Raw genomic sequence first — 115343 nt, forward strand, 5'->3', positions numbered from 1 at the left:
GTGCTGAATGGTCAACCAGCCATCGCGAGCTAGTCGCTGCAGCACTTCGCGCAACGTGGTGCGAGTTACGCCAATCAGTTCAGAAAGCTCACGTTCGGCAGGCAGAATAGATCCCGGTGGAAAACGACTATTCCAGATGCTCTCAATAATATACTCTTCAGCAAATCCCGCAGGGCTCTGCGCCTTAATCACCATAGCATTTATTTCTCGTTACTTTCTTTATCGTAATGCGACTCATCATACCAGAGCGGCTATAGCGGAAATAGCCTGCCAACCGATTAAAAGCGCGCGCTGGCGCAAAATTCAGTCGCGATCTCAGGCCCCCTTCAAGCAGAAGCACAGGGTTGCGCTATGCCGGCTTATCCTCTTTCACTCCATGCCCTCTTTTTTCAACGGAACTCGACTTAAGTCATTTTTGTTTAAGATTTTTTCCTATTGCCTGGCTGGCACGGTTACGCTTTTGGTTTACACTGCGACACATTAACGGTTACAGGAAAAGCACTATGTTGCGATATTTGAATCAATGCTCGTATGGAAGAGGTGCCTGGCTACTGCTGGCCCTAACAGCACTGGCCTTTGAGTTGACTGCGTTGTATTTCCAGCACGTTATGGGATTACAGCCTTGTGTAATGTGTATTTATGAACGCTGCGCGCTATTCGCCGTGATGGGTGCGGGTATCGTCGGAGCGATTGCACCGAAAACGCCACTGCGCTGGGCGGCGATCCTCATCTGGATCTATAGCGCCTATGAAGGGGCTCGTCTCTCTTACGAACACACCATGATTCAGCTGCATCCTAATCCGTTTGTGACCTGCGACTTTGCCGCCCGCTTCCCTACCTGGTTACCGCTGGATAAATGGCTGCCAGCGGTGTTTGTGGCGAGTGGCGACTGCGCCGAGCGTGGCTGGACGTTCCTCACCTGGAGCATGCCGCAGTGGATGATCGTCATTTTCGCGGCATATCTGTTAGTCGCGCTGCTGGTACTGATTGCGCAACCGTTCAAACCAAAACGCCGCGATCTGTTCGGGCGTTAAGCAGTAACAAAACAGGCAGCCAAGGCTGCCTGTTTCTCGCTTACCCGTTGCGGTCGGGTCGATCAATGATATGCTCTTCCCAATCGCGCACTTCACTCTCGCGCACCGCAATAAAACGCACTGAAATGCGCTGAGCATGCATCGCCTTTTTCGAACCGGCAATCAGCGGATGCCAGGCTGGCAAGGTTTTCCCTTCCCCTAACACGCGATACGCGCAGGTACGTGGCAACCATTCAAAACTGGTGAGATTTTCACGCGTCAGCTTTATGCAATTCTCTTCTAACTCAAAACGACGCTCGTAGCTTCGACACTGGCAGGTCTTGATGTTCAGCTGATTGCAGGCCACGTTGGTAAAGTAGATTTCATCCGTGTCCGCATCCTGCAACTTATTCAGGCAACATTGGCCACAGCCGTCGCATAGAGATTCCCACTCTGCGTCGTTCATTTGGTCAAGGCGTTTTGTCTGCCAGAAAGGTTGTTCAGTCATGATGGCGGTCCGGGTTAATAATAAGACCGCACCTTATAAAGCTTCAGGTGCGGTGATGCAAGTTTTACAGTACGCGAGTCGCGATACCGTGGCCGGCAAGCGAGACTTCCAGCTTATCACCTGAGCGCATTGGGCCAACGCCTTCAGGTGTACCGGTCAGCACCACATCGCCCGCGCGCAGGGTGAAATATTGGCTCATGTAGGCAATCAGCGGCAGGATTTTGTGGATCATATCCGCAGTAGTGCCATGCTGGCGCACTTCGCCGTTAACAACCAGCTTCAGTTCGGTGTTCTGTGGATCGCCGCTAAACTCAGCAACGGGAATAAAACCCGACAATGGACACGAGTTATCGAAACCTTTGGATTTTTCCCAGGGTTGGCCCGCTTTCTTCAAACCGGCCTGCACATCACGTAAGGTCAAATCCAGCGCGACGCCATAGCCGGCAATGGCCTTCGCCACGTGTTCTTCGTTCGCCTGCTTCAGCGTCGAGCCAATCAGTACCGCCAGCTCAACTTCATGATGCACTTCACCAAAATTTGTCGGAATCGACAGCGGCTGGCGCAGATCGCATACCGCGGTTTCTGGTTTGATAAACACCACCGGTTCAGTGGGCGTGGCGCTGCCCATCTCCTTGATGTGCTTCGCATAGTTGCTGCCAACGCAAACCACTTTGCTGACGGGATAATCCAACAGAGCGCCTTGCCAGTTACGATGCTGATACATGCTATTCCCCTGCTTTGGTTGTGTATGCCGCCAGTGATGCTGGCGACGCTGTCTGTTTCAGCGCCGGAACGCGGCAGGCTGAGGAGGAATATATTAGCGGGTTTATCACGGCTGGCGTGGCGGAAATTGTCAAAAGTCGTTAATTCTTTGCGACAAAATCGACTAAGCGTTTTGATAATTGCCCGCAATAAAAGTTTTACACGGGCAGTTAATTAACGCAAATAGCACTGATTATTTCTACAGGATATATTTACAGATGAATCTGAATTAATCTTTTTTACCCTGATCGAGATGAATGTTGAGCAGACTTTCAACCGGCGGCGGAATTTGCAAATAATAGCCGTTATCGCTTAATCCTTGCTTAACTTTATTGATATCAGCGTTGGCTAGCTTGTCGCGCTTATCCAGTGACAGCACCATTGCCAGCTGGGGTTTGCCGAAGCCACGCAGCAGTTCTTCAGGGACACGTGAGAAATCGTCTTTTTTTTCAACATACAGATAAGTCTGTTCACGTTGCGGGCTTCTGTAGATCACACAAAACATATTTTTTACTCGAATTAACCGGTGGCGTCACTTGCCTGAATATAGCAGTAACTATAACATGCTTGCAGAACTTCGAATATTGACCGTTTGATGTTATTGCCGATTTTATCGACGTACATTTAAGGGTCGTAAAACAGGACTGAGTCAGCACAGATGTCGCAAACGCCAATCGAATTTAAGGGAAGCAGTTTTACCCTATCCGTCGTTCATCTGCACCATTCGCAACCCGAGGTGATTCGTCAGGCGCTACAGGACAAAATCGATCAGGCTCCCGCCTTTTTGCAGAATGCACCTGTGGTGCTCAATGTGTCAGCGTTAACCGGCGACATTAACTGGAAGCAGATGCAACAAGCGGTAATGGCTACCGGGCTGCGTATTGTTGGCGTTAGCGGTTGCAAAGACGAAGCCCTGAAAAAAATGATTGCCCGCGCAGGTTTGCCGGTTCTTTCTGAAGGTAAAGAGAATCGCAAACAGACAAGTGCCCCTGTTACTGAGGCCGCGCCGGTTGCCCCTGCGGTAGTGGAAGGCACCAGTAAAACGCGCATCATCAATACACCGGTGCGTTCGGGACAACAAATTTATGCGCGCAATGCCGATCTCATTGTCACCAGCAGCGTCAGCGCCGGCGCGGAATTGGTCGCAGACGGCAATATCCATATTTACGGCATGATGCGTGGGCGTGCACTCGCCGGCGTGGGCGGCCAAAGTGATAGCCAGATTTTTTGCACCAACCTCGCCGCAGAGTTGGTCTCAATTGCCGGGGAATATTGGATGATTGATCAGATTCCGGCGGAATTTTTTGGTAAAGCTGCGCGCCTGAGCCTCCAGGAAGGCGCACTCACCATTCAGACACTTAATTAAGCCCCTTTTCTTTCGTTAAGGAAATCAACATTTATGGCACGCATTATTGTAGTTACATCGGGTAAAGGGGGCGTTGGCAAGACCACGTCAAGCGCGGCCATCGCTACCGGGTTAGCGCAGAAAGGCAAAAAAACCGTCGTTATCGATTTCGATATCGGTCTGCGTAACCTGGATTTAATCATGGGCTGTGAACGCCGCGTGGTTTATGACTTTGTAAACGTCATCCAGGGCGATGCCACCCTGAACCAGGCGCTGATCCGCGACAAGCGCACCGAGCAGCTCTACATTCTGCCCGCCTCGCAAACGCGTGATAAAGATGCGCTGACCCGTGAAGGCGTTGAGAAGGTACTAAACGATTTGGCGGCGATGGAGTTCGACTTTATCGTGTGCGACTCACCGGCGGGTATTGAAACTGGCGCACTGATGGCGTTGTACTTCGCGGATGAAGCGATCATCACCACCAACCCAGAAGTCTCTTCAGTACGTGATTCCGACCGTATTCTTGGCATTATCTCCTCTAAATCACGTCGTGCAGAGAACAGCCAGGATCCGGTAAAAGAGCATCTGCTGTTGACCCGTTATAATCCTGGCCGCGTGACGCGTGGCGATATGCTGAGCATGGAAGATGTGCTGGAAATTCTGCGCATTCCGCTGGTTGGTGTGATTCCGGAAGATCAATCTGTGCTGCGTGCTTCTAACCAGGGTGAGCCGGTGATCCTCGACGCAAATGCTGACGCCGGTAAAGCCTATGCTGATACCGTAGATCGCCTGCTTGGCGAAGAACGCCCCTTCCGCTTTATTGAAGAAGAGAAGAAGGGTTTCCTTAAACGCCTGTTCGGGGGATAACCAATGGCATTACTTGATTTCTTTTTATCCCGTAAGAAGAACACAGCCAATATAGCCAAGGAAAGGCTACAGATTATCGTAGCCGAACGCAGAAGGGGTGACAGTGAGCCCCATTACCTGCCGCAGCTGAAGCGCGATATTTTGGAAGTGATCTGTAAATACGTAAAAATTGACCCGGATATGGTGACCGTTCAGCTGGATCAGAAAGGGGATGATATCTCTATCCTTGAGCTCAACGTAACACTGCCGGAGCCGGAAGACGTTCCTAAATGATTAAAGCGGTTTCCTGATTTTCCCCTGCGTTGTTGCGCAGGGGAAAATGCTGTCTTAAAGCGCCTGCAGAATCTCGTCGATACCGGCTTTAAGCAGATCGCCGCGCCAACCAGAAAGCAGTTCCGGTGTACGCGAAGCGCTCTTCAATCCCCAATGAACACTCAGCACCTGATTGATCTGGCGACGTGATGCCAGCAACTCCTGACTAAATCCGCTCTCTTCACTCACCTGCTGTACCAGCGCCTTAATGGCTTTGAACGCCTGCTTGTAGTGCGGATGATCGATCAGATTTGGCAGCGGCTGCGGCAAGGTAGCTTCATCCTGTGCCAGCGCTTCAGCGACTAATGCCACCATCGCTTTACCGTGGAAGCGGATCTCATGGCCATTAAGACCTAAATGGTCCAACTCGCCAAGACTGCCCGGCATAAAGCGCGCCACTTTCCACAAATTCTCTTCACGCACCACAAAATTCACCGCCATATCTTTCTGACGTGCGATGTTTAAACGCCATGCTGCGAGACGCTGTAAGGCGGCCAGCTGACGCGGACGTAACTGCCATGCGTTAGTGATATCACGCCACGCTTCTTCCGGTTGCAGCACATCAAGACGGCGCTGGCACAACGTATCGCATTCGCTAAGCGCCGCCGCCATATTGCCCGCAGCTTCGGTTTGCGCCACCAGCTGATGGGCGATAGGAAGCAGATAGGCCACATCGGCCGCTGCGTATTCACACTGACGCTCGGTCAGCGGACGCGCGAGCCAGTCGGTACGCGATTCGCTTTTATCCAATTCGATTTGATTGAAATGCATCACCATTGAAGCAAAGCCCCATGATAGCGGCTGGCCGATAAATGCCGCCAGGATTTGTGTATCAACCATCGGATTGGGCAGGCATTTAAAACGGTGCAGGAAAACTTCAAGATCTTCGCCACCGGCGTGCAGGAATTTAGTGATCTGCTTATCCTGCAGCAGGGCGACAAACGGCGTCCAGTCACTAATGTTAAGCGGATCGATCAGGATCAGCTGATCACCATCAAACAGCTGAATCAGGCCGAGCTGCGGATAGTAAGTGCGCGTACGCACAAATTCAGTATCCAGCGCCACGGCTGTATGCTGGCGAGCTTTCTCGCAAACGGCGGCCAGTTGGTCATTTTGGTCGATCAGGGTGTAATTCACGTTGTCTTTCTCGCTGCGGCAAACTACGCGCAGCGCTCCATGTTAAAAGCAATAAAAACGCCGGACTGTGCCGGCGTTAACCTGGGGAGAAGGGTGCGTTACTGCCCTTCTCGCTTCGCCTCATCACGCAATTCACGGCGCAAAATTTTGCCCACGTTGGTCTTCGGCAGCTCGTCACGAAACTCAATAATCTTCGGCACTTTGTAGCCGGTGAGCTGACGACGGCAATGATCCAGCACCTCTTCTTTCGTTAAGGAAGGATCTTTCTTCACAATACACACTTTGACGGCTTCACCTGAAAGATCGCTCGGTACGCCAATCGCCGCCGCTTCACGCACTTTCTCATGCTGCATAAGCACATCTTCAATCTCGTTAGGATACACGTTAAAGCCCGACACCAGAATCATGTCTTTCTTACGATCGACGATGCGAATAAAGCCTTCGCTATCAACGGTAACAACATCGCCGGTATGCAGCCAGCCATTTTTCAGCACTTCATCGGTGGCATCGGCGCGCTGCCAGTAGCCTGTCATCACCTGCGGACCACGAATGCACAGTTCACCCGGTTCACCTGGCGGAACATCTTTATCTTCATCGTCCACGATGCGCACATCTGTTGAAGGCACCGGTAAACCAATGCTGCCGGTATGACAGGTAATGTCATAGGGATTGACAGACACCAACGGCGAACATTCAGTGAGGCCATAGCCTTCCAGCAAATAGTGGCCCGTGAGTTTTTCCCAACGTTCGGCCACCGCTTTTTGCACCGCCATACCGCCGCCAGCGGACAGCCGCAGCGTGGAGAAATCCAGTTTGTTGAAATTGGCATCATTCAGCAGCGCATTGAATAACGTATTCACGCCGGTGATGGCGGTAAACGGAAATTTGCTGAGCTCTTTGACAAAGCCTGGAATATCGCGCGGATTGGTAATCAGCAGGTTAGTCCCGCCGAGATCGAGGAAGAGCAACCCATTCACCGTCAGCGCAAAAATATGATACAGCGGGAGCGCGGTAACCACCTGCTCTTTACCCGGACGCAAGAGTTTGCCGTAAGTGGCTTTGGTCTGTTCCAGATTGGCCTGCATATTACGGTGCGTCAGCATCGCGCCTTTGGCAACGCCGGTGGTACCGCCGGTATATTGCAGGAATGCCAGATCGTCGTTGGTGATGGCCGGACGCTGATAGGTCATCTGTTCGCCCTGCTGTAGAGCACTGCGGAACGGAACCGCACCGGGCAGATGATATTTCGGTACCAGCTTTTTCACGTATTTAACGACGAAGTTCACCAGCGTCGCCTTTACCGGTGCCAGCTGATCGCCCATGCGGGTAAGCATCACATGCTTGATGGGCGTCTCAGCGACCACTTTTTCCAGCGTATGGGCAAAGTTAGAGACAATCACGATAGCGCTGGCACCGCTATCAATTAGCTGATGCTTAAGTTCGCGCGGCGTATAGAGCGGATTGACATTCACCACCACCATACCAGCACGCAGCACGCCAAATAGCGCGACAGGATACTGCAGCAGATTTGGCATCATTAACGCCACACGTTCGCCCTGCTTGAGCCCCAGCCCCTGCTGCAGCCAGGCAGCAAACGCGCGGCTCTGCTTCTCCAGCTGCCGATAGGTCATCGGCTGCCCCATATTGATAAATGCCACCTGATCGGCATAGTGCTGTGTTGCGTGCTCGAAAAGATCGACCAGCGAAGTGTAGCGATCGGCACTAATTTCCGCTGGGACATCTGGCGGATAGCGTTTGAGCCAAACCTTATTCAAAGAATCACCCCGATATTCTTGTTGTATAGCCATCGCCGCCTCGACAATCAGTGTTGTTAACAATATTTTAACTGATTGTACCAGTTTGCCTGTTTCGGCATTTTCAGGTTGCGAAGCGCATCACTAAATTTCGCGCATCGGTTGCGCGCCCAATAAAAAGGCCCGGTCGCAAGCACCGCGACCGGGCCATAAAAATACAGACAACGTTATTCGGTGAGGATAGTTTGCACCTGAGCCGGTCCGCCGAGATTCATCCCCCAATATGGATTGGGTCCCCAGTAGCCCGGATGATGACGCGTGGGTCCGTACCAAATGTAAGGATCGATAGGTTGTGGCGGCGTCATCACCTGCTGCGTCAAATGCCAGCGCTGATAACCGCGCACATCAACAACGACAAAGTTGTAGCTCGCCTTACCGATTTCCCCTTTTTCCGTCCCTTTAATGTTGCCCAGCACGGTAATGTATTGGTTATTCAAATCAATCGGGTCAACAAACCCGCGTATATCCGCATAAATACGGCCAACGGATGCCGATCCTAAACGCGGTCGCGCACTTTCATCCAGTGGTTGAGTGGCAATTTCCAGACGCGTTGACCCGTTCAGATTCGTCACTTTAACCACTTTACCGCCAAAACGAGATTCCTGACCGACATACAGTTCCGGCGCATTCATCACGCGTAACAAATCTTGCTGTGGAAGTTGCGAGCTTCCTTTAATTGAATCTGGCACCGAAACACAGCCGCTTATCAGCAGTGCGCAGGCTAACAGAGCGCCAGACATCCCTTTACGACTCATTGGCATAGTACTTCTCCTGTATTTCTCTGTTTAGACTGGGCGCGTAGAAATTAGTTGCGCGCCGTTTAGCGTCCCGGCAACTTTTTCCATGCCACTTCATTACGCAGATAAACCGGTTCGGCGTTCTCAACCGCCACCGCTTCATGACGTTGCCAGGCGCTGAGCGCCAGCGGCAGCATATCTTCAGCAGCGGGCAATAACACTGCAGAAGCCTTAAGGGCGGCACCGGGCGATGACAGCAAATGTGGATATGCCTGCCAGCCGGTTCCCACCGTGGTCCATTCACCCGCTAACGTGGCGATGCGTTCCTGAGCGGCTTCGGGTTTCAGCACCGCTTCTGTTTCCGCACCTTGCCATTCGCCGTGTTCATCGCGTTGATATTCAGCCCAATAGAGTTCACCCATACGCGCATCAATTGCTGCCAGCACACGTGTTGCACCCGTCAGACGCCATGCGCCCTGCGCCATCGTGGCTAACGAGGAAACACCAATCATTGGCAAATTCGCGCCCAGCGCCAGCCCTTGCGCAATACCGATGCCAATACGTACACCCGTGAAGCTGCCCGGACCGCGGCCGAATGCCAGCACGTCGAGCGCGGTCAGATCCAGCTGCTGCGCCTGCAACAGCTCCTGAACCAGCGGGAGAATACGTTGGGTGTGATCGCGCGGGGCGATTTCAAAGCGGGCATCAATCTGCTGCAGGTTTTGCAGCGCGGCAGAACAGGCTTCTGTCGCCGTGTCCAGGGCTAAAATTCGGACGGACATAACAACCTCAGAGAGTCAAAATGGCGCGCATCTTATCACAGCCTGGCAGAAATTACCGATCCAGCGGCTGACGAACAAATTCAATGGCGCGAGCGATATCGCGGGTGCGCGGCGTGGGCGGCAGGCTGTTAAGAAACAGGCCGCCGTAAGGACGCGAAACCAGACGTTGATCGCAAATCACCAACACGCCACGATCGTCAGTATCACGGATCAATCGACCCACGCCCTGTTTCAAGGTGATCACCGCATCGGGCAGTTGCACATCATTGAAAGGATCGCCGCCGCGCAGACGACAATCTTCCATGCGTGCTTTCAGCAGCGGATCTTCCGGCGACGTAAACGGTAGCTTGTCGATGATCACCAGTGACAGCGCTTCACCGCGCACATCAACGCCTTCCCAGAAGCTGCTGGTCGCCACCAGCAAGGCGTTACCGGCTTCAAGAAATTGTTTCAGCAACTGTCCTTTACTGGTTTCGCCCTGCAGCAGCACCGGCAAGGTCATTGAGGCGCGAAACTCTATCGCTAACTCGCGCATCATCTTGTGCGAGGTACAAAGGAAGAAACAGCGGCCCTTATTGGCATCGATAAGCGGTTTCATCATGCGTGCCAGCTGCCGCGCACCACCGGGATGATTTGGCTCGGGCATATTACGCGGGACGCAGAGTAGCGCTTGTTGGGTGTAGTCGAATGGGCTGTCGAGAATCATGGTAGTCGCATTATCGACACCGAGGCGGCTGGAGAAATGGCTCATTTGCTCATTCACGGCCAGCGTCGCAGAGGTGAATATCCACGCCGCTTTGCGGTTATCCATCACCTCGCGAAAACGTTCCGCCACGGAAAGCGGCGTCAGCGCCAGCGTAAAATGACGGCTGTTACACTCATACCAATAGCTGAAGCCCGGCTCATCAATCGCTCGCAAACGCTTCAGGCGCGTGCGATACAACGCGGCACGTTCAAATGCAGCGTCCAACAGGGCTGAACGTCCTAGCGAAAGTTTGATGACGTCGTAGCAGAGCTCTAGCGCATCATCCAATAACGTAAACATGCGCATGATGTTGTTATCGCTAAGCAAATCGCGCAAATTGCCGCGGAAGCCGGGCTCTCCCAGCGTCAAACGAAAGTCTTGCGCGCACTGTGCCAGCCGGTCGGCGGATTTTTGCAGTTGCTGCACATCGCGCACTTCGGTGCGATAGGCAATGATGATGTCTTTGGCGAGATCCTGTAGCTGCCGACTCGATAATTGCTGGCCGAAATACTGGCTAGCGATATCCGGTAATTGGTGCGCTTCATCAAAGATCATCACATCAGCTTCGGGAATGAGTTCACCAAAGCCGCCCTCTTTCACCACCAAATCGGCGAGAAACAGATGGTGATTCACCACCACCACGTCGGCATCCATGGCTTTTTTGCGTGCTTTCACCACAAAGCAATCTTTATACAGCGGGCAATCGCTACCGAGGCAGTTATCGTTGGTGCTGGTGACAAACGGCCAGATTGGGCTGTCTTCTGCCACGCCGCTGCAGTTGCTGACATCGCCTTCTGTGGTTTCTGACGACCAGCCGCGCACGCTGATCAAATCACCCAGCGCCTGCACGCTAAGATCGCCACCGGTTTGATTTTGCTGCTCAAGACGTTCGAGGCATAAATAGTTGGATCGCCCTTTAAGCAGCGCCGTTTTTCCGCTGAACTTCAAGGCGCGCGCGATGGTGGGCAGATCGCGGTTGTACAGTTGATCCTGCAACGCTTTGGAACCGGTGGAGACAATGACCTTTTTTTTCGCACGCAGCGCCGGTGCCAGATAAGCATAGGTTTTACCGGTACCGGTACCCGCTTCAACCACCAGCTCGCCGCCGGTTTTGACCGCTTCGGTTACCGCTTTCGCCATTTCCCGCTGCGCTTCACGCGGTTTAAACCCCGGAATCGCCTGCGCCAGCGCGCCATCAGCTGCAAAATCGTCTGCCACACTTCCTCACATCATCGTTAAAAACCACTGTAATTATGTCAGGATTCCGCCTAGGCGACCACAACAGATGACATTCGCCCCTGGGATATGGCAGGCTAGCGCGGCAAAACTAAAGGAGAACCACATGACTATTACGCGTATTGATCCGGAACACCGGATGTCCGAAGCCGTAGTGCATAACCAAACCGTGTATTACACCAGCGTACCGGAAAATCTGGATGAAGATGCAGAAGCGCAAACGGCCAATGCGTTAGCCGTGATTGACGCCATTCTTACACGCGTGGGATCGGATAAAAGTAAGATCCTTGATGCCACCATTTTTCTGGTCGACAAGGCTGATTTCCCGGCAATGAACCGCGCCTGGGATGCGTGGGTCTCGCCTGGCAATGCCCCGGTGCGCTGCACCGTGCAAGCAGGCTTGATGAATCCGAAGTATAAAGTCGAAATTAAAATCATCGCCGCGCTGTAAAGCTGTTTGGGCGTTATTCGTTGTCGTCTTCTTCATCCTCATCGTCTTCGAACATCGCCCGAATAGCTTCGCCTTTATAGGTTTGGCGAATTTCTTGCGCAACTTGTGCAATCGCCTGCCCGCTCGACATACCACCCGCCATTAACTCCTGAATACGTTCAACCGCCTGCTGCTGCTGCTCGTGAGATAACGCTGGAAGACCTGTAAACATAATTCTCTCCTGGTACAAGGGGGACGCATTATTACCACGAGGAACAAACGGGTGCCAGCAACAAAAAAATATGCCAGGCTAGCGACCTGCTTGCTGAAGTGATTTGTCCCACAATGGTAAATAGTCTCGTACTGAAGTATACGCCTGAAACGCTGGTACACCTTTTCTCTCCCCTTGCCCATCAACCCTGGGCGATGTTACTGAGTTCTGGCCAGGCCAATCACGCGGATAACCGCTTTGATATCCTCACCGCCGATCCGCTTGCAACGCTGACTACGCGCGGCGAAAGCACCGAAATTATCTGCGGAGATGCGGTGACTCACTCTACAGCCGATCCGCTTACGCTGGTGCAACAGCACTGCGTGGCTTTAGGTACCACGCCCGATTTCAATCCTGATCTTCCCTTCCAGGGCGGCGCCATGGGGCTCTTTGGCTATGATCTGGGGCGGCGCTTCGAAACGCTGCCGCACCATGCGCAGCAAGATCTCTCAACGCCAGACATGGCGATAGGCATTTATGATTGGGCGCTGATCGCCGACCATCATCAACAGAAACTGACGCTAGTTTCCCTGAATAGCGCAGAAAAACGCTGGCAATGGCTACAAGCGCAAACGGCTGTGGAAACGGATCCCTTTACGTTGACCAGCGAGTGGCAATCAAACCTCAGTTTTGACGATTATGCACAACGCTTTCAGGCGGTGCAGGCCTACATTCAGGCCGGTGATTGCTATCAGGTTAATCTCGCGCAGCGTTTCAAGGCTAGCTATCGCGGCGATGAATGGCACGCCTTTTTACGCCTTAACCAGGCGAATCGCGCGCCGTTTAGCGCATTTCTGCGTTTGCCACACAGTGCGTTGCTCAGCCTATCACCGGAGCGCTTCCTCTCTCTGCAACGGCAGGAGATAGAAACACGCCCAATTAAAGGGACATTACCGCGCCTCGATGACGCAGCAGCCGACCGCCTGCAGGCGGAAAAACTGGCTCACTCCGAGAAGGATCGCGCCGAGAACCTCATGATCGTCGATCTGTTACGCAATGATATTGGTCGCGTTGCCACACCCGGCAGCGTCAGCGTTCCCGAACTCTTTGTGGTTGAACCTTTTCCAGCAGTGCATCATCTTGTCAGCACCATTCGGGCGCACTTGCCGGAAACGCTGACAGCTACCGATCTGCTTCGCGCCTGCTTCCCCGGCGGTTCAATTACTGGCGCACCAAAAATCCGCGCGATGGAGATTATCGAAGAGTTAGAACCACATCGCCGTAACGCATGGTGTGGCAGTATCGGGTATATCAGCCTGTGCGGTCGTATGGACACCAGCATCACCATTCGTACACTCATTGCAGAAAATCAACAGCTTTACTGCTCAGCCGGTGGCGGATTAGTGGCGGACAGTAACCTCGACGCTGAATATCAGGAAACCTTCCATAAGGTGAACCGTATCTTGCCCAGCTTGCGACATGAGGAATGAGATGAATTTGACGCTGGAACAGTTCGTCAGCCGCTTTGTATTGCAGCCACCGCTGCATACCCCAAAAAGTGTCATTAGTGGTCGACGCGCGGCGGTGCTGGTGCCGGTGATTGATGGCGCGGAGCCTGGGTTGTTGCTCACGCGTCGCTCCTCTCATTTGCGGAAACATGCGGGCCAGGTCGCCTTTCCTGGCGGTATGCAGGATGCCACGGACTCTTCACTTATCCACACGGCGCTGCGTGAAGCGCAGGAGGAAGTGGGTATTTTGCCACAGCAGGTGCAGATTATTGGCGTGCTGCCACCCGTCACCAGCAGTACCGGTTTTGCCGTTACGCCAGTGGTGGGCATTATTCCTGCCGATCTCGCTTTGCGCCTCAATCCCGACGAAGTTGAAAGCGCCTTTGCCATGCCGCTCTCCGAAGCGCTGCGCCTCAGCCGTTATAGTGGACTGACGCTTCGCCGTGGCCATCGCCAGCATCAGGTGTGGTTGTCATGGTATGAGGATTACTTTATTTGGGGAATGACAGCGGGCATCATTCGCGCGCTGAGTCAGCAGATCGCGCTGCCCTGATCCCTCGATTTCATCAACCTTCCCGCAAAATAATCGATCCGCCTCACAACTGTGCAAATGGATAACTATTTCTGTGGTTTATAATTAGTTTATTTCATGCGAAAAGCTGCTCGTTGTGCAGCATGGGCGATTACTATTAGCCGCATAAACGGCTGGTGCCGTGCAGAATAAGATTTGTGAGGAGTGTCACCTGTGATTAGTGTTTTTGACATGTTTAAAGTTGGCATCGGTCCATCCAGTTCGCATACCGTTGGCCCAATGAAAGCGGGCAAACAGTTTGTTGACCTGCTGGCCGAACAAGGCAAATTGCAAGACGTCACGCGCATATCGGTTGATGTCTACGGTTCGCTGTCGCTGACGGGCAAAGGACACCACACCGATATCGCCATTATCATGGGGCTGGCGGGTTTCGAACCGGCCACCGTTGATATCGATGGCATTCCCGCCTTCATCAAAGACGTTGAGCAGCGCGAACGCTTGCTGTTAGCCAACGGCGCGCGCGAAGTGGATTTCCCTCGCGAAGGCGGTATGGTGTTCCGCAGCGAGAATTTATCGCTGCATGAAAACGGCATGACGGTGTACGCCTTCGCGGGTGATCTACTGATCCTGAGCAAAACGTACTACTCCATCGGCGGCGGTTTCATCGTCGATGAAGAGCACTTTGGTCAGCCGGTGCTGGATGAGGTTTCTGTTCCCTGGCCGTTTAATTCCGCCAAAGATTTGCTGAGCCACTGCCGTGAAAGCGGTTTGTCGCTGTCGGGTTTGGTGATGAAAAACGAGCTGGCACTGCATAGCCGCGATGAGATTCACGCCTATTTTGGTCACGTGTGGCAAACCATGCAGGCATGTATTGATCGCGGTCTCAATACCGAAGGCGTACTGCCGGGTCCACTGCGTGTGCCACGCCGGGCAGCTTCCCTACGCCGTTTATTGGTTTCCTCCAATAAACACTCAAACGATCCTATGGACGTCATCGACTGGGTGAATATGTTTGCGTTGGCGGTGAATGAAGAGAACGCTGCCGGTGGACGTGTAGTCACTGCGCCAACTAACGGCGCCTGCGGTATCGTTCCGGCGGTGCTGGCCTACTACGATCATTTTATTGAAACCGTCACACCTGACATTTTCATACGTTACTTCCTCGCCTCCGGGGCGATTGGCGTGCTGTATAAAATGAACGCTTCTATTTCCGGTGCTGAAGTCGGTTGCCAAGGCGAAGTGGGCGTGGCCTGCTCGATGGCCGCCGCCGGGCTGGCGGAACTTTTGGGTGGCAGCCCGGAACAGGTTTGTGTCGCCGCTGAAATCGGCATGGAGCACAATCTTGGTCTGACCTGCGATCCCGTCGCCGGCCAGGTTCAGGTGCCGTGTATTGAACGTAATGCCATTGCCTCAGTAAAAGCCATCAACTCTGCGCGCATGGCGCTGCGCCGCACCACGGAACCGCGTGTTTCGTTAGATAAAGTCATTGAGACGATGTACGAAACCGGCAAAGATATGAACGCAAAATACCGTGAAACCTCGCGCGGTGGTCTGGCGATTAAAGTTCAGTGTGACTAACCTGAACTCACCGCGTTGGTGATGATTAAAGCAACAGTTGATTATTTTTCTGCATCTGTTGCTACCTCCCTGTGAGTAAACCAGATACATTAATTTCGCGCGCGGCCCTGAGTGGCCGCGCTTTTTTTAGTGCCGTTTTTTTTATTCAGCGGCGCTAAACCTGGCCGCCTCAATGCCGATAACCTACACGTTAATTTGGCTTCAATCTTTGATTTTGCAAGGTGGTTACTGATGCTCGTTCCCCAGCAATTTGTGGGTCAATTTCGCCGTAAGCGTCTACTTATTGCGTTAGCGATCGCCTCGCTGGTTCTGGTTCTGACGCTGACTTTTCGCTATGTCGAAGAGAAGTCGCGCATTGAGCAGCAGTCACTGAATTTCGCTACCCGCGCGATCGAACGATTTGATCGTATGTTCTCGCCGCTGGACGTTTCCGCCAACAACACGCTCGGGTTAGTGGGCGTGCCTTGCGCTCAGGTGCGCTACCCGCTGATAGAAAAAATCGCCTCACTTCAAACCGTGCGTACCGTGCTACTGGTGCAGGATGATACGCTTTACTGCTCCAGTATTTTTGGCCCGTTAAACCTCTCCTTTAGTCAAACTTATCCTGAGCTGGCACTTAACAATCAGCGCATGATGCTGGTTACCGATAATGACTTGTTGAAAGGTTCGCCGGTGCTGCTGCTCTGGACACCTAAATCACTCAATAATCATGAAGGCCTGCTGCAAGTCATTAATATTGAATTGATGACCAATTATTTGCTAGAACCCCAACTGCCGTGGGTAGAGCGTGCCATTTTCAATGTGGGCGGCCAAAGCCTTGAGTACGGCAACCCGCTGATTGAACATACCGTGCCCTCTGATGATGAAGTCGCTTACGATCAAGCGTCGTTGCGCTATCCGTTTAGTATCACCCTTTATGGCCCCTCACCCGCGCGTCTGGCACTGAATACGCTACCTTCGCAACTGCCGCTGGCGTTGATGCTAAGCCTGTTGATGGGGTATATGGTCTGGCTGGCGACGGCCAACCGGATGAGCCTTAGCTGGCAAATCAGTTATGGCATCGCCGCCAACGAATTCATGGTCTATTGCCAACCGCTGATCAATGCCCAAAACGGAGAGTGTGACGGCATGGAGCTGCTGCTGCGCTGGCATAACCAGCGCCAGGGGTGGATTGCGCCGGACGTGTTTATTCCACTTGCCGAGCGACAAAATTTGATTGCGCCTTTGACGCGCTTTGTCCTGGCTAAAGTCGTGCATGAATTGCCGAATCTGCCGCAGTGTCCCTCATTCCATATTGCCATCAACGTGGCCGCCAGCCATTTCCGTGACCGTGCAATCGTCGATGATCTTCAAACTATCTGGTGGCCGGCCAACCCGCTTCCGAAGCTGGTGGTAGAGTTGACTGAACGAGATGCCTTGCCGGTGATTGATCAATCAGTGGTAGCGCAGTTACATGAGATTGGTGTTCGCCTGGCGATTGATGATTTTGGTACCGGCCACAGTTCGCTGGCTTACCTGAAGGATCTCAAACCCGACGTGTTGAAAATCGACAAGATTTTTACCGCGGCGATTGGTACTGATGCGATTAATGCTACCGTCACGGACATGGTGATTTCGCTGGCGCAGCGCCTTAATATTTCTCTGGTGGCAGAAGGCGTTGAGACTGCGGAGCAGGCGCACTATCTGCGTGAACGAGGTGTTGATCATCTTCAAGGCTATTTCTACGCGCGTCCAATGCCGATTGAAGACTTCCCGCTTTGGCTGGAACGGCATCAGGGCGAGTTAAGCGCATAAAAAAACGGCCACTCGTTACGGAGTGGCCGTTTTTTATTTATCCACGCACAATGATTTACTCTTCATGTTCTTCGTGGTCATAGGGCTTATCTTTCGTTACGCGAACCAGGTCGATGCGGTACTCCGTCGCCTCGATGACCTGGAAATGCAGCGGTGGCAGATCAATCACTTCTCCCGGGAGCGGCAGCTGGCCTTTTTGCGCAATCAGCAAACCGGCTAACGAGGCGTGATCTTCATCGGCCTTCACCAATTCGTGATGATCCAGCAGCTGTTGCAGCGAGTGCAGATCGGTGCCGCCCTTCACTAACCAACCGTCACCATCCGCAATGATATCCGGCGTTTCATCTTCATCCGGGAACTCACCGGCAATCGCTTCCAGTACATCGAGCGGCGTGATTAAACCCTGTACCACACCAAATTCGTTGGTAACGATAACAAAGCTGCCTTTCGCGCGACGCAGTACGCCCAGCAGGTTTATCGGATCCAGGGTTTCGGGTACCACAATCGCCGGCGTATTGGCGGCGAAGGTGGCCACATCCATTCCATGTTCCAGCGCCACCAGCAGCTCTTTAGCCCGCACCACGCCAATGATTTCATCCAGTTCACCGCGACATACCGGGAACAAACTGTGCGGCGTATCCAGCAGCTGAATACGGATTTCATCCAGCGGACGCGAAACATCAACCCAGGAGATATTACCGCGCGGTGTCATAATGCTGCGGATAGAGCGCTGAGAGAGCGTTAACACGCCGTTGATCATGTAGCGCTCTTCGTCCTTAAAGGCTTCCTGCGGCATCGCTTCAGTCAATGAGGTTTCTTCCGCGGTGGTTGCCTGTTTGCGCTGGCGTCCGCCCATCAAACGCAGAATCGCTTCTGCGGTACGTTCGCGCATCGGCCGATGTTCCTGATGACGAATAAAGTTACGGCGCGCAATTTGGTTGAACAACTCGATGATAATTGAGAAGCCAATCGCGGCGTACAGATAACCTTTAGGAATGTGGAACCCAAAGCCTTCCGCCACCAGGGACAAACCAATCATGAGCAGGAAGCTCAGACACAGCACCACCACAGTTGGGTGAGCGTTGACGAAGTTAGTCAGCGGTTTTGAAGCCAGCAACATCACGCCCATGGCGATAACAACTGCCGTCATCATAATAGGCAGATGGTTTACCATACCCACCGCAGTGATCACTGCATCAAGTGAAAATACGGCATCCAGCACAACAATTTGAATCACCACCGCCCAGAAGCTGGCGTAGCCTTTATTGCCCTGATGTTCCAGCCCGCGGTTCTCGAGTCGCTCATGCAGCTCCATGGTTCCCTTGAATAACAGGAACAAACCTCCGAACAACAGAATTAAATCTCGTCCGGAAAAGCTGAAATCGCCTACGCTGAATAGGGGTCGCGTCAGTGTCACTATCCAGGAGATCAGTGACAGCAGGCCCAAACGCATGACCAGAGCAAGCGACAGGCCGATCAGACGGGCTTTATCACGCTGCTTCGGCGGCAACTTGTCCGCGAGGATGGCGATAAAGACCAGGTTATCAATGCCAAGAACGATTTCGAGCACGATGAGCGTGAGCAATCCGGCCCAGATTGAGGGATCAAAGAGAAATTCCATCAATGACTCCTTACTGAACGTGAAGATGCACGTATTTGAGCCTGCACCGGAAGGTGAGACGCGGGATCGTTAAAGGCGGTGATAACGCTAAAGTGCGTAAAGGCGTGCGCGGTAACGCGCAGAGAAGATGTTGAGCGACGTCGGTGACGGTCCATAAAGGTGAGCTGAAGCCCGGTACTCCTGAGTAATAAACAGAGGAGTAATGTATCAGTTACATCAACGGCGTCAAAAAAATTTATTACATTTACAAATATCTACGCAAACGCCTGAATAACGCACAAAAGCGTACATTAGCGCCGTTACGCTCTGAATAGCTGACAAACATCACATAATTTATTTTTTCGATCACTAAAATAAATCGCGACCTTATCGCTGTGCAGCGGATAGTTTCGTTTTTTTTATTGATGCCTTTCTTCATCTTAGACCTAACGATCCACCTGAAACACTAACGGTAATTTTCAATGATTCCCGGCACTGCCCGAGAATCTCTCACGCGAACGGAGGTAGCAAGTGACCATTGCTATTGTAATTGGTACACATGGCTGGGCGGCAGAACAGTTGCTTAAAACAGCAGAAATGCTGTTGGGTGAGCAGGAAAATGTCGGATGGATTGATTTCGTTCCCGGCGAAAATGCAGAAACGCTAATCGAAAAGTATCAGGCACGACTAGCCGATCTCGACACGTCAAAGGGCGTGTTGTTCCTGGTCGATACTTGGGGTGGCAGTCCGTTTAACGCGGCCAGCCGTATTGTGGTAGACAAACCTGACTATGATGTCATCGCCGGCGTCAACATTCCGATGTTGGTGGAAACGCTGATGGGACGTGATGACAATCCATCGTTGCAGGAACTGATTCATATCGCAGTTGAGGCCGGTCGTGAAGGCGTTAAAGCGCTCAAAACCGAAACGCCTGCTCCAGCGGCTGCGGCACCGGTGGTGGCAAAAGCCCCTGCCCAGCCGCAAAAACCGATGGGTCCGGGCGATCATATGAAAATTGGCCTTGCGCGTATTGATGACCGCTTGATTCACGGGCAAGTGGCAACGCGCTGGACGAAAGAAACCAACGTCACGCGCATTATCGTCGTCAGTGATGAAGTGGCTAACGATCATGTGCGCAAGACCTTGCTGACTCAAGTTGCACCGCCGGGCGTTACCGCGCACGTAGTGGATGTCGACAAAATGGTCCGCGTTTGGAATAACCCAAAATATGGTCAGGACAAGGTGATGCTGTTGTTTACCAATCCAACGGATGTCTTAAGGATTGTTGAGCAAGGCGTGGATATCAAATCCGTCAATATCGGCGGCATGGCATTCCGTCAGGGCAAAACGCAGGTGAACAATGCGGTATCTGTCGATGAGAAAGATATCGCCGCGTTCCGCAAACTTAACGAGCGCGGTATCGAACTGGAAGTGCGTAAAGTTTCCAGCGATCAGCGACTGAAAATGATGGACCTGATCGCCAAGGTCAATCCGTAGTTCGCCCTTTGCCTGCGTATGCGGGCGAATTTTAGAGACCTTGCAGAGGAGAAATGCAATGGAGATAACCACGCTACAAATCATTTTGATATTTATTGTGGCCTGTATCGCCGGGATGGGATCGATTCTTGATGAGTTTCAATTCCACCGCCCGCTGGTGGCTTGTACCTTAATTGGTGCGGTTCTTGGCGATATGAAAACCGGTATCATCATCGGCGGTACGCTGGAGATGATCGCGCTGGGCTGGATGAACATCGGTGCTGCGGTTGCACCTGATGCTGCGCTGGCTTCCATCATCTCAACCATTCTGGTTATCGCGGGTGGGCAAAGCGTGGGTGCGGGTATCGCGCTGGCTATTCCACTGGCCGCGGCTGGCCAGGTTCTGACCATCATTGTGCGCACCATCACCGTCGCCTTCCAGCATGCCGCCGATAAGGCAGCGGAGAAAGGCAACCTGAGCGCAATCAGCTGGATTCACGTTTCCGCTCTGGTCTTGCAGGCAATGCGTATTGCGATTCCTGCGCTGATCGTGGCGATTTCTGTGGGTACCAGCATCGTTCAGGAGTTGCTGAACTCCATTCCTGAAGTTGTTACCAATGGCCTGAACATCGCCGGTGGTATGATCGTGGTAGTTGGTTACGCTATGGTCATTAACATGATGCGTGCGGGCTACCTGATGCCGTTCTTCTACCTTGGCTTCGTCACTGCAGCCTTCACCAACTTCAACCTGGTTGCGCTGGGCGTGATTGGCGTGGTGATGGCGGTGCTGTATATCCAGCTGGCACCGAAATATAACCGCGTTGCAGGTGCTGCAACGGCCGGTCCTGCAAACAATGACCTCGATAACGAACTCGACTAGGAACAGGTGAAATCATGGTTGATACAACTAACACTCCAAAGAAACTCACCCCTGGCGATGTCCGCGGTGTGTTCCTGCGCTCCAACCTGTTTCAGGGTTCGTGGAACTTTGAACGTATGCAGGCGCTGGGTTTTTGCTACTCAATGGTGCCGGTGATCCGTCGCCTTTACCCGGAAAACAACGACGATCGTAAACAGGCGATTAAACGTCACCTGGAGTTCTTCAACACCCATCCATACGTTGCTGCACCTGTGCTCGGCGTAACAATGGCGATGGAAGAGCAACGCGCTAACGGTGCGGCTATCGATGATGCCGCAATCAACGGTATCAAAGTTGGTTTAATGGGCCCGCTCGCGGGTGTTGGCGACCCGATCTTCTGGGGTACCGTTCGCCCGGTGTTTGCGGCGTTGGGCGCCGGTATCGCGATGAGCGGTAGCCTGTTAGGCCCGCTGCTGTTCTTCATCCTGTTCAACGTGGTGCGTATGTTGACCCGTTATTACGGTGTGGCTTACGGCTATCGGAAAGGTGTCGATATCGTCAGCGATATGGGCGGCGGTTTCCTGCAGAAACTGACGGAGGGCGCGTCGATTCTCGGCCTCTTTGTCATGGGGGCGCTGGTCAACAAGTGGACGCATGTGAATGTGCCGCTGGTGGTGTCACGCATCACCGACCAGACAGGGAAAACCACCGTTACGACGGTTCAGTCGATCCTCGATCAGCTGATGCCTGGCCTGATTCCGCTGCTGCTGACCTTTGGTTGTATGTGGCTGCTGCGTCGTAAAGTCAATGCGCTGTGGATTATCGTTGGCTTCTTCGCCATTGGTATCTTCGGCTATTGGATTGGCCTGCTCGGTCTGTAACAATCTGGCCGGGAGCTCGGCTCCCGGCTATTTTCGAACGGCATTACCTGAGCGCCCACGTTGAGGTAAATTCGGTTGAGGAAGAACACCTAATGTCACTGACTGACGCCCTAATCGCCCTGCTTATTGCAGGTTTCGCGCTGTATGCCATCTATGACGAAGCGATCCTACCGCGCCGTAATGGACCGACTAAACTGCGTGTCGCGCTGCGCCGCCGCCACAAGATAGATAGCGCTATTTTCATTGTGTTACTGCTGATTCTGTTATGGAACAACATCGATAATCATGGAACCCAGCTCACTACCAATTTGCTGATGGCGCTGTGTTTCATGTCGGTGTGGTTATTCTGGATTCGCAGTCCAAAACTGCTGATGAAGGAGAGTGGCCTGTTTTATGGTGTTGTATGGATTGATTATCGGCGCATCCAAAGCATGAATCTGTCTGAAGACGGCATTCTGGTGATGCAGCTGGAACAACGTCGCCTGCTGATTGCCGTAAAGCAGCTTGACGATCTGGAGCGGATTTACACTACGCTCGTGGAAGCGCGTTAATCGCGCCGCCACAGTGTGAGCGTGAAATCGGCATCACAGCTAAACTCGCTGGACGCTGCGAGGTTTTGCCAGACTTCTTCACGTGCGCGCCAGGCAAATGGCGTCATTTGTAATAAGCTAACAGCGTCAGCCCCACTTAATTTCATGTTGTAATGCAGGTTCTGCCGATCGGCCAACTTAAAACCTGCATACGCTTTCTCCTCAGCCGCATGAAGCTGCACTTCGCGATAGATAAGCGCTTTAAACTGCCGCAAATGGTGTGGCCCTGGCGTCACCGTCAATACGATGCCGCCCGGCTTAATGACGCGCGCCAACTCATCTTCGCTGCAGGGCGCATAAATACGCACGACCCCATCCAGCGCTGCATCCGCAAACGGTAAACGCTGGCTTGATGCCACACAAAATTTCACCTTGCGATAGCGCTTAGCCGCCATGCGTATCGCTGCCTTAGCCACATCAAGACCAAATAGTTTTGCCTGAGGCAGTGCTTCAGCCATCGCCGCCGTGTAATAACCTTCGCCACAGCCGATATCCAATACCTGCGATGAGTGCGACCCCAGCTGTTGCGCAAGGAGCCCTGCAACGCTCTGACGTAAAGGTTGATAGTGTCCGGCATCAAGAAACGTTCGACGCGCCTGCAGCATTTCAACACTGTCACCGGGTTCTCGCGAGCCCTTATATTGCACCGGCAGAAGATTGACGTACCCCTCTTTAGCCTGATCAAACTGATGTCCCGCATCGCAGCGGAAGCTGTTGGACTGCTGGAGAAGAGGCTGATGACAAAGTGGGCAAATCAACGACATAGATAACTCCGAGTTAGCGTTTCGCGGCGCAGTTTACCCTGGACAATTGGTAACAGAAAGAATAAAGAAAAAGCCCTGCTCAGAGAGCAGGGCTTTAAGATTCTTATCAGTGGTGCATGGCACCGAGCCTGAGATCGAAATCAGATTGGGGTAACGTTGACCGCAGCTGGACCTTTCTGGCCGTCCTGGATTTCGAACTCAACGCTTTGGCCTTCAGCCAGAGTTTTAAAACCATTGCCCTGGATTGCAGAGAAGTGTACGAACACATCTTTGCTACCGTCAGCAGGAGTAATAAAACCAAAACCTTTAGACTCGTTGAACCACTTAACCTGACCTTTAATCTTTGCCATTTCGCAAATTTCCTTTCGATGTTTATATTGCCCTAAGGGCAGACTTACAGATAAACCAGAGACATTACTGAATGAGGCACTAATTTAAGGTTCGGCAAGGAAGCGGTATTCAACGTCAACGTCTTTACTCGTAACTTCTTTACTGAAGATGCCATACATAAACAGAACTGTACCTCGTTTGACCCACGATTTGTTATCACATATTCGCAAATTAATGGCAAGCCATTTTTAAACGGTGATCGACGTGACGCACATAATTAGCTAATTCACCTGCTAACGCCTCTTTCTTCATCCTACTGTGTATTGACAGCGGAAGAATAAACTGGGCAAAAAAAGGTTATCACTCAGTATAGTTAGCGTTAATACCCCTATTAGTCAAGCGTAGCGGTGAAGCATTCAACGACACATTTTAAGCCATTAACAATACGGGAAAAATATTGCATTAATATGGCACGAATAAAATATTCCACCAAAAAGTTAGCCTGCCACGCAACAATTGTGCGCAGTACAAATCTTGTACAAATAGCTTTATTCGGTATAAGTTAGTAATTGTTCTGCACCAAAAGCAGGAGAAGCAAATAATATGCGCCCCATATAAAAGCATTCATAATGATGTGGCATTTATCTCATTTTTTTCTAAGCACTTAACAATTAAATGTTATAAAAAACAGCACAAGGCCTGATTTAACGAAAGTGCCTTAGGATTAATCTTAGATGATATTCACCCGGCCATCTTTCATGGCTATTCATAGTGGTACTTCTCATACAATGAACATCCGGTAGAAAAACTGCTGCGCACCATTATAGTGCGCAGCAGAGGCTTTATCACATCGCTAACAATGGTTTATGACATGCTTAGCGCTCAGGGATCATCCGAATAAAATCGCGTTGTTCATTCGCGTCTTCATCGACAACTGGTTTTGCTGTGGTGGGCTGTGCATCGACCAGACGACGCAGCAGTACATTCTGTTTCTTTTGCTCTTCTATTAGCGCTTCCAGCAGCTGAATTTGCTCACTTGCTCGCACGCTGGCCCGATTGACGAAGAACCAGGCGATAAAGGCCACAATAATGATCAGGGACAGGACGCCATAGGTTAACAGCGGACTGGTATTTGCGGCTAATTCATTCATAACTGCCTCTATAGTCAAAAATCAAATCTCTACTCCGCCGCTGATTCTACTCGCTGGCGGCAGAAAAGATAATGGGTAGCGGCTGAAAGCAGATTATCCCGCAGCGTTACGTCTTTCAGTTATCTCTGATCGATCCGTTGGCTAAAGCGAGGCATGCTACTACAGTAGGTTTGGCAGCAACGTCAGGACAGCTGCGTTATGTATCACAAGGAGAACAGAAAGCATGAAATTACTTATTCGCACGATTGGGTTAGTAGCGCTGATTTGGCTGGCCATGCTGCTTACGGGCTATGGTGTCCTCACCGGTAGCAATAAGAATGCGGCAGGATTAGGACTGCAGTGTAGCTACTTAACGGCGCGCGGCATGATCACGGCACAGTACCTGCACACAGATAGCGGAATCGTTGGCGTAACGGATTGTCCACTGCTGAAGAAAAGTGGCGAAGTCGTCGATAACTAATGATGAAACGGGCTGGCAACAGCCCGTTTTTAATCGTTAAAAAGGATAAGTGTGGTAGCCCATCTGTTCGGACAAATTTCGTGCTGCACGATGCAGCATCGCAACATATTCATTTTTCGCCTCTTCGGAGAAGCGGATAGTCGGAAATGAGATACTGAGCCCGGCGATCACCACGCCAAAACGGTCAAATACCGGTACTGCGATGCAGCGTAATCCCTCTTCCTGCTCTTCATTATCTTCGCCAAAACCTTGATCTTTGACCTGATCCAAAACGGCCAATAGCGCCTCGGCCGTGACAATGGTTTTCGCTGTGCTGCGACGAAACTCTACTTCGTTTAGAATTTCCTGCACTTCAGCGCGCTCACGCCAGGCAAGCAGCACTTTCCCAATTGCCGTGGTATGCAATGGATTACGGCGACCTATGCGGGAATACATTCGCAAATTATACAGCGAATCGATTTTGTGGATGTAGACGATGCTGTCTTCTTCCAGCGCACCAAGATGAATGGTTTCTTTCGTTAAGCGCGAGAGTTCGCGCATCTCAATATCTGCACTACGAATCAGATCAACGTTCTGTAGGGCTTTGGCACCGAGTTCAAACAGTTTGAGAGTCAGCGAATATTTCTCACTCTCCCCTTCCTGCGCCACGTAGCCGAGCGACTTCATGGTCTGCAGAAAGCGATAAACGGTGCTCTTCGACATCATAACGCGCTGGGATAATTCAGTAATACCGTGATCGCGCTCTTCCCCCAGCGCCTGTAAAATGCCAAACACCTTCATTACTGATGAAACGGAGTCCGGCTGTTTGTCATTTTCGCTACTCGCCATGGCGCGTATCCTTTTTTGAAAGTGTTTCAAAAAAAACGGAACAGAATCGTCAGTATATGCGTTTCCCATCGCTGGCGGCAACGACCCAGACTCAGTGACACATTCACACGTAATTTTATGTCAATGAATGCGGTGCTTTTCGCCAGCGAATTGATTAGCATGATGATATTCACCCCCTTCATTTATCTAACTTATGTCTTTAACCGTTTCTCAGGATGGTTTACCCGTTCCCCAGCGCTATGGCGCGATAATCACCATTGCGCTTGGCATCATGATGGCGGTACTTGATGGCGCCATCGCTAATGTAGCTTTGCCCACCATTGCACGCGAACTCAATGCTAGCCCAGCAGAATCGATCTGGATTGTTAACGCCTATCAAATCGCGATCGTTATCTCGCTGCTGTCGCTGTCGTTTCTCGGAGATATGCTCGGTTATCGGCGCATCTATCAGGTCGGGCTGGCCCTGTTCATCGCCACGTCGCTGTTTTGCGCCCTCTCCTCCTCGCTGAATATGCTGACGGTTGCTCGTGTGCTGCAAGGCTTTGGCGGTGCAGCGCTGATGAGCGTGAATACGGCACTGATTCGCATCATCTACCCGCAGCGCTTTCTTGGACGTGGGATGGCGATTAACTCGCTGATCGTTGCCGTATCCAGCGCAGCAGGACCCACCGTTGCAGCTGCCATTCTTTCAGTCGCCAGTTGGAAGTGGTTATTCCTGATTAATGTTCCTTTAGGGATTATCGCGCTGTGGCTAGCGTTGCGTTTCCTGCCTGATAACACTCAGAAAGCAAAACAACAAAAATTTGATGTGCCAAGTGCCATTATGAATGCACTGTTCTTTGGCCTGCTGATTTCCGCGCTCAGCGGCTTTTCTCAGGGACAGAACGGCTGGCTGATTGTGGCCGAACTGGTGGCGTTGGTGCTGGTGGGTGTGATATTTGTTCGTCGGCAACTGGCCATGCCCGTTCCGCTGCTACCTGTGGACTTACTGCGTATCCCCATTTTTTCACTATCGATTGGCACCTCAATTTGCTCGTTCTGCGCACAGATGCTGGCGATGGTGGCGCTGCCGTTTTTCCTGCAAAACGTGCTGGGGCGCAATGAAGTCGCAACGGGCCTGCTGTTAACGCCGTGGCCGCTGGCGACGATGGTAATGGCGCCGATTGCGGGTCGGCTGATTGAGAAATTCCATGCGGGATTATTAGGCGGATTGGGGTTAGCGATGTTCGCCGCTGGGCTTTTCCTGCTGGCGCTGCTGCCCACGCAGCCAACCGATGCGGATATTATCTGGCGTATGATGCTGTGCGGTGCCGGCTTTGGTTTGTTCCAGTCACCGAACAACCACACCATCATCTCAGCTGCACCGCGTAATCGTAGCGGTGGTGCCAGTGGAATGCTGGGCACCGCGCGTTTAGTGGGACAAAGTAGCGGCGCAGCGCTGGTGGCACTGATGTTTAATCTCTTCAACGATAGCGGTACTCATGCGTCGCTGGTGCTGGCTGGCAGCTTTGCCACCGTCGCTGCGGTAGTGAGTTTGGCACGTATGACGCAATCACGCGCGACCGTCGAATCATAGAAATAACAAGGGCGCCGTTCAGCGCCCTTGTTCTGCAATAAATCGCAATTACTTGAGGTATTCACCCGTACGCAACGCTTCGATACGCTTATCAAGCGGCGGATGTGACATGAATAGCTCACTCAACGATTTGTTTTTGCCGTTAATGCAAAACGCCATCATGCTACTTGGCTCCTGCGGCTCGTAGCTGGTTTTCAGACGCTGCAGCGCCGCAATCATCTTCTCACGCCCCACGAGCTTCGCAGAACCTGCATCAGCGTGGAATTCACGGTGACGTGAGAACCACATGGTAATCAGGCTGGCGAGGAAACCGAACAGCAGCTCTAGCACCATCGAGACGGCGAAATAAACCATTGGATTACCGTTCCCGCTCTCTTCACCATCGCGATTACCGGACAGGAAGCCCGAAGCGATTTGCGCAAGAATTCGGGAGATGAAGATAACAAAGGTGTTCACCACACCCTGAATTAGCGTCATGGTAATCATGTCACCGTTGGCGATATGGGCAATTTCATGCGCCAATACCGCTTCCGCTTCATCACGACTCATGTTTTGCAGCAGTCCGGTAGAAACGGCAACCAGCGAAGCATCGCGGCGCGCACCAGTAGCAAAAGCATTGATATCCGGCGCGTGATAAATTGCCACCTGCGGCATCGCAATGCCGGCCTGCTGAGCCTGGCGGCCAACGGTATTCATCAGCCAGCGTTCCGTCTCATTACGGGGTTGTTCAATGACTTCACCGCCAACGGATCGTAACGCCATCCATTTGGACATCAGCAGTGAAACAAACGCACCGCCAAAGCCAAACAGACCTGCCATAATCATCAGGCCCTGAACACTGCTTGACTGGATTCCTGTCAGACTTAATATCAGTCCGAATACCAACATCACCGCCAGGTTGGTGAGCAGGAAAAGAGCAATACGCATCATAAACGTTATTCTTCCTCAGTTGTTCACGCGCTCATGCGCGGATACCTATCCTATGGTCATTGCCACGCATTTCAAGCAACCTTAATCTTTAAGTGCCTAAAAAGACATAACTTTACATTAGATGGCAGCCTGCGCAATTCAGTGCGTGCCATCCAGTAGAAAATAATTCTCACGCAAAAAAAAGCACCGCCGGAGCGGTGCTGATTTCAAGCCAAAGGATTATTTCGCTGCTTCGGCTGCCGGCTGATTTTTTTCCAGCTGCGCCATATCGTTAGCGATTTTCACCGTTTCATCTAAATACGGATCGGGTTCTTTGTAGTCTTTCGGCAGATCTTCAATGCTCTTAAGCGGTGCTTTGCCTTCCGCCTGATAACGCGCGTTAATACGCTCCAGACGTAATGCATCATCTTCATGGTTCTCTTTCTCACGCTGGGCAAGATTGAGCGACACGATATTACGCTTGTCCTTCATGGCATCAAAGCGTGCAATATCTTTCATGATGTATTGGAATTCACGATCTTTCGCGATGCGGTCTGCATGCTCTTTGGTCAGCTGCGGTACCAGCGGCGCGATATCGCCGGTTTTGGTATAACTGGCCGCATTTACGCTGTCCCATGGAAGTGCATTGTCCTCAAACTTCTCACCCGTTTCTGCAGCCTCTACGCCGGTGGGCATCAGCAGATCAGGCGTAACGCCCTTGCGCTGTGTACTGCCACCGTTGATGCGATAGAACTTTTGAATGGTGTACTGCACGGAACCTAACGCTGGCCACTCTGGACGCAACATCTGATCGTAAATTCGGTTCAGTGAACGGTATTGCTGCACGGTACCTTTACCGAAAGTCGGTTCGCCGACAATCAGTGCTCGGCCATAATCCTGCATCGCCGCGGCAAAGATTTCAGATGCGGAGGCGCTGAAGCGGTCCACCAGTACGACCAGCGGACCTTTGTAATACACAATCCCGTCGTTATCGCTGTCCTGACGCACACGGCCATTGTTATCACGCACCTGCACCACCGGACCACTCGGAATAAACAGACCCGACAGGGAAACCGCTTCGGTCAACGCGCCGCCACCGTTAGTACGGAGATCAATCACGATGCTGTCGACGTTCTGCTTTTGCAGTTTCTGCAGCTGTACTTTTACGTCGTCAGTCAGACCAACGTAGAAGCCTGGAATATCCAGCACGCCGACTTTCTCTTTACCGACGTTATGCACGGTCCCTTTTACGGCACGGTCTTCCAGACGGATTTTCTCACGCGTCAGCGTGACCGTTCGGGTTTTGGTCCCTTTACCCGCAGGCAGGACTTCAAGGCGTACTTTGCTGCCTTTCGGCCCTTTAATTTTGGAAACCACATCGTCCAAACGCCAGCCGATAACATCTTCCATCGGTTTGCCCGGCTGACCAACGCCAACGATACGATCGCCAACGGTGATCGATTTACTCTTCGCAGCAGGTCCACCCGCCACCATCGAGTTGATTACGGTGTAATCGTCATCCATCTGCAGCACCGCACCAATCCCCTCCAGAGACAGGCTCATCTCAGTATTGAATTGCTCGGTATTGCGCGGTGAAAGATAGTTCGTGTGCGGATCGATTTCATGCGCAAACGCGGTCATCGCCAGCTGGAACACATCTTCACTATTGCTTTGCGCCAAACGACGGATGGCAAAGTTGTAACGCTTGGTCAGCGTTTCACGGATATCTTTTTCATCTTTACCGGCCAGTTTCAGGCTCAGTTCATCGTATTTTACTTTGGCATCCCACAGCGCGTTCAGCTCATCAACGCTTTTCGGCCAGGGCGATTTTGCTCGGTCAATGTCAATGGTGTCATTGCCGGTGAAATTCATGGGGCGATTCAGAACACTCAGCGCATATTGATAGCGCTCGAAGCGACGTTTCTGCGCCAGATTGTAGAGATCGTAAAACACATCCAGCTTACCGCTGCGGAACTCATCGCCCACGGTGGTTTTCTTATCAGCGTATTGCGCGATATCCGAGGCCAGCAGCACGTTGTGGCTGTAATCGAGCAGATTCAGGTAGCGATCAAAAATTTTCGCTGAAAAGTCCTGATTCAAATCGAATTGGCGATAGTGGGAACGGGTAAAGCGCGAGGTAACGCGTTCACTGACGGTTGGATGCTGCGGGTCTTCATGTAGCTGTGGAATCTGGTCGGCACGCGTAATGTTATCTGCGCCAAAGGTGGGGCCTGCCAATAGCAGGCCCGCGATCATACCGATCTTGAAAATATTGTTCATGCCAGGGTCAGCCTCCGTTTCAGAACTGCAAATGTTCTGCGCGCACAATCATTGCCATGCCGGAAGCGAGCTGAACCCGAACGCCATCTTTGGTGATTTCAAGAATGGTAGCGTCCATTGCACCTTTGCCTGCAGTCACCTTGATATTCTGGCCGGGTTGCAATGTTGAGGTATCAGTGACAGGTTTAGCACGTGGCTGCTGCGCAGGCTTACGTTCGGCAGTGGCCGCACGCGGCGCCTGAGGACGTGGCTGACGCGGCGCATCGCCTGCGGCAGCTTTACGCGGAGCAGGTTTACGCGGACGACGTTCAGCGGTCTCTTCACCGGCTTCACGCTTTTTCGCTTTATGCTGATCGCGCTGCGCCTGCACGCGAGCTTTGGCTTCTTCCAGTTGCTTGCGCGCATGTTCTACATGTTGCTCATCCAGCACGCCACAGGCGTTACCGTCGAGATCAACACGAATGGCACCGGCTTTGATGCCATAAAGATAACGCCAGCTAGAGGTATATAGACGTAAGGCAGAACGCAGTTGCGTCTTGCTCAGGCTCAGTTCGCCTTGAACACGCTCGACCAGATCTTGAAAAATGCCGATTTTGAGCGGACGCGCCTCGCCTTCGGCGCTAAAGCATTGCGGAAAACGCTCCGCCAAAAAGGCGATGACTTCTTTACTGCTATTCAACTTAGGTTGATTTTCCATGAAATTTCCTGATTACAACGGATTTGCCGACCAGAGCAGGCATGAACAGGCGACATTATAATGACAACATCGCCAAATGCTATGTGATCCAGTCGATTAGCTGTGCGTCAGCTGAATAAATTTTACGATGTCGCTGCCCGCCAGCACTTCACAAAGCCCGTCGGTAAGGGCCACCAGCCCCGCTTCATCCTCGCTATCGAAGCGAGAATAAACCGTACTATCAATGTCTAAAACACCTACGAGGGTGCCATTTACTTTCAGAGGAATCACGATTTCTGCATTGCTGGCTGCGTCACAGGCAATGTGTCCAGGAAATGCATGCACGTCTTCAACAAGCTGCACTTTATCTTCGGCCACCGCCGTACCGCACACGCCTTTGCCCACCGGAATACGCACACAGGCAATTTTGCCCTGAAAGGGTCCCAGTACCAGCGTATTCGGCTCAGTAAGCAAATAGAATCCTGCCCAATTCACGCCCTCGAGGCGTTCAAATAGCAGCGCACTGCAGTTGCCGAGCGCGGCCAAGAACGAGGTTTCACCCGCCAACAAGGCGCGGACATCGCGATTCAAATCCTCGTAAAAAGCTTTTTTGTTCATTGTTTAACCATAACTCATCACTGGGGTGACCTTACTGTCACTCAGTTGTTAAAATAAGCACTAATAATCCAGGCGCATCAGGTGAATCATTCTGTTAGTTACTATACCCTTAGCATTCGGTGGATAAGACTATTCTTGTACCACTGAATGTTGCAGGCAGATTTGCTCTGCTCAGCATGCCGGTAACCGTAACGAACGATGGGCACTTGCGTCACCTATGAAAATTCACGCTATCAGCCAGACGTTGCCCCACGCACGTTATCAGCGTTGTCCGCAATGCGATACCCTTTTTTCCTTACCGGATGTGAAATCGCATCAGACAGCCTACTGCCCCCGCTGTCATGCTCAAATCCAAAGTGGTCGTGATTGGTCAATGACGCGCCTCACCGCCATGGCGGTGGTGATGATCGTATTAATGCCTTTCGCCTTCAGCTTGCCGTTGGTGGATATCCGCCTGCTCGGCATGCGAATTAATGCCAGCCTGCTGGAAGGCGTGATTCAGATGGCGCAGCAGGGCAATACCCTCACCGCCTCAATGGTGGCGTTTTGTACCATTGGCGCGCCGGTCACGCTGGTAGCTGGCATTATTTATTTGTGGATCGGCAACGCCCTCGGCATGAATCTTCGCCCGGTGCTTTTGATGCTGGATAAGCTGAAAGAGTGGGTGATGCTGGATATCTATCTGGTCGGCGTGGCGGTGGCGTCGATAAAGGTGCAGGATTATGCCGCGCTGGAAGTCGGTTATGGTTTAGTAGCCTATATCGCACTGACGGTGCTGAGTCTGCTGACGCTGATTCATCTTAACGTTGAGCAGCTATGGGAACACTATTATCCCCAATCCATGCCGATCTCGCCGCCGGAAGAGTGGCAGGTATGCCTTAATTGCCATCAAACTGGCACACCCGATGAGCGAGGCCGCTGCACACGTTGTCACACGCCACTTGATTATCGCCGCCGCCACAGTCTGCAGAAATCCTGGGCCGCGTTGATTGCCTCGATTGTGCTGCTGATCCCCGCCAACCTGTTACCGATCTCAGTGGTTTACGTTAACGGGGCGCGTCGCGAAGATACCATCTTCTCCGGTATTCTTGGTTTGGCATCCGGGAATGTGCCCGTTGCTGCAGTGGTGTTTATCGCCAGTATTCTGGTGCCGTTTACCAAAGTGTTAGTGATGTTGACCTTGCTACTCAGCATCCATTTCAAATGCGAACAGGGCATAAAAACCCGCATTCGTCTGCTGCGCGCCGTAACCTGGGTGGGCCGCTGGTCGATGCTGGATCTGTTTGTCATTGCGTTAACCATGTCGCTGGTCAATCGCGATCAGCTTCTGGCTTTTACCATGGGACCGGCCGCCTTCTATTTTGGCTCCGCCGTGATCCTGACCATTATGGCTGTAGAGTGGCTTGATAGCCGCCTGATCTGGGATGCACATGCAACAGGAAACGCCGACTACACCGACTAGCGCCAATCTGCGCAATAAGCGCAAGATTTCGCCGTTCTGGTTATTGCCTATTATCGCCCTGCTGATTGCTGGCTGGCTGCTATGGACCAATTATCAGGAGCGCGGTACGACGATCACCATAAACTTCCAGACCGCCGATGGGATTGTGCCGGGTCGTACGCCGATCCGTTATCAAGGTGTGGAAGTGGGCACGGTGCAAGGCATCGTGCTGAGCGATGATTATCGCAGCATCCAGATTAAGGCCAGTATCAAAAGCGATATGCGTGATGCGCTGCGTGAAGACACCCAGTTCTGGCTCGTCACGCCAAAGGCATCGCTGGCAGGCGTGTCCGGGCTTGATGCTCTGGTCGGCGGTAACTACATCGGTATGATGCCGGGCAAAGGTAAAGAGAGCGATCACTTCACTGCGCTTGATACCCAACCGAAATATCGCGTCAATACCGGTGAACTCCTGATCCACTTGCGCGCGCCGGATCTGGGTTCGCTCAACACCGGTTCTTTGGTCTATTACCGCAAAATTCCGGTAGGCCGTGTTTATGATTACAGCCTGAATAACAGCACCGATGGGGTAACTATCGATGTGCTGATTGAGCGTCGCTTTATCAATCTGGTGAAGAAGCAGAGCCGCTTCTGGAATGTCTCGGGCGTAGATGCGGACGTCAGCCTGAGCGGTGCCAAAGTGAAGCTGGAGAGTTTAGCCGCGTTAGTCAATGGCGCGATTGCCTTCGATTCGCCGAATGACGGCCAGCAGGCCAAGGTTGATGAAACCTATCAACTCTATCCCGATCTGGCTCGAAGCCAGCGAGGCGTGCAGGTCCAGCTGGATCTGCCGAGCGGCAACAACCTTAAAGCAGACAGTACGCCGCTGATGTATCAGGGATTGGAAGTCGGCACCTTAACCAAACTTAATCTGCTGGATGGCGGCAAAGTCACGGGCGAACTGACGGTGGATCCTTCGGTAACCGGCCTGATGCGCAGCGGGACGCGTATCGAGATGCGCACCCCTAAAATCAGCCTGACTGACACTAATTTGAGTAGTCTGTTGACGGGCAACACCTTTGAACTGGTCCCCGGCGAAGGTGAGCCACAGGATCATTTCACCGTGCTGCCCGCCAGCGAAACCCTGCTGCAGAAACCGGATGTGCTCACGGTTAAACTGAGTGCACCGGAAACCTATGGTATTGATGCTGGTCAGCCAGTCATGCTGTACGGCATGAAGATTGGCCAGGTCATCTCACGCTCTCTGGACGAAGACGGCATCAGTTTTGTGGCGGCTATCAATCCGGAACACCGTCAGCTGGTCCACGCTGACAGTAAATTTGTGGTGAATAGCCGCCTCGACGTGAAGTTTGGCCTCGATGGGATGCAGGTGCTGGGCGCGAGCGCGCGCGAATGGGTCGATGGCGGAATTCGCCTGATCCCGGGCGCGAAAGGTAACCCATCAAACCGTTACCCTTTATATGCCGACGCAGAACGTGCGGAAGAAGGCATTGTCGGAGAGCAGCCACCGACTACGCTGAAACTCACTGCTAACAGTTTGCCGGACGTGCAGGCGGGATCGGTGCTGCTTTATCGTAAATTCCAGGTCGGTGAAGTGGTTGATGTCGTACCGCGCACAGATGCCTTTGAAATCTCAATTCACATCCAACCGCAGTATCGTAAGTTACTGACCAGTGAGAGCGTGTTCTGGGCCGAAGGCGGTGCAAAAGTCCAACTCAACGGTAGCGGCTTAACCGTGCAGGCTTCGCCGCTCAACCGGGCGCTGAAAGGGGCCATCAGCTTCGATAATCTCACCGGCGCGCAGGCAGCGAAAGGCGTGAAACGCGTGCTTTATCCATCAGAAACCGCGGCGCGTGCCGTCGGCAGCCAGATCACCTTACATACTTTTGATGCCAGCAAACTGGCGGCCGGGATGCCGATTCGTTATCTCGGCATTAACATCGGTCAGGTTGAATCGCTGGCGCTGAGTGCGGATAACAATCAGGTGGTGGCAAAAGCGGTACTTTATCCGGAGTACGTGCAGGATTTCGCGCGTATCGGCAGCCGTTTCTCGGTGGTGTCACCTGAGATTTCTCCGGCGGGTGTTAATCATCTGGAAACGCTGCTGCAGCCTTACGTTAACGTCGACCCGGGCAAAGGTGCACCCGCACGTACGTTTGAACTGCAGGAAAGCACCATCACCGATTCACGCTACCTCAACGGCCTGACCATTTACGTTGATGCCGCCGAAGCCGGCTCGCTATCGGTAGGTACACCTGTGCTGTTCCGTGGCGTCGAGGTTGGCACCGTTACCGGTACCTCGCTGGGTAACATGGCGGATCGTGTGCAAATCGCCCTGCGCATCAGCAAGAAATACCAACATCTGGTGCGTAACAACTCGGTGTTCTGGCTGGCGTCCGGTTATAACTTTGATTTCGGCCTGATTGGCGGCGTACTGAAAACCGGTACTTTCCAGCAGTTCATTCGTGGCGGCGTGCAGTTTGCGACGCCGCCAACGGTGCCGTTAGCACCACAGGCCGGCGCCAACAAGCACTTCCTGCTGCAGGATGAAGCGCCAAAAGAGTGGCGCAATTGGGGCACGGCAATTCCGGATCCTAATCAACCTTAAGCAAATCGGGCAGCCTGGCTGCCCGATTCTTTTTCGCGTGTTACACTTCGCGCTCATTTTGTTTCCCGGTAGATGCTCGTGTCCGATCGCTTTCCTGAAGATTTCCTCACGCTTATGCGTGTAAGCCTTGCTGACGAAGCCGAACTGCAACGTTTTCTCGCCATCAGCCAGCAACCGCTGCGCCGCAGCTTACGTGTTAATACCTTAAAAATTAGCGTCGCCGATTTTCTGGCACGCACTGCCGATTATGGCTGGCGCTTATCGCCCATTCCATGGTGTGCCGAAGGCTTCTGGATTGAGCGTGACGATGAATCGCTGCCGCTGGGTAGCGTCGCGGAACACCTCAGCGGACTTTTCTACATTCAGGAAGCCAGTTCGATGCTGCCGGTCACCGCGCTGTTTGATGCCGCGCCGGACGCGCGTCAGGTGATGGATGTGGCTGCGGCGCCAGGATCCAAAACCACGCAGATGGCCGCGCTGATGCGCAATGAGGGTGCCATTCTGGCTAATGAATATTCCGCCAGTCGCGTTAAGGTATTGCACGCCAACATTAGCCGCTGCGGCGTGAGCAACGTGGCGCTTACCCATTTCGATGGGCGCGTATTTGGTGCGGCGCTACCGGAACGCTTCGATGCCATTCTGCTGGATGCGCCCTGCTCCGGCGAAGGCGTGGTGCGCAAAGATGCTGACGCCTTGCGCAACTGGTCGCTGGCCAGTACCGAAGCGATCGCTGATACCCAGCGCGATCTCATCGATAGCGCTTTCCACGCGTTGCAGCCTGGCGGTACGCTGATCTACTCCACCTGCACGCTGAATCAGATCGAAAACCAACAGGTCATTCACTGGTTGCAACAGCGTTATCCCGACGCAGTAGAAATCGTACCACTTAATGGTCTGTTTGCCGGCGCGGAACAGGCATCGACACCGGAAGGATTCCTGCACGTTTTCCCGCAGATCTTCGATAGCGAAGGTTTCTTTGTTGCGCGCCTGCGTAAAACCGCCCGCCTTCCCGCGTTGCCTGCCCCCACTTATAAGGTTGGCAAACTGCCTTTCTCGCCCTGTAGCCGTAAGCTAAGCGCGGAAGTGCAACAGGCTGCAGCAAAAGTGGGCTTGCATTGGGATGAGAACCACACGTTGTGGCAACGTGACAAAGAGCTGTGGCTGTTCCCCTCGGCTCTGGAAAGCTGGCTGGGTAAAGTACGCTTCTCGCGCATCGGCCTCAAGCTGGCGGAGACCTTCCCGAAAGGTTATCGGTGGCAACATGAAGCTGTCGTCGCGTTATCACAGCCAGGTAGTGAACTGGAATTTGCACTCACAGATGCAGAAGCGGAGGCCTGGTATCGCGGTCAGGATATCCATCCCGATACGTTGCCAAATCGCGATGAGGTGATCGTCACCTATCAGCAGCAACCGTTGGGATTGGCGAAAAAGGTCGGCAATCGGATTAAAAATAGCTATCCGCGTGAGCTGGTGCGCGACGGGCGTCTTTTCCGCTAAGCGTTATTGCAGCTGTACTAGCGTGAGGTGATTACCAAATACCGCGCCGGTATCGATATAGTGCTGATTTGCGATGTTTAGCGGCTGTTCCAGTGGCGTGTGGCCGAAATAAAAGTCGCTGGCACCATCAATGTTGGCAGAACGTCCGCGCTGATGGTGCCCCAAGCGTTCCCGGCTCCATACCACCTGTTGCCAATCAACATCCTGCCCTAGCACATAGTGACTGGCAGGATAATCAGCATGCGCAATCACTACAACGCGATGCCCCAAATCCAGATGCAGAATGAGGGGTAATTCGGCGCAGCGCTTCAATGCATGTCTCGCCGCAATTAAGCTGGCTCCCTTCAACTGCCAAAACCAGTCACCGCCGTTCATCATCCATAACGTCTGATCTTTTCCTTCCAGGGCCGCGAGCGCCATCTGCTCATGGTTACCCCGCACGCAGCGAAACCACGGCTCCTGCAGCAGCTGTAAACAGCCCGGGCTATCTGGCCCACGATCGATCAAATCGCCAACCGAAAGTAAGAGATCCTGCTGCTTATCAAAATCGCGCTGCAGAAGCTGTGCATCAAGTTGGGCGCGGCAACCGTGTAAATCGCCTACCACCCAAATTTTTCGCCACATTTGGGCACGTATCGTTTGATAAAGCATGTAATCTTCCCCGGTTGAATGGAAGTTTAGTGAACCCGGAATAAAGTATAGTCCGGTGAGGTTTGCCAGCGGAGGGAACAGCATGAGCGGCCGTAAACAATTCATTGGTGTATTAGTTGTCATCTTTATCGGTAGCCTGCTGCTGCTGGAGTCACTCGCTCGTTTGGTGCATTTGTTACTGGTGGGATAGTTACCTGACTTTACATTCATCCCCAAACGCCTAAACTCCTTTGCGCATCATATAAAGGAGCTTTTATGAGCCAGAATATTTACGACGATCCTGATTTTTTTGCCGGTTATGCCACTCTGCCCCGTTCCGTTCACGGATTAGAAGGCGCGCCAGAATGGCCAGCCTTACGCGCTATGCTTCCCGATTTACTTGATAAGCACATTCTTGATTTAGGCTGCGGCTATGGTTGGTTTTGCCGCTATGCACAACAGCAAGGCGCGCGTGACGTGCTGGGGCTGGATGTTTCAGAGAAAATGCTGGAAAAAGCCGCGAAGATGACGCAGGGAGCCGGCATTCGCTATCAGCGCGCCGATCTGGAAACGCTGCAGCTCAGTGAAACCTTCGATCTCGCCTATAGCTCCCTTGCCCTGCATTACCTCATCAACATTGATGCGCTTTTCGCCACGCTTTTTAATGCATTAGCGCCGGACGGAATGTTGGTGTTTTCATGTGAGCACCCGATTTATACCGCGCCAACGCAACAGCAATGGATTTTGGATGACAAGCAGCAGCGCAGCTGGCCGGTAAACCACTATCAGCAGGAAGGAGAACGCATTAGCAACTGGTTTGCCGATGGCGTAAAAAAACAGCACCGCAAACTGGCGACCTGGGTTAATGCGCTGATTGGCGCAGGATTTGAAATCGTTCACCTTGATGAATGGGGGCCGAGCGACGAGCAGTTACAACAGAATCCCGCACTGGCAGAAGAGCGCGATCGTCCCATGATGTTTTTACTGGCAGCACGAAAACCTCGCTAAACTTCAACCGTGGCTGCATCCTGCAGCCCCGTTGAAATCCCTTCCGGCGCTTATCTCCGGCGCTCATTAAAGGCGTTAGCTCTGTGAGGGACGGCAGCTACTTTAGGTGTTCAAACGCATTCAAACAAGTTAAATGATATTAACTATCATTATCATCTTCGTGTTTTGTTAGATGCACTAACAGGCATCTTCAGCCACATCATTTTTATGGCCTTTGCTAGACTTTCGGGACGGTAATTTCTTAAGGAGTGAGCCAATGAAAGACTATTATAAGATCGACCTGGAAGCCTTTATGCAAAATAACGCGGATTTGATCCACACGATAAAAAGTAAAGCCCCTGTTTACGCCGATGAGTTAGGACTGGAAGTTGTTCAATATATTAATCGGGAAATAAAACAAGCGCACCTTGATTATATCGAAAGTTTAGGTGTAAAGGATCCGTATGAATATTATATATCGCAGCATGAATCTGACCGTTATCTGGCAGACCAACTTATTGCGCAACACCGCGCCACTCTGCACCCTTCCACTTCATAACTGAGGTCAATTGCCACACGCTAAGTGTGGCAAATAGCGGCTACCGCGTTAACGGGTGATAAATAAAATAGCCAGCAGGAAGAAGGCTAATAAACCTGAGAATGTCATTACGCCGATACGCGGCGTTTTTGCCCGACCAACAACGACACCAATAAAGATGCAAAGCAAAGTTAATGTGCCAATCATTACCCAGAGAAGATATTGTGTGTTTGCCATGAAAGATCCTTATTAGCCGACCATAAAACGGATGCGCCAACGTTATACCATTTTTCAGACATGTTGACTGCAGCTATTTGCCCGCACTGTTCATGCTGCCAATATCACTAATGTCGATAATTGTGTGACCATGCGCTAGCATCCAACTTTCGCTGCTAACCGTAATGGTCAGGCTAAACAGTGCGCAATCATGCCAAAGACGACGCGGGGATTGGTTCATAAACGGGGATTTTTTACATAAAAAAAGCACTGCATAAGCAGTGCTAGTGATGCTGGTATCAGGCAATCGCCTGATAACCCCTACTAAAAGTCAGGGGAGAATATCCGTTATTATGCAGCTTTCAACACAATCATTGATGATTTGCAGAAAATGCATTTAGCACCATGGGGATTCATTTTAGTAATATCGAACGCTGAGGTGCGATATTGTGAACCCTGGCAATGCGGACATCTTAAACGATGATAAATGCGAATAATTACAGACCTAATACGTTTGTTGCTGACGGGCCTTTTGGACCATCTTCAACTGAAAACTCAACACGCTGACCTTCATCAAGTGAGCGATAATCAGTACCCTGGATGGCTGAGAAGTGGACGAAAACGTCCTTGCTGCCATTTTCAGGAGAAATAAAGCCGAAGCCTTTTTCAGAGTTGAACCATTTTACCGTTCCAAGAATTTTATTAGACATAATTTTTACCTTTTAAATGAGCCTATTGGCGTTAAGGGCCGAGTTGCAGATACGAATCAGAACTTAGGATAAGACTCAAGAGAAAGGGCTTGAAGCGGCACTAACTGGGATGAGAAATACAATGGGAACTAACCTTCTAACTGTCTGCTATTCAGACCGACGAAGCATTAACGCATGTATCCTCAGCACAAGCAAGCGGAAATATTTTATATTTTTGCTTAGAGCAAAAAAGCGGCTACGTTTTGCATGCAAATTTTGTGCGGAAAAATGAATTCAAATGCTTCCCCGCTCAACAGGCGAATACATCTAGCAAAATATTCGTTCATTGAGCCCGCTAGCTATCCACGATATTAAATAAGTTTACTAAAACGGATACCGGTTACGGCTTAGTCTGCGTGGATTGACGGTACCTTCAAGTGATAAAACCCACCGATAGGTGGGTTTTATTGTCAGTCAGGCTGCTTATCTCCTGACTCAGGGGCTAAGCTCTCGTCGTCCTTGTCGTGCTCATCTTGTTTAGCCTTAGAATCATCGTCAAGCTCATCAGCTTCAATCGGTCGGTCAGACATATCTCCTCCTTATGTTGCTCTGAGATTTAAGTGTAGAAGGCTGTTTGAAGGTAAGCCTAGCGCATCAGGCAAATGGTTAACAAAAGTCAAAACCATAAGCGCTGATCATCTGTCGGATCTTGTGGGGAGATGAAATAAAAAATTAGCGAAGAAGTGAGTGTGGAAACCCTCACGTGGCCTAGGTTACGTGAGGGTTTAGACCGGATATCAGATATACGGACATTTTGTTTTTATCGTTATAAATCAAATGCACAAAAAAAGACCGAATACGATTCCTATATTCGGTCCAGGGAAATGGCTCTTTGAGAGCCGTGCGCTAAAAGTTGGCATTTTTGCAGGCGAGGACGCCTTGCCATTTAAAGGTAGACCACGAGTGATTAATTTCCAGCCAATCGTCACGATTGGTAAGGAAAGCTGTCAACTCTGTGATCGTGCTGACAGAACGGGAGAACAAGCGCAGCGACAAAACTGTGCGCTACGCCTGATAAAGAAAGGATTACTTACCGCACAGCTGCTGAGCACGATCGACAATCGGCTGCAGGCTCATTTTCTGCCCCGGGTGCGCTTTATCGTCAGCAACAATGGTATCAATGGATTGCAGCGTACCTTGTCCAGCAGTTTTGCGCGCATAGGCAATATCGTTAAGCGGATACTGCAACAGCGTGCTGGGGTTAATAGCGAATAGTGCACCATCTTTTTCACACGTGAGCATCACTTCTTCGCGGGTAAACGGCCATTTATCTTTACCAATCTCAAAGCGGCTGACGGTAATAATCTGTGCAGCCATCGCCTGGCCACACAGCGCCATCAATACGCCAGCTGGAATCAATTTCTTCAGCAAAATATCAACCTCGTTTCATCTTCTTTAATTACACATTCAGGCCGGTGACAGCGTGGCGAACACGCTCACTAACCCGATAACGCCCATTGCCAGCAGCAGTTCAAGCTGCGTCAGGCGGATAAACAGCGGTGATGCATCACTGGTTGCGAGGCGAAAACGCGGAACCAAAAGATAACGGTTAACCAGCGCGATCAAAACCATCAGCATCACCAGCAAGACTTTCGCCACCAATAGCTCGCTCCATAGCGTGGCTTGCCAATTCAGCGGTGAACCTGCAATCAACAAACTATTCATAATGCCGGTGAGCAGCGCCAGCGCCACCGCAAGGTGCCCGTAGCGCGAAAAACGCATCATGCAGCGGATTGCATCGCGGCGAAATGCAGTGTGCCGAGCGTCTCGCATCAGCAGTAACAAAGGCACTAAACCCCCAGCCCAGAATGCGGCGGCAATCAGATGCAGCGCGTGGTTAGCCTGCTGTAGCACCCCAGCCCAACTATCGCGCATTGCCGCATGGCCCACACCGGCTAAAGCGATAAGCTGCAATAGGCTACTGAGCAATAGCATCTTCTGGCGAAGCGTGCCTCTAAGCAGTAATGACAGTGCGCTGAGCAGTGCGAAGCCAATTTCCCAACGCCAAATCACGCCAAAGCGCGTTTGTAGCACTGCTTGCCATGTGTCAGGATCGCTGATGTTACGCCAATCGCCGCTCATTAAGCCGGTTTGCGTCGCCAGCATCAGCACGCTGCTAAGCAAACTCAGTACCGCACTGCTCGCTAATATCAACCCTAAATGCTGCGCCAGCAAAGAGCGATAGCGTAGCGGTGCCAGCAGAGCGGTATAAAACGCGCTGCCGGCAAGCAACAAGAGCGCCATAAAATGCAGCGCCCGCAAGCTTATCCACAGCGTGGTCAAACTCATCAATTACTTCACGCTGAAGCTATAGCTGCCTTTGGTTTTATGGCCATCGACAGACAGCACATGCCAGTTAACCTGATAGCTACCTGACGGCAGCGGTTGGGCGATCGGTACAATCAGCTGATCATGCTGCTTATCATTGAGTTTGGCTTTTTCCACTGCAACCGGCTGATGCTGCGCGTTAAGCACTTCCACGCCGCTAAAGGCCACTTCAACATCTTCGGTAAAGGTCAGCGTCAGATTCTGTGGGGAGCTATTAACCACGGCTTTATCCGCCGGGACCGGGGTTTTAAGATGAGCATGAGCCAGCGCAAACTGACTAATGGTGAGCGTTGATGACGCCAGCAACAGCGCCATAACACGGCTTAACGCGGTTTTCTTCATCACTTCTTCCCTTTTAAGTGCGGCAACACACCGCAAACGTGGCAGCAGGATACGCCGCCGATCTGCAGGTGTCGAGACTTGCGGTGCGATCCAATCTCCTTGATCCAGCGCGGCGAAACCATTACTTTTGCCCCTGTTTATCAGGAGAAATACATGAGCCAAAACCTTGCCCTGCTCTCGCAGGAAGAGAAAGATAAAGTGAATGTCGATCTGGCTGCCGCAGGCGTCGCATTTAAAGAGCGCTACAATATGCCGGTGGTTGCCGAAATGGTGGAGCGCGAGCAACCCGAAGCGCTGCGTGAATGGTTTCGTCAACGTCTAATGCACTATCGCCAGGCCTCGCTCAGCTTGTCACGCCTGCCCTACGAACCTAAGCAGAAGTAATCTATGTTACGTGTTATTGATACCGAAACCTGTGGCTTACAGGGTGGCGTGGTTGAAGTGGCATCGGTTGATGTCATTAACGGCCAAATCGTTAATCCAATGAGTGATTTGATCTGTCCGGATCGCCCGATCGGGCGCCAGGCCATGGCGGTGCATCGCATCACTGAAGCGATGGTGGTTGGCAAGCCTACCATTGAAGAAGCGATTGGCCGCTATCACGGCGCTGCACATTACGTGGCGCACAATGCCAGTTTTGATCGCCGCATGCTGCCAACCATGCCAGGCGAATGGATCTGCACCATGACGCTGGCACGTCAGCTGTGGCCGGGGATAAAATACGGTAATCAGGCGCTGCGTCATAGCCTGAAGCTTGACGTGACGCCACCCGCAGATCTGCATGCGCACCGCGCGTTGTATGATTGCTATGTTACCGCCGCGCTACTGATCCGCATTATGGAAACGTCTGGCTGGAATGCCGAGCAGATGGCGAACTTGTGCCAGCCGGCAGCCGTAAGTGGTGATGTGTTCCCGTTCGGAAAATATCGCGGGCAGAGTATCGGCAGCATCGCGCGCAAAGATCCGGGCTATCTGCGCTGGGTGCTGGAAAATGTACGCGATTTGCGCCCACCATTACGGCAGGCGCTGCGCAAGTACGTGAAAAGCGATCAGTAATCGGCGCGGTCTGGCAAGCTACCCTGTGCCAGGCCAATCAGGAAAGTAAACTCCTGCGCCACACCTTCATAAGCTTTGAAACGGCCCGATTTCCCGCCGTGACCCGAATCCATCTCGGTACACAGCAGCAGCAGTGAGTCATTGGTTTTAAGCTCACGCATCTTCGCTACCCACTTGGCGGGTTCCCAATACTGTACCTGCGAATCGTGCAGGCCGGTGGTAACCAGCAGATGCGGATAGGCTTTAGCCTCAATATTGTCATACGGGCTGTATTGAAGGATGTAATGGTAAAATTCTGCCTGCTCGGGATTGCCCCACTCGTCGTATTCACCGGTGGTGAGGGGAATCGAAGGATCAAGCATTGTGGTGACCACATCCACAAACGGCACCTGCGCCACCACGCCATGGAACAGATCGGGTGCCATGTTCACCACCCCGCCCATCAATAATCCACCCGCGCTGCCGCCCATCGCATAGAGTCGCTGTGGATTACCATAGCCTTTCGCCACCAGCGCTTCGGTAACATCAATGAAATCGGTGAAGCTGTTCAGCTTGTTCTTCAGCCGGCCGCCGTCATACCACTGTTGACCGAGTTCACCGCCGCCGCGCACATGAATGATGGCGTAAACGAAGCCGCGCTCCAGCAGGCTAATACGGCTGGTGCCAAAACTGGCATCCATACTGCTGCCATAGGCACCGTAACCGTAAACCAGCAGCGGATTGTTGCCACGCTGAAAATGTTTACGGTGATAGACCAGTGAAACCGGAACTTCCGTACCATCGCGTACCGTAATCCACAAATGTTCGCTTTTATAATCCTCAGATTTGAAGCCCGGCACCGGCGTCCTCTTCAGCACGCGGCGATCGCCCGTTTCCATATTGAGCTCAAAAAGTGTGGTCGGCATCGTCATCGAGGAATAGCCGTAGCGCAGCGTGTCACTTTCCGGGGAAGGGTTATAGGCAAGCCAGGTAACATAGGCTGGATCGTCAAAAGCGATCCCAAAGCTCTCCCCGCTTTCCCAGTTGATCTGGCGCAAGGTGTTAACGCCGTGCTGCCGCTCTTCCACGACCAGCCAATGGCGGAATAACTGGAAATCTTCCAACACCACGTGGTCCCGCGCGGGAATTAACGATTGCCAGCGTGCTTCCGCCAGCCAGGCGCTGCGATAGAGACCGAAGTTTTTGCCGTCGCGATTTGAACGGATATAAAACTGGTGGTTGTAGTGATCGATGCTGTATTCGTGGTCGCGTCGACGCGGACAGAACGTCTGCGGCTGCGCATCTGGATATTCCGCGTCGATCAGCAGAATCTCACTGGTTGTGGTGCTGTACAGAGCAATCAGGATGAAATGTTCCGAGGTGGTTTTGTGCACGCTGAGATGGAAGGTATCGTCCTTCTCCTCATACACCAGCTGATCGTCAGACTGCGGGTGTCCTAGCTCGTGGCGCCATACCTGATAGGCCAGCAGCGTTTTAGGATGTTTGCGCACGTAATAAAGCGTGCGGGAATCATTGGCCCAGGCAACGCTGGATGACGCGTTGTTCAGCACTTCCGGATACCAGCTACCGCTGGCAAGATTGCGGAAACGAATGCCGTATTGGCGACGTGAAAGGAAATCTTCTGCCAATGCCATCACTTGATTGTCCGGCGTGATGGCCAGCGCGCCCATGGTGTAGAAATCGCTGTGGGCGGCACGCTGGTTGCCATCAAGCAGCAGCTGCCACGGCTCATCAGCGGGCGCCTCAATCGGCTGACGGAAATAGGCCGGATATTCGTTGCCGACTTCATAACGGCTTTGATAGCGATAACCATTTTTCACATAGGGTACTGAGTGATCCTGCGGCGGAATGCGATCAACGATCTCTTTCAATACCCGATCTTGTAATGGACTCTGCGACGCCATCATCGCCCGTCCATAATCATTTTCAGCATGCAGGTGAGCCAGCACGTCCGGATTTTCGCGTTCGTCATCGCGCAACCAATGATAATTATCGGTACGCGTGTCGCCATGCAGATTCATTACGTGAGGGATTTTTTTCGCGTATGGCTGCTTCATAAAACTCTTCTCCCTGAAGGACAATATCCAGCAAGCGTGGCACTAATCACGCACGATGCCAAGCTGCTTGCAGATTTTGCCACCCAGGAAGAAGCGAAAGCCGCGCATGCAGCCTTCGCGCAGAATTATGCCGCTTTTTCAGCCTCAATATCGCGTTGAATGCCATCGCGGACATCCTGAGGGATTTTTAACGCATCGCCCAGCGCGGAGAGATAGCTGCGCTCCATAAAGTGGTCAACATCTATTGCCGCACAGCTAAGGAAATAGAGTTCCAGCGCTTCTTCTTCATTTTTCACATCTGCCGCCAACCAATTGGGATCGAGTGGACGATTCATCGCCTGCTGAATCAGCGCCTCAGCCTGTGCGCCATACCCCGCTTGATGAATGTTCTGCTCAATCGCCGCACGTTCACGATCGTCGATGTGCCCATCACTCTTCGCCGCGAAGACCAGCGCCGTCACTAAGCGCTCTGCACGCTGATCCATTGGCGTTTGTAGCTGGCCAAATCCCGCGTCGTCCTGATGCGTTTCACGCACGCGCTGCTTATATTTGTTCCACAGCAGAGCCCCGGCCGCCGCGCCGCCGCCCACCAGTAACGCTTTGCCACCATATTTAGTCAGTAGCTTGCGCGTCGATTTGCTGCCGACCAGCAATCCCGCCAATCCGCCCAAAGCGCCGGGTGCCAGCATATCGCTTAAGCCGCCGGATTTTCCGTCTCCACCCTTTTTCGCCAACACCGATTGAATTTGCTGCAGCCAATTGCTCATCGTTTAACTCCTGTTTAAGTTTTCGCTCTCCATGCTGCCGCAGCTTGTGTCAGATAACGTCAGAGCGGGAAAAGTATGGCAAACCTGATGATGGCGAAAGCGTGAGTACGCAAACGTTTTCGTTTATACTGCGCGCGCATTTTGACTGCTAAGGTGAAATTATGACAACTCTCGGAACCGCGCTGCGCCCTGCCGCCACGCGTGTCATGCTGTTAGGTTCAGGTGAATTAGGCAAAGAGGTGGCGCTGGAGTGCCAACGTCTCGGTGTAGAAGTGATCGCAGTGGATCGTTATGCCGATGCGCCCGCCATGCACGTTGCGCATCGTAGCCACGTGATCAATATGCTGGATGGCGAGGCGCTTGCCGCGTTAATCGCCCAGGAAAAGCCGCATTTTGTGGTGCCTGAAATTGAGGCGATCGCTACCGAAAAATTGCTGGAACTGGAAGCGCAGGGCCAGAAAGTGGTGCCGACGGCCCGCGCCGCACGCCTGACCATGAATCGCGAAGGTATTCGCCGTTTGGCAGCGGAAGAGCTGTCTCTGCCAACCTCGTCGTATCAGTTTGCCGACAGTAAAGAGAACTTTGTCGCCGCCGCCCACGCGATTGGATTCCCGTGCATCGTAAAACCGGTGATGAGCTCCTCCGGTAAAGGCCAGAGTTTCATCCGTGAAGCCAGTCAGCTGGACAAAGCCTGGGATTATGCGCAGCAAGGCGGACGTGCCGGTGCCGGTCGCGTAATCGTTGAAGGTGTGGTGAAGTTTGATTTTGAAATCACCCTGCTTACCATTAGCGCGGTTGACGGCATCCATTTCTGCGCCCCGATTGGTCACCGCCAGGAAGATGGCGATTACCGTGAATCCTGGCAGCCGCAGCAGATGAGCGAGCTGGCGCTTCAACGCGCGCAGGATATTGCTGCTAATGTGGTGAAAGCGCTCGGTGGCTATGGTCTGTTTGGCGTAGAGCTGTTTGTGTGTGGTGATGAAGTGGTGTTCAGTGAAGTATCACCGCGTCCGCATGACACCGGCATGGTGACGCTGATTTCACAAGATCTGTCGGAGTTCGCACTGCATGTCCGCGCCTTCCTTGGCTTGCCGATTGGCGGTATTCGTCAATATGGCCCAGCCGCTTCGGCGGTGATCTTGCCAGAGCTCAACAGCCACAACGTGCAGTTCGTCAATATCGAAGCCGCGCTGGGTGCAGGCTTGCAGCTGCGTCTGTTTGGTAAGCCGGAAATTGCAGGTCAGCGTCGTTTGGGCGTTGCGTTAGCAACCGGTGAAACCACCGATGAGGCGATTGCGCGTGCTGTAGCCAGTGCAGCTGCGGTGAAAGTTGAAGGGTAAGTGAGTTCAAGAGGTCGCCATGAATGGCGTAATGCCGCTCTCTTAAGCAAAAAAAGGCCTCTTTGTGCAGGTGCGCATAAATGCGCACCCTACGAAAACCCGGCTATATCCACGTAGAGTCACCATTCATGGTGAGCGATTCATGCTCAACTGATGGGCACTACGCCATTTATGGGACCCTACAAACCCGTTACGCGCGTGCCCCTTCAACCGCTTCACGCGCCAGACGCGTAATGCGATCCCAGTCGCCGGTTTCCAACGCATCATTGGGTACCAGCCATGAACCCCCAATGCACAGCACGCTTTTCAGGGCCAGGTATTCACGATAATTTGCCGGAGAGATGCCGCCCGTCGGGCAGAAACGCACCTGTGGGAAGGGTCCACCAATCGCCGACAGCGCTTTTACGCCGCCGTTGGCTTCAGCCGGGAAAAATTTGAACTCGCGCAGACCATAATCCATACCGGTCATCAGTTCAGATACCGTACTGATCCCCGGAATCAAAGGTACCGGGCCTTCAACTGCCGCTTTCAGTAGGGACTCTGTTAATCCTGGGCTGATAACAAATTGTGCACCGGCATCTGTGACTTCTTTCAACTGCTGTGTATTAATCACCGTGCCTGCCCCAACAATCGCTTCCGGCACTTCTTTAATCATGGCGCGCAGTGCATCCATTGCTACCGGCGTACGCAGCGTCACTTCCAGCACGCGCACACCGCCCGCAACCAGCGCTTTCGCCATCGGCACCGCATGTTCCAGTTTGTTCACCACAATGACCGGCACAACCGGGCCAGTTTTCAGGATCTGTTCTGCACTTGTTTTCCAGTTCTTCATCACGTTTCCTTAGTTGCATCAGCCCGGCGCGCAGCCACGCTGTCAATAATTGGGACCTACCATACAAGATTGGCTGGAGCGGCGTCTATCGGATATCAATTTTTTTTGAAACCCGGGTTCACTTTTCAGATAAAGGAATTTTCGGCAAAAAAAAGCCCGCACATTCGGCGGGCTTAGCAACGCGTGATTATTCGAACTCGTTCCAGGAACGGCCATCGCGCGTAATCATTGCGACAGAAGCCACCGGCCCCCAGGTGCCAGCCTGATACGGCTTCGGCGCTTCGGCATCGGCGTTCCAGGCATCAATGATGGAATCCACCCAGCCCCAGGCGGCCTCTACTTCGTCACGACGCACAAACAGCGCCTGAATGCCGCGCATGGTTTCCAGCAGCAGACGCTCGTAAGCATCGGCCAGATGCGACTGGTTGAAAGTTTCTGAATAGCTCAGATCCAGCTTGGTGGTTTGCAGCTTATGTTTGTGATCGAGTCCCGGCACTTTATTCAGGATTTCGATATCCACACCTTCGTCCGGCTGCAGACGAATGGTTAATTTGTTCTGTGGCAGTTCGGCATAAGAGTCTTTGAACAGGTTCATCTCTGGGTTCTTGAAGTAGACCACCACTTCAGAACATTTGGTCGGCAAACGCTTGCCGGTACGCAGATAGAACGGCACGCCAGCCCAACGCCAGTTATCGATATCGACGCGGATGGCGACAAAGCTTTCCGTGGCGCTCTGCTTATTGGCGCCCTCTTCTTCCAGGTAGCCCGGCACTTTTTTACCCTGCACAAAGCCCGCGGTGTATTGGCCACGCACGGTTTTCTCGCGCACGTTAGTCTGATCAATACGACGCAGGGAACGCAGCACTTTCACTTTCTCATCACGGATGGCATCCGCGCTGAGATCCGACGGCGGCGACATGGCGATCATCGTCAGGATCTGCAACAGGTGGTTCTGGATCATGTCGCGCATCTGGCCGGCTTTGTCGAAATAACCCCAGCGGCCTTCAATGCCCACTTCTTCTGCCACGGTAATCTGCACATGATCGATAGTGCGATTGTCCCAGTTGTTAACAAAAATCGAGTTAGCGAAACGCAGCGCCAGCAGATTAAGCACCGTCTCTTTACCGAGATAGTGGTCAATACGGAAGACCTGGCTCTCTTCAAAGTATTTGCCGACGCTGTCATTGATCTCTTGCGAGGTTTCCAGTGAGGTGCCAAGCGGCTTTTCCATCACCACGCGTGCCGGTTTGGCGTTCAGCTTCGCGGCGCCCAAACCGTCACAAATTGCGCCGAAGGTGCTTGGCGGCATGGCGAAATAGTTGATGGTGACACGATTTTTCTGGTCAAGCATTTTGCCCAGTTTGGTGAAATGCGAGGTGTCATTAACGTCGAGGTTACAAAAATCGAGACGGCTGCTGAGTGTGTCCCACAGCGCTTCGTCGATTTTCTCTTTCATGAAGGTTTCCAGCGCTTCACGAACCACTTTGGTGTACGCATCCTTGTCCCAATCCGCGCGGCCTACGCCAATAATGCGAGTGGTTTCATGAATCTGACCGGCTTTTTCCAGCTGATACAGTGATGGCAACAGTTTACGGCGAGCAAGATCGCCTTTGGCACCGAAAATCACCAGATCGCATGCCTGGGCTGTTTGTGTAACCGCCATTTTCCTCTCCTCGTTGCAGGATATACCCGGCTTGAGCGTTCTCATCACGCCAGGTCCTTATTGTAATTTTCTTACAGCACAATGTACGTTTTTCGCCGGTTCAGGACAACCCGAACGCAGCCTTTGCTGGCGTTAACTGTGAACGAATTAAAGGTGTTAAGTGTGTTGTAGCGTGCCATTTGAGCACTTTTTCTGTTTCGATGTTTGTCGCGGCAAAACACGTCAGCGATCAAAGTATCGCAAAAAATTCGCGCTTACATTTGTCCTTCGCTGCGTGCGTGCCTCTATTACACGGTATATTCTTGAGAATTGGCAGCGATTTCATCCATCGGTGAACGCGGAAAAGTGATTGACGGTCATTAGGTTAAACCATGCTGGAACAGATTCAGGCGCAATTAGCGGCGCTGAGCAAATCGGAACGTAAAGTAGCAGAACAGATTCTTGCTGCTCCTCAACAGGCGATGCACTCCAGCATCGCCACGCTTGCACGTGCCGCTGACGTCAGCGAACCCACGGTGAATCGCTTTTGTCATCGCATGGGCACACGCGGCTTTCCTGATTTCAAGTTGCAGCTCGCGCAGAGTCTGGCAAAAGGCCCAACCTGGGTCAGCCGTGATGTGGAAGAAAATGACAGCGTCGAAAGCTTTAGCCATAAGATTTTTGATTCTGCACTAGCCGGTTTGAGTCGCGTGCGTCAGCAGCTCGATGTAGAGGTGATTCATCAGGCAGTTTTGGCCCTTACAAAAGCGCATAAAATTGCCTTTTTCGGTCTGGGCGCCTCCGCCGTGGTCGCACACGATGCCACCAACAAATTTCTGCGTTTTAATCTGCCGGTCATCTGGTCAGAGGATATTGTGATCCAGCGCATGAGTTGCATAAATAGTGGACCAAATGATGTATTTGTTCTCATCTCACATACTGGCCGCACCAAAAATATGATAGAACTGGCTCGCCTGGCGCGTGTAAACGCTTCCACTGTGCTGGCTATCACTTCTCCGGGTTCACCGCTGGCAGCAGAAGCGACGCTGGCATTGACGCTGGATGTACCGGAAGATACCGATATCTACCTGCCGATGGTTTCCCGCCTGGCGCAATTAACCGTGGTTGATGTACTGGCGACAGGGTTTACCCTTGAGCGCGGCGCCTCTTTCCGTGAGAATCTGAAACGGGTGAAAGAAGCGCTAAAAGATTCGCGCCTGGAGAAACAGCCGCAGGAAAATAATTAACATCACATTCACAATGTGAGTCGAATCACAGCCCATCAATCATATAGAATAGATGAACACTACGTGTCACTTGAGAGCGACACGCTACTTTGCTAACGGAGTCCTTCATGTCCAGACGTCTCAGAAGAACCAAGATCGTTACAACCCTCGGTCCAGCCACCGATCGCGACAATAACCTCGAAAAAATCATCGCGGCAGGTGCTAACGTTGTACGACTCAACTTCTCCCACGGCACACCAGAAGATCATCAGCAGCGCGCCAACAAGGTGCGTGAGATTGCCGCGAAATTAGGTCGCCACGTGGCGATTCTTGGCGACCTGCAGGGGCCGAAAATTCGCGTATCAACCTTCAAAGAAGGCAAAGTTTTCCTTAATGTTGGCGATCGCTTCCTGCTGGATGCCGATTTGAGCAAAGGCGAAGGCGATAAAGAGAAAGTCGGTATTGACTATAAAGGCCTGCCAGACGATGTGGTGCCAGGCGATATTCTGCTGCTGGACGACGGTCGCGTACAGTTGAAAGTGCTGGAAGTCCAGGGTGCCAAAGTGTTCACCGAAGTAACCGTCGGCGGCCCGCTTTCCAACAACAAAGGTATCAACAAACTGGGTGGTGGCTTATCTGCTGACGCGCTGACAGAGAAAGACAAAGTGGATATCATCACCGCCGCCAAAATCGGCGTGGATTATCTCGCTGTTTCTTTCCCGCGTAACGGCGAAGATATGAACTATGCTCGCCGCCTGGCGCGCGATGCCGGTTGCGACGCTAAGCTCGTGGCGAAAGTTGAACGTGCAGAAGCCGTTGCTTCACAGGAAGCGATGGATGACATCATTCTGGCATCAGATGTGGTAATGGTGGCGCGTGGTGATCTGGGTGTTGAGATTGGCGATCCGGAACTGGTCGGTATTCAGAAGGCGCTGATTCGTCGCGCACGTCAGCTAAACCGCACCATCATCACCGCTACGCAGATGATGGAATCAATGATCACCAATCCGATGCCAACGCGTGCGGAAGTGATGGACGTGGCGAATGCCGTGCTCGATGGTACCGATGCCGTTATGCTCTCGGCCGAAACCGCGGCGGGCCAATATCCGGCAGAGACCGTATCCGCAATGGCTAAGGTGTGCCTCGGCGCAGAAAAAATCCCTAGCGTTAACGTCTCCAAGCACCGCCTTGAGGTGCAATTCGATAACGTTGAGGAAGCCATTGCGATGTCTGCGATGTATGCTGCCAACCATCTGCAAGGGGTTTCAGCCATCATCACCATGACTGAATCAGGCCGTACTGCGCTGATGACGTCACGTATCACCTCTGGTTTGCCGATCTTCGCCATGTCACGTCACGAACGTACGCTGAATCTCACGGCGCTCTATCGTGGCGTTACGCCAGTATTTTTCGACAGTAATAATGACGGTGTTGCCGCCGCGCACGATGCAGTGAATCTGTTGCGCGACAAAGGTTTCCTCGTGTCAGGCGACCTGGTGATTGTCACCCAGGGCGACGTGATGGCGACCACCGGTACCACCAATACCAGCCGTGTGCTGCGCGTAGATTAATACGCACTACCGACAGCGGCTGTAACAACATGGACAAACGCGACTGCCTGGCAGTCGCGTTTTTATTTTTTTGACAAGGAGGCCAGATGGCCCGCTATCAACCTATTACCCAACTTACCGGGCGCGTACTGCTGTTTCCGCTCGCATTGGTGTTATTCGAATTTGCGACCTATATCGCGCACGACATGATTCAGCCCGGCATGTTGCTGGTGACCTCAGAATTCGGCGTGGGTCCTGAATGGGTATCAACATCGCTGACCGCTTATTTGATGGGCGGCGTTGTATTGCAGTGGCTGCTTGGCCCGCTTTCCGATAAATATGGCCGTCGCCCCGTATTGCTGTTTGGCATTCTGTTCTTTGCTGCCGCTTGTATTCTCACCACCTGGGTCAGCAGCATTGAAGAGTTTGTCGCGCTGCGGTTCATTCAGGGCATCAGCCTGTGTTTCATTGGCGCAGTCAGCTATGCGGCAGTGCAGGAAGCCTTTGCTGAAGCACTGGCAGTGCGCATGATGGCGCTGATGGCCAACGTTGCGCTGCTGGCGCCGTTAGCTGGACCCTTGGCCGGCGCCGCGTGGCTCACGGTTGGCGAGTGGCGCAGCATGTTCTGGCTGTTTGCCATCTGCAGCGTCATCGCTTTTGCCCTGCTTTGGCGCGTAATGCCAGAAACCGCTGGCGATCGCAGCCACTCCATCGCCTTGCCCACGCTGGCACGTGGCTATGCGCGTTTAGCGCGCGATCGCCAGGTCATGTATGGATCATTTGCGATTGGTTTAGTGTTTATTCCCATCCTTACATGGGTAGCCCTGTCGCCGGTGATTCTGATGCACGATGAAGGGCTGTCGCGGATGCAATATGCTCTACTGCAGCTGCCGGTATTTTTAGCAATGATTGCCGGGAATATCACGTTGGGCAAATTGGCGGGCCGCGTTCCGATTGAGCAGCCGGTAAAATTTGCCGCATGGCCAATCCTGATTGGGTTGAGTATTGCGCTGTTGGCGAATTTGCTTAATAGCCACACCTATCTGCTGCTGACAGCAGGTTTGAGCTTGTACGCATTTGGCGCAGGCATGGTGAACGCTGGACTTTATCGCTTAACGCTCTACTCCAGTGACGAAGGCAAAGGCAGCGTCGCGGCAATGCTCGGCATGATCAGTATTCTGACCTTAGCCGTAGGTATTGAGCTGGCAAAAAGTGGCTATTTCAGCGGCGGTACGCCGTGGTTTAGCGGCATCAACTTTGCGGCTGGCGTATTGTGGTTTGGTCTGGTGACGCTCTTCCTGCGTGAACGGAAACGTCGCAGTCATGTAAAAGCAGCGTGATTGACAGATTAGAGCCTGGCATGTTGGAAGGTGCGCATTGATGCGCACCTGGTCGCCATCAATGGCGACTCAACGAATTATTTCTTGCGCGGATAAAGTTCTTTGCGCGCATAAGGTTCGATATCCCCTTCTTTGCGCGTCTTTAGCAGCTTCAAAATCCAGGTGTACTGCTCAGGATGCGGACGCACAAATACTTCAACTTCTTCATTCATGCGACGAGCCAGCGTGTTGTCATCCGCTTCCAGCAAATCGTCCATTGGCGGACGCACATAGATTTCCAGCCGGTGCGTTTCGCTGTTATATACCGGAAAAAGCGGTACCACGCGGGCGCGACACACTTTCATCAGACGACCCACGGCCGGTAGCGTGGCTTTGTAAGTGGCAAAGAAATCCACAAACTCACTGTGCTCTGCGCCATGATCCTGATCGGGCAGATAATAGCCGTAGTAGCCCTGACGCACCGAAGCGATAAACGGTTTGATGCCATCGTTACGCGCATGCATACGCCCGCCGAAACGGCGACGCACGGTATTCCACAGATAATCCATTAACGGATCGCTCTGATTGTGGAACATCGCCGCCATCATCTGGCCTTCAGACGCCAACAGCATGGCCGGGATATCAACCGCCCAACCGTGCGGCACCAGGAAAATGACATTTTCTTTATTCGTCTGCAGCTGCTCAATGATTTCCTTGCCGTGCCACTCAACACGCTTTCGCACGTGTGCAGGATTGCGTAAGCCGAGCTCCGCCATCATTGCCATCGCCTGCGGTGCAGTAGCAAACATACGATCAGCAATCTCTTCGCGCTGCGCCTCACTCAATTCTGGCAGGCAATAATAGAGATTGATCAGCGCACGACGACGCGCACTTTTCGCCAGCTTGCCAGCGAACTTGCCCAATCCACCCAGAATAGGATCGCGCACTTTGGCGGGAAGCAACGCCATGCCAGCCAGCGCGCCAACCGCCAACCAACTGCCCCAGTATTTCGGCTTCAAAAAAGAACGTTGAAAAACGGGAATAAACTCACTGTTATTTTTCTTTCGGGTTTCCATGCACTCGCCTCTGACAATGACCGGTCAATAATAGTGACGATGGTTTATTTTGCAATCTTCATGCGCCAGATAGCAAAAAACCGACGAAGAATCCGTCGGTTTTTCCGGTGTTACGCGAAAATGTGCGCTATTTCAGCGTTAATTGCGGCAGCCAGGTTTTCACTTGCGCCATATAAGTGCTGCGATCTTTGCCGGTCAGCCCTTCCATGCGTGGTAGTTTCGCCGTTAATGGATTGACAGCCTGGTTATTGATCCACACTTCATAGTGCAGATGTGGGCCAGTAGAGCGTCCAGTGTTACCCGAGAGCGCAATGCGATCGCCTCGTTTCACTTTTTGTCCAGGCTTCACCAGCGCCTTGCTCAAATGCATGTAACGCGTCATATACTGACGGCCGTGGCGAATGGCCACGTAATTGCCCGCCGCGCCGCCGTTCTTCGCCATCACCACTTCCCCATCACCCACCGCCAATACCGGCGTGCCGATAGGCAGGGCGAAATCGACACCTTTATGCGGTGCGATACGCCCAGTCACCGGATTAAGACGGCGAGGATTGAAGTTAGAGGAGACGCGATACTGCTTAACCGTTGGGAAACGCATGAAACCACGTGCCAGGCCAGATGCGTTACGGTCGTAGAACTTGCCATCTTCCGCGCGGAAGGCGTAGTAATCTTTGCCCCCGGTGCGCAGACGTACGCCAAGCAGTTGGCTTTGTGCACTTTTGCCATCGAGCATTTCGCGCGACATCAGTACGCTAAAATCATCGCCTGCGCGCAGCTTGCGGAAATCCATCTGCCACTGCATTGCTTTGATGACGTTACTGGTTTCTGCGCTGGTCAATCCCGCCCGCTGAGCACTGGCAGCAAAACTGCCTCGCACTTCGCCTTTCAGCACGTTGTTCTGCCATTCACCCTTTTGCAGCGCCTGCTGCATCGTAAAGCTACCGTTATCGGCGCGCTGATAAGTACGGGTTTCACGGCGATCGATTTCCCAGCTGAAGGTTTGCAGTTGGCCATCCGCGTCCAGCGTCCAGCTAAGTTGCTGGCCGACGCGCATATTGCGCAGGTCTTTATCACTGCTAACCAGCGCATTGATATCGCCCAGCTCAATACCGTACTGATTCAGCGCACTGCTCAGCGTATCGCCTGAAGAGACGGTGTAATCATGGACGTTTGAATTGTCCGGGACGTCTTTATCAATGTCGTCGGCAGGAATATCTTCTTCCGGCTCTTCGGTGGTTTGGTCAATCGGCTCGCTGGCTTCGGGCAGCAAGGTCCGCAGTTCGTCTTTATCCAGCGCGATAGTTTTCACGATGGGTGCAACATCATGGGGATGATAAACGTATGGCCGCCAAACGGCGACGGCCAAAGTCACTACGGTTAATGAACCCAGCATAACGCGGTGGGGGCGCGGCAAATTATTAAATGCGAGGGCGACAGAGCGGGCTATCTGCTGCACTTTTACTTATTCCTCATGCTCCATTCAGGCAGCTCGCATACTGGCTCGACAGCTGTGAAAGGAATTTCACGTAGCTATCTTTTGTTAAGCTGATCCCCATGCCCAATGGATCGAGCGTGCCTTTACGCACCTCAGTTCCACGAGACACGGCATCGATGACGGCCGGCCTGAATTGTGGTTCAGCAAAAACGCATACGGCTTTCTGCTCAACCAACTGTGTTCGTATTTGATGTAAACGCTGGGCGCCCGGTTGGATTTCAGGATTGACGGTAAAATGCCCTAATGGTGACAAACCGTAATGTTTTTCAAAGTAGCTATACGCATCGTGAAAAACGAAATAACCCTTATTCCGCACAGGCGCAAGTTGCGCGCCAATGTGTGTATCCGCGTTGGCTAATTCTGCCTCAAACTGCTGCAGGTTAGCGTCAAGTTTGGCTTTGCTTTGCGGCATAAGTTCCAATAATTTCCCATGGATTGCAACCGCAGATTGCCTTGCGATCTCAGGGGACATCCACAGATGCATATTAAATTGCCCATGGTGGTGGTGAGCATGAGACAGGTCTTGTTGCTCAGACTTTTCTGAGGCAAGGTCATGATCGTGATCGTGCTCATGTTCCTCATCATCATCATCGCCGCTAATCAATAACGGTTTTACTTCCGGCAAAGCGGCGATCTCGAGGTTTTTATTGGCAGGTAATTCTGCCGCTGACTTGGTCAGGAAGGCTTCCATTTCCGGGCCGGTCCACACCACTAAGTCTGCGTTTTTTATACGTTTTACATCGGAAGGACGCAGAGCATAATCATGTTCAGAAGCACCGTCAGGCAGCAACACTTCAACCGGTGTAATGCCATCGGCGATTGCGGCTGCGATAAATCCGATGGGTTTAATTGAAGCCACCACCGCTGAGTGCGCAGGCAGTGCGGCTGAGGTAGCGATTGCCGCAGCAGTGAGGGTGAAAATAAGACGTTTTTTATTGTGTAACATAATACGACATTCCATCGTGACCAGGTGATGGAATGTGATATTATAACATTCGAAATTCTATGCAACCCGTAAATATCATGCTGCCACTTGTTACTCTTGAAAACATTTCAGTGAAGTTCTCCCAGCGCCCGGTGCTAGCAGGCATTAGCCTTACGCTCGAACGCGGGAAAATTCTCACTCTGCTGGGCCCGAATGGCGCTGGCAAATCGACGTTGGTTCGCACGGTGCTCGGGCTGCTTAAACCAACCGGCGGCACCGTCAAGCGCGCTGCTGATTTGCGCATCGGCTACGTGCCGCAGAAACTGCACATTGATCCCACATTGCCAATCACCGTTGAGCGTTTCATGCGTCTTTCGCGCGGTACCCGACGTGATGCGATTTTGCCCGCGTTAAAACGCGTACAGGGTGGACATCTGCTTAATGCGCCGCTGCAAAAACTCTCTGGCGGGGAAACCCAGCGTGTTTTACTGGCGCGAGCGCTGCTGAATGATCCTCAACTGCTGGTGCTGGATGAGCCAACCCAGGGTGTTGACGTGAACGGCCAGGTTGCGCTGTATGATTTGATCGATCAGCTGCGTCGCGAGCTAAACTGTGGCGTGCTAATGGTCTCGCATGATTTACATTTGGTGATGGCGAAAACCGATGAAGTGCTGTGTCTTAATCATCACATCTGCTGTTCCGGGACACCCGAAGCCGTTTCGCAGCATCCTGAATTTATCGCCATGTTTGGGCCGCGCGGTGCGCAGCAGCTGGCAATCTATCGTCATCATCATAATCACCGTCACGATTTACAGGGACGCATTGTTCTGCGCAAAGGAAATGGCCCGTCATGATTGAACTGTTATTACCTGGCTGGCTGGGTGGCGTCTTGCTGGCGCTGGCCGCCGGTCCGCTTGGCTCGTTTGTGGTTTGGCGCCGCATGTCCTACTTTGGTGACACCCTTGCCCATGCATCGCTGTTGGGTGTTGCGTTTGGTTTACTGCTCAATGTTAATCCTTACTATGCAGTGATTCTGGTTACCGTCTGTCTGGCACTGGGATTGGTATGGCTGGAGCGTCGCCCACATCTCGCTATCGACACGCTGCTCGGCATTATGGCGCACAGTGCGCTGTCGCTGGGTTTAGTGGTGGTGAGCCTGATGCAAGGTGTGCGTGTCGATCTGATGGCGTATCTGTTTGGTGACCTGCTGGCGGTCACGCCAGATGACCTGTGGATGATGGGCGGAGGCGTAGCGATTGTGTTAGCCGTGATGGCGTGGCAGTGGAACGCTCTGCTGTCGATGACCATCAGCCCTGAGCTGGCACAGGTGGATGGCGTGAACATTCAGCGTACGCGTTTGATGCTGATGCTGGTGACCGCTTTAACCATCGGTGTGGCAATGAAATTTGTCGGCGCGTTGATCATTACATCGCTGCTGATTATCCCGGCGGCGACGGCGCGTCGTTTCTCGCGCTCGCCAGAGCAGATGGCGGGTTTTGCCGTGATTGTCGGTATTGTTGCGGTAACCGGCGGGCTAACCTTCTCCGCCACTTACGATACGCCAGCCGGTCCTTCAGTTGTATTATGTGCCGCAGTGCTGTTCATTATCAGCATGGCAAAAAAACCGGCGGCTTAACGCCGGTTTACTCTTCGCGACTGATACCAAAATGTTTATAGGCATGCTGCGTTGCCATACGGCCACGCGGCGTGCGCTGAATGAATCCCTGTTGAATCAGGAAGGGTTCAATCACATCCTCGATCGTTTCCCGCTCCTCGCCAATCGCCGCAGCCAGATTATCTAACCCAACCGGACCACCCGAGAATTTGTCGATGATCGCCAGCAGCAGTTTGCGGTCCATATAATCAAACCCCTGACTGTCGACGTTAAGCATATCCAGCGCGCTAGCCGATACTTCGCCGCTCAAATTACCGTTGGCGCGCACTTCCGCAAAGTCCCGTACCCGACGCAGCAACCGGTTGGCGATGCGTGGCGTACCGCGCGCACGACGCGCGATTTCTAACGCGCCCTCTTCGCTCAACGCCAAGCCAAGACAGGCTGCGCTTCGCCCAACGATGTGCTGTAAATCAGGGACATTATAGAATTCAAGACGCTGGACGATGCCAAAGCGATCGCGCAACGGCGAAGTTAATGAACCCGCACGTGTGGTGGCGCCAATCAGGGTAAACGGTGGCAGGTCGAGCTTAATGGAACGCGCCGCCGGACCCTCACCAATCATAATATCCAGCTGATAATCTTCCATTGCCGGATACAGCACCTCTTCCACTACCGGTGAAAGGCGATGGATTTCATCGATGAACAGCACGTCATGCGGTTCGAGGTTGGTCAACATCGCTGCGAGATCGCCCGCTTTCTCCAGCACCGGCCCCGACGTCGTGCGCAGATTAACACCCATTTCATTGGCTACGATGTTGGCCAGGGTGGTTTTACCCAATCCCGGCGGACCAAAGATCAGCAGGTGATCGAGTGCGTCGCCGCGCAGTTTCGCAGCCTGGATGAAAATCTCCATTTGCTCGCGCACCTGCGGCTGACCTACATATTCCGTCAGCAGCTTAGGTCGAATGGCACGATCGAGCGTTTCTTCTTCGTTAAAGGAACTGCCCGAGACCAGGCGATCGGCTTCAATCATGCTTTACCTCAAATAGCTGCGCGCAGCGCTTCGCGAATCAGGGTTTCGCAATCCGCGTCCGGTTTTCCCACTTTGCTGATCATGCGGCTGGCTTCCTGTGGTTTATAACCGAGGGCAACCAGTGCCGATACGGCTTCTGCTTCAGCATCGTTGTTATCCTGCGCGGCTGATGGCGTCGTCAATGTAAAGGTTGAGTCACCACCAAACAGATCGCCGTGCATACCAATGAAGCGGTCTTTCATTTCCACGATCAAGCGCTCGGCGGTTTTTTTGCCTACGCCTGGCAGTTTAATCAAAGACGCAATCTCTTGTCGCTCAACCGCAGTAACAAACTGCTGCGCTGACATGCCCGACAAGATCGCTAGCGCCAGCTTTGGCCCCACGCCATTCACTTTCACCAGCTCGCGGAACAGCGTGCGCTCCTGCTTGTTATTGAAACCGAACAGCAGCTGCGCATCTTCACGCACCACGAACTGGGTAAAGATGATCGCTTCCTGATTAATTTCCGGCAGCTCGTAAAAGCAGGTCATTGGCATGTGCACTTCATAACCGACGCCGTGCGCTTCAATTAACACCAGCGGCGGCTGTTTTTCCAGAATGTTGCCTCGTAAACGACCAATCACCTGAGCGATTCCTTAATCTGTAAGTAAGCCTGCGTTTATAGCATAAAAAAAGCTGGATGAATATCCAGCCTCGTATAGCGTTTCGTTTCCGCTAACCCGATCGCATTCGACCGCGCGTCATCACAAGTTTTGTGTCACTTATACGTCCGGCATTTTGACTCATATGGCAGTGGGTGATGGCAATCGCCAGCGCATCGGCGGCGTCAGCTTGCGGGTTCGCCGGCAGTTTCAGCAAGGTCCGCACCATGTGCTGTACCTGACTTTTCTCTGCACCACCGGTGCCGGTTACCGTTTGCTTCACCTGCCGCGCTGCATATTCAAATACCGGCAAATCGTGATTCACCGCAGCCACAATCGCCGCACCGCGCGCCTGGCCCAGCTTGAGCGCTGAGTCAGCATTCTTCGCCATAAACACCTGCTCAATGGCGAAGTAATCAGGTGAAAACTGCGTGATGATTTCGCAGACGCCGGCGTAAATCAGTTTGAGGCGCGACGGCAAATCGGTGACGCTGGTGCGGATACAGCCGCTGCCCAGATAGGTGAGCTGGCGGCCGGTTTGGCGGATAACACCGTAACCGGTGACGCGCGAGCCGGGATCGATCCCGAGAATTATCGCCACAGCGCGTCTCCGGTAAGTGGGGTTTTAAGCAACGCCATTACAGCGTTTCTGCGATCTCATCAGAGATTTCACCGTTATGGTACACTTCCTGCACATCATCGCAGTCTTCCAGCATGTCGATCAGGCGCAGCAGTTTCGGCGCAGTTTCGGCATCCATTTCGGCTTTGGTTGAAGGGATCATTGAGACTTCAGCGGTGTCCGCTTTCAAGCCGCCAGCTTCCAGCGCATCACGCACCGCACCCAGCTCTTCCCACGCGGTGAACACGTCAATTGCGCCATCATCATAGGCGACGACGTCTTCGGCACCGGCTTCCAGCGCCGCTTCCATTACCGCATCTTCGTCCTGGCCTGGCGCGAAGGAGATAACACCCTTCTTGCTAAACAGGTAAGAAACTGAACCGTCAGTTCCGAGGTTACCGCCGGTTTTGGTGAAGGCATGACGCACTTCGCCAACGGTACGGTTGCGGTTGTCGCTCAGGCACTCGATCATCACAGCAGAGCCGCCCGGACCGTAACCTTCATAGATGATGGTTTCCATGTTGGAATCATCTTCGCCGCCCACGCCGCGTGCAATTGCGCGGTTCATGGTATCGCGGGTCATGTTATTGGACAGGGCTTTGTCCATCGCTGCGCGCAGGCGCGGGTTGGAACCGGCATCGCCGCCACCGAGCTTCGCAGCGGTAACCAGCTCGCGAATGATTTTGGTGAAGATTTTACCGCGTTTAGCGTCCTGAGCAGCTTTACGGTGCTTAGTATTCGCCCATTTACTGTGTCCAGCCATCTTGCATATTCTCCGATCTTTTACTGGGTGCAGGCTATCTTACTTGCGATCTTGTCCCCCGGCAGTGCTCGCAATCCTCACGTACATAAGTACGCTCCGGTTGCTGTGCGCTGGCGGTGAACAACCTCGCGGCGCCGATTACGCCTGACTGTTCGATATTGTTCGGTGCGTTCATTGAAAACTCACCAGATTCATAAAACTTAATGCATTCGCCACCGGAATAACGCGCGGCGGCGAGCATTCAGATAAATTCTTCAATTGCCTGGCGGTTACTCCAGGACTTGGTGAGGGCTGCGGCAGCGGCGGGGTCGAGCCAGCGCGCGGCGAGATGCTCGGTGAGCAGTAGCTCACGCTCTGCGGGTAACGCCAACCTGAACCAGTGTTCGCGATTGTGCGTGGTGCCCGGCGCGTAACGATGGCGATAGTGCGGGAAGATTTCAAACTCGATCTCTTTGTGACAATCGTCCAGCACTAACTTTTCATCCGCTATGTCGATGGCGAGCTCTTCTAACACTTCGCGCTGAGCCGCCTGATGTGGGCTTTCACCCGCTTCCAGGCTGCCAGTAACCGATTGCCAAAAGCTGTCGTCATCGCGTCGCTGCAGCATTAACACCCGGCCGGTATCTCGCGCAAAAATCACTACCAGCACCGATACCGGATGTTTATAGCCCATTACTTGTTCTCTGACTTTTCTTTCTTCGGTGCCACTAAAATACCCAGATCCAACAAGGCGGCTGGATTGGCTTCGCTTGGCGCTTCAGTCATCAGACATGCTGCTGCGGTAGTTTTCGGGAACGCGATCACATCACGGATGTTATCGGTACCCGTTAACAGCATGGTCAGTCGATCCAGACCAAAGGCCAAGCCCGCGTGTGGCGGTGTGCCGTATTTCAGGGCGTCGAGCAGGAAGCCAAACTTCTCGCGCTGCTCTTCTTCGGTGATTCCCAGGATGCTGAACACCGTCTGCTGCATTTTGCCGCTGTGGATACGTACCGAACCGCCGCCCACTTCGTAGCCGTTAATTACCATATCGTAGGCATTGGCTACTGCCTGTACCGGATCGGCCGCCAACGCTTCGGCGCTCATCGCTTTCGGCGAGGTGAACGGATGGTGCATCGCTGCCAGGCCGCCCTCTTCATCTTCCTCAAACATTGGGAAGTCGATAACCCACAGCGGCGCCCAGGCTTTTTCATCGGTGATCTGCAGATCGCGGCCCACCTTCAGACGCAACGCACCCAGCGCATCCGCCACCACTTTAGCGCGGTCAGCACCGAAGAAGATCAGGTCACCATCTTGTGCTGATGTGCGATTCAGGATCGCTTCGACGATCTCCGCCGTGAGGAATTTCGCTACCGGGCTCTGTACGCCCTCGAAGCCTTTAGCACGTTCGTTAATCTTCATCCACGCCAGGCCTTTGGCGCCATAGATTTCAACAAACTTGCCGTATTCATCAATTTGCTTACGCGTTAATGCAGCACCGCCTGGAACGCGCAGCGCCGCTACACGGCCTTTGGCATCATTAGCGGGGCCCGCGAACACCTGGAACTCGACATTTTTCAGCAGATCGCCAACGTCCACCAGCTCCATGGGATTACGCAGGTCTGGCTTGTCGGAACCGTAACGGTGCATCGCTTCCGCAAAAGTCATCTGCGGGAAGTCACCGAGATCGACGCCCTTGATGTCGATCCACAGCTCACGAATCAGACGCTCCATCTTTTCACGCACCTGCTCGGCCGTCATGAACGAGGTTTCAACGTCGATCTGGGTGAATTCAGGCTGACGGTCGGCACGCAGATCTTCGTCGCGGAAGCACTTAACGATTTGATAATAGCGGTCAAAACCCGACATCATCAGCAGCTGTTTGAACAGCTGAGGTGACTGCGGCAGCGCGTAAAACTTGCCTTTGTGTACGCGGCTCGGCACCAGATAGTCACGCGCGCCTTCCGGTGTTGCTTTGGTCAGCATTGGCGTTTCGATATCGAGGAAGCCCTGGTCATCCATAAAGCGACGCACGAAGCTGGTAATTTTAGCGCGGGTTTTTAAACGCTGAGCCATTTCCGGACGACGCAGATCCAGATAGCGATAAGTCAGACGCGCTTCTTCGCTGTTGATCTGGTTCGAATCCAGTGGCAAAGGTTCAGCACGGTTGATGATGTTCAGTTCATGCGCAAACACCTCCACTTCACCGGTGGCCATGTCGCTGTTTTTGTTTTTTTCGTCACGTGCACGCACGGTGCCGGTGATCTGGATACAGAATTCGTTACGCAGTTCAGATGCCAGCTGGAAAGCGTCCTGACGATCGGAATCGAAGAACACCTGTGCGATACCTTCACGGTCGCGCATATCGATAAAAATCAGGCTACCCAGATCGCGACGGCGATTTACCCAGCCGCAGAGAGTGACTTGCTGACCCACATGAGACAGATTGAGCTGTCCGCAATATTCTGTACGCATAACGTATCCTTTTAACTTCGCCGCTGCTGCCAGACAACATCAGGCCGCGTAACCTTATGAGATGCTGTCGCAAAAAAGGCGGCTATTATAATGGAAAAACCCAGGCAGGATAAGTGGAGCCAGATCAAAGCGGACAAAACAATAGGCTTTATCGCGCTGTTTTTCCTGCCGACATCAAAACAGGGTACATTATGCCGCCCTTTCCCGCCCCTAAAGGATTAAGGAGTTCGCGTTTGACACTTCGCATTGGCTTACCACAATGGCAGCACGCGCGCTGGAAACAGTTCGGTTTAGAGACGCTGGCCGATTACGCACAGCTGTTTGGCTGCGTGGAAGGCAACACCACACTTTATGCTTTGCCGAAGCCGGAAGTGGTGATGCGCTGGCGGGATATGACCCACGATGACTTCCGCTTCTGCTTCAAATTTCCCGAGAGCATCAGTCACCAATCTGGCCTGCGTAACTGTGATGAATTGCTGACGGCGTTTTTCCGCCTGCTCGATCCGCTGAGTAACCGTATCGGTCAATATTGGTTGCAACTGCCCGCGGCATTCTCTCCCGCGCAGCTTGGTGATTTATGGTTCTTTTTGGATAGCTTGCCGCGCAATTTTCACTATGGCGTGGAAGTACGTCATCAGGCGTTTTTTGCCAAAGGTGAGGCTGAACGCGCGCTGAATCGCGGTTTGCTGGATCGTAGAATTAATCGGGTGATGCTCGATAGTCGCCCGGTGCATGCCTCAAACTCGCAGTCTGTCGCAGCGGTTCAGGCTCGATCGCAAAAACCGCGCGTGCCGCCACATGCTGTGCGTACCGGATCGCAACCTATGGTGCGCTTCATTGGCAGTGATAGCGTGGCGGAGAGCGTGCCCCTGTTTCAGCCGTGGCGCAGTAAGCTGCAAGCATGGCAAAAAGAGAGCGATCCCATGCTGTTTATTCATACACCAGACATGGGCGACGTGTTTCCGCTGGTTCAGGCGCTGTGGCCGCAATTGCAGCAGCTGGAGCCGACACTGCGCAATCTACCTGAGTGGCCGCAACAATCGACGCTATTCTAAACTCAACACTACAACGTGCAGCGTGCGGCAGTTTCTGCCAAAATAGCGCCCTTTCCGATTTCTCTCCGGACTTTTCATTATGTCTGATCGCGATACGCTATTTTCCGCGCCCATTGATAAGCTGGGCGACTGGACCTTTGACGAGCGCGTAGCTGAAGTTTTTCCCGATATGATTCAGCGCTCGGTGCCGGGTTATTCCAACATCATTTCGATGATTGGCATGCTGGCAGAACGCTTTGTACAGCCGAATAGCCAGGTTTACGATCTCGGCTGTTCGCTGGGCGCAGCCACGCTGTCGGTGCGCCGCAATATTCATGTGCCAGGCTGCCAAATTATTGCCGTGGATAATTCTCCGGCGATGGTGGAACGCTGCCGCCGTCATATCGACGCCTTCCGTGCCGACACGCCGGTTCAGGTGATCGAAGCGGATATTCAAGATATTCATATCGAGAATGCTTCGCTGGTGGTGCTGAATTTTACCCTGCAGTTTCTTGAGCCGCCCGCCCGTCTCGAATTATTAAAGAAAATCGTTAACGGTCTGAATCCGGGTGGCGCACTGGTGCTGTCTGAGAAGTTCAGTTTTGAAGATGCTGACGTAGGTGAACTGCTGTTCAACATGCATCACGATTTTAAGCGCGCGAACGGCTACAGCGAGCTGGAGATCAGCCAGAAACGCAGCATGCTGGAAAACGTGATGCTGACCGACAGCGTGGAGGCGCATAAAGCGCGCCTGAAAACCGCCGGTTTCAAACATGCAGAGTTATGGTTCCAGTGTTTTAATTTTGGTTCGTTGGTGGCGTTGAAATGATTGAGTTTGGCCGTTTTTATCAGCAGATTGCCACCGGCCCGCTCGCCAGCTGGCTGGAGGTCTTACCTGCGCAAATTGCCGCATGGCAGCGTGAAAACCTGCACGGTAAATTCCGCGATTGGGAGAAGTCGGTTGATTATCTCCCCCTGCTTGCACCGCACAAGCTGGATTTACTGCACAGCGTGAGCGCGGATGCCAACGATCTGACCGATCGTCAACGTCTGGGTATTGAAAATTTGCTGCGCAATTTGATGCCATGGCGCAAAGGTCCCTATTCGCTGTACGGTACCGAGATCGATACCGAATGGCGTTCTGACTGGAAATGGGATCGCGTGTTGCCGCACATCTCCCCCCTAACGCATCGCACGATACTCGATGTCGGGTGTGGCAGCGGCTATCACATGTGGCGCATGATCGGTGCTGGGGCGAAACTGGTGGTGGGTATCGACCCCATGCAGCTGTTTTTGTGTCAGTTCGAGGCGGTACGTAAGCTGCTGGGCGACGATCGTCGTGCGCATTTGCTGCCGCTGGGCATTGAACAACTGCCAGCGTTACAGGCGTTTGATACCGTATTTTCGATGGGCGTACTTTATCATCGTCGTTCGCCACTCGATCACCTTATGCAGTTGAAAAATCAGTTGGTCAGTGACGGCGAGCTGGTGCTGGAAACGCTGGTGATTGAAGGCGACGAGAACGCGGTGCTGGTACCGGGTGAACGTTATGCGCAGATGCGTAATGTTTACTTTATTCCTTCTGCCGCCGCGCTGAAGAGCTGGCTGGAAAAATGCGGATTTGTGGATGTGCGCATTGCCGATTATGCGGTGACCTCGGTGGAAGAGCAGCGACGCACCAGCTGGATGACCAGCGAATCGCTGGCCGAATTCCTTGATCCTAACGACAGCAGCAAAACGGTCGAAGGTTATCCCGCGCCGCTGCGCGCCGTACTCGTGGCCCGCAAACCGTAAAGCTTAACGCCGCGATAGCGCCAGCTTCGCGGCAAAGCCAATAAATACGCAGCCAGTCAGGCGATCCATCACTTTCAGTACCGCAGGACGACGCAGATGCGCCGCGCAGTACTGGCTGCCACCAATCAGCACGGCATTCCACACCAGACCAATCACCATGTGCGTCAACGCCATTAGCGTGCACCACAGCGGCACCGATGCGCCTGCCGGAATGAACTGCGGCAGGAAGGTGACATAGAATACGCCGACCTTGGGGTTAAGCAGGTTGCCGAATAATCCGCGCGTGAAGCAGGCGAAATAACGTTGTTCTTTACTCTGCGCGCGCTGCCCTTCTTCCGCCTGCGTGCGCGGATTGATCAACAGTTTGACGCCAAGATAAAGCAGATACGCCGCACCGATCCATTTCAGCAGGTTATAAGCCATTTCCGAGGCCAGCAGCAGCGCACCCAAACCCAGTCCCACCGCAACGCCCCACACCAAACAGCCAAGCGTGACGCCCAGCGCCGTTACCGAGGCGCGTTTCCAGCCTTGCGCGGCGGCGGAACGCAGTACCAGCGCAGTATCAAAGCCGGGTGTGAGCGTCAGAATGGTGATGGCAAAGAGGAATGAAAGGATTAGGGTCATATGATGTTCTCTATTACTCCGGTGCGTTTCAGGCTAGAAATCAGGGCCGCTGCGTAAAGGCGTCGTGGACACATCCTTGTGGCCTCTGCCGCCGCATCCATGCGGCGGAAGCTTTACTCCGCGGCCCTGATTTCCAGCCTTTATGCGGGATTGGCGTTAATCCTGGGCGGCTGATTCGCCTGGCGAGTTCCAGTATTGATATTTATAGGCTGAGCTAAGATGGCGCTCAATGGTGCCTTTGGCAAATACTTCGGTTTCATGCAGATAGCTCAATGTACAGTTGCCCACCTCATCCCACAGCTGGCATTCGTCCACCGAGCGCAGCGTGCTAACCGGCGTTGTCGAGGTGCCATTCAGGCGCAGTTCCCGCCACTGGTTGTCATAGCTGTAGGTATCTTTGCTGCGTGCGCTGGTGGATGAAATGACCAATCCCTGTGGATTCCAGCGCCAGCTGTTTTCGCCGTTGCTCATGCTGTCGCTACCGCGCGCCACGCTTTTTTCAACGCGGAGCTGTTTGTCATAGCGATATGTCGTGTCGGTAAAGCCCTCTTTGCCCATGCTGGTAAATTTATCGGAGGAGCTGACAATGTTGCCGTGCTGTCCGATTTGCCAGCTAATGGTGCCCTGACGGTTATCTACAACTTCTTCCTGACCAGCCTTGATGACTTTGACCAGATAAGCATATTCCGCCACCCAGCCTCGCTGCACGCGGGCGATATGCTGTTCCATGGTCAGTAAAACGTTGCCTTCATTTTTGTCATAGGAGATATCAGCCACCATCAAATCGCCGCACTGATTAAACTGACCGAGCACGCGCTTTTGCGAATTAACATCTTTGCCAAACTCGCCGGCCACCACTTGACGCACCGCACCTTTGGCATCGCCACCCAGCATAATCCAATTGTTACTGCTGGTGATATTTTTGCTCAGCGGCGGACACGCGGAACTTGCCGCCAGCGCGATACCACCGTAAGGAATAAGCAGCATTAAAACGGCACAAGGGAAGGATTTCATGAAGGTTATCCGTACGAAGCCATAAGTAATCAAAGCATCATTTGCTGGAACACGCTATTACGACTTGAAATCTTTCCCACAAAATTCGAACGACAGGAACGCACGCCGCCAACCTATCTGTAGCCTGAAGTATGAAGGGGATAGACAAAAAGAACCCCAGCAAAAATGCTGGGGTTGGTACTTGCAAACATCACGTCATGTGAACTGGCGTGCTGCGCGGCAAAACTGGTGCGGATTCAGGCTACCCGGACGGCGGTTAACTGCGTCATGCTTTTCATGGCTTCAACGACATCACCATCAACGCAGTAGCGGCTGAATTCATCGGTTTCCGCTTCGGAGCACATTGAAACACCGGCTTTACGGTAGCGCATCGGCGAAGCGACTAAGCGGCTGGCGGAGCTGTGGACTTCCTGCAATCCACTGTCGATAAACTTCTGAATATTGCTCAAGCGTACGCCCGCACCGGCCATAATAATCGGACCTGTGCTGTGCTCATTTAGTTCCCGTAATAATGCAATTCCTGCTTCGGCACTCTGTTGCTGGCCGGAAGTCAGAATACGCGCGATGCCTAAATCAGCCAGCACTTCAAGCGAACGTTTAGGGCTGTGGCATAAATCAAAGGCGCGATGAAACGTCACCGCCATGCCATCACACAGCGCCATAATCTGCTGCATACGGGCAATATCGACATGCGCATCTTCGTCCAGCATGCCTATAACCAATCCCGGAAAACCCAATTCACGCATTAGTGAGACATCAGATTTCATCGTCTCAAACTCTCGCGGGGTGTAACAAAAATCGCCACCGCGCGGACGGACAATTGGATGAACCGGGATCGAAATTTCACGGCGTGCCGCTTCCAACACGCCAGCTGAAGGCGTCAACCCACCTTCGCGCGGCGCACTGCACAGCTCCACGCGATCGGCACCGGATTGCTGCGCAGTCATTGCACAATCGATGCCGTAGCAACAAATTTCCAGTTTCGTCATACCATGCTCCTTTTCATGACTTCTGGCTCGGGAGGAATGCTTCAGTTAATCTGCTTGATTGGATAGTTTACGTGGAACTCGCACAATGGCATTCGATTTTGATCAATGGATAGACCGTCGTCACAGCGATAGTTTGAAATGGCACAAATATGGCGATCGCGATGTGTTGCCGTTATGGGTGGCTGACACGGATTTCAGGTCTCCACCTGCCGTGATTGAGGCGATTAAAAAGCGTGCGGATCATGGCGTATTTGGCTACGGCGCAGCGCCAGACGGATTGATTGATATCACTCTTTCCCGCTTAGCGCAGCGCTACAACTGGCATATTGAGCCCGACTGGCTGGTGTTGCTGCCGGGCGTCGTATGCGGCTTGAATCTTTCGGTCCGCGCGTTCACAGAGTCTGGCCAGTCTACCGTTGCTCCCACGCCGATTTATCCCCCTTTTCGTACCGCTGCACAGTTGGCCGAGCGCACGCAGGTGAACCTACCCATGCGTCTGCAGGGCGATCGATGGGTCATGGATCTCAACACCAGCATCATGCAGGGAAATGAACGCCTGCTGATGTTATGCAATCCACATAATCCATGTGGCACGGTTTATCGTCGGGATGAGCTTGAGGCGCAGCTGGCGTTTGCACAGCAGCATGATTTGATTGTTTGCTCCGATGAAATTCATTGCGATTTATTGTTATCACCGGACGTGCACCATATTCCATTCGCGACGCTGAATGAGGATGCGGCACAGCGCAGTATTACCCTAATTTCCCCGTCAAAAAGCTTCAATATCGCAGGATTAGGCGCATCACTGGCGATCATTCCCAACCGCGAATTAAGACAACGCTTTAAGCAAGTCCGTGAAGGGATTGTGCCAGGCGTTGATATCCTGGCGCTCGTAGCGGCAGAGGCTGCGTGGCGGGATGGCGAGGAGTGGCTGACTGCCCAGCTCGATTATTTACGCGCCAATCGCGATCGATTGGTGGCACAGGTCAATGCCCTGCCAGCACTGCGCATGACTGCGCCGGAAGCAACCTATCTCGGCTGGATCGACGCCAGTCGACTCGCTGTCGACACTCCCGCGCTTTACTTTGAACAGCATGGGCTGGGCTTTTCACCTGGCGGCGATTTTGGGGATGATCGCTTTGTGCGCTTTAACTTTGGCTGCACCCGCGCCACGCTGGAGCAGGCGGTAACACGTTTGCAGCATGCGGTCGCTGCGCGTGGTTAATCCTGTTCGCTGGCAACGATCTCCTCTAATCGCCAGGGATGAAACTTAATGGTGGTTTGCCCGTCCGTAACGGCCAGCGTCGGGTTGGGCAAGCGCTCGTTCTCTCCTTTTGGCGCACTGGTCTTGAAAGAGATGCCAGGCTGCGTCAAAGCCTCATCGGAAAGCAAGGCCATCGCACGCTTACCCAGCGATTCCGGATCGCCGCGCAGCACAATCTCCACATGCTCCCACCCTTCATGGCGATAGAGTTTCTCGCCCGGCCACGGCAGTTCAATCACATCGACTTGCCAGCCGGCCAGGTTTAGCGGCTGATGCAGTTTAAACAGACAGATTGGACGCCCATTAATAATTGCCTGTGAAAACTGGTGCCCCATTTGCAAAAATCCGGCTTTCCAGCGTTCCGCTGTCGCAAACTGGTGGCAGCGCACCGCCACATGATCGGCTTCATGTTCCGCCAGATTAATGCCTAAACGTTCAGCAAAATGTTCAAGAGATTGTGCAAAACGCATCAGGTCTTGTTCTAAGTCATCCAGTTCCTGCGGAAAGTGGGTCTGCATCACGCCATTACCTCAATATCAGTTCACGTTTATTAATCAATATGAAATTTGATAAGTGTTGATTCCACTTGACAAAATTGTCGGATTCATCCGATTTCAGTGAAGAAATGCCCTAAAACAGCATAAATAGCCCATTCATTTCAGATTTATCGTTAAAACAGGTCCAGTAGTTACTTTATGAAAGTGACCTAACCTCCTGTTATTATTAATAATAGTTAATACAATGAGATAAGTCTTATTTAAGTTCCAAACAATTGCAGCTTGCTACCCTTTCTTATAAATTTGTGTTTCACCACTACAAGGAACGGCCTTATGTCTATGCTCATTGTTGTCGCGGTCCTGATTGCACTAATGGGATTTGCAATTTCCCGCCACTGGAAGGCCCGTGAAGACAAAACTGTTAAAAATCCTCGTCGTCACTCACGGCGCCGTTAATCGGCGCTGGAGGCCCGACGTGGCCACTCATAGCATACCGAAAAGCTGACGCAACTTAACATTTCACGTATACTTCCCCTCTTATTTTTCCGTCCCGCCGTACAGTTGTGGGATGACGACATCGGCTCGCCGCCTGCTGGCGGGCCTTTTCAGCATATGAAGGTAACGCGGTGAATATTCAGGCTCTTCTTTCCGACAAAGTCAGTCAGGCAATGGTAGCGGCGGGTGCGCCTGCCGATTGCGAACCTCAGGTTCGTCAGTCTGCGAAGGTGCAGTTCGGTGATTATCAGGCAAACGGTATCATGGCCGTGGCGAAAAAGCTTGGTCAGGCACCGCGACAACTGGCTGAGCAGGTGATTCAGCATCTGGATCTCACCGGTATCGCCAGCAAAGTTGAAATTGCCGGCCCCGGTTTTATCAATATCTTCCTTGATCGTCAGTGGTTAGCCGGGCAAACCGCCCAGGCGTTGCAGTTGCCACGTTTGGGTGTGAGCACCGTAAAACCACAAACTATCGTGATTGACTACTCCGCGCCCAATGTGGCGAAACAGATGCACGTGGGCCACGTGCGCTCCACCATCATTGGTGATGCAGCAGTGCGCACGCTGGAGTTTCTCGGACATCACGTTATCCGTGCCAACCACGTAGGTGATTGGGGCACGCAGTTTGGCATGCTGATCGCCTATCTGGAAAAGCAGCAGAACGAGAATCATGAAGCGATCGCGCTGGCCGATTTAGAAGCCTTTTATCGTGAAGCTAAAGTGACTTACGACGCGGACGAAGCCTTTGCCGAGCGCGCACGCAACTACGTAGTGAAACTGCAAGGCGGTGATGAATATTGCCGCAGTATGTGGAAGAAACTGGTTGATATCACTATGAGCCAGAACCAATTGGTTTATGACCGCCTTAATGTGACCCTGTCACGTAATGATGTGATGGGTGAAAGCCTGTACAACGATATGTTGCCGGGTATTGTCGCCGACCTGCGTGAAAAAGGTCTGGCAGTGACCAGCGAAGGCGCCACCGTGGTTTTCCTTGATGAGTTCAAAAACAAGGAAGGTGAACCGATGGGCGTGATCATCCAGAAGAAAGATGGCGGCTATCTCTATACCACCACCGATATCGCCTGTGCTAAATACCGTTACGAAACGCTGCATGCCGATCGCGTGCTTTACTACATTGATTCGCGCCAGCATCAGCATTTGCAGCAAGCATGGACCATCGTGCGCAAAGCTGGCTACGTGCCGGAATCCGTCCCGCTTGAACACCATGCGTTTGGCATGATGCTGGGCAAAGATGGCCGTCCGTTCAAAACCCGCAGCGGTGGCACCATTCGCCTGGCCGATCTGCTGGACGAAGCAGTGGAACGTGCGCATGCGCTGGTGAGTGAGAAAAATCCGGAGATGTCAGCGCAAGAGCTGAAAGATCTGTCAGAAGTGGTCGGTATCGGCGCAGTAAAATATGCCGACTTGTCGAAAAGCCGCACCACCGATTACATCTTCGATTGGGACAACATGCTGGCCTTTGAGGGTAATACCGCGCCCTATATGCAGTATGCCTATACGCGCGTGCTGTCGGTATTCCGCAAAGCGGGTATTGATGCCGATAGCCTGAGCGGCGACATCGTGCTGACCGAAGAGCGTGAAGCGCAGCTGGCAACGCGTCTGCTGCAGTTCGAAGAAGTGATTACTCAGGTCGCGCGCGACGGTACACCACACGTGATGTGTGCTTACCTGTATGAACTGGCGGGTCAATTCTCCGGCTTCTATGAACACTGCCCGATTCTTTCGGCTGAGGATGAGAATATCCGTCACAGCCGATTGCAGCTCGCCGCGTTAACCGCAAAGACGCTGAAACAAGGCCTCGATACGCTGGGCATTAAAACCGTCGAACGTATGTAATCTCTTCAGGCGGAGAATGTCTCGCGGCATTCTCCGCTTACTTACACGTCTATCCATCCCCTTTCGTTTTCATTCTCGTCGCCTATTTCCTACGCTGATGCCCGCCCTTTTTCACCCATAGTCCACCGATCTCACCACGCTTTTTCGTCTGCGTTCTCTCCATCCTCTTACGGCTTTTTTTCCTGAATCCGCGGATTTGAAAATTTACGACGCAGCTCACCAAATAAACAAAACTCATACCTTGATAACCATTTTATGGCAGACAAACCTACTCAGCCCCCCTAATTTGGTAATCGAACCCGAAACAAAAATACATTTAACAAGCTGTTTTAACAGCAAAAAATAATAATAACTCTCCCTGCCGTCGGGTTAAAGTGATGCCGTTAATGTCAATTAGCGCAGAGAAAAGGTTTAACCCAGCGATGTTATTAATAAAAAAATCAGAGCGTATCCTATGAGCAATCACGACATTATCGATGTAAAAGGCTGGATCGACGCCCGCCCGATCACCGGATACCAGTGGCTGACCCTTGCCCTGTGTTTCATCATCATCATGTTTGATGGCTATGACGCGGCAGCAATGGGCTTCATTGCACCAGCCCTGATTGAGGATTGGGGCATTAGTCATGCGGAAATGGGGCCGATTCTTGGCGCCGCCATGTTTGGCGTGGCAATCGGTGCGCTGATCGCCGGCCCGTGGTCCGACAAATTCGGCCGTAAAAGGGTGCTGCTGCTGTCAATCGCTGTCTTTGCCTGCTTTAGCCTGATGAGCGCTTTCGCTCGTACGCCGCTGGAAATGGGCGCGTTACGTTTTCTCACCGGCCTCGGTCTCGGGGCGGTCATGCCAAACTGCGTCACCCTCGTGTCGGAATACATGCCGGAACGCCGCCGCAGCCTGATGATCACCGTAATGTACAGCGGCTTTAATATTGGTTCCGGCCTGGGTGGTTTTATTGCTGCCGGCATGTTGCCGCACTATGGCTGGCAAGCGGTATTGGGCTTTGGCGGCCTGCTGCCACTGCTGATGTTGCCCCTCCTGCTGTGGCTGTTACCTGAATCGGCCATGTATATGGTGGTACGCAAAGTCAGTCGGGACAAAATTGCCGCCGTGCTTAAACGCCTCGGTGGTGAGTTCGCGGCAGGGACCGCCTTCGTTCTTAATGCCCCGGTGATCCCGAAGAAAGCCCAGGTGCTGCAACTGTTCAGCCGTGGTTATGCCGGCGGTACGCTGGTGTTGTGGCTGACTTATTTTATGGGACTGTTTGTCATCTACCTGCTCAACGGCTGGTTGCCGACCATTATGCGGTCCGGCGGCGTGACGCTGGAGCGCGCAGCGATTGTTGCCGGCTTATTCCAGCTGGGCGGCACGGTTGGCGGCCTGCTGGTAGGCGGGTTGATGGATCGTTTTAAAGCTAAATACGTGATTGCTCTGTTCTATCTGCTGGGCAGTTTCTGCCTGGCATCGCAGGGAATCTGGGGCTTTGGTCCTACGGTGCTGGCACTGCTGGTGTTCATGGCGGGTATTTGCATCAACGGGGCGCAAACCGGATTGCAGGCATTTTCTCCCGCATTCTACCCCACCGAAATGCGTGCCACTGGCGTGTGCTGGATGCACGGTATTGGCCGTAGCGGTGCCATTATCAGCTCTTCTCTGGGCGGCGTGCTGCTCGGCGTTTTTCCTGGGCAAACCGCTATTTTTATCGTTTTGTCGCTCCCGGCAGTTTTGGCGGCACTCTCCATCACCCGACATCACCCTGCGCAGGTGACGCGTCAGGTCAAAGGCATCGACCTTAATGACCTGCCGTCCCTGTCGCGTACCCTGAATAATCGATGAAATAGAGGTCACAACTCATGGCTAAAATCATAGGCGGTCTGGCAATTTCTCATACCCCCACCATTGGCTTCGCGGTCGATCACAACAAACAGCAGGAAGGCGCATGGGCGCCAATATTCGATGGCTTTGCGCCGATGCAGCGCTGGCTGGAAGAGAAGAAACCGGATGTGCTGCTGTATGTGTTTAACGATCACGTTACCTCGTTCTTTTTCGATCACTACTCGGCCTTTGTACTGGGCATTGATGATGAATATGCCGTCGCCGATGAAGGTGGCGGACCGCGCGATTTGCCGCCGGTAAAAGGCCATGCGGCGCTGTCGCAGCATATTGGTGCCAGCCTGATGGCCGATGAGTTCGATATGTCATTCTTCCAGGACAAAGCACTGGATCACGGGCTATTTTCTCCGCTTTCGGCGCTGGCACCGTGGCAAAGCGGCTGGCCAATGCAGGTGGTTCCGCTGGCGGTGGGCGTTTTACAGTTCCCGATTCCAACGGCGCGCCGTTGCTATAAATTGGGTCAGGCGCTGAAACGCGCAGTGGAGAGTTTCCCGGAGGATCTGAAGGTTGCGGTGGTGGCGACCGGTGGCGTTTCTCATCAGGTGCACGGCGAGCGCTGCGGCTTCAATAATCCAGAATGGGATGCGCAGTTTATCGATCTGCTGATCAACGATCCTGAACGCCTGACCGAAATCACTCTGGCGGAATACGCCACGCTCGGCGGTCTGGAAGGTGCGGAAGTGATTATGTGGCTGATCATGCGCGGTGCGCTGTCGGCTAACGTCGAGAAGTTGCATCAGGACTATTATCTGCCTTCGATGACCGGCATCGCCACGCTAATCCTCGAAAACCAGTCGCGTGAGGCACCGGTAGATGTACATCAGCGCCAGCGCGACAAGATTAATCTGCAGCTGAGCGGTGTGGAAAAACTGCCAGGCACCTATCCCTTTACCCAGGCGCGCAGCCTGAAAGCGCTGCGAATCAACCGCTTCCTGCACCGCATGATTCAACCTGAATGGCGTAAGCGGTTCCGCGAAGCCCCGCAGGCGCTGTATCAGGAAGCGGGTTTAACCGCTGAAGAGCAAGCACTCATCACCCAGCTCGACTGGCGCGGCATGATCCATTATGGCGTCAGTTTCTTCCTGCTGGAAAAACTCGGCGCGGTGGTTGGCGTCTCTAACCTGCATATCTACTCGGCGATGCGTGGCGAAACGCTGGAGCAGTTCCAGCAGACGCGCAATCAACAAGTGCTCTATTCGGTGGCGGGGAAAGCAGACTGATGTTTACGCAACCGGTCATCGACTGCCATCACCACGTTTTTGACCCTAAAAACTTTCCCTGGGCGCCCGAAAGCGCCTATAACCCAGACGGGCACGAGCTGGCAACGCCGGATTACTATCGCGCCGTGATGCAGGCCTACAACATCCGCCACTCGCTGATTGTCGGTCCAACCTCGGGTTACAACACCGACAACCGCTGCCTGCTGGATACCATCAAACGCGGTGAAGGCCGTTTTAAGGGCATTGCGGTTACGCCGCGTGATGTGGATAGCGATACGCTCGCATGCCTGAAATCACAGGGCATTGTCGGTGTAGCGCTTAACGTGGCGATGTTGGGCACCGAACCGTTTATTCAGCTGGATGGCCTGATGGGCAGGCTAGCGGAGCTGGATCTGTTTGCCCAAATCCAGGTGCAAAACGACCAGCTACTGGCACTGATGCCGCTACTGTCACGCACCCGCACGCGCCTGCTGATTGACCATTCGGGTCGGCCGGATGTGGGCGCAGGCTTAGCACAACCGGCGTTTCAGGCGCTGCTGTCGCTGGCCGGTCAGCAACGCACCAGCGTCAAGCTCTCCGGGCTGGCGAAATTCTCCCGCCAGCCGTATCCCTTTAGCGATGGTCATCCTTATTTGCTGGCTTTGCTGGACGCTTTCGGCGCGGAAAACTGCATGTGGGGCTCGGACTGGCCCTTCCTGCGCGCTACTGAACGCATGGATATGGGCACGCAACTGCTGCTCATCGAACAGCTGATCCCCGATGAAAAGAGCCGCCGTCAGGTGCTGTGGCACACGCCGCAGCGGCTGTTTGGTTTTACTGAATTACAGGAGTCACGATGAGAACCATCTATGTTTTGAACGGCCCGAACCTCAATTTACTGGGCACCCGCGAGCCGGAAACCTACGGCTCCGACACGCTGCAAAGCGTGGAAGCGCTATGCCGCGCAACGGCGGAAGAGCTCGGCGTGGCGATTGAGTTTCGTCAGACCAACCACGAAGGTGAAATGATCGAGTGGATACAGCAGGCGCGCCTACAGGCGCAGGCGCTGGTGATCAATCCGGCGGCATGGACGCACACCTCGGTAGCGAACCGCGATGCCGTTACCGGCGTGGCGCTGCCGCTATGGGAAGTGCACATTACCAACGTGCACAAACGTGAACCCTTTCGTCACCACTCCTATCTTTCGGACGTGGCGCAGGGTGTGATCTGCGGCTACGGTATACGCGGCTACCGCTATGCGTTGATGGAAGCGGCGCGCGTAAGCTGACTATTCACCCTGCCCGCACACTTCACGCAGGCAGCGGATCAACGCATCCGCTGCCGGAGAGTGCAGGCAGCCTGCGCGCACCGTCAGCCCGATGGCGCGTTCGGTATCCGGCAACGGCACCGGCAACGCCACCAGCGCGCCGGAGGCCAGCTCAACTTCCAGCTGATGGGCGGAGACGGCCGCCAGCATATCGGACTGCAGCAGCAAGCCACGCACCAGTGCCAGATCGCCGGTTTCTACCACCGGATCCGGCGCCGGAATGCCCATCGCCTGGAAACTGTTATTCAGCAGATAGCGCGCTGGCGTTGCCGAACGCGGCAACACCCAACGCGCAGCGCGCAGATCGTCGGTAGCAATCTCACGTCCCACCAGCGGATGATCGTGGCGCGCCAGCAACACCATACGCTCTGAGAACAGTGTTTCTCGCGTAACGTCTAGCGCCTCTTCATCGCGACGCAGCGCACCAAAGATAAAATCAACATCGCCGGAGCGCATTTCCGCGGCCAGCACGCCAAAGGCGCTTTCACTGGTCACCACGCGAACCCCCGGATAACGCGCCGTCAGCATCACGATCGCCTGCGGCAATATCCGCGTGCGACCCAGCGGCAAGGCACCGACGCGCACTGTCCCCTCCAGAATCCCACTGCGTGCGGCAATATCAGCTGGAATATGGCGCAGTTCATTCAGCGCACGTCGCACGTTAGGCTCGATTTCCCGTCCAGCGAGTGAAGGCATCATGCCTTGTGGCGTGCGTTCCAGCAGCGCGATACCTGCTCCATTTTCCAGCACGCGCAGTGCGGCACTCACTGCAGGTTGGCTGAGTTCGAGACGTGTCGCCACCGTCTGCATATGTCGTGTCTGACATAAGGTGATAAAAATTTGCAGGCGCCGCACGTTGAACAACCACAGCGGTTCGGCATCGCTACGCTGTGCGCCACGCCCCTGCAGTTTAGCCAGGCGCTGCGGTACCTGATGCAACTCCTCAATCGCGCGTAAGGCGCGCGGCAGTACACATTTGCCGAAGTCAGTCAGCATCATGCCGCCAGCGTGGCGCTCAAACAGCGTGACGCCTAACGTGACTTCAAGGTCGCGAATGGCGCGCGTAATCGCCGACTGGGTGCGAAATAATTCATCTGCCGCACGAGAAACACTGCCCTGCGCAACTACCTGACAAAAGGCTCTGATTTGCATCAAGTTTGTCAGTTCCTGACTCGCATTTTTCGCCATCTTTCCCTGCCCACTTTCTCCACCGATCGATGTCGCAATATAAATAAAACGCATACCCGCTGCAATCAAATGAATTATCCGCACCGCGCCCGCAGTGACAGCATGGAAAAAACAGCGGAGGACAAAACATGACCGAAAATACAGCTAAAAAAACCGCGCTGGTGGTCAGCGCGCACTCAGCAGATTTCGTCTGGCGCGCGGGTGGCGCCATCGCGCTTCATCATGCACAGGGCTACGCGGTGCACGTTGTCTGTCTCTCATTTGGCGAACGCGGTGAATCGGCCAAGCTGTGGCGTAAAGGGGAGATGAGCGAAGAGAAAGTGAAAACTGCCCGGCGCAGCGAGGCGCAGGCGGCGGCCGACATTCTGGGGGCCAGCATCGAGTTTTTTGACCTTGGCGATTATCCGCTGCGTGCCGACAAAGAAACCCTGTTCCGCCTGGCCGATGTTTATCGTCGGGTGCAGCCGCACTTTGTCCTGACCCACTCATTGCAGGATCCCTACAACTACGATCACCCGATGGCCACACACCTTGCGCAGGAAGCGCGCATTATCGCCCAGGCTGAAGGTTATCGTCCGGGCGAAAAAATCGTTGGCGCACCGCCGGTTTACTGCTTCGAACCGCATCAGCCAGAGCAGTGCAACTGGAAACCGGATGTGCTGCTGGATATCACCTCAGTGTGGGATAAAAAATATCAGGCGATTCAGTGCATGGCCGGGCAGGAACATCTGTGGGAATACTACACGCGCGTCGCACAGCAGCGCGGCGTGCAGGCCAAGCGCAACGTCGGGATCACCAGCCAGCGCGATATCGTTTATGGCGAAGGCTATCAAAGCATCTTCCCACGCGTAACGGAGGATTTGGCATGAGCCTCATCGGTAAAAAAGGCGTGGCGGTGCGCACTATTCAACGTGCTGCTGCTGCAGATATCGACGCCCTGGCCCGCTCAGGTGTCGCCACCGTGCACGAAGCGCAGGGGCGCACAGGCTTGCTCGATCCCGCCATTCGCCCCATTCAGCAGGATTGTGGCATTGCTGGCAGTGCAATCACCGTGCTGGTGGCACCAGGCGATAACTGGATGTTCCACGTGGCGGTGGAATTGTGTCAGCCGGGCGATGTGCTGGTGGTAGCGCCCACTTCACCGTGCAGTGACGGCTTTTTTGGCGATCTGCTGGCAACCTCGCTTCAGTCGCGCGGCGTACGCGGACTGGTGGCGGATGTGGGGGTGCGCGATAGCCGCACGCTGCGCGCAATGGGTTTCGCGGTCTGGTCGCGTGCGGTGTATGCGCAAGGCACCGTGAAAGAGACGCTCGGTTCGGTCAATGTCCCGCTCGTGTGCGCCGGACAGCTGGTCTGGCCCGGTGACGTGATCGTGGCCGACGACGACGGCGTGGTAGTGGTGCCACGCAGTAACGCCACCAGCGTGGCGGAAAAAGCGCGTCAGCGTGAAGCGCTAGAGGAGAGTAAACGCACCCGCCTGGCAGACGGTGAGCTGGGGCTGGATATTTACCAGATGCGCCCGCGCCTGGCGGAAAAAGGCCTGCGCTATCTCGACACGCTTGATCAACCGGAGGAGTAAGCCATGCGCCAGCGTCGCATTCCCTGTTTATTGATGCGCGGCGGCACCTCAAAAGCCGCCTGCTTTCTGGCGCAGGATCTGCCAGCCGATCCCACGGCGCGTGACCGGGTGCTGCTGGCGGTAATGGGATCGCCTGATATTCGCCAGATCGATGGCCTGGGTGGCGCCGATCCGCTGACCAGCAAAGTGGCGATCGTCAGCGCGCCCAGCCGCGACGATGCCGATGTCGACTACCTGTTTGCCCAGGTCAACGTCGATCAACCCCGCGTCGATTACGGGCAAAACTGCGGCAATATTCTCGCTGCCGTTGGGCCCTTCGCGGTCGAACGCGGGCTGGTTGCGCCGGGCCGTGAACGCACCACGGTGCGCATCTTTATGCAGAACACCGGGCAAATTGCTGAGGCAGCGTTCGCCACGCCCGGCGGGGAAGTCGACTATGACGGCGAACTGCGCATCGACGGCGTACCGGGCACGGCGGGCGAGATCGCCCTCACCTTTAACGATATTGCGGGATCGAGCTGTGGCGCCCTGCTGCCGACCGGTCAACCGCGCGATCGCTTTGACGGCATCGACGTCACCTGCATCGACAACGGTATGCCGGTAATCCTGGTGCGTGCTGCGGATGTCAATCGCAGCGGCTATGAAAGTCGCGAAGCGTTGGATAACGACAGCGAGCTGAAACAGCGGCTGGAGTCGATTCGGCTGCAGGCCGGGCCGCGCATGAATCTGGGTGATGTCAGCCAGCGCACGGTGCCGAAAGTGACTCTACTGGCTGAGGCACGCCACGGCGGCGCGATCAGCTCACGCACCTTTATTCCCCACCGCTGCCACGCCTCGATTGGCGTGCTCGGCGCGGTGAGCGTCGCCAGCGCCTGTCTGATCCCGGGTAGCGTCGCCGACGGCCTGGCGCGCACCAGCGATGCGCCTCAGCAGCGCCTAAGCGTGGAACACCCGAGCGGTGAGTTCAGCGTACTGCTACAGCGCAGCGGTGATAACCCACTGGCGGGCTGCGGTTTGCTGCGCACCGCACGTGCGATTTTTGCCGGTGAAGTGTTGATTCCAGCGGCGATCTGGCCTTTCAGCAAGGAGTAGTTGATGAACATCACTTTTATCGGTTTTGGCGAAGCGGGCGGCATTCTGGCCCATGACTTACAGGCGCAGGGCAATGCGATAACGGTATGGGATCGTAAAGCCCTTGAGGCGGAGAACCTGCCCGCGCTACGGCAAAAAGCGCAGCACAGCGGCGTGCGGCTGGCCGACTCACTGGCTGAAGCGTTGCGGGATGCCGCGCTGGTGCTCTCCACGGTGACCGCATCGCAGGCGCTAAACGTGGCGCAGCAGGCCGCACCGCTATTGCGGGCCGGGCAGCATTTTCTCGATCTTAACTCAGTGGCGCCGCATACCAAACGTGCCGCGGCTGAAGCGATTAACGCCGCCGGTGCCAGCTATATTGACGTGGCGGTAATGGCGCCGGTACCGCCCAAGCGGCTGGACACCCCGCTGCTGATCGGCGGCGTTCAGGCAGCTCAAGTACAGCTGCTGCTACAACAGCTCGGTTGCAACAGCCGCATGCTGGGTAGCGAAGTGGGTGAAGCTTCGGCGATCAAGATGTGCCGTAGCGTGATGATTAAAGGATTGGAAGCGCTGACCACTGAATGCCTGAGCGCAGCACGACAGTACGGCGTCGAGCAAGCGGTACTTGACTCGCTGCACGCCAGTTTTCCTTCGCTGGGCTGGAACGATCAGCTGCCGCACTACCTGATTAGCCGCGTGGCGGAGCACGGCCAGCGACGTGCGGAAGAGATGCAGGAAGTGGTGAAAACACTGCAAGACGTCAAGGTGCCGGCCGCGATGAGCGCAGCAATTGTTGCCACACAGCAAGGGCTGATAGATGCGTTAAACGCCCGCTCCCTGCGCTATCAACAACTGACACCGTTCATCTGGCAAGAGACGCTGGATAAGATCTATCCACCTCAATGAGTTATACGGATAGCGGTATGCGTTTTGTTTATCGGCAATTGTTTACATTTTTGCAACAGCGTAGCGTAAGCGAGACGAGAAGCACGTTTATAACAATAAATATCGGAAGCAAAAAATGAAGAGTAGAACATCTGTCGCCCTTTCCCTGCTGCTGGCAGCGGGCGCTGGCCAGGCCAGCGCCGCCGCGCTGGACGCCAGCCTCACCAATCAGGTTATGACCCGTGTAAAAAATAGCATCAGCGCGCAGCACAGCACCGGCTGCGTGGCCGTGGTTGATGCCAGCGGCACGCTGCTGGCCTTCCAGCGCCTTGACGGCGCCTCGCCGGGTTGTGTCGATGCCGCGATAGGTAAAGCCCGCACCTCGGCGTTGTATCACACCCCCTCGCTGAAATTTATGCAGCGCTTACAGAGTGGCGAAACCACCGTTCTCGCCATCCCGCATGCCGTCGCACTCGGCGGGGGGTTCCCGCTCCAGCTGCAGAGTGAAATGGTCGGTGCCGTTGGCGTCAGCACCCCCAAACAGGAACTGGATAATCAGGCTTCAGAGGCTGCCGCTCAGGCGCTGAAATAACTTTCGGGGATTTCCATGATGACTCTTTCACGCCGCCGGCTATTGACCGGCACGGCGGGCCTGCTGGTGGCTGGCGTCCTGAGGCAGGTGCTGCCCGGCAACCTCGCTTTCGCGGCCCCCCCGCTGGCCGCCGCGGTTGCACCCTCCGCCAGTTTTCGCGCAATTTCCGTCACCCTCACCGGGCTGGAACAGCCGGATACGCTACTGGCACAGCGCCTGTACAGCTGGCTGCACGACCATGTCCCGCAGTTGGATAGCCAACTTGATACGCTCAGCACGCTACTGCAACAGCAACCGGTCGCCAACGGCGGCACGCTTCTGACGCTGTTGAGTACCCAACCCAAAGCCCTGAACGATCTTTATCAGGCGCTGGTTTCCGGTTGGTATCTGGGCGTCGTCGGCCCGCTGCCAAGGCCGCAGTGCATCGCCTTTGAAAATATTGTCAGCTATCAACTGGTACGCGATTCGCTGTTACCCCCGAGCTATGCGCCGGGACAACCTAACTTCTGGACGCAGCCGCCAGCAAGGAGAGCACATGTCTGATTCATTAAGCGCCGATGTGGTGGTGATCGGAGCCGGTATTGCCGGTTCACTGGCGGCACTGAAGATGGCCAACGCCGGCGCCTCGGTACTCATGTTGGAATCCGGCCCGGAGATTGAGCGCGATCGGGCAGTAGAATATTTCCGCAACTCGCCGTTTAAAGGCGATTTCACTGAACCCTATCCGCCGCAGCCGTGGGCGCCGCAGCCGAAGTTCATCCCCAGCGATAACAATTACCTGATCCAGAAAGGCCCGGATCCCTATCGCGCCCAATATCTGCGCGGCACCGGCGGCACCACCTGGCACTGGGCGGGACAGGCTTTCCGTCTGTTGCCTAACGATATGCGTATTCAATCACTGTACGGCATTGGCCGCGACTGGCCGATCAGCTATGCCGAGCTGGAACCCTACTACTGCGACGCCGAGTATCAGATGGGCGTTTCTGGCGACAGCGATTTGGCTTCGCCGCGCTCACGTCCTTACCCGCTACCAGGCATTCCGCTGCCGTACGGTTTTGATCGCCTGAAGCAGCGTCTCGGTCCGCTGGGTTATGAGGTTGGCATTGGTCCACAGGCGCGCAACAGCATCGCTTATGATGGTCGCCCGGCCTGCTGTGGCAACAATAATTGCATGCCGGTGTGTCCGATTGATGCGCAATATCACGGTGGTATTGCCGCCCGTAAGGCGCTGGATGCCGGCGTGAAAATTGTCACCAACGCGGTGGTGTTTCGCATTGAAGCTGACGATAAAGGGACAATTCAGGCGGTACATTACCTCGATCAAAACAAAGCGCGCCATCGCGTCACCGGCAAACAGTTTGTCCTGACGGCGAACGGCATCGAGAGCCCGAAAATCTTGCTGCTTTCCACCAGCGAACGCTATCCGCACGGCATCGCCAACCGTTCCGGTATGGTGGGCCGTAATCTGATGGATCATCCGGGATCGTCGGTGGAGTTTTACGCTGATGAACCGGTGTGGTTTGGTCGTGGGCCGATGCGGCCAGGCAGCATTAACAACCTACGGGATGGCGATTTCCGTGCTGAACGCTCGGCGCTGCGCATCGATCTGTCCAACACCTCACCGGTGCGCTATCTCACCGAACGTCTGGTGCGTCAGGGTTACTACGGCCAGGCGCTCAACGACAAGCTGGCCTTCCAGGCCGAGCGTTTTGTCCAGCTGAAGTGCCTGCTGGAGATGCTGCCGGAACCGCAAAACCGCGTCACGCTGAGCAAAACGGAAAAGGATGCCTGGGGCATTCCACGCCTGGAGGTTCATTACCGCTTCCCGGAGTACGTGCATCGCGGTTATGACCAGTCGATGGTCGACTTCCAACGTATGGTTAAACAGATGGGCGGAACGGAGGCGATTTACAGTCCGCGCGGCGTTTACGATAACAACCAGCATATTACCGGCACCATGATTATGGGCAGTAATCCACAGGATTCGGTGGTAGATGGCCACTGCCGAACTCACGACCACCCGAATCTGTTTATCGCCGGCACCGGCATCATGCCCTCGGCGTCGACGGTCAATTCCACCCTGACCGGTACCGCGCTAGCGCTGCGCATGGCCGATAGCGTGCTGGCAAGCTTGTAAGGAGCATCCGATGAAACCTGTAGTTCTTCAGGCCGCTATCGCGCTGCTCCTGATGCAGTGTGCAGTAGCGCAGGCGGCAGACAACGACGCGCAGATTAAACGCGGTGAATATCTGGCACGCGCCAGCGATTGTACCGCCTGCCATACCGCCACCAACGGTCCACTCTTTGGCGGCGGCTATGCCGTCAGTACCCCTTTCGGTCAGATTTGGGGCAGCAATATCTCATCCGATAAGCAGTTTGGTATTGGTAGCTGGAGTGACGATCAGTTCGTTGCTGCGGTGCGCGATGGCATTGGCAAAAACGGCGAACAGCTCTATCCAGCGATGCCGTATGACTCTTTCACCAAAATGAAGCGCGATGATGTGTTGGCGATCAAAGCGTATCTGCTGTCGATGCCACCGGTTCATCAGGCGTCACCGCAAACCGACCTGCCGTTCCCGTTCAACCAGCGTTGGGGCATGCGCTTCTGGAAGTGGTTTAATTTCGAGAAGGGCGAATTACAGAACGATGCGCAGCAGAGCGCGCAGTGGAATAACGGTCGCTATTTGGTCGAGGCATTGGCGCACTGCGGCACCTGTCATACGCCGCGTAATCTGACCATGGGCATGGACAGCGATAAAGCGCTGGCCGGTGGCGATCTCGGCGGCTGGATGGCGTACAACATTACCCCGGACAAACAGGCAGGCATTGGCAGCTGGAGCCAGCAGCAGCTGGTGACCTACCTAAAAACCGGCTTTGTTGCCAATAAAGCCAGCGCCTCTGGCCCGATGGCAGAAGCGATTGAGCACAGTCTGCAATATCTGCCGGACAGTGACCTGCAGGATATCGCTACCTATTTGCGCACCGTTAAGCCACAGCCGGATAAGCAGCAAAGCCAGCCGCGCGACAGTTGGGGACAGCCCTCAACGGCGCTGATTGCTCTGCGCGGCGCAGACGACGCAACGCGCAACGCGCAGCCCGGCGCGGTGCTGTTTGCCGGTAACTGCGCCAGCTGTCACGGCGCGGAAGGTGCGGGATCGGGCACGGGCTTCCATGCTTATCCATCGCTGTTCCATCACACCAGCACCGGCGCGGCTGATGGGCGCAATGTGGTATCCGTGATCCTCAACGGCGTGCGCCGCCATATGCGCGCAGGTGAAGTGTTTATGCCCGCCTTTGCGCCGGAGCTGAGCGATCAGCAGGTGGCTGACGTCAGTAACTTTGTCAGCCAGCAGTTTGGCAACCCGGCCGCGGCTAAGGTGAGTGCAAAGCAGGTTAAGGCATTGAGGCAGGATGCAAAGCTGGCTTTGCCCCCCATCTTTAGTCAGGGGGATAAACCTTAATCGCGGCTATCGGCGGCGCGATAAGCGTCGCCGATAGTTTAAGGGCTACTGATAATTTACCGTCACTTCACTGCTCACCACGCGCAAGCCCGGCGGCAATGCGCCCTGGCCCTGAAAACCAAAGGCCAGATACAACGTCTCTTCCGCGGCAACGTTGGCTAAACCACGCGTACTGCCGCTGGCCCCTTCGATTTCGACACAGCGATCGGCGGCACATAAGCGCACCACCAAACCCGACGGCGCAGGACGGCTAAGCTGATAGCGCCAGTTCACTACGGAAATAGTGCCCGGTGCGGATGACGGCGCACGCAGCGCCGGCGTTTTCATCCAGTTACCGCGCACGCCGAGGCTCGGGCCGCTGGCGTTGGCGGTCCAGGCACCGCTGGCCGCATTGGCAGCGAGCGGCAACGCTATTATCGGTAACATCATTAATGCCCAGCACCAACGGCGCATTACTTGCCTCCAATGGTGGCTGTCATGCGGATCTGCCGGTTGTCGGTCAACTCCATGTTCGACAGCACGATCAGCTGTGGCAGATTGCGACGCAGGAAGCGCGCCAGCAGCGCACGCAGCGGATGGTTCACCAGCAGCACCGGCGGAGCGCCGACCATCTCTTGCTGCTGCAGCGCACCTTGCGTCTGCACCAGTAAGCGATCCGCCAGGCCCGGTTCCAGTCCACCGCCGCCCTGCAGCGCCTGCAGCAGCAAGCGTTCCAGCGTGGCATCAAGGCCAATCACCTGCACCTCGCCATTTCCAGGGAACCACTGCTGGGTAATCGCGCGTCCCAACGCTACGCGCACCACGCTGGTTAGCTCCTGAGGATCGTTCTGTACCGGCGCATGTTCCGCCAGCGTTTCGATAATGGTGCGCATATCACGAATCGACACGCGCTCGGTCAATAGATTTTGCAGCACTTTATGCAGCGTGGTTAAGGTGATGACACCCGGCACCAGATCTTCCGTCAGTTTCGGCATCTCCTGCGTGACGCGATCCAACAGCTGTTGCGCTTCCTGACGGCCAAACAGCTCGCTGGCGTACTGGCCAATCAGATGATTAAGATGAGTCGCCACCACGGTGCTGGCTTCTACCACGGTAAAGCCTTGAATTTGCGCCTGCTCTTTCAACGCGCTATCAATCCAAATCGCCGCCAGACCAAAGGCTGGATCGACAGTCGGCTCACCCGGCAACGACCCCGCTGCGGTGCCAGGGTTGATCGCCATCCAGCGGCCCGGGTAGGCATCGCCGCTGCCAATTTCCACACCTTTCATCAGAATGCGGTAGCGCGCAGGCGGCAGCTCCATGTTGTCACGGATATGCACCACCGGCGGCAGGAAACCAACTTCCTGTGCCACCTTCTTACGAATACTGCGGATACGCCCCAGCAGTTCGCCATTTTGCAGGTGATCGACCATCGGAATCAGACGATAGCCCACTTCCATGCCCAGCGAATCTTCCAGCTGTACGTCGGTCCAGGAGGCCTCGACGGTGGCTGGCGTCTCCTGGGTTTTTACCAGACTGGCAGATTCCGCCGGTTTCTTCGGCTGCATTTCGCGCCCGCGCAGCCACCAGGCCAGGCCCAGTAAGCCAGCGGTAAACAGTAGAAAGACAAAGTTCGGCATGCCCGGAACCAGACCGAGTAAACCGATAACGCCGCCGCTCAACATCAGCACGCGTGGATTTCTAAACAGCTGGCTCACCATCTGTTCGCCAACATCCTGATCGGTGCTGACGCGCGTCACAATTACACCCGCAGCCGTTGAGATCACCAGCGCGGGGATCTGCGCCACCAGGCCGTCACCGATGGTCAACAGCGTATAGGTTTCACCGGCGTGACCGAGATCCATGCCGTGCTGCACCACGCCGACCAACAAACCGCCGATAACGTTGATCACCATAATCAGAATGCCGGCGATGGCATCACCGCGCACGAATTTACTCGCACCGTCCATCGAGCCGTAGAAATCCGCTTCCTGTGTTACCTCACTACGGCGGCGCTTGGCTTCATCTTCACCAATTAAACCGGCGTTTAAGTCAGCATCAATGGCCATCTGCTTACCAGGCATACCATCAAGCACAAAACGCGCGCCCACTTCGGCGATACGCCCCGCACCCTTGGTGATCACCATAAAGTTGATGATGACCAGGATGATAAACACCACAATACCGATGGCAAAGTTACCGCCAACCAGGAAGTGGCCAAAGGCTTCTACCACGCGTCCGGCCGCATCGGCGCCGGTATGACCGTCCAGCAAAATGATTCGGGTAGAGGCAACGTTTAGCGCCAGGCGCAGCAAGGTGGAGAAAAGCAGAATGGTTGGGAATGCTGCGAACTCCAGCGTGCGCTGGGTGAACATCGCCACCAGCAGCACCATGATCGACAGCGCGATGTTAAAGGTGAACAGCAGGTCGAGAATGAATGCAGGCAACGGCAGCACCATCATCGAGAGGATCAGCATGATCAGTACCGGACCAGCCAGTACCTGCCACTGCGTGTCTTTAAAGTTGCTCGGTAAACGCAGCTTCTCGGCTAAGTTAGCCATCGTTTCTGTTCTCTCCTGCAAAGTCCATGTCTGCCGGCACCGGCAGGTTTTTAGGTTTATTTGGAATCAGGCCGCCTTCGCGCTTCCAGCGTCGCAGCTGCCAGACCCAGGCCAGCACTTCTGCCACGGCGGCATAGAGTGCGCCGGGAATAAACTGGCCGATTTCCGTGTGTCGATACAGCGCGCGCGCAAGCGGCGGCGCCTCAAGAATGGGAATACGATGCTCTTTGGCTAATTCGCGGATTTTCAGCGCAATATCACCCGCCCCTTTGGCAACCACTTTAGGAGCACTCATCTTCCCTTCCTGATATTTTAGGGCCACCGAATAGTGAGTGGGGTTGGTGACGATAACGTCCGCTTTTGGCACGTCGGCCATCATGCGGCGCCTTGCGGCAGCGCGCATCGCCTGACGAATACGCCCTTTAACGTGCGGATCGCCTTCGTTTTGTTTATGCTCGTCGCGAATTTCCTGACGCGTCATGCGCAGCTTTTTGAAGTAGCTATACAGCTGCCAGAACACGTCAAAGCCAACCATCGGGAATAATCCCAGCATGACCAACCCGCAGCTGGCGGCCATCATTGATAAGCCGTGATGCAGGGCGTTAATCGGCGGTTCACTCATCAGCCGCAGCATCTCTTCCCAGTGGCTCCAGATGTACCAACCGGCAACCAGCCCAACCAGCACCGCTTTCATAATCGACTTTACTAACTCCGCAGCGGTTTGGCCGGAGAACATGCGGCCAATACCGCTCAACGGATTGAGCTTCTTGAGGTCAAGCTTGATGGATTTACCGCTAATGTTGAGGCCGCCCAGCGCCATCGGTCCGGCAATCGCCACCACCACAAGGCCGCCCATCAGCGGCAGTAGCGCAATCATGGCCTGCTTAATCAGGCTGCCAATGTGCCCGATAATGACCTTGTCATCGCTCACCATGCCGTGATCGAAACGGAAACCCGTGGCGACCATGCTCGCCAGCCGCTCTGCCATGCTGTTGCCGCCTACCCATAAAATCAGCAGTCCAATCAACAGCATCATCACTGAAGTCAGCTCGCGCGAACGCGGAATCTGCCCTTCCTCACGCGCCTTCTCAAGTCGGTGGGGGGTGGGCGATTCTGTTTTGTCCTCGTTACTCTCTTCAGCCACAACGCACCTCAGCGGGCAGGAATTCTGAGCATAGAATGCCAAAAGCCCACGCGGCTAAAGCGCGGATTAAAGGGGAGAAATGTGAGTTTATTTAGCCATAAGTGAAATTGCGGACGGTTATAACCGCTAAGCGGAATAAAAAAAGGCGTCCAGCCACATGCGCGCAACATGGGCAGGACGCCTTTATCCAAAGCACTCGATTCACGCTTAACGAGAAACAAATGCACAATGTCAGTAAAGGTATTGCAAAGTGTGTGCCAAAGGCTAAATGCGTGATGCAGGCCGCTCAAGCAGGAAGAATTGAATTGATTGACAGAAATGTGCACTATCTGGGCGCGCCAGCTGCACAGGCTTTGTGCAGCACGGCGATCTGCGTCCACTATCCTTAAGCAAAAGCCATGCCGTGCTACGCTGAATGGCGTGCAGAAAACGCCCGGAAATTCCGAAATTTTGAAAATTGTTTCGCCGGGCAATCTTTTTTAACCCCGATAAATAGATTAATCTTATTTACCATTTTTAATTGGTACTAACACCAGGTAAAAGCAACATCAGCACCGCCTTTTGCTAACCCCAACAAATAAATTAACTCAGCTTATCTTTCGCCAGGACTAAGTGTTTTATATCATCGGCCTGCGCTGCTTTTTCGCCCGGTAGCACGGGATTTCTCTTGGTGCAATGGTTTGAATTCTCAAAAGTCTTAGGTAGACTTAGTTCAGCACTATCTTTCTGTAATCTGTCTGTTTTTTTGATGGCTTTCTCGCTGCCTAATCTGCCTGCCTTAAAGGCCCGTGCCGCAGATTACTCTGCAGCTAATCTGATGAAATTTGAGGATCATGGTGAATAAGAGTCTCGTGCTTGTGTTGCTGGCGGTGTTAAGTTTGGCTGCATGTAAAGCGCCGCCGCCACCCGTTACTGATGACACGCTGGTAACCAGTGAAGTAAATGGTGTCAAACTGGTTCATCGTCATGCGGTGGCAGCACCTGGCGAATTCACGCCGGTTAATGAGAGTTATCGCGCGCTGTATGCCGCATCGGTGATGACCACGCCTGATTTTAGCGGCAAGGTGGTGCGCTATCTCGATAACGCTAAACCGTTTGAAGTGCTTGGCCGTGTTGAACACAGCTGGCTGGCTGTGGCCGATGAGCCAAACGGCCAGTTGATTGGCTATATTCCACCGAAAGCAGGCGTGGAGAGCAGCCGTTATGACGCGACCATCCGTAGCGACCGCCCGCGTCCTCGACGTAATAGTAAACAGGTCTGTGTGGCCGTTGGAGGCGCGAGCAAAGCTTGTCGCACTAACGATACTGCGACCTGGATTTTAGACTGATAATGCAATCCGGCGCACAATGCCCGCAGATGTTTATATTCTGCGGGCTGTGATTTTCGCCCTTGCCTGGATAACCGAGATTTAATGACTCAGGATTCTTTTGCTCGCGATGGCATTGTCGCGGGCAATGATAACCTTTTGCTTAATGCCGCAGCACCGATCCTGAATGCCGTCGTCCGTATACGGCAGGCCGCCACGCATGACGATCCTGCTGGTCTGCGTCAGTTGCTGATTGAAGAGATCCGCCAATTTGAACAACGCTGTAAGCAAGCAGGCTTGCCGTTTGAGATGATTATTGGCGCGCGTTACTGTTTGTGCAGCGTGCTGGACGAAGCAGCAGCGCAAACGCCCTGGGGCACGCGCGGCGTATGGTCTGGCAATGGCATGTTAGTGACCTTTCATAATGAAAGCTGGGGCGGTGAAAAGGTGTTCCAGCTGCTATCGCGCGTGTCACAAAGTCCGCAGCAGCATGTGTGGCTGCTGGAGGTGATCCACTATTGCCTGCTACTCGGTTATGAAGGCCGTTATCGCGGCAGTGAAAGTGGCCGGGCACAGTGTGAAGCCATCCGCAAACGGTTGGCGCAATTAATTGCTGAAAACCGCCCATCCAGTGCCGAGCCCGCCGTGCCCTTAGTGGAAGTGCATCCACTGGTGAGTACATTAACCCGCCCGATGGTGCCGCTGTGGGCCTGCATTACCTTAGCCGCGCTGATTGCCAGCCTGATTTATAGCGGGCTTAACTGGCGGCTGGGTAATGCGGCTGAACCCTTGCTACGTAACATTTATCAAACGCCACTGCCGCAAATCACGCCGGGACGACGTCCCACCTCACCCCAAGCCCTGCTCGATTTGCATCAACGTCTAAATGATGTCATTGCCGCGGGCCAACTGGAAGTCAGCGACGGTGCTTTTGGCAGTAAAGTGATCATCCCCGCTGACAAGCTGTTCGCCAGCGATGGCACCGTCGTGAATCAGGTCGGTCGTGCCTTGCTAGCACACGTTGCCAGCGCCATGAAAACCGTCAAGGGCACGGTGCTGGTGTCGGTGTACACCGATAATAGTCCGGTGGATGGCCGCTTCGCCTCAAGCTATGAATTCTCTTTTGCCCGCGCGCGCGCGATCACACAGCTGCTTAATCCACAATTAGCCGAAGGTCACAGCGTGAAAGCGGAAGGACGTGGTGACAGCAATCCGCTGCTGCCCAACGACAGTAATGAAAATCGTGCCCGTAATCGTCGGGTTGAAATTACCCTGTTTGCCACTCCGGAAACACTCGGCAATCATCAGGGAGGCCAATGATGCGCGCGTCACTGCAACATCTGTTAACCCATCGCCTGCTGTGGAGCCTGATTGGCGTCACGGCGCTGAGTTGCGTGCTGTGGATGCTTGGACCGCTGTGGAGCTGGGGCGATACGCGCCCGCTTGAGCCGGTACTTCCGCGCCAGCTGGCGGTAGGAATGCTGTTCTTGCTCTGGCTGCTCTTCCAGTTTATTCCTGCGCTGTGGCGCGGCTGGTTCAATAGTAAATTGCTTAATCGCCTGCAGCAGATGAGCCATGAAGAGTTGTCCGATCGTCAGGCGACGGACACGCTGCTGGCCCAGCGCTTCAGTGAAGCTGCACTGCGTTTGAAACGCACCCAGTTTGGTCGCCGTCATCAGCAGAGCTGGCTGGCACGCTTTCAAAGCCATTACCTGTATCAGCTCCCCTGGTACGTCATGATTGGCGCACCGGGTGCCGGTAAAACCACTGCTTTACTGAACGCCGGGCTTGAATTCCCGCTCACCGACAGTCTCGGCAAGGCCGCCATTCGCGGCGTTGGCGGCACGCGCCATTGTGACTGGTGGTTTACCGATAGCGCAGTGCTGATCGATACCGCAGGGCGTTACGCCTTACAGGAGAGCCAGCGTGCCCGCGATGGCGCTGAGTGGCAGAGCTTTATCAATCTACTGAAGCGCTATCGTACCCGTCAGCCGATCAACGGCGTGATCATGACCATCAGCGTCTCTGACCTGCTCACCGACTCGGCTGAAGCACGTCATGCCCAGGCCAGCGCACTGCGTGAGCGCATGGCGGAGTTACATCAGCATACCGGCATTCATTTTCCCGTTTACGTGATGGTGACCAAAACCGATCTGCTGAAAGGGTTTATGAGTTTCTTTGGCAATCAGAGCAAGCCGCAGCGTGATGCTATCTGGGGTTTTACCTTTCCCTGGGAACCCGGTAAACCGCATAAAGAGGATTGGCATCGCAGCTTCGGCCAGCAATATCAGCATTTAGAGCAGCGTTTGCAGCACCAGCTGGCAGACGTGATGGCCAGTGAACGCGATCTCACGCAGCGTGCCGACAGCTTCCTGTTCCCGCAAGAGTTCAGTTCGCTGCGTCCCCTGCTGAATGAGTATCTCGACGTGGTATTTTCCAGCCATCAGGAGCCGATAGCCTGGTCACCGCGCGGCCTCTTCTTTACCAGCGGGACGCAGGAGGGTTTACCCTTTGATCGCATCATGGGTGAGCTGAATCGCAAGTTACAGCTGCCCCATACCGGTGAGAGCAGCCTGGCGGCCTGGGATAGCGTCAATCGCAGCAGCCCGATTCCCGGCAATAAAGGACAAAGTTTCTTTATTCGCGATTTACTCAGCGATCTGGTATTTCGTGAAAGTGGCCTTGCCGGCAGCAATCGCCGTTGGGAATATCGTAATCGCCTGTTCCACTGGATTGGCTATGGTGTGCTGACGGGCGCTCTGCTATTGCTCTCCTGTTTGTGGCTGACCAGTTACATTCAGAATCAGCATTATTTAGATCAGGTGGCTGAGCGCATCGGTCCGATTACGGTTCAAAGCCAGCAGGTGATTCATCAGCCCGCCGATAATATTTTTGATCTGCTACCCTTCTTAAATAACCTGGTAAAACTGCCGTTGTCTGAGCGCTTTTCCCTCGACAATCCACCGCTTACCATGCGCGTTGGCCTTTATCGCGGCACCCAGGTGAGCGATGCGGCCTGGGTGCTTTATCAAAATGCACTTAAGTCTTTACTGTTGCCCCGCGTAGCACAGCAAATCACCAATCTGCTGCGTGACGACCCGGGTAACGATAACGAATACAGTCGTAATGCGCTGCGTGCCTACCAGATGTTGTATCAGCCACGTAATTATGACGGTGAATTTCTGCGTGGCTGGCTGATGCAAAATCTGCAGCGGTCATTGCCTAACGAGGTGAGCGCGCGCGATCTGCAGCAGCTCGACTGGCATCTCAGTCAGCTGCTGGATCAGCAAATACAGTCTTCGCCTTATGCGCGTGATAACGCTCTAATGATGCGCAAGCTTGCGGAGAATCTGAAAAATGCCGGTGAAAGCAGCAATACGCTGGCGATCACGCCGCGCGTCGTTTCGCAGCGATTGACCAGACACAGTGAGTAATGGTGAGGTAACGATGCCGAAACACACTGCGCCAGGCTGGTATGGCAAACTACCGGCAACCGGCGATTTTTTGCGCCAACGTCTCAGTGAAAATACCGTGACGCCCTGGAGCCACTGGTTTCAGCAGGGTTTGGTGCACTGGCATCAACAACCTGAGGCCAGCACGGCACAATTTCTACGCGCGCCGGTGTGGAACTTTGTTCTGCCGCTTTCCCCTCTGCGTCAGCAAGTACAGATGGGCTGTTTGCTGCCCTCCAGCGATCGTGTAGGACGCGCATGGCCGCTGTTAGCTCTGCGCAGCTTCCCTCTCAGTCACTGGCACAGCTCGCAGCTGGCGATGTCCGGCGACTGGTTTCAGGAACTGGGAGCGCTGCTGATGAGCGCAGTGCGCGATCGGCTCAATCCCGATGCTTTAGAGCAGAAAATGCAGCAGCTGTCGCCGCTGATGGTGCCGGATACGCAGCGCAGCGACATCATGGATGTGATTGGTTTTGCCGATCTGCCCTGCACGTTAAGCTGGCGTGAAGTGGCCGACAAATTTGATCCGCAGCAGCACATGAGCTACTGGTGGAGTAATCGCAGTGACGGTTTTAGTCATGCCACACACAAGCATAGTGGTCCGCTGACTGCGCAACTGTTTTCGTTATTGTTTAACCCGGCGTCTGGTGCACAGCCGGGCCGCAACGGCCTCTATCCACCCATGTTTGAATAGGCCGCCGCGTTTGCCTTATTAACGGGATGACTCATGCAATTTACCATTGTGCAGTGCAATACGGATGTGCCGGCAAAAACGGTTGCGTTCAAACCGCCCGGCGGCACCATCGGCCGTAGCCAGGATAACGACCTGGTGCTGCCAGACGAATCGCGGGCGATATCACGTCTGCAGGCACTGGTGCACCTTTCTCCTGAGGGGGAATGCCGTTTAACCAACCAGGGAAGCGTCACGTCGGTGGTGCTGAATGGCGTCGCGCTGCAACGCGGTACGCAAGTCGCGTTGCAGGATGGGGATACGCTGCAAATTGGTGAGTACCAGCTTGAAGTTCGCGATCCCAACACGCTCAGTGCGAGTAAGCAGGACGACCCGCTGGCTTTCTTTACCGATAACGCTGACGACCCGCTCGGCATGTTGCAACAGCCGGAAGTCATTCCCGAACCGGCCGCACGTAGCGAGCGCCGTAACGATCCCCGCCTGGCTATCGATCCGCAAAGCGATGCCCCCACGTTACCCAATGTGTTGCCCGGTGCCAGCCAGGACAAGCTGATTGCTGCGCTGCTGGAAGGTATGGGGCTGAACAACGGTCACCAGACTACGATTACCGAGGAGCAAATGCGGGTTACCGGCCGCATGCTGAGCCTGTTTTCGCAAGGTACCGTTGCCCTGCTCTCCTCGCGCTCGATTCTGAAGCGCGGGGTGAAAGCAGATATGACGATGATCCTTAACGAAGCCAATAATCCTTTCAAAATCCTGCCTTCGGGCAAAACCGTGCTGATGCAGATGTATCAGAGCCAGATGCCTGGCTTTATGCCGCCAGAACCGGCGGTGCGCGACGCGTTGGTGGATTTACAGGCGCATCAGCTCGGCATGATTGCCGGTATCAGGGCCATTATCGCCGCAATGCTGCAATCGTTTAATCCTCAGCGTCTGGAAGAAGAAGCGCGCAAAGATGGTGTGTTGCCGAAGCTGGCGTTAAGCAGCGGGCGTAAAGCAGCGTTGTGGGACTATTTCTCACGCCACTACCAGCGCACCGCAGGCGAGATCGAAGATGACTTCCACACGCTATTCGGGGAGGCCTTCTTGCATGCCTACGATATGGAAGTGAATCAATATAAAGATTCCCAAACGCGGACCGAAGACGCATGAAGATGATGTTTGCCAGTCGTTGCCAGCAAGGCATGCGCGACGAGAATCAGGATCGTACCGGCGTCGAGCTGGACGATAGCAGAGCCTGTTTTCTGGTGTGTGACGGTGTTGCCGGCTTGCCTGGCGGTGATATGGCGGCGCAGCTGGTGCGCGATACCCTGCTGAAGCAGCTGCAGCGCAGCGCGAGCTTCACGCCAGACAGCACGCGCGCGGCGATAGAACACTGCCAGCAGGTGTTGATTGAGGCACAGGGAAACAATCCGAATTTTTCACGCATGAGCACCACCCTCGCCGCCCTGTTTATCGACCGCGAAAAACAGCTCGCATGGTGGGCGCACGCGGGTGATAGCCGGGTTTATCACTTCCGTCATGGGGTGCTAAATCAGGTGACGCGTGACCACAGCCTGGCCCAGCAGTTACGTGAAGCAGGCTATGAAAATACCGGCATTAACAGTAATTTACTCTATAATGCGCTCGGTGTTGAACCGGCGCGTCCGGCCACGTTTAGCGAAGTGATTTCGCTTACCGATGGCGACGCGTTTCTCGTCTGCAGCGACGGATTCTGGCTCAATCTCACCACCCACGAAATGGAACTTGCACTGCGCATGGTAAATGCTTGCGAAGAGTGGCTGACTTTGATGGAACAAGCCGTTAACCGCAGTGTAAAAAGCGACAATCTCAGTGCTTTGGCAGTCTGGATTGGCGAACCGCAGGAAGCGACGCTGCTTTACTCCCAGGCTGATGCGGCACGTTTTCTGCCGTCACGTTATTGATGCAAGGATTCTTATGAAAGTGTGGTTGACGGGCTTCGCAACGCTGTTGCTGGCCTTTAATGCGCAGGCAGAAGATTATCGCGTGGTGTATTCACCAAGCCTGTCATTGGAAGTCTACATTGATGACGTGGCAAGTAAGGCACCGAACGACTGGTGTAAAGAGACGCTGCCGCTGCGAATTGTCTCGGGCAAAAGCACCGACTCCAGCATTCTGACCAGCTTCTTGCCGCGCGTCGGTACGCTGCTGGCAAATCAATGCGGCCTGCTGGATGAGCTTCCCTGGCAAATGACCAATAAAGACGGCAGCGTACTAGCGAATGGCAGCGCGGCCAAATTACAGAACTGGCGTCCAATTGTAATAAACGATGCCACAGCCAGCGCAACCAGCAGCAACGCTGCACCGCTCGATCTGTCGCGTCCGGCCGATAGCACGCCGCTGCAGCACTTTGCGTTGCCAGGCGGTTGCCACTTCCGCACCTGGTGGGATGACAAAGGCGAGTCGCTCTTTATTCCCGATAATCCACAACAACACTGCTCGACGGAAGGGTGGCTGGAAGGTCCGAGTGAAATGACCTTAATGAGCGGAGGTAAAGCGCGCACGGTGGCGTTGAACTTCACTCAAGGCTATCCGATTGCTGACCTGAAATTAAGCGGCCCGCCGCTGGAAGTTGTTTCGGTAAATAACCAACGCATGATTGTTACGCGTCCGGATGCCGATGATAGCTGGCTCGTGCTGCCCTTTGATGCGCAACAACACGTATGGCGCTTCACCGGCACGCTGTTAGTGAAAATGGATAAAACCGCCGATCAGGATAGCGATGTGCTGAAAAAGCGGGTTGAAACGTTACGCGGCGTTTGGTTGCCGCAATTTATGCCACAGCAAAAAGTGACTGTGTTACTGATTGACACCCTGCATGCGGATCTCGCCGATCCGGCGATTGGTGCCTGGCGTAACATTAATTAATTAGCGGTCGTTGCCTGCCGTCAGTCACCTGACGGGGCGCTACAGGACGTGTTCAGAGAGTTCACTATGTCGGCAAACGAAAACCATACACCCAACGCCCTTCCTGCGGGCTACCGGTTTAATGAATTTGAAATCAAGGAAGTGATTGGCGGCGGCGGCTTTGGCATTGTTTACCGTGCCTGGGATCATCAGCTGGAGCGCACCATCGCCATTAAAGAGTACATGCCGGTATCACTGGCGGTGCGCGCGGCAGACATGTCGCTGGAACTTCGCGGGGAGCGATTCCACAAATTATTTACGGCCGGGCGTAACAGCTTTATTCAGGAGGCGCGACTGCTGGCGCGCTTCAATCATCCCGGTTTGCTTCACGTACTCCGTTTCTGGGAACAGAACGGCACCGCCTATATGGGGACGCTGTATTACAGCGGGATGACGTTAAAAGAGTGGCAAATCACCAGCCCGGACAGCATTGATGAAGGCTGGATCCGTCGCCTGTTGCCGCCGCTATTTGGCGCTATTGACACCATTCATGCTGGCGGCTATCTGCATCGCGATATCTCACTGGATAACATCCAGATTCAGGAGAACCAGCTGCCGGTATTGCTTGATTTCGGTTCAGCGCGCAAAGAGATTGGTAACCTTTCTGACGAAACCGAGATCATGCTGAAGCCAGGCTTTGCCCCGATTGAGCAGTACAGCGAAGAGGGTGAAATCGAGCAAGGTCCCTGGACGGATATTTATGCGCTGGGTGCGGTATTGCACAACCTGATCACCGGTCATGCGCCGCCGGTCAGCGTGGTGCGCTGCATTGAGGACAACTATCAGCCCCTGGTTGAACGCAAACCGGAAGGCTATTCTCTGCCGCTGCTGCACGCGATTGACTGCGCATTGGCGATGAAGCCGAAAGATCGTCCACAAAGCATTGATGCGTTTGCCAACCTGATTGATTTACCGGTCAGCGATGTTGAGTCTCTGTCGACAACGCTTCCGGTCGCTGCTGAGCCGATCCCGCCCGTTGAGCCATTAGCCGCCCCACCAGAGCCTCAGGTGCTGGCGGTGAATCACGGTGCTGCCGCCGTTGAACCCTTAACGCCGCGCAACGTACGCCGTTTGTCCCCAGGTTTAGTCGCTGCCGCGGTCATTGCCGTGTTAGCCGTTATCGGCGTGGTGTGGAAAACCAATCATCACAGCGAAACGCCGCCAGTGGCTGCCACAACTTCACCTGCCACGCCTGCTGTCGCCGATAATAAAGCGGTGGCGAGCAGTGCGCCAACCATGGCGACGGTTTATCTGCGTTTGCAGGCGGGTGAAAACGTGATGCTGAATGGTGAGGCGAAGGATGTGAAACCTTCCAGTAGCGGTTTTGCCTCGCTGAATCTGGCCGCTGGGAGTTATCGCATTGAAGTGCATAATGGTAGCCAGGTGCACAGTCAATCCTTGACCATCGACAAGCCGGGAACCTGGCTGATCAATCCTGCGCAGTAACGAGGTTAGCGCGCTGCTGTATTCTGGTTCTGCAGCGCCCTAACTTCAGCCGCCAGCCGCGTCAGTGCCTCTTCTTGCATGCCACGCTTGCCCAGCTCCTGCTCCAATGCATAGAGATACTGTGCGTTGGTGCCCAACGGGCCGCTGGCCTGCGCGATCAGTGGCGCAATAGTGCGACGACATGAATCGGTCTCGTACAGTGGATGGCGGGGATCCATAATGAAGACCAGCGCGGTGACGTTACGTCCATCCTCCAGCGCCAGTTCGCACCAGGTTGGCAGATAGCAGCCGGTAATCATTTCACGCTTCCACAGCAGTTCGAGCTCATCATGCAATCGCGATTCTGGCAAACGAAACGCCAGACCGCTGGTCATCCCGCCCTCTTTCAGTGCCAGCATGCGTCCCGGCGCCGTGACCGTACCGCGACCCGCAATCAGACGCAGACAAAAGGCGCGGTGCCAACCTTCCAGCCGGCCAGACGCCACTTCTTCCGCTTCAAAAATGGGGTTCCACATCAGCGAGCCATAGCCAAAGATCCACACTGGACTCTGGTCAGGACGACAAGCAAGCGTTGCCGCCAGCGATGCCGCACGCTGTTCACAGCTCCACAGTAGCGCCTCGTCAATATCACCAAATGATGTTTTGCAATCTGCTTTTAATAAAAATTCCCGGGTTAACACTACGGTCTCCTCTACTATGCAAACATCTCGCCGGTGCAGCATCTTAAAACTGATGTCTTAACGTCGACGCCTGTTACGTCGGCTTAAGAGAAGACATTAATTCATTTTTAACAAAAAATTCAACATTGACCCCGATCACAAAGGGGAAATTCTCTGTAAATAGCATCGGCTGCCTGGCGAGAAACTTGAATAGCGCGGGGAAAAGCAGGAATGCGGGCCAAAATGACCCGCTTCACAGACTAGTTTTTAGGGTGCCACTTATCATCATCACCTTTGGCATACTCTTGTTTAACGGCTGACCAGGCAACTTTGTGGGCAACCTCTTCGCGAGATTCGTCGCCACGTCTGTCGTCAGGATCTTTATATTGATCCCAGGCGCTGTTGAAGGCTTTCTGATAGATGGTTTGTGCGTGACTCGGCAACACATGGCGCACACTGTCGGGCAACTCACGGTTAGATGAATAAGGCATATTTCCTCCTGTTTCACACTAAAACTTAAGCCTGGAACATCTGCGATAAAACGCAAATCGTTACTTTAGCCGGCAGGAGCGTAAAAAAAGATTTAAACCGCTATAAAGTACATCATAAGTACTCATTAATGGCATTAATCACCGTTGAAACTTAGCAAAATACTATTTCAACATAATGAATATATGCATTAATCCGGTGATAACCTGACCTTTCTCCCTGTTATGTATAAGAAACGCCTTTGGTAAAGTCGCGTAAAATCGCAGCAGCCTGGCTGATGAAAAGTTACACTGCGTTGCGTCAGAAAACTCATTATATTTATCAGGCAATGATTGCCTGCTTTGTACTTTTTCCCGGAGAGGATGGTAAATGCCTGGACATGAGAAAACCCGCCACACCGAGTACTCACTGATTTTCCCCGTTGCTGCGCTGGCTGTGCTGAGTTTTTTTGGCAACCAGACAGCGCTACTGCCGGTTATCGGCATCAACTTACTGGCGTTAGTCGCCATTCTGAGCAGCGCCTTTAGCGTTGTACGTCATGCGGATGTATTGGCCCACCGTTTAGGTGAACCTTATGGCTCGCTGATTCTCAGCCTTTCCGTGGTCATTCTGGAGGTAAGCCTTATCTCCGCGCTGATGGCGACAGGCGATGCCGCCCCCGCGTTAATGCGCGATACGCTCTACTCCATCATCATGATCGTGACCGCCGGTTTAGTTGGTTTTGCCCTGCTGCTGGGTGGCCGTAAATTTGCCACCCAGTACGTCAATCTGGCGGGCGTTAAGCAGTACATGATCGCCATTTTCCCGCTGGCGATTCTGGTGCTGGTATTTCCCAATGCATTACCGGGTGGCAACTTCTCCACCGCACAAGCGCTGATTATTGCCGCAATATCGGCCGCCATGTATGGCGTGTTCCTGTTGATTCAGACCAAAACGCATCAGAGTCTCTTCGTTTATGAGCATGAAGATGATGGCGACGATCCGCATCATGGCAAACCCTCCGCGCACAGTTCGCTATGGCACACCGCGTGGCTGATCGTGCATCTGATCGCGGTAATTAGCGTCACCAAGATGAATGCCAATCCACTGGAAAGCCTGCTGACAGAGTTGAACGCGCCGAAGCAGTTCACCGGTTTCCTGGTGGCGCTGTTGATTCTGTCGCCAGAAGGATTAGGTGCAATTAAAGCGGTGTTGATGAATCAGGTACAGCGCGCGATGAATCTGTTCTTTGGTTCAGTGCTGGCAACGATTTCATTAACCGTGCCCGCCGTCACCATCATCGCAACCTTGACCGATCAGCAATTGGTATTTGGCCTTGAGCCGCCGCAGATGGTGATCATGAGTGCCGTGCTGATTCTGTGCCACATTTCGTTCTCAACTGGCCGTACCAACGTACTGAATGGTGCTGCACATCTGGCGCTGTTTGCCGGCTATTTGTTGACGATTATGCTGTAAACCGTAGGGTTGCTATGAGCACACATTCTGTAGCGGCGCGATTTATCGCGCAATAAATTGCGCCGCTACGACACCTGTGAATGGTGAATGACAAAATAATAAAAAAGGCGCCATCGGCGCCTTTTTTACATCCGAAACAATCAGTTGCTGGTGTCCAACTCTGGGAAGCCCTTCACCAGATCGTCGATCGCTTTCATCTGCACCAGGAATGGCTCCAGCTTGTCCAGCGGCAGCGCGGAAGGACCATCACACTTGGCGCTGTTCGGTTCCGGGTGCGCTTCGATAAACAGGCCAGCAATGCCAACCGCCATACCGGCACGCGCCAGTTCAGCCACCTGCGCACGACGACCGCCAGATGCAGCACCGAACGGATCGCGCGTTTGCAGCGCGTGGGTGACGTCGAAGATCACCGGGCTATTTTTGGTGACATTCTTCATTACATTGAAGCCGAGCATGTCGACCACCAGATTGTCGTAACCGAAGTTGCTGCCGCGATCGCAAAGAATGACCTGATCGTTGCCGCCTTCCACAAACTTGTCATAGATATTACCCATCTGGCCTGGGCTGACAAACTGCGGCTTCTTCACGTTAATCACAGCGCCCGTTTTCGCCATGGCTTCCACCAGATCGGTCTGACGAGCGAGGAAGGCGGGCAGTTGAATCACATCAACCACGTCCGCTACAGGCTGCGCCTGGGAAGCTTCATGTACGTCGGTGATAATTTTCACGCCGAAAGCCTGCTTCAGCTCCTGAAAAATTTTCATCCCCTCTTCCAAACCCGGACCGCGATAGGATTTGATGGATGAACGGTTAGCTTTATCAAAAGAGGCTTTGAATACGTAAGGGATGCCGAGTTTGTCGGTGACCTTAACGTAATGTTCGCAGATGCGCATGGCGAGATCGCGCGATTCCAGCACGTTCATGCCGCCGAAGAGAACGAATGGCAGATCGTTTGCGACCTTGATATCGCCAATACTCACTACTTTCTGTGTCATGACCTTTCCTTATATCTTCTGAGGCTTAGTGCAGCGTCACCTGCTTCTGTTCGATGGCGTGAATCTGCACTTTAATCATTTCGCTAACCGGGTCTTCAGGACACTGTTCAACAAAATAGGTCAAATCGGTCAGCGCGATGTGTTCACACTCTAACTGCGCGTATATCAAGCCGCGATCGCGGATCTCATAAGGATCGTCGGGATCGATCTGCAGCAGCACCTGGCTTACGTTCAGCGCCAGCTCCATCTGCTTCTCTTCCATCAGCGCCGATTTCAACGTATCAAGCATTTTGCGCATGACGTTGATCGTTTTCGCTTCGTCGAGATCATCATTATACAGCTTAGCGGTTGGGCTAATATTGCCCTTAAGCCATACTTCTAACGTATGCGTATCCAGCGTTTCGCCATTGAACGGATTAATTAGCCACATCTCGCCGTCTAACCAGTCCGCACGCAAAATCAGCTGCGTAGGGAAAATGACCGGCATGAGCGGTAACTCTAGCTCATCGGCGATATGCAGCAGAATCACGCCGAGCGAAACCGCAGTACCCTGGCGGCTCGAAAGCACTTTGTCGATCCACAGCGCATCCGAAAGGTTGTAGACGCCGCTGGCACCACCAAATCCCCACTGACGATAAAACAGTTCTAACAGCTTCTCGAGCTGCAGATCGGCATCTTTTTCACTGCTGATAAACGCACGGGCTTCCTCGACCAGCGCGGCCAGCTGCTGCTGCACGGATGGCGCGGAAAAATCATTGCGTATGGCGCATGTGGCACCAATCACCGCTTCACTTAACGGCGTTTTACTGTAATCAAGTTGCTCTGGCGAGGTCATACAATCCCCAATAACGGCATTTTGGTCATCGCCAGCTTAATCACAATCAACAAGGCAACGATTGCAACCAAACAGGCGATCCAACGTGTCCCCATTTTACGTGGGCGACGGCTCAATGCCACGGAACCTAAGGCGATGTAGATAATAACCGCTAACAGCTTCTCCGTCAGCCAGCTTCCTTGCGGTGTGAACGGATAAAAGTGAGTAATCATCACTAACAGCGCGCCGCTTATCAGTAAAAAGGTGTCGTTAATATGCGGCGCAATGCGCACCCAGCGGCGCTGCAGCATGCCTGAACCGGTGCACTGCCAATAGAAACGGAGCAGAAACAGGCTGATCGTTAAGGCTACAGTCAGTAAATGGAAATGTTTGATCAGGGGATACCAGCTCGCCATCGTCGTTCCTTAATTGAAAAATTGTCCCAAAGTGACGCGCGGATTCCCGCCGTAATCGTCAACGGTGCTTACCATCTGGTAATTGTGCTGCATCATCATCGCGCGTACGGCCGCGCCCTGCTGCCAACCGTGTTCCAACAACAGCCAGCCACCAGGCTGCAACCATTGCGGCGCGGTGTGAATAATGAAGCGTAAATCGGCCAGGCCCTGATCGTCCGCCACCAGCGCGCTGAGCGGCTCAAAGCGCACATCGCCCTGCTGCAGATGTTCATCGGCGGCATCAATATACGGAGGATTGCTGACAATCAGGTCAAAGCGTTGGGCAGGAAGATCGCTAAACCAGTGGCTAAGCATGAAGTGCGCGTTGTTGATATGCAGACGCTGCGCGTTGTCTTGCGCCAGTTCCACCGCGGCAGGAATACGATCGCAGCCGATAACCTGGCACTGTGGTCGCTCGCTGGCTAAGGCCAGCGCGATGGCTCCGGTTCCGGTGCCCAAATCCAGCAGTGACGTTGCCGTTGCTGGCAGATGCGCCAGCGCCTGCTCCACCAACACTTCGGTATCCGGACGTGGAATCAGCGTGGCATCACTGACGCGTAACGGCAGCGACCAGAACTCACGCTCGCCCACCAGATGCGCAATCGGTTCACCGTTAACGCGCCTTGCCAGCAACGCCTTGAGCTGTTGCTGCTGCCGTTCATCAAGTTCCGCATCATCAAATGCCACCAGCCAGCTGCGGGATTTGCCCGTCACGAAGCCCAGCAAAATTTCGGCATCGCGCTTTGGGCTATCACCGCCGCAGAGCGCCACCACCGCTTGCTGTAGCCAGCGACGGACATTCATCAATCCTGTCCAGCCAAGGCAGCGAGCTGATCGGCTTGATACTCCTGCACAATCGGCTCGATCAATGCATCAAGTTTGCCTTCCATCACCTCGTCGAGACGATAAACAGTCAGGTTGATGCGGTGATCGGTGACACGCCCCTGCGGGAAATTATAGGTGCGGTTGCGATCGGAACGGTCGCCGCTGCCGAGCAGGTTACGGCGCGTGGAGGCCTCAGCGGCATTACGCTTGGCGGTTTCGGCGGCGTGAATACGGGCGCCCAGCACCGCCAACGCTTTGGCTTTATTTTTGTGCTGTGAGCGCTCATCCTGGCACTCCACCACAATGCCGGTTGGCAAGTGAGTGATACGGATGGCGGAATCGGTGGTGTTAACGTGCTGACCACCCGCACCGGAAGAACGGAAGGTGTCGATTTTTAAATCGCCCGCGTTAATTTCCGGCATCTCGGCTTCTGGCAGCTCCGGCATCACCGCGACGGTACACGCCGAGGTGTGAATGCGGCCCTGCGATTCGGTTTCCGGCACACGCTGCACGCGGTGGCCGCCCGATTCAAACTTAAAGCGGCCATAAGCGCCGTCGCCGCTGATGCGGGCGATGACTTCTTTATAACCGCCGTGTTCGCCTTCGTTGGCACTGATGATCTCCACCTGCCAGCGACGCGCTTCCGCGTAACGGCTGTACATGCGGAATAGATCGCCAGCGAAAATGGCCGCTTCATCACCGCCGGTGCCGGCACGCACTTCGACAAAGCACGAGCGTTCATCGTCGGGATCTTTCGGCAGCAGCAGCACTTGCAGCTGTTGTTCTAATTCCTCGCGCTTCTCGCGCGACGATTTCAATTCTTCCTGCGCCATCTCGCGCATTTCCGGGTCTTCCAACAGCATTTCGGCAGTTTCAACATCTTCCTGCACCTGCTGCCATTCACGGAAACAACGGGTGACGTCGCTAAGCTGGGCATATTCGCGTGATAACGCACGGAAACGATCCTGATCGGCAATCACGCCGGCATCGCCCAGTAACGCTTCCACTTCCTCATGGCGTTCCTGGAGCGCTTCCAGCTTGGCAACAATAGAGCTCTTCATGTAATAGCGGGTATCCCAGTGATAGGTCGTGACTGACCAGATTACTCTAAACCGAGGCTGTCACGTAAGATCTGCAGGCGTTCGCTGTCGCCGTCGCGCGCGGCCTGCTGCAGTGATTTGGTTGGTGCATGGATTAAACGGTTGGTTAGCTTGTGGGCCAGTTCCTGCAACACTTTTTCCGCGTCAGCGCCCTGACGCAACGCCATCAAGGCGCGCTCATGCAATTCGGCACGCACTTCGTCAGCCTGGGTGCGGTATTCACGAATAGTCTCAACCGCACTTTGCGCGCGTAGCCAGGCCATGAACTCGCCGCTCTCCTGCACCACAATGCTTTCAGCCTGCACGGCGGCCGCTTTGCGCTGCGCCATGTTCTGCTCGATGATGGCTTGCAGATCGTCGACGCTATATAAGTAGGCATTGGCCAGCTTGCCCACTTCTGGTTCGACATCGCGCGGGACGGCGATATCAACCAGCAGCATCGGCTGATTGCGACGCGCTTTCAGCGCGCGTTCCACCATCCCTTTACCAATAATCGGCAGCGGGCTGGAGGTGGAAGAGATAATAATGTCGGCGTCGGCCAGGCGGGTTTCGATATCGCCCAGGCCAATCACTTCTGCGCCGACTTCATCGGCCAGCAGCTGAGCGCGCTCGCGGGTGCGGTTGGCAATCATCAGCTTTTTAACGCTATGTTCGCGCAGATGACGCGCCACCAGCTCAATTGTTTCGCCGGCACCCACCAATAGCACGTTGACGGTGCTCAGGGATTCAAAGATTTGCCGTGCCAGTGAACAAGCAGCAAAGGCAACGGACACCGCGCTGGCACCGATTTCGGTTTCAGTGCGGACACGCTTAGCCACCGAGAAGGTTTTCTGGAACATCCGCTCCAGTTCACTGCTCAGCGCGTGGTCGCGTGATGAATCCACAAAGGCTTTTTTCACCTGACCGAGAATTTGTGGTTCACCCAACACCAGTGAGTCCAGTCCGCTGGCAACGCGCATCAGGTGGCTGACCGCCGCGTTATCCTGATGCCAGTAAAGGCTGTTACGCACATCCTCTTCGCGCAAATCGTGATAATCACACAGCCACTGCACCAGTTTTTCTTGCAGATCCGCTTGTTGCTCTACGCTGAGGTAGAGTTCGGTACGGTTGCAGGTCGAAAGGACCACACCGCTCTGCACCATCGGCTGGGACAGCAGGCTATTCAGCGCCAGTTCCAGCGAGTCAGGTGTAAACGCAACGCGTTCGCGCAGCGCAACAGGTGCAGTTTTGTGGTTGATTCCGAGTGCAAGCAGCGTCATGTGATTCGGGTTGGGATATCCCAATAATTGTCAGGGTTTTGTGCAGCGCATTCTACAAGATGCCACAGGTCAAGAAAAGCCATACAAAGCCTATGACTGTAATAAGATTAAACTGAACGTGCGCAATTATCGCTACAACAGCATTGACGGCTTACCCGCGGATGGTTAGCGTTACTGGTTACGAAGTAAAAACGTGTCTGAGGAGATGACCACGTGATGCATTTGCCCCCGCGCAAGTTACTGCGCCTTTTACCCCTTGCCAGCGTGTTACTGGCTGCATGTACCATTAACAAACCACAAGGTCCGGGCCCAAGCACCACGTCACCGCAATGGCAACAGCACCAGCAGGCCGTGGCAAAAATTAGTCAGTATCAGACGCGCGGCGCGTTCGCTTACCTCTCCGACAAGCAAAAAGTTTATGCGCGCTTTAACTGGCAGCAAACCGCCGCCGATCGCTATCGCTTGTTGCTGACCAACCCGCTGGGCAGCACTGAATTGCAGCTTGATGCGCAAGGATCGGTGGTACAGATCGTGGATAACAAAGGCAAGCGCTACGTGAGCAACGATGCTGAGAAGATGATTTCACAGCTTACCGGTATGGATATCCCGCTCGCCAATCTGCGTCAGTGGATGATGGGCCTCCCGGGCGATGCGAGCGATTATCAGCTGAACAGTAACTATCAGCTGCAAAGCCTGAATTACAGCCGCAATGGACAGCAGTGGAAAGTGAATATCTCCGATTACAACAGCAAAGTTAACCCGCCGCTGCCGGCGAATCTGGAGCTAACCGAAGGCGGTCAGCGTATCAAACTGCGCATGGATAGCTGGACCACAAAATGATCACCACGTGGCCGGCGCCAGCAAAACTGAATCTGTTTCTGTACATTACCGGCCGTCGCCCTGACGGCTACCACAATCTGCAAACCCTGTTTCAGTTTCTTGATTACGGCGACACGCTGGAGATCATCCCTGATAGCAGCGATAAGATTACGCTCCTGACGCCGCTGGACGGCGTGCCAGATGAAGAAAACCTGATTGTGCGGGCCGCGCTGGCGTTAAAGCAATGTGCCGCCGCGCGGGGCACATTGCCCGCGTTGGCCGGTGCAACGATTGCGCTGAAGAAAGTGTTGCCGATGGGTGGCGGTCTTGGTGGCGGCTCATCGGATGCCGCTACGGTGCTCGTCGCCCTCAATCATCTATGGCAAACCGCTCTCAGCGATGATGAACTCGCAACGATTGGCATCAAGTTGGGTGCCGATGTGCCGGTGTTTGTGCGCGGTCACGCGGCCTTTGCTGAAGGCGTCGGCGAACAGTTGCAGCCAGCCGAACCTGCAGAAAAATGGTATCTGGTGGCGCATCCAGGCGTCAGTATCGCTACCCCCGATCTGTTCCGCAATCCCGATTTGACGCGCGATTCGCCAATCCGCACATTAGATGAACTATTACAGCGGCCTTTTCACAATGATTGTGAGGCTGTGGCAAGAAAACGTTTTCGTAAGGTTGATGAGCTGCTTTCCTGGCTGCTAGAATACGCGCCGTCGCGCCTGACTGGGACCGGAGCTTGTGTGTTTGCTGAATTTGACACCGAGTCCGACGCACGTCAGGTGCTGGAGCTTGCCCCGAAATGGATTTGCGGATTTGTGGCGCGCGGGCTTAATATCTCGCCGTTGCAGCGCACACTTTCTGGGCTATAAGCGTTTACGTGACAGTGTCACACGTTCCAGATACTGCACGTTGCGCATTAACACACCCGTATGAACATGCTCTTTGGTATTCGCCGGTTACTCTAGAGCCGTTCATTCTCTGGACGCCAAGCCTGAGGTTCTTCTCGTGCCTGATATGAAGCTATTTGCTGGTAACGCCACCCCGGAACTAGCACAACGCATTGCCAACCGCCTTTACACTAGCCTCGGAGACGCCGCTGTTGGCCGTTTCAGTGATGGTGAAGTAAGTGTACAGATCAACGAAAATGTACGCGGTGGTGATATTTTCATCATCCAGTCCACCTGTGCCCCCACCAACGATAATCTGATGGAGCTGGTTGTGATGGTCGACGCATTGCGTCGGGCTTCTGCTGGTCGTATTACTGCTGTTATTCCTTACTTTGGCTATGCGCGTCAGGATCGCCGTGTGCGTTCTGCTCGTGTTCCTATCACCGCCAAAGTGGTTGCCGATTTCCTCTCTAGCGTGGGCGTTGACCGTGTTCTCACCGTTGACCTGCATGCTGAACAGATTCAGGGCTTCTTTGATGTCCCGGTCGATAACGTATTTGGTAGCCCAATTCTGCTGGAAGATATGCTGCAGATTGGTTTGGAAAACCCAATCGTTGTTTCCCCAGACATTGGTGGCGTAGTGCGTGCGCGCGCTATCGCCAAACTGCTCAACGATACCGATATGGCTATCATCGACAAACGCCGCCCGCGTGCGAACGTTTCCCAGGTGATGCACATCATTGGCGACGTTGCAGGTCGTGACTGCGTACTGGTCGACGATATGATCGACACCGGCGGTACGCTGTGCAAAGCGGCTGAAGCATTGAAAGAGCGCGGCGCTAAACGTGTGTTTGCTTACGCCACTCACCCAATCTTCTCAGGCAATGCGGTGGAAAATCTGCGTAAGTCTGTCATTGATCAAGTGATTGTCTGCGATACCATTCCGTTGTCCGAAGAGATGAAATCTCTGCCAAACGTGCGTACTTTAACGTTGTCTGGCATGTTGGCCGAAGCGATTCGTCGCATCAGTAACGAAGAATCTATCTCTGCGATGTTTGAACATTAATTCATCGCATGTAACCGGGCTTCGTGCCCGGTTTTTCTTTGTCAGTCCATATGTTGTTACTCACCGATTAAGCCGCTTTCCCTGCTGATATTTCCGCGATAAATTCCGTTAAAACCCGCTATTCTCGCTGCCATCCACTCTTTTAATCCCACACCTATTGCCGCACTTTAGTGGTCCAATGATTAATGGTATTTTTCTCGACACTTTTACTAAGAGCTCCGACCACTATGCCTCTCGACATCTACACGCTGTTTGTTTGTGAGCTCTATGTGCTGGGGTTTTTAAGTATCATTTTGATCTTTGCCTGGGTTGGCGGGCAATATGATCGCGTATTGGGTTGCACCACGCTGGCCTTGGTTTTAACGTTAGCGGCGGTATTTCTCAGCAGCATGCGCAGTGCCGGATTCCATTTTCTACCGGTGGTCATCGGCAATGTAATGCTGCTCTTTGCCTATGGCAATCTACTCAACGCTTTTCGCATTTTCTGCGGAAAACCTATCGGAATAAGTTGGATGGGCGGCGGTTTACTATGGGCCACTTTATGTTTATTCCCCGAATTCTATGACAGCCAGCCAAAGCGTGTTCTGGTGGTTTGCCTGCTGTGCATTATCTTTACTGGCGCGCTGATTCGCTTGCTGTGGCGCGTACGCGCATCCCTCACCGTCACCTTCTGGCCAGCGCAGTTTCTACTGTGGGTTCATTTACTGTTTCACGTGACGCGCATCTTCCTTGATGATGCAGTGGCTTCGCCGGTACATGGTGCCATTGGGGGTTCAAGTTTCTCGGTTTACGTCATTCTGGAATCGATTTTGTTTGTCATCGGCCTGACCTTTACGATTCTGGCGATGGTCAACGAGCGCGCTCAGGTGGCACACAAACTGGCTTCAATGCACGATCCTCTCACCAGCGTGTGGAACCGTCGCGCCTTATTTGAACAAGCGGATAAAGTGGTGCTGCGCAGCGCACGCCCATCACAACCGTTTATTTACAGCGCAGTACTGTTCGATTTGGACCATTTTAAAACTATTAATGATCGCTATGGCCATCAACAAGGTGACCAGGTCCTGATAGATTTTTGTCAGGTGGTGCAGTCTGTGTTGCCGGAGGGGGGTCATTTTGCCCGTCTGGGCGGTGAGGAGTTTGCAGCGATATTGCCTGGTGATGAAGATCAAGCACAGCTGATTTGTGAGCGTATCCGGTTAGCGACACAGATATCACAGCCTAACGACGTCCGTTATACCGTGAGTATCGGTTTTGCTACCGCTCTTGAGCCTGGTCAGCCTTTTCCCGCTTTACTGGCGCTGGCTGATGAAGCGTTATATCGCGCTAAAGCCAGCGGCCGTAATTGCATTGAACGATATCGCGTTCAGGAACGGCCGCTTAGAGAATCAGTAATGACTTAATGTGAAGAGTGATTGCGACGGCAGCGTTTGTCGCCGTAATGACGCAACCAAAAGTAACGATCTTCTACTCTTTCACGTCCGCTGACGCGCGCACCCACCAGCCAAAGTAAGGCGCCGACGAAGATGCTGAACATGGCACCATGTGCCAGAAATTGCGGCAGATTGAGTGAAGGAAGCTGGTTAATAATGGAATACCCGACGCCGAGAACCATCGTCAGTAAACCCAAACACATCAAGCTGTTACCTACTACGCGGCATTGTTGACGTTTCATGATTCACCTCCATCCTTATAAAAGCAAAACAGCACGTATGGTTAATTAGCCATAAGCTTAGGCAATAGCTGCCGCTTAAGTTGCGTACAGGATCACAGTTCCTTCACAACCTTTGACGAAACTTTACTGCCAGCACCTTGATTTCGATAGAAATTGATTAGTCACTGAGCGTCATTACCGGTTATTGGTGCACTTTGTGATTCGGACCGACAGGCAGTAAACTATCGCCCTTTCCGCAGCAAGACAGGATAAACAACGTGAGCAGCATTAAACTGATTGTGGGGCTGGCCAATCCCGGCGCTGAATACGCCGCAACGCGCCATAATGCGGGTGCCTGGTATGTAGATTTGCTAGCGAGTCGTAACAATCAGTCATTAAAGGATGAGCCTAAATTCTACGGCTACACCGCACGCTTATCTTTAGCGGGTGAAGATGTGCGCCTGCTGGTGCCGACCACCTTTATGAACCTCAGCGGTAAAGCGGTGG

116 protein-coding genes (2 of these 116 cut by a window edge) are annotated in these 115343 nt (G+C 53.8%); 59 read left to right on the top strand and 57 right to left on the bottom strand.

Translation table 11 applies throughout. The annotated features are described in order from the left end of the window. On the bottom strand, nt 1-195 hold the start of the coding sequence (fadR, locus tag ACIP6T_RS06505) for a fatty acid metabolism transcriptional regulator FadR (RefSeq protein WP_097097149.1). It extends 525 nt beyond the left edge of the window; the window shows 195 of its 720 coding nt (coding positions 1-195); the start codon lies at nt 193-195; its stop codon lies off the left edge, out of view. A gap of 308 nt (nt 196-503) precedes the next feature. Here fadR and dsbB point away from each other — a divergent pair, with 308 nt between their 5' ends. Further along, on the top strand, nt 504-1034 hold the full coding sequence (gene dsbB, locus ACIP6T_RS06510; protein WP_400456022.1) for a disulfide bond formation protein DsbB: 531 nt from the start codon (nt 504-506) through the stop codon (nt 1032-1034). Between the two features lie 40 nt (nt 1035-1074). On the opposite strand, the gene ACIP6T_RS06515 is transcribed toward dsbB, so the two are convergent. The 3 genes from ACIP6T_RS06515 to ACIP6T_RS06525 form a co-directional block, all read right to left on the bottom strand. Then, nucleotides 1075-1521: a YcgN family cysteine cluster protein gene (locus ACIP6T_RS06515; RefSeq protein ID WP_007889667.1), complete on the bottom strand. Its 447-nt coding sequence runs from the start codon at nt 1519-1521 to the stop codon at nt 1075-1077. Between the two features lie 64 nt (nt 1522-1585). After that, nucleotides 1586-2245, bottom strand: coding sequence for a fumarylacetoacetate hydrolase family protein (locus tag ACIP6T_RS06520; RefSeq protein ID WP_097097147.1), 660 nt, complete (start codon nt 2243-2245; stop codon nt 1586-1588). Nucleotides 2246-2512: 267 nt separating this feature from the next. Beyond that, nucleotides 2513-2788 carry a YcgL domain-containing protein gene (locus ACIP6T_RS06525; RefSeq protein WP_097097146.1) on the bottom strand — a complete coding sequence of 92 codons (276 nt, stop codon included), beginning with the start codon at nt 2786-2788 and terminating at the stop codon, nt 2513-2515. 153 nt (nt 2789-2941) lie between these two features. On the opposite strand from ACIP6T_RS06525, the gene minC reads away from it, so the two are divergent. The 3 genes from minC to minE are packed head-to-tail and all read left to right on the top strand — an operon-like array spanning nt 2942 to nt 4768. Next, on the top strand, nt 2942-3649 hold the full coding sequence (gene minC, locus ACIP6T_RS06530) for a septum site-determining protein MinC (protein WP_400456025.1): 708 nt from the start codon (nt 2942-2944) through the stop codon (nt 3647-3649). Nucleotides 3650-3682: 33 nt separating this feature from the next. Next, entirely contained in the window at nt 3683-4495 is an 813-nt protein-coding gene (minD, locus tag ACIP6T_RS06535; RefSeq protein ID WP_007889662.1) for a septum site-determining protein MinD, read from the top strand. 3 nt (nt 4496-4498) lie between these two features. Continuing rightward, nucleotides 4499-4768, top strand: coding sequence for a cell division topological specificity factor MinE (gene minE, locus ACIP6T_RS06540; protein WP_007889661.1), 270 nt, complete (start codon nt 4499-4501; stop codon nt 4766-4768). A 54-nt stretch (nt 4769-4822) separates the two neighbouring features. Here the strand turns inward: minE and rnd are convergent, their stop codons facing one another. The 5 genes from rnd to ACIP6T_RS06565 form a co-directional block, all read right to left on the bottom strand. Next, nucleotides 4823-5944 (bottom strand): ribonuclease D, encoded by a 1122-nt coding sequence (rnd, locus tag ACIP6T_RS06545; RefSeq protein ID WP_097097144.1) that lies wholly within the window; start codon nt 5942-5944, stop codon nt 4823-4825. A 98-nt stretch (nt 5945-6042) separates the two neighbouring features. Then, the gene (gene fadD / locus ACIP6T_RS06550) at nt 6043-7719 is read right to left on the bottom strand and encodes a long-chain-fatty-acid--CoA ligase FadD (RefSeq protein WP_400456028.1); all 1677 of its coding nucleotides are present in this window, start codon (nt 7717-7719) and stop codon (nt 6043-6045) included. A gap of 206 nt (nt 7720-7925) precedes the next feature. After that, nucleotides 7926-8519 (bottom strand): Slp family lipoprotein, encoded by a 594-nt coding sequence (locus ACIP6T_RS06555; protein ID WP_097097142.1) that lies wholly within the window; start codon nt 8517-8519, stop codon nt 7926-7928. A gap of 59 nt (nt 8520-8578) precedes the next feature. Further along, nucleotides 8579-9277, bottom strand: coding sequence for a tRNA (adenosine(37)-N6)-threonylcarbamoyltransferase complex dimerization subunit type 1 TsaB (gene tsaB / locus ACIP6T_RS06560; RefSeq protein WP_400456030.1), 699 nt, complete (start codon nt 9275-9277; stop codon nt 8579-8581). Nucleotides 9278-9329: 52 nt separating this feature from the next. Next, the gene (locus tag ACIP6T_RS06565) at nt 9330-11240 is read right to left on the bottom strand and encodes an ATP-dependent DNA helicase (RefSeq protein WP_400456032.1); all 1911 of its coding nucleotides are present in this window, start codon (nt 11238-11240) and stop codon (nt 9330-9332) included. A 124-nt stretch (nt 11241-11364) separates the two neighbouring features. Here ACIP6T_RS06565 and ACIP6T_RS06570 point away from each other — a divergent pair, with 124 nt between their 5' ends. Further along, complete coding sequence (locus tag ACIP6T_RS06570; protein ID WP_097097139.1) at nt 11365-11709, top strand: RidA family protein; 345 nt, start codon at nt 11365-11367, stop codon at nt 11707-11709. A gap of 13 nt (nt 11710-11722) precedes the next feature. Here the strand turns inward: ACIP6T_RS06570 and ACIP6T_RS06575 are convergent, their stop codons facing one another. After that, nucleotides 11723-11920 carry a YoaH family protein gene (locus ACIP6T_RS06575; RefSeq protein WP_008110398.1) on the bottom strand — a complete coding sequence of 66 codons (198 nt, stop codon included), beginning with the start codon at nt 11918-11920 and terminating at the stop codon, nt 11723-11725. A 113-nt stretch (nt 11921-12033) separates the two neighbouring features. Here ACIP6T_RS06575 and pabB point away from each other — a divergent pair, with 113 nt between their 5' ends. From pabB to ACIP6T_RS06595, 4 genes are all read left to right on the top strand, one after another. After that, nucleotides 12034-13389: an aminodeoxychorismate synthase component 1 gene (gene pabB / locus ACIP6T_RS06580; RefSeq protein ID WP_400456035.1), complete on the top strand. Its 1356-nt coding sequence runs from the start codon at nt 12034-12036 to the stop codon at nt 13387-13389. A 1-nt stretch (nt 13390) separates the two neighbouring features. Beyond that, nucleotides 13391-13960: a CoA pyrophosphatase gene (locus ACIP6T_RS06585; RefSeq protein ID WP_097097136.1), complete on the top strand. Its 570-nt coding sequence runs from the start codon at nt 13391-13393 to the stop codon at nt 13958-13960. 192 nt (nt 13961-14152) lie between these two features. Beyond that, a complete protein-coding gene (locus tag ACIP6T_RS06590) occupies nt 14153-15517 on the top strand; it encodes an L-serine ammonia-lyase (RefSeq protein ID WP_400456040.1) in 1365 nt (454 codons plus the stop codon). Nucleotides 15518-15748: 231 nt separating this feature from the next. Beyond that, nucleotides 15749-17311 (top strand): EAL domain-containing protein, encoded by a 1563-nt coding sequence (locus tag ACIP6T_RS06595; RefSeq protein ID WP_097097706.1) that lies wholly within the window; start codon nt 15749-15751, stop codon nt 17309-17311. Between the two features lie 55 nt (nt 17312-17366). Here the strand turns inward: ACIP6T_RS06595 and ACIP6T_RS06600 are convergent, their stop codons facing one another. Beyond that, the gene (locus ACIP6T_RS06600) at nt 17367-18932 is read right to left on the bottom strand and encodes a TerC family protein (protein WP_345829515.1); all 1566 of its coding nucleotides are present in this window, start codon (nt 18930-18932) and stop codon (nt 17367-17369) included. A 510-nt stretch (nt 18933-19442) separates the two neighbouring features. Between ACIP6T_RS06600 and manX the strand changes: the two genes are divergently transcribed. From manX to ACIP6T_RS06620, 4 genes are all read left to right on the top strand, one after another. Continuing rightward, entirely contained in the window at nt 19443-20408 is a 966-nt protein-coding gene (manX, locus tag ACIP6T_RS06605) for a PTS mannose transporter subunit IIAB (RefSeq protein WP_345829514.1), read from the top strand. A gap of 58 nt (nt 20409-20466) precedes the next feature. Next, the gene (locus tag ACIP6T_RS06610) at nt 20467-21267 is read left to right on the top strand and encodes a PTS mannose/fructose/sorbose transporter subunit IIC (RefSeq protein WP_097097132.1); all 801 of its coding nucleotides are present in this window, start codon (nt 20467-20469) and stop codon (nt 21265-21267) included. Between the two features lie 14 nt (nt 21268-21281). Next, nucleotides 21282-22127 carry a PTS mannose transporter subunit IID gene (locus ACIP6T_RS06615; protein ID WP_097097131.1) on the top strand — a complete coding sequence of 282 codons (846 nt, stop codon included), beginning with the start codon at nt 21282-21284 and terminating at the stop codon, nt 22125-22127. 92 nt (nt 22128-22219) lie between these two features. After that, nucleotides 22220-22678, top strand: a complete 459-nt coding sequence (locus ACIP6T_RS06620; RefSeq protein ID WP_345829512.1) for a DUF986 family protein — start codon at nt 22220-22222, stop codon at nt 22676-22678. On the opposite strand, the gene rlmA is transcribed toward ACIP6T_RS06620, so the two are convergent. The 4 genes from rlmA to ACIP6T_RS06640 form a co-directional block, all read right to left on the bottom strand. Continuing rightward, complete coding sequence (gene rlmA, locus ACIP6T_RS06625; protein ID WP_400456043.1) at nt 22675-23481, bottom strand: 23S rRNA (guanine(745)-N(1))-methyltransferase; 807 nt, start codon at nt 23479-23481, stop codon at nt 22675-22677. The genes ACIP6T_RS06620 and rlmA overlap by 4 nt on opposite strands. A 140-nt stretch (nt 23482-23621) precedes the next feature. Continuing rightward, entirely contained in the window at nt 23622-23831 is a 210-nt protein-coding gene (gene cspE, locus ACIP6T_RS06630; RefSeq protein WP_008110414.1) for a transcription antiterminator/RNA stability regulator CspE, read from the bottom strand. An 84-nt stretch (nt 23832-23915) separates the two neighbouring features. Beyond that, nucleotides 23916-23990 carry a DUF2627 domain-containing protein gene (locus ACIP6T_RS06635; protein ID WP_110866451.1) on the bottom strand — a complete coding sequence of 25 codons (75 nt, stop codon included), beginning with the start codon at nt 23988-23990 and terminating at the stop codon, nt 23916-23918. A 696-nt stretch (nt 23991-24686) separates the two neighbouring features. Next, nucleotides 24687-24962 carry a YebO family protein gene (locus ACIP6T_RS06640; RefSeq protein WP_097097128.1) on the bottom strand — a complete coding sequence of 92 codons (276 nt, stop codon included), beginning with the start codon at nt 24960-24962 and terminating at the stop codon, nt 24687-24689. A gap of 223 nt (nt 24963-25185) precedes the next feature. Here ACIP6T_RS06640 and ACIP6T_RS06645 point away from each other — a divergent pair, with 223 nt between their 5' ends. Continuing rightward, complete coding sequence (locus tag ACIP6T_RS06645; protein ID WP_097097127.1) at nt 25186-25422, top strand: YobH family protein; 237 nt, start codon at nt 25186-25188, stop codon at nt 25420-25422. 36 nt (nt 25423-25458) lie between these two features. Here ACIP6T_RS06645 and kdgR read toward each other — a convergent pair whose 3' ends face one another. Continuing rightward, nucleotides 25459-26250 carry a DNA-binding transcriptional regulator KdgR gene (gene kdgR, locus ACIP6T_RS06650; protein ID WP_097097126.1) on the bottom strand — a complete coding sequence of 264 codons (792 nt, stop codon included), beginning with the start codon at nt 26248-26250 and terminating at the stop codon, nt 25459-25461. 193 nt (nt 26251-26443) lie between these two features. Between kdgR and ACIP6T_RS06655 the strand changes: the two genes are divergently transcribed. After that, nucleotides 26444-27826, top strand: a complete 1383-nt coding sequence (locus tag ACIP6T_RS06655) for an MFS transporter (RefSeq protein ID WP_097097125.1) — start codon at nt 26444-26446, stop codon at nt 27824-27826. A gap of 48 nt (nt 27827-27874) precedes the next feature. Here ACIP6T_RS06655 and htpX read toward each other — a convergent pair whose 3' ends face one another. The 4 genes from htpX to ACIP6T_RS06675 form a co-directional block, all read right to left on the bottom strand. Then, complete coding sequence (gene htpX, locus ACIP6T_RS06660) at nt 27875-28756, bottom strand: protease HtpX (protein WP_097097124.1); 882 nt, start codon at nt 28754-28756, stop codon at nt 27875-27877. Between the two features lie 219 nt (nt 28757-28975). Next, a complete protein-coding gene (gene prc, locus ACIP6T_RS06665) occupies nt 28976-31015 on the bottom strand; it encodes a carboxy terminal-processing peptidase (protein WP_345829506.1) in 2040 nt (679 codons plus the stop codon). A 19-nt stretch (nt 31016-31034) separates the two neighbouring features. Further along, complete coding sequence (proQ, locus tag ACIP6T_RS06670) at nt 31035-31712, bottom strand: RNA chaperone ProQ (RefSeq protein ID WP_400456046.1); 678 nt, start codon at nt 31710-31712, stop codon at nt 31035-31037. Between the two features lie 96 nt (nt 31713-31808). Continuing rightward, nucleotides 31809-32309 (bottom strand): GAF domain-containing protein, encoded by a 501-nt coding sequence (locus tag ACIP6T_RS06675; protein ID WP_007889607.1) that lies wholly within the window; start codon nt 32307-32309, stop codon nt 31809-31811. Between the two features lie 217 nt (nt 32310-32526). Between ACIP6T_RS06675 and yebS the strand changes: the two genes are divergently transcribed. From yebS to rsmF, 3 genes are all read left to right on the top strand, one after another. Beyond that, nucleotides 32527-33771, top strand: coding sequence for a membrane integrity lipid transport subunit YebS (gene yebS / locus ACIP6T_RS06680; protein WP_400456048.1), 1245 nt, complete (start codon nt 32527-32529; stop codon nt 33769-33771). Continuing rightward, nucleotides 33740-36379, top strand: a complete 2640-nt coding sequence (locus ACIP6T_RS06685) for a PqiB family protein (protein WP_097097119.1) — start codon at nt 33740-33742, stop codon at nt 36377-36379. The genes yebS and ACIP6T_RS06685 overlap by 32 nt, the downstream gene beginning before the upstream one ends. Before the next feature lie 72 nt (nt 36380-36451). After that, the gene (rsmF, locus tag ACIP6T_RS06690; protein ID WP_400456050.1) at nt 36452-37876 is read left to right on the top strand and encodes a 16S rRNA (cytosine(1407)-C(5))-methyltransferase RsmF; all 1425 of its coding nucleotides are present in this window, start codon (nt 36452-36454) and stop codon (nt 37874-37876) included. A gap of 3 nt (nt 37877-37879) precedes the next feature. Here the strand turns inward: rsmF and ACIP6T_RS06695 are convergent, their stop codons facing one another. Then, nucleotides 37880-38527 (bottom strand): metallophosphoesterase, encoded by a 648-nt coding sequence (locus ACIP6T_RS06695; protein ID WP_097097705.1) that lies wholly within the window; start codon nt 38525-38527, stop codon nt 37880-37882. Between the two features lie 255 nt (nt 38528-38782). On the opposite strand from ACIP6T_RS06695, the gene ACIP6T_RS06700 reads away from it, so the two are divergent. Both ACIP6T_RS06700 and ACIP6T_RS06705 read left to right on the top strand, forming a co-directional pair. Beyond that, nucleotides 38783-39514: a class I SAM-dependent methyltransferase gene (locus ACIP6T_RS06700; protein ID WP_400456052.1), complete on the top strand. Its 732-nt coding sequence runs from the start codon at nt 38783-38785 to the stop codon at nt 39512-39514. A 256-nt stretch (nt 39515-39770) separates the two neighbouring features. After that, the gene (locus tag ACIP6T_RS06705) at nt 39771-40052 is read left to right on the top strand and encodes a DUF6388 family protein (protein WP_400456054.1); all 282 of its coding nucleotides are present in this window, start codon (nt 39771-39773) and stop codon (nt 40050-40052) included. A gap of 48 nt (nt 40053-40100) precedes the next feature. Here the strand turns inward: ACIP6T_RS06705 and ACIP6T_RS06710 are convergent, their stop codons facing one another. From ACIP6T_RS06710 to copC, 6 genes are all read right to left on the bottom strand, one after another. Then, complete coding sequence (locus tag ACIP6T_RS06710) at nt 40101-40268, bottom strand: hypothetical protein (RefSeq protein ID WP_400456055.1); 168 nt, start codon at nt 40266-40268, stop codon at nt 40101-40103. Between the two features lie 330 nt (nt 40269-40598). Continuing rightward, on the bottom strand, nt 40599-40742 hold the full coding sequence (locus ACIP6T_RS06715; RefSeq protein ID WP_097097704.1) for a cold-shock protein: 144 nt from the start codon (nt 40740-40742) through the stop codon (nt 40599-40601). A 2-nt stretch (nt 40743-40744) separates the two neighbouring features. Further along, a complete protein-coding gene (locus tag ACIP6T_RS06720) occupies nt 40745-40957 on the bottom strand; it encodes a cold-shock protein (RefSeq protein ID WP_007889586.1) in 213 nt (70 codons plus the stop codon). 1065 nt (nt 40958-42022) lie between these two features. Beyond that, a complete protein-coding gene (locus ACIP6T_RS06725) occupies nt 42023-42370 on the bottom strand; it encodes a DUF2511 domain-containing protein (RefSeq protein WP_176519220.1) in 348 nt (115 codons plus the stop codon). Nucleotides 42371-42403: 33 nt separating this feature from the next. Beyond that, nucleotides 42404-43285: a copper homeostasis membrane protein CopD gene (gene copD / locus ACIP6T_RS06730; RefSeq protein ID WP_400456058.1), complete on the bottom strand. Its 882-nt coding sequence runs from the start codon at nt 43283-43285 to the stop codon at nt 42404-42406. 3 nt (nt 43286-43288) lie between these two features. Next, nucleotides 43289-43666, bottom strand: a complete 378-nt coding sequence (gene copC, locus ACIP6T_RS06735; RefSeq protein WP_400456060.1) for a copper homeostasis periplasmic binding protein CopC — start codon at nt 43664-43666, stop codon at nt 43289-43291. A 153-nt stretch (nt 43667-43819) separates the two neighbouring features. Between copC and ACIP6T_RS06740 the strand changes: the two genes are divergently transcribed. Continuing rightward, entirely contained in the window at nt 43820-44050 is a 231-nt protein-coding gene (locus ACIP6T_RS06740) for a DNA polymerase III subunit theta (protein WP_400456062.1), read from the top strand. A gap of 3 nt (nt 44051-44053) precedes the next feature. Next, the gene (exoX, locus tag ACIP6T_RS06745; RefSeq protein WP_097097084.1) at nt 44054-44722 is read left to right on the top strand and encodes an exodeoxyribonuclease X; all 669 of its coding nucleotides are present in this window, start codon (nt 44054-44056) and stop codon (nt 44720-44722) included. Here the strand turns inward: exoX and ACIP6T_RS06750 are convergent. Beyond that, a complete protein-coding gene (locus ACIP6T_RS06750; RefSeq protein ID WP_400456064.1) occupies nt 44716-46779 on the bottom strand; it encodes a prolyl oligopeptidase family serine peptidase in 2064 nt (687 codons plus the stop codon). The genes exoX and ACIP6T_RS06750 overlap by 7 nt on opposite strands. 125 nt (nt 46780-46904) lie before the next feature. Continuing rightward, nucleotides 46905-47546, bottom strand: coding sequence for a DUF533 domain-containing protein (locus tag ACIP6T_RS06755; protein ID WP_345829491.1), 642 nt, complete (start codon nt 47544-47546; stop codon nt 46905-46907). 161 nt (nt 47547-47707) lie between these two features. Between ACIP6T_RS06755 and purT the strand changes: the two genes are divergently transcribed. Beyond that, nucleotides 47708-48886, top strand: a complete 1179-nt coding sequence (gene purT / locus ACIP6T_RS06760) for a formate-dependent phosphoribosylglycinamide formyltransferase (protein WP_400456066.1) — start codon at nt 47708-47710, stop codon at nt 48884-48886. Between the two features lie 190 nt (nt 48887-49076). Here purT and ACIP6T_RS06765 read toward each other — a convergent pair whose 3' ends face one another. Then, entirely contained in the window at nt 49077-49718 is a 642-nt protein-coding gene (locus ACIP6T_RS06765; protein WP_400456068.1) for a bifunctional 4-hydroxy-2-oxoglutarate aldolase/2-dehydro-3-deoxy-phosphogluconate aldolase, read from the bottom strand. A gap of 187 nt (nt 49719-49905) precedes the next feature. Further along, nucleotides 49906-51381, bottom strand: a complete 1476-nt coding sequence (zwf, locus tag ACIP6T_RS06770) for a glucose-6-phosphate dehydrogenase (protein WP_097097079.1) — start codon at nt 51379-51381, stop codon at nt 49906-49908. A gap of 371 nt (nt 51382-51752) precedes the next feature. On the opposite strand from zwf, the gene ACIP6T_RS06775 reads away from it, so the two are divergent. The 3 genes from ACIP6T_RS06775 (at nt 51753) to ACIP6T_RS06785 (ending at nt 55476) form a co-directional block, all read left to right on the top strand. Further along, nucleotides 51753-52607 carry a MurR/RpiR family transcriptional regulator gene (locus ACIP6T_RS06775; protein WP_097097078.1) on the top strand — a complete coding sequence of 285 codons (855 nt, stop codon included), beginning with the start codon at nt 51753-51755 and terminating at the stop codon, nt 52605-52607. A gap of 107 nt (nt 52608-52714) precedes the next feature. Next, a complete protein-coding gene (gene pyk, locus ACIP6T_RS06780) occupies nt 52715-54157 on the top strand; it encodes a pyruvate kinase (RefSeq protein ID WP_400456071.1) in 1443 nt (480 codons plus the stop codon). An 86-nt stretch (nt 54158-54243) separates the two neighbouring features. Further along, nucleotides 54244-55476: an MFS transporter gene (locus ACIP6T_RS06785; RefSeq protein WP_097097076.1), complete on the top strand. Its 1233-nt coding sequence runs from the start codon at nt 54244-54246 to the stop codon at nt 55474-55476. A 77-nt stretch (nt 55477-55553) separates the two neighbouring features. Here ACIP6T_RS06785 and lpxM read toward each other — a convergent pair whose 3' ends face one another. From lpxM to znuA, 3 genes are all read right to left on the bottom strand, one after another. Beyond that, the gene (gene lpxM / locus ACIP6T_RS06790) at nt 55554-56531 is read right to left on the bottom strand and encodes a lauroyl-Kdo(2)-lipid IV(A) myristoyltransferase (protein WP_345829485.1); all 978 of its coding nucleotides are present in this window, start codon (nt 56529-56531) and stop codon (nt 55554-55556) included. 127 nt (nt 56532-56658) lie between these two features. After that, complete coding sequence (mepM, locus tag ACIP6T_RS06795; protein ID WP_097097074.1) at nt 56659-57987, bottom strand: murein DD-endopeptidase MepM; 1329 nt, start codon at nt 57985-57987, stop codon at nt 56659-56661. 13 nt (nt 57988-58000) lie between these two features. Then, complete coding sequence (gene znuA / locus ACIP6T_RS06800) at nt 58001-58972, bottom strand: zinc ABC transporter substrate-binding protein ZnuA (RefSeq protein WP_345829483.1); 972 nt, start codon at nt 58970-58972, stop codon at nt 58001-58003. Between the two features lie 77 nt (nt 58973-59049). On the opposite strand from znuA, the gene znuC reads away from it, so the two are divergent. Beyond that, nucleotides 59050-59805, top strand: a complete 756-nt coding sequence (gene znuC / locus ACIP6T_RS06805) for a zinc ABC transporter ATP-binding protein ZnuC (protein WP_345829482.1) — start codon at nt 59050-59052, stop codon at nt 59803-59805. Then, nucleotides 59802-60587: a zinc ABC transporter permease subunit ZnuB gene (znuB, locus tag ACIP6T_RS06810; protein ID WP_097097072.1), complete on the top strand. Its 786-nt coding sequence runs from the start codon at nt 59802-59804 to the stop codon at nt 60585-60587. Before znuC ends, znuB begins: the two co-directional genes overlap by 4 nt. 7 nt (nt 60588-60594) lie before the next feature. Here the strand turns inward: znuB and ruvB are convergent, their stop codons facing one another. The 6 genes from ruvB to aspS all read right to left on the bottom strand — a co-directional run bounded on the left by ruvB (nt 60595) and on the right by aspS (nt 66076). Continuing rightward, nucleotides 60595-61599 (bottom strand): Holliday junction branch migration DNA helicase RuvB, encoded by a 1005-nt coding sequence (gene ruvB / locus ACIP6T_RS06815; protein ID WP_007889560.1) that lies wholly within the window; start codon nt 61597-61599, stop codon nt 60595-60597. Between the two features lie 8 nt (nt 61600-61607). Beyond that, nucleotides 61608-62222: a Holliday junction branch migration protein RuvA gene (gene ruvA, locus ACIP6T_RS06820; protein ID WP_007889559.1), complete on the bottom strand. Its 615-nt coding sequence runs from the start codon at nt 62220-62222 to the stop codon at nt 61608-61610. Nucleotides 62223-62313: 91 nt separating this feature from the next. Next, nucleotides 62314-62841, bottom strand: coding sequence for a crossover junction endodeoxyribonuclease RuvC (ruvC, locus tag ACIP6T_RS06825; protein WP_345829477.1), 528 nt, complete (start codon nt 62839-62841; stop codon nt 62314-62316). A gap of 37 nt (nt 62842-62878) precedes the next feature. Then, nucleotides 62879-63622, bottom strand: coding sequence for a YebC/PmpR family DNA-binding transcriptional regulator (locus ACIP6T_RS06830; RefSeq protein ID WP_097097070.1), 744 nt, complete (start codon nt 63620-63622; stop codon nt 62879-62881). Between the two features lie 241 nt (nt 63623-63863). After that, nucleotides 63864-64295, bottom strand: coding sequence for a dihydroneopterin triphosphate diphosphatase (nudB, locus tag ACIP6T_RS06835; protein ID WP_097097068.1), 432 nt, complete (start codon nt 64293-64295; stop codon nt 63864-63866). Continuing rightward, a complete protein-coding gene (gene aspS / locus ACIP6T_RS06840; protein ID WP_400456076.1) occupies nt 64295-66076 on the bottom strand; it encodes an aspartate--tRNA ligase in 1782 nt (593 codons plus the stop codon). Before aspS ends, nudB begins: the two co-directional genes overlap by 1 nt. Before the next feature lie 233 nt (nt 66077-66309). Between aspS and ACIP6T_RS06845 the strand changes: the two genes are divergently transcribed. From ACIP6T_RS06845 to cmoB, 3 genes are all read left to right on the top strand, one after another. Next, nucleotides 66310-67131, top strand: coding sequence for a DUF72 domain-containing protein (locus tag ACIP6T_RS06845; protein ID WP_400456078.1), 822 nt, complete (start codon nt 66310-66312; stop codon nt 67129-67131). Between the two features lie 79 nt (nt 67132-67210). Beyond that, nucleotides 67211-67939: a carboxy-S-adenosyl-L-methionine synthase CmoA gene (gene cmoA / locus ACIP6T_RS06850; RefSeq protein ID WP_097097065.1), complete on the top strand. Its 729-nt coding sequence runs from the start codon at nt 67211-67213 to the stop codon at nt 67937-67939. Then, nucleotides 67936-68904, top strand: a complete 969-nt coding sequence (cmoB, locus tag ACIP6T_RS06855) for a tRNA 5-methoxyuridine(34)/uridine 5-oxyacetic acid(34) synthase CmoB (protein WP_400456079.1) — start codon at nt 67936-67938, stop codon at nt 68902-68904. Before cmoA ends, cmoB begins: the two co-directional genes overlap by 4 nt. A 3-nt stretch (nt 68905-68907) precedes the next feature. On the opposite strand, the gene ACIP6T_RS06860 is transcribed toward cmoB, so the two are convergent. The 3 genes from ACIP6T_RS06860 to cutC all read right to left on the bottom strand — a co-directional run bounded on the left by ACIP6T_RS06860 (nt 68908) and on the right by cutC (nt 71531). Next, nucleotides 68908-69528 (bottom strand): LysE family translocator, encoded by a 621-nt coding sequence (locus ACIP6T_RS06860; protein ID WP_400456080.1) that lies wholly within the window; start codon nt 69526-69528, stop codon nt 68908-68910. A 156-nt stretch (nt 69529-69684) separates the two neighbouring features. Beyond that, nucleotides 69685-70542 carry a hypothetical protein gene (locus tag ACIP6T_RS06865; protein WP_400456081.1) on the bottom strand — a complete coding sequence of 286 codons (858 nt, stop codon included), beginning with the start codon at nt 70540-70542 and terminating at the stop codon, nt 69685-69687. 236 nt (nt 70543-70778) lie between these two features. Beyond that, nucleotides 70779-71531: a copper homeostasis protein CutC gene (gene cutC / locus ACIP6T_RS06870; RefSeq protein WP_400456082.1), complete on the bottom strand. Its 753-nt coding sequence runs from the start codon at nt 71529-71531 to the stop codon at nt 70779-70781. 85 nt (nt 71532-71616) lie between these two features. On the opposite strand from cutC, the gene ACIP6T_RS06875 reads away from it, so the two are divergent. Further along, nucleotides 71617-72756, top strand: a complete 1140-nt coding sequence (locus ACIP6T_RS06875) for a MalY/PatB family protein (protein WP_400456083.1) — start codon at nt 71617-71619, stop codon at nt 72754-72756. On the opposite strand, the gene ACIP6T_RS06880 is transcribed toward ACIP6T_RS06875, so the two are convergent. Beyond that, on the bottom strand, nt 72753-73313 hold the full coding sequence (locus ACIP6T_RS06880; protein ID WP_097097059.1) for a VOC family protein: 561 nt from the start codon (nt 73311-73313) through the stop codon (nt 72753-72755). The two genes, ACIP6T_RS06875 and ACIP6T_RS06880, sit on opposite strands and share 4 nt — an antisense overlap. Nucleotides 73314-73918: 605 nt before the next feature. Between ACIP6T_RS06880 and argS the strand changes: the two genes are divergently transcribed. The 5 genes from argS to aroQ all read left to right on the top strand — a co-directional run bounded on the left by argS (nt 73919) and on the right by aroQ (nt 80027). After that, nucleotides 73919-75649: an arginine--tRNA ligase gene (argS, locus tag ACIP6T_RS06885; protein WP_097097058.1), complete on the top strand. Its 1731-nt coding sequence runs from the start codon at nt 73919-73921 to the stop codon at nt 75647-75649. A 454-nt stretch (nt 75650-76103) separates the two neighbouring features. Continuing rightward, nucleotides 76104-77483: an MFS transporter gene (locus ACIP6T_RS06890; protein WP_400456085.1), complete on the top strand. Its 1380-nt coding sequence runs from the start codon at nt 76104-76106 to the stop codon at nt 77481-77483. A 17-nt stretch (nt 77484-77500) separates the two neighbouring features. Further along, nucleotides 77501-78760 carry a gallate dioxygenase gene (locus tag ACIP6T_RS06895; protein WP_400456087.1) on the top strand — a complete coding sequence of 420 codons (1260 nt, stop codon included), beginning with the start codon at nt 77501-77503 and terminating at the stop codon, nt 78758-78760. Continuing rightward, nucleotides 78760-79599 carry an amidohydrolase family protein gene (locus ACIP6T_RS06900; protein WP_400456089.1) on the top strand — a complete coding sequence of 280 codons (840 nt, stop codon included), beginning with the start codon at nt 78760-78762 and terminating at the stop codon, nt 79597-79599. The genes ACIP6T_RS06895 and ACIP6T_RS06900 overlap by 1 nt, the downstream gene beginning before the upstream one ends. Further along, entirely contained in the window at nt 79596-80027 is a 432-nt protein-coding gene (aroQ, locus tag ACIP6T_RS06905) for a type II 3-dehydroquinate dehydratase (RefSeq protein ID WP_400456091.1), read from the top strand. Before ACIP6T_RS06900 ends, aroQ begins: the two co-directional genes overlap by 4 nt. On the opposite strand, the gene ACIP6T_RS06910 is transcribed toward aroQ, so the two are convergent. Next, a complete protein-coding gene (locus ACIP6T_RS06910) occupies nt 80028-81254 on the bottom strand; it encodes a LysR family transcriptional regulator (protein WP_400456093.1) in 1227 nt (408 codons plus the stop codon). It abuts the gene before it with no gap. A 128-nt stretch (nt 81255-81382) separates the two neighbouring features. Between ACIP6T_RS06910 and galB the strand changes: the two genes are divergently transcribed. The 8 genes from galB to ACIP6T_RS06950 all read left to right on the top strand — a co-directional run bounded on the left by galB (nt 81383) and on the right by ACIP6T_RS06950 (nt 88845). Further along, entirely contained in the window at nt 81383-82123 is a 741-nt protein-coding gene (gene galB / locus ACIP6T_RS06915) for a 4-oxalmesaconate hydratase (protein ID WP_097097053.1), read from the top strand. Beyond that, entirely contained in the window at nt 82120-82833 is a 714-nt protein-coding gene (locus ACIP6T_RS06920) for a 4-carboxy-4-hydroxy-2-oxoadipate aldolase/oxaloacetate decarboxylase (RefSeq protein ID WP_400456095.1), read from the top strand. Before galB ends, ACIP6T_RS06920 begins: the two co-directional genes overlap by 4 nt. Before the next feature lie 3 nt (nt 82834-82836). After that, nucleotides 82837-83925, top strand: a complete 1089-nt coding sequence (locus ACIP6T_RS06925) for a 4-oxalomesaconate tautomerase (RefSeq protein ID WP_400456097.1) — start codon at nt 82837-82839, stop codon at nt 83923-83925. Nucleotides 83926-83928: 3 nt separating this feature from the next. Further along, nucleotides 83929-84813: a DUF1932 domain-containing protein gene (locus ACIP6T_RS06930; RefSeq protein WP_400456099.1), complete on the top strand. Its 885-nt coding sequence runs from the start codon at nt 83929-83931 to the stop codon at nt 84811-84813. 115 nt (nt 84814-84928) lie between these two features. Next, complete coding sequence (locus tag ACIP6T_RS06935; RefSeq protein WP_400456101.1) at nt 84929-85384, top strand: heme-binding protein; 456 nt, start codon at nt 84929-84931, stop codon at nt 85382-85384. A 15-nt stretch (nt 85385-85399) separates the two neighbouring features. Continuing rightward, nucleotides 85400-85927 carry a sugar dehydrogenase complex small subunit gene (locus ACIP6T_RS06940; protein WP_097097048.1) on the top strand — a complete coding sequence of 176 codons (528 nt, stop codon included), beginning with the start codon at nt 85400-85402 and terminating at the stop codon, nt 85925-85927. Beyond that, on the top strand, nt 85920-87521 hold the full coding sequence (locus tag ACIP6T_RS06945; RefSeq protein WP_400456103.1) for a GMC family oxidoreductase: 1602 nt from the start codon (nt 85920-85922) through the stop codon (nt 87519-87521). The genes ACIP6T_RS06940 and ACIP6T_RS06945 overlap by 8 nt, the downstream gene beginning before the upstream one ends. A gap of 10 nt (nt 87522-87531) precedes the next feature. After that, nucleotides 87532-88845, top strand: coding sequence for a c-type cytochrome (locus ACIP6T_RS06950; RefSeq protein ID WP_400456105.1), 1314 nt, complete (start codon nt 87532-87534; stop codon nt 88843-88845). Nucleotides 88846-88890: 45 nt separating this feature from the next. Here ACIP6T_RS06950 and ACIP6T_RS06955 read toward each other — a convergent pair whose 3' ends face one another. The 3 genes from ACIP6T_RS06955 to flhB are packed head-to-tail and all read right to left on the bottom strand — an operon-like array spanning nt 88891 to nt 92529. After that, nucleotides 88891-89298, bottom strand: a complete 408-nt coding sequence (locus ACIP6T_RS06955; RefSeq protein ID WP_400456107.1) for a flagellar protein FlhE — start codon at nt 89296-89298, stop codon at nt 88891-88893. Continuing rightward, nucleotides 89298-91385 (bottom strand): flagellar biosynthesis protein FlhA, encoded by a 2088-nt coding sequence (gene flhA, locus ACIP6T_RS06960; RefSeq protein ID WP_345829446.1) that lies wholly within the window; start codon nt 91383-91385, stop codon nt 89298-89300. Before flhA ends, ACIP6T_RS06955 begins: the two co-directional genes overlap by 1 nt. Further along, on the bottom strand, nt 91378-92529 hold the full coding sequence (flhB, locus tag ACIP6T_RS06965; protein ID WP_097097043.1) for a flagellar biosynthesis protein FlhB: 1152 nt from the start codon (nt 92527-92529) through the stop codon (nt 91378-91380). The genes flhA and flhB overlap by 8 nt, the downstream gene beginning before the upstream one ends. 833 nt (nt 92530-93362) lie before the next feature. Here flhB and ACIP6T_RS06970 point away from each other — a divergent pair. The 8 genes from ACIP6T_RS06970 (at nt 93363) to ACIP6T_RS07005 (ending at nt 102353) form a co-directional block, all read left to right on the top strand. Further along, nucleotides 93363-93857, top strand: coding sequence for an SH3 domain-containing protein (locus tag ACIP6T_RS06970; RefSeq protein ID WP_176519169.1), 495 nt, complete (start codon nt 93363-93365; stop codon nt 93855-93857). Nucleotides 93858-93941: 84 nt separating this feature from the next. Then, on the top strand, nt 93942-95156 hold the full coding sequence (icmH, locus tag ACIP6T_RS06975; RefSeq protein ID WP_097097042.1) for a type IVB secretion system protein IcmH/DotU: 1215 nt from the start codon (nt 93942-93944) through the stop codon (nt 95154-95156). Then, nucleotides 95156-97270, top strand: coding sequence for a type VI secretion system membrane subunit TssM (gene tssM, locus ACIP6T_RS06980; RefSeq protein ID WP_400457089.1), 2115 nt, complete (start codon nt 95156-95158; stop codon nt 97268-97270). Before icmH ends, tssM begins: the two co-directional genes overlap by 1 nt. 13 nt (nt 97271-97283) lie before the next feature. Then, nucleotides 97284-97982 (top strand): type VI secretion system-associated protein TagF, encoded by a 699-nt coding sequence (tagF, locus tag ACIP6T_RS06985; RefSeq protein ID WP_345829441.1) that lies wholly within the window; start codon nt 97284-97286, stop codon nt 97980-97982. Nucleotides 97983-98015: 33 nt separating this feature from the next. Further along, nucleotides 98016-99131: a type VI secretion system-associated FHA domain protein TagH gene (tagH, locus tag ACIP6T_RS06990; protein WP_400456110.1), complete on the top strand. Its 1116-nt coding sequence runs from the start codon at nt 98016-98018 to the stop codon at nt 99129-99131. Beyond that, the gene (locus tag ACIP6T_RS06995) at nt 99128-99904 is read left to right on the top strand and encodes a PP2C family serine/threonine-protein phosphatase (protein ID WP_097097039.1); all 777 of its coding nucleotides are present in this window, start codon (nt 99128-99130) and stop codon (nt 99902-99904) included. Before tagH ends, ACIP6T_RS06995 begins: the two co-directional genes overlap by 4 nt. A gap of 13 nt (nt 99905-99917) precedes the next feature. Then, nucleotides 99918-100868, top strand: a complete 951-nt coding sequence (locus tag ACIP6T_RS07000; protein WP_345829439.1) for a hypothetical protein — start codon at nt 99918-99920, stop codon at nt 100866-100868. A gap of 66 nt (nt 100869-100934) precedes the next feature. Further along, nucleotides 100935-102353 carry a serine/threonine-protein kinase gene (locus ACIP6T_RS07005; RefSeq protein ID WP_097097037.1) on the top strand — a complete coding sequence of 473 codons (1419 nt, stop codon included), beginning with the start codon at nt 100935-100937 and terminating at the stop codon, nt 102351-102353. A 5-nt stretch (nt 102354-102358) separates the two neighbouring features. On the opposite strand, the gene ACIP6T_RS07010 is transcribed toward ACIP6T_RS07005, so the two are convergent. Both ACIP6T_RS07010 and chaB read right to left on the bottom strand, forming a co-directional pair. Beyond that, complete coding sequence (locus tag ACIP6T_RS07010) at nt 102359-103033, bottom strand: gamma-glutamylcyclotransferase (protein ID WP_176519168.1); 675 nt, start codon at nt 103031-103033, stop codon at nt 102359-102361. Nucleotides 103034-103272: 239 nt separating this feature from the next. Further along, entirely contained in the window at nt 103273-103503 is a 231-nt protein-coding gene (gene chaB, locus ACIP6T_RS07015; RefSeq protein ID WP_097097035.1) for a putative cation transport regulator ChaB, read from the bottom strand. A gap of 367 nt (nt 103504-103870) precedes the next feature. On the opposite strand from chaB, the gene chaA reads away from it, so the two are divergent. Further along, on the top strand, nt 103871-104956 hold the full coding sequence (gene chaA / locus ACIP6T_RS07020; protein WP_097097034.1) for a sodium-potassium/proton antiporter ChaA: 1086 nt from the start codon (nt 103871-103873) through the stop codon (nt 104954-104956). Between the two features lie 140 nt (nt 104957-105096). Here the strand turns inward: chaA and kdsA are convergent, their stop codons facing one another. From kdsA to hemA, 6 genes are read right to left on the bottom strand one after another with little or no spacing between them, the layout of a single operon-like run. Next, nucleotides 105097-105951 (bottom strand): 3-deoxy-8-phosphooctulonate synthase, encoded by an 855-nt coding sequence (kdsA, locus tag ACIP6T_RS07025; RefSeq protein ID WP_097097033.1) that lies wholly within the window; start codon nt 105949-105951, stop codon nt 105097-105099. A gap of 25 nt (nt 105952-105976) precedes the next feature. Then, nucleotides 105977-106786, bottom strand: coding sequence for an invasion regulator SirB1 (sirB1, locus tag ACIP6T_RS07030; RefSeq protein WP_097097032.1), 810 nt, complete (start codon nt 106784-106786; stop codon nt 105977-105979). After that, entirely contained in the window at nt 106783-107181 is a 399-nt protein-coding gene (locus tag ACIP6T_RS07035; protein ID WP_097097031.1) for a SirB2 family protein, read from the bottom strand. Before ACIP6T_RS07035 ends, sirB1 begins: the two co-directional genes overlap by 4 nt. 9 nt (nt 107182-107190) lie before the next feature. Then, complete coding sequence (gene prmC / locus ACIP6T_RS07040) at nt 107191-108024, bottom strand: peptide chain release factor N(5)-glutamine methyltransferase (RefSeq protein WP_345829434.1); 834 nt, start codon at nt 108022-108024, stop codon at nt 107191-107193. Next, complete coding sequence (prfA, locus tag ACIP6T_RS07045) at nt 108024-109106, bottom strand: peptide chain release factor 1 (protein ID WP_097097029.1); 1083 nt, start codon at nt 109104-109106, stop codon at nt 108024-108026. Before prfA ends, prmC begins: the two co-directional genes overlap by 1 nt. A gap of 41 nt (nt 109107-109147) precedes the next feature. Then, nucleotides 109148-110404, bottom strand: coding sequence for a glutamyl-tRNA reductase (hemA, locus tag ACIP6T_RS07050; RefSeq protein WP_345829430.1), 1257 nt, complete (start codon nt 110402-110404; stop codon nt 109148-109150). 216 nt (nt 110405-110620) lie between these two features. On the opposite strand from hemA, the gene lolB reads away from it, so the two are divergent. The 4 genes from lolB to ACIP6T_RS07070 all read left to right on the top strand — a co-directional run bounded on the left by lolB (nt 110621) and on the right by ACIP6T_RS07070 (nt 114585). After that, on the top strand, nt 110621-111244 hold the full coding sequence (gene lolB, locus ACIP6T_RS07055; RefSeq protein WP_400457092.1) for a lipoprotein insertase outer membrane protein LolB: 624 nt from the start codon (nt 110621-110623) through the stop codon (nt 111242-111244). After that, nucleotides 111241-112098, top strand: a complete 858-nt coding sequence (gene ispE, locus ACIP6T_RS07060) for a 4-(cytidine 5'-diphospho)-2-C-methyl-D-erythritol kinase (RefSeq protein ID WP_400456113.1) — start codon at nt 111241-111243, stop codon at nt 112096-112098. The genes lolB and ispE overlap by 4 nt, the downstream gene beginning before the upstream one ends. A 136-nt stretch (nt 112099-112234) precedes the next feature. Next, on the top strand, nt 112235-113182 hold the full coding sequence (gene prs, locus ACIP6T_RS07065; RefSeq protein WP_006118899.1) for a ribose-phosphate diphosphokinase: 948 nt from the start codon (nt 112235-112237) through the stop codon (nt 113180-113182). Nucleotides 113183-113409: 227 nt separating this feature from the next. Then, a complete protein-coding gene (locus tag ACIP6T_RS07070) occupies nt 113410-114585 on the top strand; it encodes a GGDEF domain-containing protein (protein WP_400456116.1) in 1176 nt (391 codons plus the stop codon). Here ACIP6T_RS07070 and ychH read toward each other — a convergent pair. Further along, complete coding sequence (gene ychH / locus ACIP6T_RS07075; protein ID WP_097097024.1) at nt 114582-114857, bottom strand: stress-induced protein YchH; 276 nt, start codon at nt 114855-114857, stop codon at nt 114582-114584. The genes ACIP6T_RS07070 and ychH overlap by 4 nt on opposite strands. A 257-nt stretch (nt 114858-115114) precedes the next feature. Here ychH and pth point away from each other — a divergent pair, with 257 nt between their 5' ends. After that, nucleotides 115115-115343: the beginning of an aminoacyl-tRNA hydrolase gene (pth, locus tag ACIP6T_RS07080; protein WP_008107639.1), read on the top strand. 359 nt of this gene lie beyond the right edge of the window; 229 of the gene's 588 nt are visible here — the first part of the coding sequence; its start codon is at nt 115115-115117; its stop codon lies beyond the right edge, outside the window.

The organism is Pantoea sp. NPDC088449 (assembly GCF_044753225.1).
GTDB lineage: Bacteria > Pseudomonadota > Gammaproteobacteria > Enterobacterales > Enterobacteriaceae > Pantoea > Pantoea floridensis.

Coding starts and splice junctions, on each gene's coding strand:
- dsbB (WP_400456022.1), top strand. CDS start 504: ATGTTGCGATATTTGAATCAATGCTCGTATGGAAGAGGTGCCTGGCTA.
- ACIP6T_RS06515 (WP_007889667.1), bottom strand. CDS start 1,521: ATGACTGAACAACCTTTCTGGCAGACAAAACGCCTTGACCAAATGAAC.
- ACIP6T_RS06520 (WP_097097147.1), bottom strand. CDS start 2,245: ATGTATCAGCATCGTAACTGGCAAGGCGCTCTGTTGGATTATCCCGTC.
- ACIP6T_RS06525 (WP_097097146.1), bottom strand. CDS start 2,788: ATGTTTTGTGTGATCTACAGAAGCCCGCAACGTGAACAGACTTATCTG.
- minC (WP_400456025.1), top strand. CDS start 2,942: ATGTCGCAAACGCCAATCGAATTTAAGGGAAGCAGTTTTACCCTATCC.
- minD (WP_007889662.1), top strand. CDS start 3,683: ATGGCACGCATTATTGTAGTTACATCGGGTAAAGGGGGCGTTGGCAAG.
- minE (WP_007889661.1), top strand. CDS start 4,499: ATGGCATTACTTGATTTCTTTTTATCCCGTAAGAAGAACACAGCCAAT.
- ACIP6T_RS06555 (WP_097097142.1), bottom strand. CDS start 8,519: ATGCCAATGAGTCGTAAAGGGATGTCTGGCGCTCTGTTAGCCTGCGCA.
- tsaB (WP_400456030.1), bottom strand. CDS start 9,277: ATGTCCGTCCGAATTTTAGCCCTGGACACGGCGACAGAAGCCTGTTCT.
- ACIP6T_RS06570 (WP_097097139.1), top strand. CDS start 11,365: ATGACTATTACGCGTATTGATCCGGAACACCGGATGTCCGAAGCCGTA.
- ACIP6T_RS06575 (WP_008110398.1), bottom strand. CDS start 11,920: ATGTTTACAGGTCTTCCAGCGTTATCTCACGAGCAGCAGCAGCAGGCG.
- pabB (WP_400456035.1), top strand. CDS start 12,034: ATGGTAAATAGTCTCGTACTGAAGTATACGCCTGAAACGCTGGTACAC.
- ACIP6T_RS06585 (WP_097097136.1), top strand. CDS start 13,391: ATGAATTTGACGCTGGAACAGTTCGTCAGCCGCTTTGTATTGCAGCCA.
- ACIP6T_RS06595 (WP_097097706.1), top strand. CDS start 15,749: ATGCTCGTTCCCCAGCAATTTGTGGGTCAATTTCGCCGTAAGCGTCTA.
- ACIP6T_RS06600 (WP_345829515.1), bottom strand. CDS start 18,932: ATGGAATTTCTCTTTGATCCCTCAATCTGGGCCGGATTGCTCACGCTC.
- ACIP6T_RS06610 (WP_097097132.1), top strand. CDS start 20,467: ATGGAGATAACCACGCTACAAATCATTTTGATATTTATTGTGGCCTGT.
- ACIP6T_RS06615 (WP_097097131.1), top strand. CDS start 21,282: ATGGTTGATACAACTAACACTCCAAAGAAACTCACCCCTGGCGATGTC.
- ACIP6T_RS06620 (WP_345829512.1), top strand. CDS start 22,220: ATGTCACTGACTGACGCCCTAATCGCCCTGCTTATTGCAGGTTTCGCG.
- rlmA (WP_400456043.1), bottom strand. CDS start 23,481: ATGTCGTTGATTTGCCCACTTTGTCATCAGCCTCTTCTCCAGCAGTCC.
- cspE (WP_008110414.1), bottom strand. CDS start 23,831: ATGGCAAAGATTAAAGGTCAGGTTAAGTGGTTCAACGAGTCTAAAGGT.
- ACIP6T_RS06640 (WP_097097128.1), bottom strand. CDS start 24,962: ATGAATGAATTAGCCGCAAATACCAGTCCGCTGTTAACCTATGGCGTC.
- ACIP6T_RS06645 (WP_097097127.1), top strand. CDS start 25,186: ATGAAATTACTTATTCGCACGATTGGGTTAGTAGCGCTGATTTGGCTG.
- kdgR (WP_097097126.1), bottom strand. CDS start 26,250: ATGGCGAGTAGCGAAAATGACAAACAGCCGGACTCCGTTTCATCAGTA.
- ACIP6T_RS06655 (WP_097097125.1), top strand. CDS start 26,444: ATGTCTTTAACCGTTTCTCAGGATGGTTTACCCGTTCCCCAGCGCTAT.
- htpX (WP_097097124.1), bottom strand. CDS start 28,756: ATGATGCGTATTGCTCTTTTCCTGCTCACCAACCTGGCGGTGATGTTG.
- prc (WP_345829506.1), bottom strand. CDS start 31,015: ATGAACAATATTTTCAAGATCGGTATGATCGCGGGCCTGCTATTGGCA.
- proQ (WP_400456046.1), bottom strand. CDS start 31,712: ATGGAAAATCAACCTAAGTTGAATAGCAGTAAAGAAGTCATCGCCTTT.
- ACIP6T_RS06675 (WP_007889607.1), bottom strand. CDS start 32,309: ATGAACAAAAAAGCTTTTTACGAGGATTTGAATCGCGATGTCCGCGCC.
- yebS (WP_400456048.1), top strand. CDS start 32,527: ATGAAAATTCACGCTATCAGCCAGACGTTGCCCCACGCACGTTATCAG.
- ACIP6T_RS06685 (WP_097097119.1), top strand. CDS start 33,740: ATGCAACAGGAAACGCCGACTACACCGACTAGCGCCAATCTGCGCAAT.
- rsmF (WP_400456050.1), top strand. CDS start 36,452: ATGCTCGTGTCCGATCGCTTTCCTGAAGATTTCCTCACGCTTATGCGT.
- ACIP6T_RS06695 (WP_097097705.1), bottom strand. CDS start 38,527: ATGCTTTATCAAACGATACGTGCCCAAATGTGGCGAAAAATTTGGGTG.
- ACIP6T_RS06700 (WP_400456052.1), top strand. CDS start 38,783: ATGAGCCAGAATATTTACGACGATCCTGATTTTTTTGCCGGTTATGCC.
- ACIP6T_RS06705 (WP_400456054.1), top strand. CDS start 39,771: ATGAAAGACTATTATAAGATCGACCTGGAAGCCTTTATGCAAAATAAC.
- ACIP6T_RS06710 (WP_400456055.1), bottom strand. CDS start 40,268: ATGGCAAACACACAATATCTTCTCTGGGTAATGATTGGCACATTAACT.
- ACIP6T_RS06720 (WP_007889586.1), bottom strand. CDS start 40,957: ATGTCTAATAAAATTCTTGGAACGGTAAAATGGTTCAACTCTGAAAAA.
- copD (WP_400456058.1), bottom strand. CDS start 43,285: ATGAGTTTGACCACGCTGTGGATAAGCTTGCGGGCGCTGCATTTTATG.
- copC (WP_400456060.1), bottom strand. CDS start 43,666: ATGAAGAAAACCGCGTTAAGCCGTGTTATGGCGCTGTTGCTGGCGTCA.
- ACIP6T_RS06740 (WP_400456062.1), top strand. CDS start 43,820: ATGAGCCAAAACCTTGCCCTGCTCTCGCAGGAAGAGAAAGATAAAGTG.
- exoX (WP_097097084.1), top strand. CDS start 44,054: ATGTTACGTGTTATTGATACCGAAACCTGTGGCTTACAGGGTGGCGTG.
- ACIP6T_RS06750 (WP_400456064.1), bottom strand. CDS start 46,779: ATGAAGCAGCCATACGCGAAAAAAATCCCTCACGTAATGAATCTGCAT.
- ACIP6T_RS06755 (WP_345829491.1), bottom strand. CDS start 47,546: ATGAGCAATTGGCTGCAGCAAATTCAATCGGTGTTGGCGAAAAAGGGT.
- purT (WP_400456066.1), top strand. CDS start 47,708: ATGACAACTCTCGGAACCGCGCTGCGCCCTGCCGCCACGCGTGTCATG.
- ACIP6T_RS06765 (WP_400456068.1), bottom strand. CDS start 49,718: ATGAAGAACTGGAAAACAAGTGCAGAACAGATCCTGAAAACTGGCCCG.
- zwf (WP_097097079.1), bottom strand. CDS start 51,381: ATGGCGGTTACACAAACAGCCCAGGCATGCGATCTGGTGATTTTCGGT.
- ACIP6T_RS06775 (WP_097097078.1), top strand. CDS start 51,753: ATGCTGGAACAGATTCAGGCGCAATTAGCGGCGCTGAGCAAATCGGAA.
- pyk (WP_400456071.1), top strand. CDS start 52,715: ATGTCCAGACGTCTCAGAAGAACCAAGATCGTTACAACCCTCGGTCCA.
- ACIP6T_RS06785 (WP_097097076.1), top strand. CDS start 54,244: ATGGCCCGCTATCAACCTATTACCCAACTTACCGGGCGCGTACTGCTG.
- lpxM (WP_345829485.1), bottom strand. CDS start 56,531: ATGGAAACCCGAAAGAAAAATAACAGTGAGTTTATTCCCGTTTTTCAA.
- znuA (WP_345829483.1), bottom strand. CDS start 58,972: ATGTTACACAATAAAAAACGTCTTATTTTCACCCTCACTGCTGCGGCA.
- znuC (WP_345829482.1), top strand. CDS start 59,050: ATGCTGCCACTTGTTACTCTTGAAAACATTTCAGTGAAGTTCTCCCAG.
- znuB (WP_097097072.1), top strand. CDS start 59,802: ATGATTGAACTGTTATTACCTGGCTGGCTGGGTGGCGTCTTGCTGGCG.
- ruvB (WP_007889560.1), bottom strand. CDS start 61,599: ATGATTGAAGCCGATCGCCTGGTCTCGGGCAGTTCCTTTAACGAAGAA.
- ACIP6T_RS06830 (WP_097097070.1), bottom strand. CDS start 63,622: ATGGCTGGACACAGTAAATGGGCGAATACTAAGCACCGTAAAGCTGCT.
- nudB (WP_097097068.1), bottom strand. CDS start 64,295: ATGGGCTATAAACATCCGGTATCGGTGCTGGTAGTGATTTTTGCGCGA.
- aspS (WP_400456076.1), bottom strand. CDS start 66,076: ATGCGTACAGAATATTGCGGACAGCTCAATCTGTCTCATGTGGGTCAG.
- cmoA (WP_097097065.1), top strand. CDS start 67,211: ATGTCTGATCGCGATACGCTATTTTCCGCGCCCATTGATAAGCTGGGC.
- cmoB (WP_400456079.1), top strand. CDS start 67,936: ATGATTGAGTTTGGCCGTTTTTATCAGCAGATTGCCACCGGCCCGCTC.
- ACIP6T_RS06860 (WP_400456080.1), bottom strand. CDS start 69,528: ATGACCCTAATCCTTTCATTCCTCTTTGCCATCACCATTCTGACGCTC.
- ACIP6T_RS06865 (WP_400456081.1), bottom strand. CDS start 70,542: ATGAAATCCTTCCCTTGTGCCGTTTTAATGCTGCTTATTCCTTACGGT.
- cutC (WP_400456082.1), bottom strand. CDS start 71,531: ATGACGAAACTGGAAATTTGTTGCTACGGCATCGATTGTGCAATGACT.
- ACIP6T_RS06875 (WP_400456083.1), top strand. CDS start 71,617: ATGGCATTCGATTTTGATCAATGGATAGACCGTCGTCACAGCGATAGT.
- ACIP6T_RS06880 (WP_097097059.1), bottom strand. CDS start 73,313: ATGCAGACCCACTTTCCGCAGGAACTGGATGACTTAGAACAAGACCTG.
- ACIP6T_RS06890 (WP_400456085.1), top strand. CDS start 76,104: ATGAGCAATCACGACATTATCGATGTAAAAGGCTGGATCGACGCCCGC.
- ACIP6T_RS06895 (WP_400456087.1), top strand. CDS start 77,501: ATGGCTAAAATCATAGGCGGTCTGGCAATTTCTCATACCCCCACCATT.
- ACIP6T_RS06900 (WP_400456089.1), top strand. CDS start 78,760: ATGTTTACGCAACCGGTCATCGACTGCCATCACCACGTTTTTGACCCT.
- aroQ (WP_400456091.1), top strand. CDS start 79,596: ATGAGAACCATCTATGTTTTGAACGGCCCGAACCTCAATTTACTGGGC.
- ACIP6T_RS06910 (WP_400456093.1), bottom strand. CDS start 81,254: ATGGCGAAAAATGCGAGTCAGGAACTGACAAACTTGATGCAAATCAGA.
- galB (WP_097097053.1), top strand. CDS start 81,383: ATGACCGAAAATACAGCTAAAAAAACCGCGCTGGTGGTCAGCGCGCAC.
- ACIP6T_RS06920 (WP_400456095.1), top strand. CDS start 82,120: ATGAGCCTCATCGGTAAAAAAGGCGTGGCGGTGCGCACTATTCAACGT.
- ACIP6T_RS06925 (WP_400456097.1), top strand. CDS start 82,837: ATGCGCCAGCGTCGCATTCCCTGTTTATTGATGCGCGGCGGCACCTCA.
- ACIP6T_RS06930 (WP_400456099.1), top strand. CDS start 83,929: ATGAACATCACTTTTATCGGTTTTGGCGAAGCGGGCGGCATTCTGGCC.
- ACIP6T_RS06935 (WP_400456101.1), top strand. CDS start 84,929: ATGAAGAGTAGAACATCTGTCGCCCTTTCCCTGCTGCTGGCAGCGGGC.
- ACIP6T_RS06940 (WP_097097048.1), top strand. CDS start 85,400: ATGATGACTCTTTCACGCCGCCGGCTATTGACCGGCACGGCGGGCCTG.
- ACIP6T_RS06945 (WP_400456103.1), top strand. CDS start 85,920: ATGTCTGATTCATTAAGCGCCGATGTGGTGGTGATCGGAGCCGGTATT.
- ACIP6T_RS06950 (WP_400456105.1), top strand. CDS start 87,532: ATGAAACCTGTAGTTCTTCAGGCCGCTATCGCGCTGCTCCTGATGCAG.
- ACIP6T_RS06955 (WP_400456107.1), bottom strand. CDS start 89,298: ATGCGCCGTTGGTGCTGGGCATTAATGATGTTACCGATAATAGCGTTG.
- flhA (WP_345829446.1), bottom strand. CDS start 91,385: ATGGCTAACTTAGCCGAGAAGCTGCGTTTACCGAGCAACTTTAAAGAC.
- ACIP6T_RS06970 (WP_176519169.1), top strand. CDS start 93,363: ATGGTGAATAAGAGTCTCGTGCTTGTGTTGCTGGCGGTGTTAAGTTTG.
- icmH (WP_097097042.1), top strand. CDS start 93,942: ATGACTCAGGATTCTTTTGCTCGCGATGGCATTGTCGCGGGCAATGAT.
- tssM (WP_400457089.1), top strand. CDS start 95,156: ATGCGCGCGTCACTGCAACATCTGTTAACCCATCGCCTGCTGTGGAGC.
- tagF (WP_345829441.1), top strand. CDS start 97,284: ATGCCGAAACACACTGCGCCAGGCTGGTATGGCAAACTACCGGCAACC.
- tagH (WP_400456110.1), top strand. CDS start 98,016: ATGCAATTTACCATTGTGCAGTGCAATACGGATGTGCCGGCAAAAACG.
- ACIP6T_RS06995 (WP_097097039.1), top strand. CDS start 99,128: ATGAAGATGATGTTTGCCAGTCGTTGCCAGCAAGGCATGCGCGACGAG.
- ACIP6T_RS07000 (WP_345829439.1), top strand. CDS start 99,918: ATGAAAGTGTGGTTGACGGGCTTCGCAACGCTGTTGCTGGCCTTTAAT.
- ACIP6T_RS07005 (WP_097097037.1), top strand. CDS start 100,935: ATGTCGGCAAACGAAAACCATACACCCAACGCCCTTCCTGCGGGCTAC.
- chaB (WP_097097035.1), bottom strand. CDS start 103,503: ATGCCTTATTCATCTAACCGTGAGTTGCCCGACAGTGTGCGCCATGTG.
- chaA (WP_097097034.1), top strand. CDS start 103,871: ATGCCTGGACATGAGAAAACCCGCCACACCGAGTACTCACTGATTTTC.
- kdsA (WP_097097033.1), bottom strand. CDS start 105,951: ATGACACAGAAAGTAGTGAGTATTGGCGATATCAAGGTCGCAAACGAT.
- sirB1 (WP_097097032.1), bottom strand. CDS start 106,786: ATGACCTCGCCAGAGCAACTTGATTACAGTAAAACGCCGTTAAGTGAA.
- ACIP6T_RS07035 (WP_097097031.1), bottom strand. CDS start 107,181: ATGGCGAGCTGGTATCCCCTGATCAAACATTTCCATTTACTGACTGTA.
- prmC (WP_345829434.1), bottom strand. CDS start 108,024: ATGAATGTCCGTCGCTGGCTACAGCAAGCGGTGGTGGCGCTCTGCGGC.
- prfA (WP_097097029.1), bottom strand. CDS start 109,106: ATGAAGAGCTCTATTGTTGCCAAGCTGGAAGCGCTCCAGGAACGCCAT.
- hemA (WP_345829430.1), bottom strand. CDS start 110,404: ATGACGCTGCTTGCACTCGGAATCAACCACAAAACTGCACCTGTTGCG.
- lolB (WP_400457092.1), top strand. CDS start 110,621: ATGCATTTGCCCCCGCGCAAGTTACTGCGCCTTTTACCCCTTGCCAGC.
- ispE (WP_400456113.1), top strand. CDS start 111,241: ATGATCACCACGTGGCCGGCGCCAGCAAAACTGAATCTGTTTCTGTAC.
- ACIP6T_RS07070 (WP_400456116.1), top strand. CDS start 113,410: ATGCCTCTCGACATCTACACGCTGTTTGTTTGTGAGCTCTATGTGCTG.
- ychH (WP_097097024.1), bottom strand. CDS start 114,857: ATGAAACGTCAACAATGCCGCGTAGTAGGTAACAGCTTGATGTGTTTG.